The 115343-nt window shown below is 51.7% G+C and carries 110 protein-coding genes, 9 pseudogenes and 1 other annotated feature (1 of these 120 only partly in view); of the genes and pseudogenes, 71 read left to right on the plus strand and 48 right to left on the minus strand.

Going from position 1 to position 115343, the window contains the following annotated elements; genetic code table 11:
• From NSQ51_RS03620 to NSQ51_RS03630, 3 genes are all read left to right on the plus strand, one after another.
• Positions 1-613: the 3' portion of an ABC transporter permease gene (locus NSQ51_RS03620; protein ID WP_064213676.1), read on the plus strand. 191 nt of this gene lie to the left of the window's left edge; only the last 613 of its 804 coding nucleotides appear in the window; its start codon lies off the left edge, out of view; it ends in the stop codon at positions 611-613.
• On the plus strand, positions 614-1687 hold the full coding sequence (locus NSQ51_RS03625; protein ID WP_064213677.1) for an ABC transporter substrate-binding protein: 1074 nt from the start codon (positions 614-616) through the stop codon (positions 1685-1687). It begins immediately after the preceding gene.
• Positions 1688-2121: 434 nt separating this feature from the next.
• On the plus strand, positions 2122-2439 hold the full coding sequence (locus NSQ51_RS03630; protein ID WP_121650062.1) for a hypothetical protein: 318 nt from the start codon (positions 2122-2124) through the stop codon (positions 2437-2439).
• A gap of 124 nt (positions 2440-2563) precedes the next feature.
• On the opposite strand, the gene NSQ51_RS03635 is transcribed toward NSQ51_RS03630, so the two are convergent.
• The 11 genes and pseudogenes from NSQ51_RS03635 to NSQ51_RS03685 all read right to left on the minus strand — a co-directional run bounded on the left by NSQ51_RS03635 (position 2564) and on the right by NSQ51_RS03685 (position 10234).
• On the minus strand, positions 2564-2866 hold the full coding sequence (locus NSQ51_RS03635; protein WP_328092000.1) for a DUF1572 family protein: 303 nt from the start codon (positions 2864-2866) through the stop codon (positions 2564-2566).
• Positions 2785-3564 carry an ABC transporter permease gene (locus NSQ51_RS03640; RefSeq protein WP_231107675.1) on the minus strand — a complete coding sequence of 260 codons (780 nt, stop codon included), beginning with the start codon at positions 3562-3564 and terminating at the stop codon, positions 2785-2787. The genes NSQ51_RS03635 and NSQ51_RS03640 overlap by 82 nt, the downstream gene beginning before the upstream one ends.
• 4 nt (positions 3565-3568) lie before the next feature.
• Positions 3569-4294 carry an ABC transporter ATP-binding protein gene (locus tag NSQ51_RS03645; protein WP_011230240.1) on the minus strand — a complete coding sequence of 242 codons (726 nt, stop codon included), beginning with the start codon at positions 4292-4294 and terminating at the stop codon, positions 3569-3571.
• A gap of 71 nt (positions 4295-4365) precedes the next feature.
• On the minus strand, positions 4366-5133 hold the full coding sequence (locus tag NSQ51_RS03650) for a hypothetical protein (RefSeq protein ID WP_049624318.1): 768 nt from the start codon (positions 5131-5133) through the stop codon (positions 4366-4368).
• 273 nt (positions 5134-5406) lie between these two features.
• Positions 5407-5898 (minus strand): YajQ family cyclic di-GMP-binding protein, encoded by a 492-nt coding sequence (locus tag NSQ51_RS03655; protein WP_014195072.1) that lies wholly within the window; start codon positions 5896-5898, stop codon positions 5407-5409.
• Between the two features lie 200 nt (positions 5899-6098).
• Positions 6099-6230, minus strand: a complete 132-nt coding sequence (locus NSQ51_RS03660) for a DUF3941 domain-containing protein (RefSeq protein WP_008879040.1) — start codon at positions 6228-6230, stop codon at positions 6099-6101.
• A 141-nt stretch (positions 6231-6371) separates the two neighbouring features.
• Positions 6372-7547 (minus strand): annotated as a pseudogene (locus tag NSQ51_RS03665) (ISL3 family transposase).
• 269 nt (positions 7548-7816) lie between these two features.
• On the minus strand, positions 7817-8680 hold the full coding sequence (locus tag NSQ51_RS03670) for a DegV family protein (protein WP_049626640.1): 864 nt from the start codon (positions 8678-8680) through the stop codon (positions 7817-7819).
• Between the two features lie 176 nt (positions 8681-8856).
• Positions 8857-9057: a DUF3813 domain-containing protein gene (locus NSQ51_RS03675; RefSeq protein WP_015374102.1), complete on the minus strand. Its 201-nt coding sequence runs from the start codon at positions 9055-9057 to the stop codon at positions 8857-8859.
• 2 nt (positions 9058-9059) lie between these two features.
• Positions 9060-9212: a hypothetical protein gene (locus NSQ51_RS03680; protein WP_162839623.1), complete on the minus strand. Its 153-nt coding sequence runs from the start codon at positions 9210-9212 to the stop codon at positions 9060-9062.
• Positions 9213-9427: 215 nt separating this feature from the next.
• Positions 9428-10234, minus strand: a complete 807-nt coding sequence (locus NSQ51_RS03685) for a Cof-type HAD-IIB family hydrolase (RefSeq protein ID WP_049624320.1) — start codon at positions 10232-10234, stop codon at positions 9428-9430.
• 11 nt (positions 10235-10245) lie between these two features.
• On the opposite strand from NSQ51_RS03685, the pseudogene NSQ51_RS03690 reads away from it, so the two are divergent.
• The 7 genes and pseudogenes from NSQ51_RS03690 to NSQ51_RS03720 form a co-directional block, all read left to right on the plus strand.
• A pseudogene (locus NSQ51_RS03690) lies at positions 10246-10485 on the plus strand (esterase); the annotation flags it as partial.
• Positions 10486-10588: 103 nt separating this feature from the next.
• Complete coding sequence (locus NSQ51_RS03695; RefSeq protein WP_117203980.1) at positions 10589-11722, plus strand: IS4 family transposase; 1134 nt, start codon at positions 10589-10591, stop codon at positions 11720-11722.
• 12 nt (positions 11723-11734) lie between these two features.
• Positions 11735-12253, plus strand: a pseudogene (locus tag NSQ51_RS03700) (prolyl oligopeptidase family serine peptidase); the annotation flags it as partial.
• 156 nt (positions 12254-12409) lie between these two features.
• Positions 12410-12550, plus strand: a pseudogene (locus NSQ51_RS03705) (esterase); the annotation flags it as partial.
• Between the two features lie 326 nt (positions 12551-12876).
• Entirely contained in the window at positions 12877-13248 is a 372-nt protein-coding gene (locus NSQ51_RS03710; protein ID WP_033005425.1) for a metalloregulator ArsR/SmtB family transcription factor, read from the plus strand.
• Positions 13232-15364: a heavy metal translocating P-type ATPase gene (locus tag NSQ51_RS03715; protein ID WP_183085380.1), complete on the plus strand. Its 2133-nt coding sequence runs from the start codon at positions 13232-13234 to the stop codon at positions 15362-15364. Before NSQ51_RS03710 ends, NSQ51_RS03715 begins: the two co-directional genes overlap by 17 nt.
• Before the next feature lie 222 nt (positions 15365-15586).
• On the plus strand, positions 15587-15838 hold the full coding sequence (locus tag NSQ51_RS03720; protein WP_049624322.1) for a hypothetical protein: 252 nt from the start codon (positions 15587-15589) through the stop codon (positions 15836-15838).
• A 330-nt stretch (positions 15839-16168) separates the two neighbouring features.
• Here the strand turns inward: NSQ51_RS03720 and NSQ51_RS03725 are convergent, their stop codons facing one another.
• From NSQ51_RS03725 to NSQ51_RS03745, 5 genes are all read right to left on the minus strand, one after another.
• Positions 16169-16471, minus strand: coding sequence for a metal-sulfur cluster assembly factor (locus NSQ51_RS03725; protein ID WP_011230255.1), 303 nt, complete (start codon positions 16469-16471; stop codon positions 16169-16171).
• 22 nt (positions 16472-16493) lie between these two features.
• Entirely contained in the window at positions 16494-17744 is a 1251-nt protein-coding gene (locus tag NSQ51_RS03730) for a membrane protein (protein WP_049626637.1), read from the minus strand.
• Positions 17741-17950, minus strand: coding sequence for a DUF2249 domain-containing protein (locus tag NSQ51_RS03735; RefSeq protein ID WP_013146125.1), 210 nt, complete (start codon positions 17948-17950; stop codon positions 17741-17743). Before NSQ51_RS03735 ends, NSQ51_RS03730 begins: the two co-directional genes overlap by 4 nt.
• Positions 17951-17953: 3 nt before the next feature.
• Positions 17954-18187, minus strand: a complete 234-nt coding sequence (locus NSQ51_RS03740; protein ID WP_049626636.1) for a DUF2249 domain-containing protein — start codon at positions 18185-18187, stop codon at positions 17954-17956.
• Between the two features lie 236 nt (positions 18188-18423).
• Complete coding sequence (locus NSQ51_RS03745; RefSeq protein WP_011230259.1) at positions 18424-19116, minus strand: Crp/Fnr family transcriptional regulator; 693 nt, start codon at positions 19114-19116, stop codon at positions 18424-18426.
• A 232-nt stretch (positions 19117-19348) separates the two neighbouring features.
• On the opposite strand from NSQ51_RS03745, the gene NSQ51_RS03750 reads away from it, so the two are divergent.
• A complete protein-coding gene (locus NSQ51_RS03750) occupies positions 19349-21712 on the plus strand; it encodes a nitric-oxide reductase large subunit (RefSeq protein WP_121650146.1) in 2364 nt (787 codons plus the stop codon).
• 321 nt (positions 21713-22033) lie between these two features.
• Here the strand turns inward: NSQ51_RS03750 and NSQ51_RS03755 are convergent, their stop codons facing one another.
• Both NSQ51_RS03755 and NSQ51_RS03760 read right to left on the minus strand, forming a co-directional pair.
• The gene (locus NSQ51_RS03755) at positions 22034-22573 is read right to left on the minus strand and encodes a hypothetical protein (protein ID WP_049626642.1); all 540 of its coding nucleotides are present in this window, start codon (positions 22571-22573) and stop codon (positions 22034-22036) included.
• A 666-nt stretch (positions 22574-23239) separates the two neighbouring features.
• Complete coding sequence (locus NSQ51_RS03760) at positions 23240-23407, minus strand: hypothetical protein (protein ID WP_011230263.1); 168 nt, start codon at positions 23405-23407, stop codon at positions 23240-23242.
• Positions 23408-23631: 224 nt separating this feature from the next.
• Between NSQ51_RS03760 and NSQ51_RS03765 the strand changes: the two genes are divergently transcribed.
• The 7 genes and pseudogenes from NSQ51_RS03765 to NSQ51_RS03795 all read left to right on the plus strand — a co-directional run bounded on the left by NSQ51_RS03765 (position 23632) and on the right by NSQ51_RS03795 (position 30575).
• Positions 23632-24912, plus strand: a complete 1281-nt coding sequence (locus NSQ51_RS03765; protein WP_033013870.1) for an IS110 family transposase — start codon at positions 23632-23634, stop codon at positions 24910-24912.
• Between the two features lie 396 nt (positions 24913-25308).
• Positions 25309-25542: a DUF2249 domain-containing protein gene (locus NSQ51_RS03770; protein WP_033013778.1), complete on the plus strand. Its 234-nt coding sequence runs from the start codon at positions 25309-25311 to the stop codon at positions 25540-25542.
• 105 nt (positions 25543-25647) lie between these two features.
• Positions 25648-26226: a molybdenum cofactor guanylyltransferase gene (locus tag NSQ51_RS03775; RefSeq protein WP_033013777.1), complete on the plus strand. Its 579-nt coding sequence runs from the start codon at positions 25648-25650 to the stop codon at positions 26224-26226.
• A gap of 235 nt (positions 26227-26461) precedes the next feature.
• A complete protein-coding gene (locus NSQ51_RS03780; protein ID WP_033013776.1) occupies positions 26462-27580 on the plus strand; it encodes a TIGR04053 family radical SAM/SPASM domain-containing protein in 1119 nt (372 codons plus the stop codon).
• Between the two features lie 211 nt (positions 27581-27791).
• A pseudogene (locus NSQ51_RS03785) lies at positions 27792-28377 on the plus strand (ABC transporter permease subunit); the annotation flags it as partial.
• 288 nt (positions 28378-28665) lie between these two features.
• Entirely contained in the window at positions 28666-29841 is a 1176-nt protein-coding gene (locus NSQ51_RS03790; RefSeq protein WP_121650191.1) for a nitrate/nitrite transporter, read from the plus strand.
• Between the two features lie 296 nt (positions 29842-30137).
• The gene (locus NSQ51_RS03795) at positions 30138-30575 is read left to right on the plus strand and encodes a hypothetical protein (protein ID WP_049625535.1); all 438 of its coding nucleotides are present in this window, start codon (positions 30138-30140) and stop codon (positions 30573-30575) included.
• 14 nt (positions 30576-30589) lie between these two features.
• On the opposite strand, the gene NSQ51_RS03800 is transcribed toward NSQ51_RS03795, so the two are convergent.
• Positions 30590-31288 (minus strand): Crp/Fnr family transcriptional regulator, encoded by a 699-nt coding sequence (locus NSQ51_RS03800; protein WP_289493448.1) that lies wholly within the window; start codon positions 31286-31288, stop codon positions 30590-30592.
• Positions 31289-31507: 219 nt separating this feature from the next.
• Between NSQ51_RS03800 and modB (NSQ51_RS03805) the strand changes: the two genes are divergently transcribed.
• Positions 31508-32170, plus strand: coding sequence for a molybdate ABC transporter permease subunit (gene modB / locus NSQ51_RS03805; RefSeq protein ID WP_033845516.1), 663 nt, complete (start codon positions 31508-31510; stop codon positions 32168-32170).
• 54 nt (positions 32171-32224) lie between these two features.
• Positions 32225-33250, plus strand: a complete 1026-nt coding sequence (gene moaA / locus NSQ51_RS03810) for a GTP 3',8-cyclase MoaA (protein ID WP_049625254.1) — start codon at positions 32225-32227, stop codon at positions 33248-33250.
• 101 nt (positions 33251-33351) lie between these two features.
• Here moaA (NSQ51_RS03810) and ric (NSQ51_RS03815) read toward each other — a convergent pair whose 3' ends face one another.
• Positions 33352-34059, minus strand: coding sequence for an iron-sulfur cluster repair di-iron protein (gene ric, locus NSQ51_RS03815; RefSeq protein ID WP_342462732.1), 708 nt, complete (start codon positions 34057-34059; stop codon positions 33352-33354).
• A gap of 200 nt (positions 34060-34259) precedes the next feature.
• Here ric (NSQ51_RS03815) and NSQ51_RS03820 point away from each other — a divergent pair, with 200 nt between their 5' ends.
• Positions 34260-34496, plus strand: a complete 237-nt coding sequence (locus tag NSQ51_RS03820) for a hypothetical protein (protein ID WP_342462733.1) — start codon at positions 34260-34262, stop codon at positions 34494-34496.
• A gap of 242 nt (positions 34497-34738) precedes the next feature.
• Here the strand turns inward: NSQ51_RS03820 and NSQ51_RS03825 are convergent.
• The 3 genes and pseudogenes from NSQ51_RS03825 to NSQ51_RS03835 all read right to left on the minus strand — a co-directional run.
• Positions 34739-35092 (minus strand): annotated as a pseudogene (locus NSQ51_RS03825) (transposase); the annotation flags it as partial.
• Between the two features lie 620 nt (positions 35093-35712).
• Positions 35713-37149, minus strand: a complete 1437-nt coding sequence (locus NSQ51_RS03830) for a DDE-type integrase/transposase/recombinase (protein WP_047817981.1) — start codon at positions 37147-37149, stop codon at positions 35713-35715.
• A gap of 170 nt (positions 37150-37319) precedes the next feature.
• Positions 37320-37811: pseudogene (locus NSQ51_RS03835) on the minus strand (thiamine pyrophosphate-dependent enzyme); the annotation flags it as partial.
• Between the two features lie 207 nt (positions 37812-38018).
• Between NSQ51_RS03835 and NSQ51_RS03840 the strand changes: the two are divergent.
• From NSQ51_RS03840 to narI, 5 genes are read left to right on the plus strand one after another with little or no spacing between them, the layout of a single operon-like run.
• Positions 38019-38426 (plus strand): hemerythrin domain-containing protein, encoded by a 408-nt coding sequence (locus tag NSQ51_RS03840; protein WP_049625424.1) that lies wholly within the window; start codon positions 38019-38021, stop codon positions 38424-38426.
• A gap of 43 nt (positions 38427-38469) precedes the next feature.
• Entirely contained in the window at positions 38470-42153 is a 3684-nt protein-coding gene (locus NSQ51_RS03845) for a nitrate reductase subunit alpha (protein WP_049625423.1), read from the plus strand.
• Entirely contained in the window at positions 42143-43675 is a 1533-nt protein-coding gene (gene narH, locus NSQ51_RS03850) for a nitrate reductase subunit beta (RefSeq protein ID WP_080985704.1), read from the plus strand. The genes NSQ51_RS03845 and narH overlap by 11 nt, the downstream gene beginning before the upstream one ends.
• On the plus strand, positions 43650-44210 hold the full coding sequence (gene narJ, locus NSQ51_RS03855; RefSeq protein WP_033014856.1) for a nitrate reductase molybdenum cofactor assembly chaperone: 561 nt from the start codon (positions 43650-43652) through the stop codon (positions 44208-44210). The genes narH and narJ overlap by 26 nt, the downstream gene beginning before the upstream one ends.
• A complete protein-coding gene (gene narI / locus NSQ51_RS03860; protein ID WP_033014857.1) occupies positions 44207-44899 on the plus strand; it encodes a respiratory nitrate reductase subunit gamma in 693 nt (230 codons plus the stop codon). The genes narJ and narI overlap by 4 nt, the downstream gene beginning before the upstream one ends.
• Positions 44900-44970: 71 nt before the next feature.
• Here narI and NSQ51_RS03865 read toward each other — a convergent pair whose 3' ends face one another.
• Positions 44971-45669 carry a Crp/Fnr family transcriptional regulator gene (locus NSQ51_RS03865; protein WP_121650171.1) on the minus strand — a complete coding sequence of 233 codons (699 nt, stop codon included), beginning with the start codon at positions 45667-45669 and terminating at the stop codon, positions 44971-44973.
• A 219-nt stretch (positions 45670-45888) separates the two neighbouring features.
• Here NSQ51_RS03865 and modB (NSQ51_RS03870) point away from each other — a divergent pair, with 219 nt between their 5' ends.
• The gene (gene modB, locus NSQ51_RS03870; protein WP_033845516.1) at positions 45889-46551 is read left to right on the plus strand and encodes a molybdate ABC transporter permease subunit; all 663 of its coding nucleotides are present in this window, start codon (positions 45889-45891) and stop codon (positions 46549-46551) included.
• Positions 46552-46854: 303 nt separating this feature from the next.
• Here the strand turns inward: modB (NSQ51_RS03870) and NSQ51_RS03875 are convergent, their stop codons facing one another.
• A complete protein-coding gene (locus tag NSQ51_RS03875) occupies positions 46855-48291 on the minus strand; it encodes a DDE-type integrase/transposase/recombinase (protein ID WP_047817981.1) in 1437 nt (478 codons plus the stop codon).
• Between the two features lie 168 nt (positions 48292-48459).
• On the opposite strand from NSQ51_RS03875, the gene moaA (NSQ51_RS03880) reads away from it, so the two are divergent.
• A complete protein-coding gene (moaA, locus tag NSQ51_RS03880) occupies positions 48460-49485 on the plus strand; it encodes a GTP 3',8-cyclase MoaA (protein ID WP_121650188.1) in 1026 nt (341 codons plus the stop codon).
• 101 nt (positions 49486-49586) lie between these two features.
• Here the strand turns inward: moaA (NSQ51_RS03880) and ric (NSQ51_RS03885) are convergent, their stop codons facing one another.
• Complete coding sequence (gene ric / locus NSQ51_RS03885; protein ID WP_049626096.1) at positions 49587-50294, minus strand: iron-sulfur cluster repair di-iron protein; 708 nt, start codon at positions 50292-50294, stop codon at positions 49587-49589.
• A gap of 200 nt (positions 50295-50494) precedes the next feature.
• Between ric (NSQ51_RS03885) and NSQ51_RS03890 the strand changes: the two genes are divergently transcribed.
• Genes NSQ51_RS03890 through NSQ51_RS03915 form a run of 6 tightly spaced genes read left to right on the plus strand, consistent with a single transcriptional unit; the run spans position 50495 to position 53906 of the window.
• Positions 50495-50776, plus strand: a complete 282-nt coding sequence (locus tag NSQ51_RS03890) for a hypothetical protein (RefSeq protein WP_049626095.1) — start codon at positions 50495-50497, stop codon at positions 50774-50776.
• Entirely contained in the window at positions 50725-51984 is a 1260-nt protein-coding gene (gene glp, locus NSQ51_RS03895) for a gephyrin-like molybdotransferase Glp (protein ID WP_055358140.1), read from the plus strand. The genes NSQ51_RS03890 and glp overlap by 52 nt, the downstream gene beginning before the upstream one ends.
• On the plus strand, positions 51981-52481 hold the full coding sequence (mobB, locus tag NSQ51_RS03900) for a molybdopterin-guanine dinucleotide biosynthesis protein B (RefSeq protein WP_033013774.1): 501 nt from the start codon (positions 51981-51983) through the stop codon (positions 52479-52481). The genes glp and mobB overlap by 4 nt, the downstream gene beginning before the upstream one ends.
• The gene (locus tag NSQ51_RS03905) at positions 52478-52945 is read left to right on the plus strand and encodes a molybdenum cofactor biosynthesis protein MoaE (protein WP_033013773.1); all 468 of its coding nucleotides are present in this window, start codon (positions 52478-52480) and stop codon (positions 52943-52945) included. Before mobB ends, NSQ51_RS03905 begins: the two co-directional genes overlap by 4 nt.
• The gene (gene moaD, locus NSQ51_RS03910) at positions 52942-53172 is read left to right on the plus strand and encodes a molybdopterin converting factor subunit 1 (protein WP_055358139.1); all 231 of its coding nucleotides are present in this window, start codon (positions 52942-52944) and stop codon (positions 53170-53172) included. The genes NSQ51_RS03905 and moaD overlap by 4 nt, the downstream gene beginning before the upstream one ends.
• 5 nt (positions 53173-53177) lie before the next feature.
• A complete protein-coding gene (locus NSQ51_RS03915; protein WP_061580625.1) occupies positions 53178-53906 on the plus strand; it encodes a YwiC-like family protein in 729 nt (242 codons plus the stop codon).
• Between the two features lie 290 nt (positions 53907-54196).
• On the opposite strand, the gene NSQ51_RS03920 is transcribed toward NSQ51_RS03915, so the two are convergent.
• Positions 54197-54538, minus strand: a complete 342-nt coding sequence (locus tag NSQ51_RS03920; protein WP_121650187.1) for a GRAM domain-containing protein — start codon at positions 54536-54538, stop codon at positions 54197-54199.
• 155 nt (positions 54539-54693) lie between these two features.
• Between NSQ51_RS03920 and NSQ51_RS03925 the strand changes: the two genes are divergently transcribed.
• The 5 genes and pseudogenes from NSQ51_RS03925 to NSQ51_RS03945 form a co-directional block, all read left to right on the plus strand.
• Positions 54694-55239 carry a DUF6431 domain-containing protein gene (locus tag NSQ51_RS03925; protein ID WP_033011705.1) on the plus strand — a complete coding sequence of 182 codons (546 nt, stop codon included), beginning with the start codon at positions 54694-54696 and terminating at the stop codon, positions 55237-55239.
• A 152-nt stretch (positions 55240-55391) separates the two neighbouring features.
• Complete coding sequence (locus tag NSQ51_RS03930; RefSeq protein ID WP_117219280.1) at positions 55392-56645, plus strand: IS481 family transposase; 1254 nt, start codon at positions 55392-55394, stop codon at positions 56643-56645.
• Positions 56638-57438, plus strand: coding sequence for an AAA family ATPase (locus NSQ51_RS03935; RefSeq protein ID WP_064213564.1), 801 nt, complete (start codon positions 56638-56640; stop codon positions 57436-57438). Before NSQ51_RS03930 ends, NSQ51_RS03935 begins: the two co-directional genes overlap by 8 nt.
• A gap of 443 nt (positions 57439-57881) precedes the next feature.
• Positions 57882-59069 carry an IS701 family transposase gene (locus tag NSQ51_RS03940; RefSeq protein WP_342462734.1) on the plus strand — a complete coding sequence of 396 codons (1188 nt, stop codon included), beginning with the start codon at positions 57882-57884 and terminating at the stop codon, positions 59067-59069.
• Between the two features lie 241 nt (positions 59070-59310).
• A pseudogene (locus tag NSQ51_RS03945) lies at positions 59311-59814 on the plus strand (endonuclease); the annotation flags it as partial.
• Here the strand turns inward: NSQ51_RS03945 and ybaK are convergent.
• The 3 genes from ybaK to NSQ51_RS03960 all read right to left on the minus strand — a co-directional run bounded on the left by ybaK (position 59811) and on the right by NSQ51_RS03960 (position 64189).
• Entirely contained in the window at positions 59811-60311 is a 501-nt protein-coding gene (gene ybaK / locus NSQ51_RS03950) for a Cys-tRNA(Pro) deacylase (RefSeq protein WP_033017071.1), read from the minus strand. The pseudogene NSQ51_RS03945 and the gene ybaK sit on opposite strands and share 4 nt — an antisense overlap.
• Positions 60312-60452: 141 nt before the next feature.
• Positions 60453-63059, minus strand: coding sequence for a bifunctional acetaldehyde-CoA/alcohol dehydrogenase (gene adhE / locus NSQ51_RS03955; RefSeq protein WP_033017072.1), 2607 nt, complete (start codon positions 63057-63059; stop codon positions 60453-60455).
• Between the two features lie 251 nt (positions 63060-63310).
• Positions 63311-64189, minus strand: coding sequence for an IS982 family transposase (locus NSQ51_RS03960; RefSeq protein WP_342462735.1), 879 nt, complete (start codon positions 64187-64189; stop codon positions 63311-63313).
• 502 nt (positions 64190-64691) lie between these two features.
• Here NSQ51_RS03960 and adhP point away from each other — a divergent pair.
• A complete protein-coding gene (adhP, locus tag NSQ51_RS03965; protein WP_049626626.1) occupies positions 64692-65705 on the plus strand; it encodes an alcohol dehydrogenase AdhP in 1014 nt (337 codons plus the stop codon).
• A gap of 265 nt (positions 65706-65970) precedes the next feature.
• On the opposite strand, the gene NSQ51_RS03970 is transcribed toward adhP, so the two are convergent.
• The gene (locus tag NSQ51_RS03970; RefSeq protein WP_049626625.1) at positions 65971-66657 is read right to left on the minus strand and encodes a Crp/Fnr family transcriptional regulator; all 687 of its coding nucleotides are present in this window, start codon (positions 66655-66657) and stop codon (positions 65971-65973) included.
• Between the two features lie 324 nt (positions 66658-66981).
• Here NSQ51_RS03970 and argC point away from each other — a divergent pair, with 324 nt between their 5' ends.
• The 9 genes from argC (at position 66982) to clpB (ending at position 79490) form a co-directional block, all read left to right on the plus strand.
• Complete coding sequence (gene argC / locus NSQ51_RS03975; RefSeq protein ID WP_049624662.1) at positions 66982-68016, plus strand: N-acetyl-gamma-glutamyl-phosphate reductase; 1035 nt, start codon at positions 66982-66984, stop codon at positions 68014-68016.
• 17 nt (positions 68017-68033) lie between these two features.
• Positions 68034-69266 (plus strand): bifunctional ornithine acetyltransferase/N-acetylglutamate synthase, encoded by a 1233-nt coding sequence (gene argJ, locus NSQ51_RS03980; protein WP_061580713.1) that lies wholly within the window; start codon positions 68034-68036, stop codon positions 69264-69266.
• A 12-nt stretch (positions 69267-69278) separates the two neighbouring features.
• Positions 69279-70064 (plus strand): acetylglutamate kinase, encoded by a 786-nt coding sequence (gene argB / locus NSQ51_RS03985; protein WP_061580714.1) that lies wholly within the window; start codon positions 69279-69281, stop codon positions 70062-70064.
• Entirely contained in the window at positions 70061-71221 is a 1161-nt protein-coding gene (locus NSQ51_RS03990) for an acetylornithine transaminase (RefSeq protein ID WP_049624660.1), read from the plus strand. The genes argB and NSQ51_RS03990 overlap by 4 nt, the downstream gene beginning before the upstream one ends.
• Before the next feature lie 88 nt (positions 71222-71309).
• The gene (locus NSQ51_RS03995; RefSeq protein ID WP_011230295.1) at positions 71310-72374 is read left to right on the plus strand and encodes a carbamoyl phosphate synthase small subunit; all 1065 of its coding nucleotides are present in this window, start codon (positions 71310-71312) and stop codon (positions 72372-72374) included.
• Positions 72367-75495 carry a carbamoyl phosphate synthase large subunit gene (locus NSQ51_RS04000; RefSeq protein ID WP_121650092.1) on the plus strand — a complete coding sequence of 1043 codons (3129 nt, stop codon included), beginning with the start codon at positions 72367-72369 and terminating at the stop codon, positions 75493-75495. The genes NSQ51_RS03995 and NSQ51_RS04000 overlap by 8 nt, the downstream gene beginning before the upstream one ends.
• Positions 75492-76430 carry an ornithine carbamoyltransferase gene (gene argF / locus NSQ51_RS04005; RefSeq protein ID WP_049626104.1) on the plus strand — a complete coding sequence of 313 codons (939 nt, stop codon included), beginning with the start codon at positions 75492-75494 and terminating at the stop codon, positions 76428-76430. The genes NSQ51_RS04000 and argF overlap by 4 nt, the downstream gene beginning before the upstream one ends.
• A 184-nt stretch (positions 76431-76614) precedes the next feature.
• Positions 76615-76794: a YjzC family protein gene (locus tag NSQ51_RS04010; RefSeq protein ID WP_049624656.1), complete on the plus strand. Its 180-nt coding sequence runs from the start codon at positions 76615-76617 to the stop codon at positions 76792-76794.
• 107 nt (positions 76795-76901) lie between these two features.
• Positions 76902-79490 (plus strand): ATP-dependent chaperone ClpB, encoded by a 2589-nt coding sequence (gene clpB, locus NSQ51_RS04015; RefSeq protein WP_049626103.1) that lies wholly within the window; start codon positions 76902-76904, stop codon positions 79488-79490.
• Between the two features lie 262 nt (positions 79491-79752).
• On the opposite strand, the gene NSQ51_RS04020 is transcribed toward clpB, so the two are convergent.
• Positions 79753-79941 carry a YjzD family protein gene (locus NSQ51_RS04020; protein ID WP_049626102.1) on the minus strand — a complete coding sequence of 63 codons (189 nt, stop codon included), beginning with the start codon at positions 79939-79941 and terminating at the stop codon, positions 79753-79755.
• Positions 79942-80074: 133 nt separating this feature from the next.
• On the opposite strand from NSQ51_RS04020, the gene NSQ51_RS04025 reads away from it, so the two are divergent.
• Positions 80075-80815, plus strand: a complete 741-nt coding sequence (locus NSQ51_RS04025; RefSeq protein WP_049624653.1) for an alpha/beta hydrolase — start codon at positions 80075-80077, stop codon at positions 80813-80815.
• A 165-nt stretch (positions 80816-80980) separates the two neighbouring features.
• On the opposite strand, the gene NSQ51_RS04030 is transcribed toward NSQ51_RS04025, so the two are convergent.
• Positions 80981-81232: a hypothetical protein gene (locus NSQ51_RS04030; RefSeq protein ID WP_033015622.1), complete on the minus strand. Its 252-nt coding sequence runs from the start codon at positions 81230-81232 to the stop codon at positions 80981-80983.
• A gap of 258 nt (positions 81233-81490) precedes the next feature.
• Between NSQ51_RS04030 and NSQ51_RS04035 the strand changes: the two genes are divergently transcribed.
• The 5 genes from NSQ51_RS04035 to NSQ51_RS04055 all read left to right on the plus strand — a co-directional run bounded on the left by NSQ51_RS04035 (position 81491) and on the right by NSQ51_RS04055 (position 85822).
• Entirely contained in the window at positions 81491-82423 is a 933-nt protein-coding gene (locus NSQ51_RS04035; RefSeq protein WP_049624652.1) for a beta-ketoacyl-ACP synthase III, read from the plus strand.
• Between the two features lie 43 nt (positions 82424-82466).
• Complete coding sequence (gene fabF, locus NSQ51_RS04040) at positions 82467-83705, plus strand: beta-ketoacyl-ACP synthase II (RefSeq protein ID WP_049624651.1); 1239 nt, start codon at positions 82467-82469, stop codon at positions 83703-83705.
• Between the two features lie 144 nt (positions 83706-83849).
• The gene (locus NSQ51_RS04045) at positions 83850-84653 is read left to right on the plus strand and encodes a DUF2268 domain-containing protein (protein ID WP_033015627.1); all 804 of its coding nucleotides are present in this window, start codon (positions 83850-83852) and stop codon (positions 84651-84653) included.
• Between the two features lie 136 nt (positions 84654-84789).
• On the plus strand, positions 84790-84996 hold the full coding sequence (locus NSQ51_RS04050) for a hypothetical protein (RefSeq protein WP_055358037.1): 207 nt from the start codon (positions 84790-84792) through the stop codon (positions 84994-84996).
• 85 nt (positions 84997-85081) lie between these two features.
• Positions 85082-85822, plus strand: a complete 741-nt coding sequence (locus tag NSQ51_RS04055) for a YjbA family protein (RefSeq protein WP_049624649.1) — start codon at positions 85082-85084, stop codon at positions 85820-85822.
• Between the two features lie 61 nt (positions 85823-85883).
• On the opposite strand, the gene trpS is transcribed toward NSQ51_RS04055, so the two are convergent.
• The 3 genes from trpS to NSQ51_RS04070 all read right to left on the minus strand — a co-directional run bounded on the left by trpS (position 85884) and on the right by NSQ51_RS04070 (position 89297).
• On the minus strand, positions 85884-86870 hold the full coding sequence (gene trpS / locus NSQ51_RS04060; protein ID WP_055358036.1) for a tryptophan--tRNA ligase: 987 nt from the start codon (positions 86868-86870) through the stop codon (positions 85884-85886).
• 50 nt (positions 86871-86920) lie between these two features.
• Positions 86921-87154: a binding site (T-box leader), on the minus strand.
• Between the two features lie 215 nt (positions 87155-87369).
• Entirely contained in the window at positions 87370-88737 is a 1368-nt protein-coding gene (locus NSQ51_RS04065; protein WP_339238914.1) for an ISLre2 family transposase, read from the minus strand.
• Positions 88738-88889: 152 nt separating this feature from the next.
• Complete coding sequence (locus NSQ51_RS04070) at positions 88890-89297, minus strand: DUF3899 domain-containing protein (RefSeq protein ID WP_121692569.1); 408 nt, start codon at positions 89295-89297, stop codon at positions 88890-88892.
• Between the two features lie 423 nt (positions 89298-89720).
• Between NSQ51_RS04070 and NSQ51_RS04075 the strand changes: the two genes are divergently transcribed.
• The 5 genes from NSQ51_RS04075 (at position 89721) to NSQ51_RS04095 (ending at position 95456) form a co-directional block, all read left to right on the plus strand.
• Positions 89721-91373, plus strand: coding sequence for a peptide ABC transporter substrate-binding protein (locus NSQ51_RS04075; RefSeq protein ID WP_121650084.1), 1653 nt, complete (start codon positions 89721-89723; stop codon positions 91371-91373).
• A gap of 123 nt (positions 91374-91496) precedes the next feature.
• On the plus strand, positions 91497-92426 hold the full coding sequence (opp3b, locus tag NSQ51_RS04080; RefSeq protein WP_011230313.1) for an oligopeptide ABC transporter permease: 930 nt from the start codon (positions 91497-91499) through the stop codon (positions 92424-92426).
• On the plus strand, positions 92423-93445 hold the full coding sequence (opp3C, locus tag NSQ51_RS04085) for an oligopeptide ABC transporter permease (protein ID WP_044743398.1): 1023 nt from the start codon (positions 92423-92425) through the stop codon (positions 93443-93445). The genes opp3b and opp3C overlap by 4 nt, the downstream gene beginning before the upstream one ends.
• A 21-nt stretch (positions 93446-93466) precedes the next feature.
• The gene (locus NSQ51_RS04090) at positions 93467-94528 is read left to right on the plus strand and encodes an ABC transporter ATP-binding protein (RefSeq protein ID WP_060788912.1); all 1062 of its coding nucleotides are present in this window, start codon (positions 93467-93469) and stop codon (positions 94526-94528) included.
• Positions 94521-95456 (plus strand): ATP-binding cassette domain-containing protein, encoded by a 936-nt coding sequence (locus tag NSQ51_RS04095; protein WP_033015644.1) that lies wholly within the window; start codon positions 94521-94523, stop codon positions 95454-95456. Before NSQ51_RS04090 ends, NSQ51_RS04095 begins: the two co-directional genes overlap by 8 nt.
• 87 nt (positions 95457-95543) lie before the next feature.
• Here the strand turns inward: NSQ51_RS04095 and NSQ51_RS04100 are convergent, their stop codons facing one another.
• Positions 95544-95726: a hypothetical protein gene (locus NSQ51_RS04100; protein ID WP_049626044.1), complete on the minus strand. Its 183-nt coding sequence runs from the start codon at positions 95724-95726 to the stop codon at positions 95544-95546.
• Between the two features lie 302 nt (positions 95727-96028).
• Here NSQ51_RS04100 and spxA point away from each other — a divergent pair, with 302 nt between their 5' ends.
• Positions 96029-96427 carry a transcriptional regulator SpxA gene (spxA, locus tag NSQ51_RS04105; protein WP_011230318.1) on the plus strand — a complete coding sequence of 133 codons (399 nt, stop codon included), beginning with the start codon at positions 96029-96031 and terminating at the stop codon, positions 96425-96427.
• Between the two features lie 50 nt (positions 96428-96477).
• On the opposite strand, the gene NSQ51_RS04110 is transcribed toward spxA, so the two are convergent.
• Complete coding sequence (locus tag NSQ51_RS04110) at positions 96478-97140, minus strand: TerC family protein (RefSeq protein WP_121650085.1); 663 nt, start codon at positions 97138-97140, stop codon at positions 96478-96480.
• 210 nt (positions 97141-97350) lie between these two features.
• Here NSQ51_RS04110 and mecA point away from each other — a divergent pair, with 210 nt between their 5' ends.
• From mecA to pepF, 4 genes are all read left to right on the plus strand, one after another.
• Entirely contained in the window at positions 97351-98031 is a 681-nt protein-coding gene (gene mecA / locus NSQ51_RS04115; RefSeq protein WP_033015647.1) for an adaptor protein MecA, read from the plus strand.
• Positions 98032-98127: 96 nt separating this feature from the next.
• Entirely contained in the window at positions 98128-99636 is a 1509-nt protein-coding gene (gene cls / locus NSQ51_RS04120) for a cardiolipin synthase (protein ID WP_049624940.1), read from the plus strand.
• Positions 99637-99825: 189 nt separating this feature from the next.
• Positions 99826-101154, plus strand: a complete 1329-nt coding sequence (locus tag NSQ51_RS04125) for a competence protein CoiA family protein (protein WP_033015650.1) — start codon at positions 99826-99828, stop codon at positions 101152-101154.
• Positions 101154-102977: an oligoendopeptidase F gene (pepF, locus tag NSQ51_RS04130; RefSeq protein ID WP_033015653.1), complete on the plus strand. Its 1824-nt coding sequence runs from the start codon at positions 101154-101156 to the stop codon at positions 102975-102977. The genes NSQ51_RS04125 and pepF overlap by 1 nt, the downstream gene beginning before the upstream one ends.
• A gap of 13 nt (positions 102978-102990) precedes the next feature.
• Here the strand turns inward: pepF and NSQ51_RS04135 are convergent, their stop codons facing one another.
• From NSQ51_RS04135 to NSQ51_RS04155, 5 genes are all read right to left on the minus strand, one after another.
• Complete coding sequence (locus NSQ51_RS04135; RefSeq protein WP_033015654.1) at positions 102991-103188, minus strand: hypothetical protein; 198 nt, start codon at positions 103186-103188, stop codon at positions 102991-102993.
• A gap of 429 nt (positions 103189-103617) precedes the next feature.
• Positions 103618-104511, minus strand: coding sequence for a ClpXP adapter protein SpxH (gene spxH, locus NSQ51_RS04140; RefSeq protein WP_033015657.1), 894 nt, complete (start codon positions 104509-104511; stop codon positions 103618-103620).
• A complete protein-coding gene (locus NSQ51_RS04145) occupies positions 104504-104917 on the minus strand; it encodes a globin (RefSeq protein WP_033015658.1) in 414 nt (137 codons plus the stop codon). The genes spxH and NSQ51_RS04145 overlap by 8 nt, the downstream gene beginning before the upstream one ends.
• A gap of 102 nt (positions 104918-105019) precedes the next feature.
• Complete coding sequence (locus tag NSQ51_RS04150; RefSeq protein ID WP_049625211.1) at positions 105020-105643, minus strand: lytic transglycosylase domain-containing protein; 624 nt, start codon at positions 105641-105643, stop codon at positions 105020-105022.
• Positions 105640-106230: a CYTH domain-containing protein gene (locus NSQ51_RS04155; RefSeq protein ID WP_033010440.1), complete on the minus strand. Its 591-nt coding sequence runs from the start codon at positions 106228-106230 to the stop codon at positions 105640-105642. Before NSQ51_RS04155 ends, NSQ51_RS04150 begins: the two co-directional genes overlap by 4 nt.
• Positions 106231-106365: 135 nt before the next feature.
• Between NSQ51_RS04155 and NSQ51_RS04160 the strand changes: the two genes are divergently transcribed.
• The 4 genes from NSQ51_RS04160 (at position 106366) to NSQ51_RS04175 (ending at position 109409) form a co-directional block, all read left to right on the plus strand.
• Positions 106366-106743 (plus strand): hypothetical protein, encoded by a 378-nt coding sequence (locus tag NSQ51_RS04160; protein ID WP_033015661.1) that lies wholly within the window; start codon positions 106366-106368, stop codon positions 106741-106743.
• A gap of 144 nt (positions 106744-106887) precedes the next feature.
• Positions 106888-107526: a GTP pyrophosphokinase family protein gene (locus tag NSQ51_RS04165; RefSeq protein ID WP_033010443.1), complete on the plus strand. Its 639-nt coding sequence runs from the start codon at positions 106888-106890 to the stop codon at positions 107524-107526.
• Entirely contained in the window at positions 107523-108338 is an 816-nt protein-coding gene (locus NSQ51_RS04170) for an NAD kinase (RefSeq protein WP_033015662.1), read from the plus strand. Before NSQ51_RS04165 ends, NSQ51_RS04170 begins: the two co-directional genes overlap by 4 nt.
• A gap of 156 nt (positions 108339-108494) precedes the next feature.
• Positions 108495-109409 (plus strand): RluA family pseudouridine synthase, encoded by a 915-nt coding sequence (locus NSQ51_RS04175; RefSeq protein ID WP_049625210.1) that lies wholly within the window; start codon positions 108495-108497, stop codon positions 109407-109409.
• A 394-nt stretch (positions 109410-109803) separates the two neighbouring features.
• On the opposite strand, the gene prpE is transcribed toward NSQ51_RS04175, so the two are convergent.
• Positions 109804-110541, minus strand: a complete 738-nt coding sequence (gene prpE / locus NSQ51_RS04180) for a bis(5'-nucleosyl)-tetraphosphatase PrpE (RefSeq protein ID WP_049625209.1) — start codon at positions 110539-110541, stop codon at positions 109804-109806.
• Between the two features lie 207 nt (positions 110542-110748).
• Positions 110749-111924: an FtsW/RodA/SpoVE family cell cycle protein gene (locus NSQ51_RS04185; protein WP_049625208.1), complete on the minus strand. Its 1176-nt coding sequence runs from the start codon at positions 111922-111924 to the stop codon at positions 110749-110751.
• 198 nt (positions 111925-112122) lie between these two features.
• Here NSQ51_RS04185 and fabI point away from each other — a divergent pair, with 198 nt between their 5' ends.
• Positions 112123-112899, plus strand: coding sequence for an enoyl-ACP reductase FabI (gene fabI / locus NSQ51_RS04190; protein WP_033015669.1), 777 nt, complete (start codon positions 112123-112125; stop codon positions 112897-112899).
• Positions 112900-113018: 119 nt separating this feature from the next.
• Entirely contained in the window at positions 113019-113429 is a 411-nt protein-coding gene (locus tag NSQ51_RS04195; RefSeq protein ID WP_049626048.1) for a CotO family spore coat protein, read from the plus strand.
• A 124-nt stretch (positions 113430-113553) separates the two neighbouring features.
• Here the strand turns inward: NSQ51_RS04195 and NSQ51_RS04200 are convergent.
• From NSQ51_RS04200 to NSQ51_RS04210, 3 genes and pseudogenes are all read right to left on the minus strand, one after another.
• Positions 113554-114304: pseudogene (locus NSQ51_RS04200) on the minus strand (glycosyltransferase family 4 protein); the annotation flags it as partial.
• 80 nt (positions 114305-114384) lie between these two features.
• On the minus strand, positions 114385-114912 hold the full coding sequence (locus NSQ51_RS04205; protein ID WP_121650086.1) for a hypothetical protein: 528 nt from the start codon (positions 114910-114912) through the stop codon (positions 114385-114387).
• 155 nt (positions 114913-115067) lie between these two features.
• Positions 115068-115331: a hypothetical protein gene (locus NSQ51_RS04210; RefSeq protein ID WP_049625205.1), complete on the minus strand. Its 264-nt coding sequence runs from the start codon at positions 115329-115331 to the stop codon at positions 115068-115070.
• Positions 115332-115343 lie beyond the last annotated feature (12 nt).

The raw sequence follows: 115343 nt of genomic DNA on the forward strand, positions 1-115343 counted from the left end.
AATCGTCATTGCGCTGCTGTCGGCGGCGGTCGCGACCATACTCGGGGTCATCGGGGCGCTCGCCATTTACTATGTCAAGCGGCAGCGGACGAAAAACGCCCTTCTTGCTCTCAACAACGTGTTGATCGTCAGTCCGGATGTCATCATCGGCGCTTCGTTTTTGTTGCTGTTTACGGTGGCCGGCATCAAGCTTGGGTTTACATCCGTGCTGTTGTCTCACATTGCTTTTAGCGTGCCGATTGTCGTGTTGATGGTGCTGCCGAAACTCGAGGAAATGAGCCCGACGCTGATTGATGCGGCTAGAGATTTAGGAGCCAGTCATTGGCAAGTGCTGTCCGGTGTGGTGCTGCCGTTTTTGGCTCCGAGCATATGGGCGGGCTTTTTCATGGCGCTCACGTATTCGCTCGATGACTTTGCCGTGACCTTTTTTGTCACGGGAAATGGGTTCTCGACGCTGTCCGTGGAAATTTATTCGCGGGCGCGCCAAGGCATTTCCTTGTCAATCAACGCATTGTCGACGCTTCTGTTTTTATTTACCATGCTGCTCGTCATCGGCTATTACGTGCTCAGCCGAAAAGGCGGCCGCTTGTACGGGATAGGGGGGCGAAAGTAGGTGAGACGGCTTGTCCAAGGATTTGCGGCCGTGTTTATCGCCGCGTTCGTCCTGATGTTTGTCACTCATCGGCTGAACGAAGCGGAAGGGTACGGCGGAGGCAAAACGGTGACGGTCTACAACTGGGGCGATTACATTGACCCCGCGCTCATTCGCGAATTTGAAAAAGAGACAGGGTGGAAAGTGATTTACCAAACGTTTGATTCCAACGAGGCGATGATGGCGAAAATCGCCCAAGGCGGGGCAACGTTTGACGTCGCCGTTCCGTCCGATTACGCCATCAGCAAAATGATCGAGGAAAACTTGCTGTTGCCGCTCGATCACGACAAGCTGCCGAATTTACAATATATCGAACCGCGGTTCCTCAACTTGCCGTTTGATCCGCACAACCGGTATTCCGTGCCGTATTTTTGGGGGACGGTCGGCATCGTCTACAACCGCGAGATGCTTGGCGGCAAGACCATCACAAGCTGGAACGACTTATGGAACCCGGACTTGCGCAATCAAATTTTGCTTGTCGACGGAGCGCGCGAAGTGATGGGGATGGCGTTAAACAGCCTCGGCTATTCCCTCAATGACACGAACAAAGCTCACTTGCAAGAAGCAAAGTGGAAGCTCGATCGGCTCATGCCGAATGTGAAGGCGATTGTCGGCGATGAAATCAAGCTGCTGCTTGCCAATGAAGAAGCAGCCATCGGCGTCGTCTGGTCAGGCGACGCGGCCGAAATCATTGCCAAAAACGACAAGCTCGACTATGTCGTGCCGAAAGAAGGCTCCAACTTATGGTTTGACAACATGGTCATCCCGAAAACAGCGAAAAACATCGAAGGAGCGCACGCGTTCATCAACTTTATGCTCGACCCAAAACACGCGGCGCAAAACGCCGAGTACGTCGGCTACTCGACGCCGAACAAAAAGGCGCTTCGCTATTTGCCAAAAGACATCGCGGGCGATCGCCGCTTCTACCCCGATTTGGATTCAGCAGGGCATCTCGAAGTGTACGAAAACTTAGGAAAACACATGCTCGCCTACTACAACGAACTGTTTTTGCAGTTTAAGATGCAGCAAAAGTAACCATATAGATGCAACGAAATCGTTTCACATATCCTTGACGGAAAAAGTGGCTTATCCATTTTTGACTGTCGAAGGCAAGCCACAGGCTTGCCTCCGTCACGCTTTAGCGTGACGGAAGACCGAACAACGACTCGCTTCACAGACCCATTCATGGGTCTGGAAGCGGCGTTGTTCGGTCACTCGACAGTCGGATGCAATGACCGGTAAAAACGAAAAGTGTTAAAGCTTTACATTGCATCTATACAATCAGAGCAGGCGCCGCCCTCTGCAATAGGGAGATGGGCGCCTGCTTGGCGTTTGCGTAAAGGGTTGCGCCGCTTCCCTAGCGCGCGGGAACGAAGAAGCCCATGGGCGGCTTCACATACAAGAAGGGATCGGACGCAGGGAAGAAGAATAGAAAGACATGATATGATGAAAAAGAGGAGGTGGGAACGTTGCCCAATCATTTGCCTATGGAAGAAAATGTGATGGATATGCTCATCGGCGGCTTTTCGGTTGTGATGTTGATCGCGGTTGCGACAATCGTTTTTCTTTGGCGAAAGAATCGAGAGGGGCGGGCGTTTCTGTGGATATTGGCCCATTTCTTGTTGCTGTCTCTGGCTGTTTCATTTGCGCTGAAGGCGATTTCCTTTGATCTTACCCATGTGCAGGCATCTGAAGAAATCTCCCTCCTTCTTGGCAAGGCGGGGCTGGCGTGGGGAGTGGGGATGGTTTGTTTGTTGGTCGGCATTGTGAAACTTTCCAGACGATGACCACGATTTAGATCGGTATGATTGTAGAGAAACGCCAAGCTGCAAAAAAAAGCCATCCGCCTTTATCGACTGACGGTTCTGAGGGGCGGATGGCGTTTGCATGATCATTCGAATAAGAAGCTGCTTATGTTGTTTTTCGATTTCTTGGTATGGTCAGTGTTTTCCAGTTGTTTGCGTTCAGCTGTTTCGCGATATAGACGATTTGCCCGATATGATACGAATAATGGTACATTTGCCGCTCAATGGCTTCGATGACGGAATGGGGTTCGCCGCGGATCGTGACTGTCCGCAACAAATCCGTTTTCGCCGAAAGGGTGCGAAATGTGAGGGATAACGTCCGCTCTTTTATACGTAGCTTCCGATTTTTCCGTTTTTTCTCGCCCAATGCCATTGTTGCTTCAAGACTAATGAGCCCATGGCCAGCCATAATAGCGAGATGCCGAGAGCAGGAAAGAATACGGGCCATCCTTCATTCACTCCTTGCACGGCCCAAGAAAGGGGAGAAAAGTAGTTGAGAATATGAAACGCTGTCGGCAATAAATTTGAAGATAGAAAAAAACCTGAGAAGATTAATAAATAATAAAGCAGCACCTCGGTAACGGCTCCCACTTGCTTTAAGCGAAGGGACAGCCCTAAAATCAACACGCCGATTCCCGTCATCCCGATGAGGCTGACGCCGCCAAATACGACGATCTCCGTTATCATGGATCCGATTCCCGAGAGAATTTCGGAAAATCCGATCATCAAAGCCGCACAGATGAAAAAGAGCACTACCCACACGGATGATAATGCGATTTCCGCGATCACTACGCCCATTAAAACTTGCCATGGGGGAGTCTTGGTGGAAAGTACCTGCTCTGCCGTGCCGAGATATGCTTCTTCGATCACCGTGTTGCCGAGCTTCGAGATCAAATGAGCACTTAAGTACCAAAGGCTGAAACCGAATAGTTTGACCGTCGCTTCTTTTCCGGTCTGTATCGGGCTTGCGTACAGCGTACCGAGAAAAAAGACAAATTTAATGATAAGGCCAACGGTAAAATCGAACCAATACCGACGATACTCTGCTCTTTTTTTCAAAAAGGAAGCCAATACTACATTCAAGATTTGCAGGGGCAACCGACTCACCTCCTTAGACGGATAGGTTGGAACGAATAGCGGCCAAAAAATGAGTTTCAAGGTCGGCTGGAGTTGAAAAATGTTCTTTCGTGCCGCTCCAAACGATTTTTCCGCCTTGAATAAAGACAAACTTATTTCCAACGGCGTGGGCAAAAGGAATGTCGTGGGTGGTGATGAGAACGGCTTTCCACCATTGGTTTTCTTCCGTTAACATGGTTCGGATATGATGTTGCGACTCAACATCAAGGCCAAGAGTTGGCTCATCAAGGAACAAAAACGGCGCTCCTTTCATTAAGGCGATCGCAAATGCCAGTTTTTGTTTCATCCCACGTGAAAGGGTTTGGGTAAGACGCTCAGCGTATGGGGTTAGATTCAACACGGCCATCATTCGTTCGGCTCTTCGTTTTGCTTCAGCACGACTCCATTTGTTCAGCAAGCCGAAGTATAAGAGATTTTCCAAAACAGTTAAATAAGAATAGGAGTTGTCAGCTTCTTCAAATACGACCGCAATCGACTCGCGCGCTTCATCTGGATGGCGGACAACATCTACTCCATTGACATAGATGCTGCCGCTGTCTGGTGCAGTAAGCCCGATGATGCATCTTATTAAAGTAGTTTTTCCGGCTCCATTCGGCCCTAAAAGAATAAGTCGATCCCCTTCAACCAGTTCAAGGGAAACATTATGTAATACTTGGCGGTTTGGCGGATAGATTTTGTTTACGTCTTGCACGGCAATCATTTTTTTCTACCCTTTCCATTTAATAAGCTAGGGTGGTCTTGAAAAATCTTGAGGACCACCCGAAAGGATTATTACCAACTCGCTGGGACTTGAGACGGAGCATGTTTTAGTATGTCGTCACTTGTTGGAATAGGAGGGACCACAGTAAGAGAACCATGTCCTTCCAGTCGATAGAAAAGCTCTGTAGAAATACTGGTGGAAAGTTCAATAGCTATATCAATTTTGCACCACATATTAAATACTCGGAAGAAATATTGGCGTAAAGGTATTTGATTAAATTCAACACATTTAACAAAAAGTTCTGGGTCAACTTTTGCTACTTCTTTGCAAGTCTCCAAAACTTTGATAAGATCCTGTAAAGGATTTATTGTGTTTTTAAATAAATCTCTTTCCCATTCAAAATATTTCACAAGATTATCTTGTTCAATAATTCCTGAGACTAACTTCCACATTTCTTGTGACGGTGGTAAGAATAGGTTCTTTTCCAGCTTATCTTTTAGGTTCCATTTATTAATTTGTGAAGCTAATGGATTTCCCTTATATTCAAGTTCAACGCATTTTTTGAGGAGGTCATCGTAGGATTCTATAATATTATGGATATCATGAATAGCAGTTTGTAAAAACGATATGGAGTTTTCTAGGTGTGCAACTGAATCACCGGTTGGTTGTACAAAACGAGTAGCATCTGTAGCACCGGTGGCAGCAATAATAGCTTTTTCTAGTTCAGAATTCGCTTGCCACAAATGAGTAATGCCTTGCCCTATAGCCCAAGCGCACTGAGCAGATAAAGCGGTGGTAATAGCCAGTCCTTTCGTTGGTCTATGATTTTTTCCACCCATATTCTCTTTCCCCTTTCTTTTTCAAACTTAAGTGTATTATACAAAAAAAACAAAAAAATGTAAATATTTAAAATTAACGTGACATTAGAAACCGATCAAAAATACACGCCAAGACAGGGATTCCGTGAGCTTGTGTAAAAAGAGGGGCGTTTTCCGTGAAGTCGTCGTCAACACCATGCTTTTTTGAGCAGTTGGACTCCAAGCCTGTCATCAGTGTTTGGCGAGAGGCGTTTCACTAAACAAGAAAAGCGGATGGAGGTTTTCCCCATCCGCTTAGCGGTAGTTCACAAACTGCACGTCAATCGGCAAATCCGCTTCGCGAATGGCGGCGATCACCTTTTGCAAGTCGTCTTTGCTTTTGCCGCTGACGCGAATTTGGTCATCTTGCACTTGGCTTTTCACTTTCAAGCCGGTGTTCTTGATGATCGTGGTGATTTTTTTCGCGTTTTCTTTGTCGATCCCTTGGACGAGCTTGGCGCGCTGGCGCACTGTGCCGCCTGATGCCGGCTCGATTTTGCCGTATTGGATGTTTTTCGTCGCCACCCCGCGCTTAATGAGCTTGCCGATGAGCACATCTTTCAGCTGCTCAAGCTTAAACTCATCGTCGGAGATGAGAACGAGCTCGTCTTTCTCGAGCGAAATATCGCTTTTGCTTCCTTTGAAGTCGTAGCGTGTTTTGATTTCTTTCATGGCGATGTTAATCGCGTTCGCCACTTCCGACAAATCGACTTTGGATACGATATCGAACGAACTTTCTTTTGACATACGTGACCTCCCGGGCGTGTGATGTACTTTCATTATAGAAAAAGGTGGGGGGAAAGACAACAATGATCAAAGGGGCAAGAAGGTTAGTTTCGTCCTTTATCCGGAAGAGGACGGCATGTAGCACCATGCTGAAAGCGGGACTTGATGCAGGGGAACAATGTGAAAAAGGCGGTGTTTCAACCGCCTTTTTGTCATTTTGCTCACAAATGATCCGTCTTCTTCGAATATGCGAACTTCCCGGCTTCGCGGTTTTTTTCGCGCATCATGTTTTTCTCATGGCGCTTCGCTTGGTTGTCGCGCGCTTTTTTGTCATTGTCGCTCGTGTTTGGCATCGGTAGCCCTCTCTTGTTTCGATCGTCCATCATTAGTATGCGGCAAATGGAAATGAACTATATGGAAATAGGGGAAGGTAGTTTGTGGAAAGATAAATGGAGAATTTTTCGGTTCATCACCAAAAGTTGTACTTGCACCTGTCATGAAAGTATGTTAGCTGTTTCTAGCCGAACCCGCAATGCAAAACGCTGGATATTTCTGTATCCGTATCCCCGACGTTTCATCAGCTTGATCTTGTTATTTGTTCCCTCCATTTTCCCATTTGAATAAGGGGATAAAATGCACGATATGATTTCGTCTGTTCGTTTGACGAGTGATTTTGCGATGGCGCGAACAGCAGAACAAGGACAAAACAAATACCGATGAACCCAGGCGTTCAAACGACGTTTCGCTTGTCGCTCGTTTTGGCTTTTGGATACATAACGAAAATGTTGAAGGGATTGATAGACAGCCTGCAAAGAATCGCTCTCTTTCTGCCACTTTCGCACCGTTTGGCGCTCCTCCTCGGTGAGTTTCTCGGGACACTGGGTCAATCAGCGGCAAACATACCGAACATGCCCGTGTTTCTTGTTCCCTTTTCCGAAGGATTGGCGGCATCGATCCAACGCTTCCGTAAACAATTGAATCACATGAAAATAATCGACCACATGCTTCGCTTCCAGACACCCCCCTTGAATGGCTTTTTTCATCGCTGGAGCCAAATCACTCACGACATACTGAACAGAACCAGACACAGGAGCCAACACACGTCCAATGGCTTCCTCGTTCTTTCCTGCTTCAACGGCATACACTTCTCCCGTTTCGGCATCCATGACTGCCACTCCGTAATCATGTCCTTTTCGAAACGCAAACTCATCGACACAAACTGCCTTTGGTTGGATGTCATTCGATAGGAAGGAAGGGGCATGGGTATAAAACCAGCGTTCAACGGTCGTGTACGGAAGCTTGAGCATACGAGCCACCGCCTGAATGGATGTTCCGATGCAAGATTGCGCCACCCATTGCTGAAACGCATCCGTCGCTGCACTTCGAGGGGAAATTCCGGGATAAGACGTGCTGAATGTCATGCCACATGTACAACAACGTCTACGCTCCACAGGGAGTTCCACCCAAAAGATGCCGATCCGTTGAGCATACCCATGCATCCATTGCTTCTTTTTTCCTGTCATTTTGATCGTGCGTTTCAAGCAAACAGGACATAACGGGCATTGTTCAGGAAGAGAAAGTTCGAAAATCCAACGTTCTTCTTCTTTTCGCACCTTTTGAATCAAAACATCTGGTAAATCGATGAGTTCTTTGATAAACTGAGCGTACATGCGAATTTTCCTCCAATGGTTTGGTTTGGACACCTTTACCATACAGGAAAATTCGCATTTTTTGTACCCTCTATTTTCTCTATGCACACCGATCTTCAATGATCAAGTACAACTTGTGGTGAAGAGCCAATTTTTCTTAACAAATTTTCTCGGATGGCCGGATGCGGTCCAAAACGTACTACTACTACAACCTTCTTGATCAACTTCGGTAATGAGGACAGGCGCCTGTGGTTGTGCAGGCGCCTTTGTTTTGTCCGGCGGAAAAGGCGTCAGATCTCAATATATTTGTTCAGAAAAAAGAGGGCAATCGTCCCCGGTCCGGCGTGTGCGCCGATGACGCTGCCGATGTCGGAGAGGAAAAAGCGCGTGCAGCCGTGTGTTTCTTCGATCATCCGCTTCAGCTCAAGCGCCGTTTCTTCGTCATCGGCGTGGCTGATGCCAATCGTTTGCTTTTGCAGATCATCGCCGCGCTCTCCCATCAACTCGACCATGCGTTTCAACACTTTTTTCCGCCCACGCAGCTTCTCAAGTGGGACAAGCGCGCCGTCTTCGACATGGAGAAGCGGCTTGATGTTGAGCAAGCCCCCGAAGGCCGCCGCGGCTTTGCTGATGCGTCCGCCGCGCGCCAAGTAATCCAAGTTGTCAACGGTGAAAATGTGTTCCATATGGCGGCAATACGCCTCGATCGTTTCACAAAGCAAGTTGTACGGTGTGTTTTGTTTCGCCAGCTCGACTGCCTTCATGACGGCGAGCCCTTGGCCAAGAGAGGCGCATTTCGAGTCGATGATTGTCAGGCGAAATTCCGGATATTCATCAAGCAGCTCGCTGCGCACGGCCATCGCCGTTTGGTATGTACCGGATAATTTCGATGAAAAGGCGATGTAAAGGCATGGCCGGTTTTCTTTGGCGTATGGCAAAAACAGTTCCTTCATCGCCAGCGGGCTTGGCTGCGCGGTTCTCACGACATCTCCGCCGCGCATGGCGTCATATACTTGCTTCGGCTCGATCGTGATGCCGTCTTCGTAATCTTGGCCGTTCCAATGAACGACAAGCGGCAAAAAGGCGATTTGATGCTCGCGAATGTACGATTGAGGCAAATCCGCGCCGCTGTCGGTGATGATTTGAATGGACATCTTTCGTCCTCCTCTTTTCTCCTTTCGTGTTCCCCACGGCTCTATCAGATGAATGAACCGTTTCCGCAGGTGAACGGCGATTCATGTTTCTATGTTCAGTGTAGCGGTTTTCAGCTCAGAATACAACGGAAAATCGGGGACGAGAGAAAAAAACAGCTGCGGGAAGCCCGCAGCTGTTATTGAGTGAGCTCATCAAGCTCAGCTTGAAATTGACGCAACTGCGCTTTTTCTGCCGTGTTGGAATGCGCGTACGCGGATGACAAGGCGTTTTTGGCGATGGCAACAGCGCGCTCGACGCTCATGTCGATCTCGCCGCTTTTGGCTTGTTTCGCCTGTGCGACTGCTTTGCGCGCCTCTTGAAACAGACGGTTGCCCATCGTTATGCCCCTCCAAGCGACGTTTCCACCGCTTTTTCCGCTTTGCGTGCTTCCGCCTCGGCGTACGTCAGGTGATAAGGGATTCGCTTGTCATGCCGTTCAACCGCATCGACGCCTTGCTGGACGAAACGCTTCGATTTGTTTCGTTTGCCCATGACCGATTCCCCCTTTAAAAAGTTGAAGACGCGCGTTGCGTCACGTATAGTGTAACCGCCGCCAGGGAACAGTAGTAAGGAAATTCGTTACAAACCGCCGTTCGTCGCTCTGAAAGCGGAAATCTGCTTGACACGACAGGAAAAAATCAATGCAAAAGCGGAAAGAAGTGGTTGGGAGGCGCGAGAAGCCTCCCGTAGCAAGGGGGGCGGCAGGGCTACAGGCCTAGAAGATCTTGTAAATACAAGCCGATACCGTCTTCTTCGTTGCTTTTCGTCACATCGTCAGCGACCGTTTTCAATGACTCGATAGCGTTGCCCATGGCGACGCCCAGCCCGGCCCAATCGATCATTTCGAGGTCGTTGTCTTCATCGCCAAAAGCAATGACGCGCTCCCTTGGGATGCCGAAATAGTCGGCGACTTGTTTTAAGCCTGCAGCCTTATGGACGCCATGGCGGATGATTTCAATGACATGCCACGGTTCGCTCCAGCGCCGTTGGTGGATGACGTTGGCGTACACATTCGCTAAGTGTGATTGAATCCGCTCGATATGATCATCGTCCGTGTACACGAGCACGCTCGTCGGATCTTTGCCGAGCGAGCGGCGCAAATCACCGATTTCCACGGTCGGGTTGCCAAGGCGGACGATGTCAAGCAAGACGTCGTCGTGTTGATGAAAATAAACATTGTCTAACACTTCGGCCATCATATTCTTGATTCCATAGGATTCGCTGATTTCAACAATGTCTTTGACGATCGCAAGCGGCAGCGGGTAATGGTGCATGCCCCACGACGGCTGGCGCGGATGGTGGACAAACGCACCGTTGAAATTGACGATCGGCGTTGCAAGGCCAAGTTCTTCGTAGTACATGGAGCTTGCCCGGTACGGGCGGCCGGTGGCGATGACAACAAAATGGCCGACGTTGATGGCGCGGCGGATGACGTCTTTGGTAAATGGGGAAATCGTTTTATCCTCTTTGAGCAACGTTCCATCCAAATCCAACGCGATTAAATACGGCTTCATGTCCGACTCCTTTGCCCTCGTTATTCTTTACACTACATAGTGTAACTCTTTTCCAAAATCGCTGTCCATATGGTAAACTATATAGCGATGGAAAAAGAAAAGGGGTTTGTGCAACCATGGTGATCATTGAACAGGAACAGTTGGCCGGCGTGCCGGTTCTTCACGTTGTCAAGTCGGAAAAGCGGGACGAACGGCTGCCGCTGATTTTCTTTATCCACGGCTTTACGAGCGCCAAAGAACATAATTTGCATCAGGCGTGTTGATTATCCAATAAAATCCAAAGGGTATAGAAAAAAGAGCACCTTTCCTGTAGAATGTGAGTAGCGACACAAACAAACCCAGGAGGTGCTCTCTATGAACAAGCATACCACACTCCCGAATTTGATGCAAAAACTTGTTTCGGATGAAGAGATTCAACTGATTGCCGAAGCGGTTGGGTATCGTGATTCGTCTCGAACCTTTACGTTGCGCGAGTTGATTCACTTCTTCCTGCTGGCCGCCATGCATCAATGGAAAAGCTTTCGCCACGGAGCCGATGTGGGGCCTCTGTATGGATTGCCGCGATTCCATTATTCAACTGTATCCAAGAAAGCGAAAGAAGTTCCCTATGACATCATGAAACGCTTGTTGGCGTTGATCATTTCCAAGTGCAACCGCCAAACCCGCCGTTCGCTTCGGTTTCCCAAACCGCTTCGGGTGGTGGATTCGACGACCGTCACGGTCGGGAAAAACCGCCTCCCATGGGCTCCGTATCACGGCGAACGCGCCGGAGTGAAGCTGCACGTCGCGTATTCGCCGGAATCCTCGCTGCCGGCAGACGTGGTGGAAACGACCGGACTGCGTCACGATGGCCCAGTGGGAGAACAGTTGACGAACGCTCAACAAGTGCTCGTGGAAGACCGGGCGTATTTCAAAATCGAACGCCTCGATCGATTTGTGGAGCAGCATCAGCTCTTTGTCATTCGGATGAAGGACAACATCGAACTTCATCAGAAAAAAAGCTTGAACCGCCTTCCGAGCGCATCTTCATCGGTTCAAGCCGACTTCACGTGCCAGTTGGGAACGAAACAATACCGCTCCACCAAGCGTCACCGGGTGGTGATCTTTCGAGATGCGAATGGCCGCGACATTCGGGTCGTGACGAACCTCTTCCATGCGTCTGCGGAAACCATTGCCGACATGTACCAACAACGTTGGACTGTTGAGATCTTTTTCCGTTGGGTGAAGCAATATCTGAATGTCCCGACCTTGTTTGGCACGACGGAAAATGCGGTATACAACCAACTGTTTGCGGCGTTCATCGCGTATGTGTTGCTGCGATGGCTGTATGATCAAACCAAAAAACAGACGAACGTCTCTCTTTCCTTCATTTCGTTCGTTCGCCGTTTTTTCTCTGGGCAGCTTCCTCTCGATTGGAAATCCGGGATGGCCGCTGCTTTGTTTGAGTATGCCCAAATTTATGGAAGGCGTATGTCTAATTTTGGATAATCAACACTCGTGAATTTGCATTTCGGCTACTTGCTCGCCGAGGCGGGCTACCGCGCTGTGCTTCCCGACGCGCTGTTTCACGGTGAACGGGACGAAGGCTTGAGCGAACGGAAATTGCAGCTGTCGTTTTGGGACATTGTTGTGCGCACGATCACCGAAATCAAGGAGATGAAAAACGACCTTGTAAGCCGCGGATTGGCGGATCCCGAACGGATTGGGCTCGCTGGGACATCGATGGGCGGAATCGTCACGTTCGGCGCGCTCGCCGTCTATCCGTGGGTGAGGGCGGCGGTGGCGCTCATGGGCTGCCCGAACTACAGCGCCTTTTTTGATGAGATGATTGAAGAAGGAAAGCGGCGCCAAATCGACATTCCGCTGCCGCCGACGCTGCTTGCGCTCGAAAAAGAAAAGCTCGCCCGCTACGATTTATCCAAGCAGCCGGAAAAACTCGCCGGGCGGCCGCTGTTCATCTGGCACGGGAAAGCCGACCAAGTCGTCCCGTATGCTTATACATATGAGTTTTACAAGCAACCTGAATCCGTGATAAAAACGCGTTCAAACTGCTGAGAAAGCTTGATAAATCAACAAATATCACACTTTTTGCTTTTCACTCAATAAGTGAACATCCGAAACTGGGCTAAACCCTTGATATGATTACGTTTTCCGGTGCTTTTGATGAGCTGCTGTCACGGATTCAGGAAGCAAATTAAACCACTTTATGAAGGAAACGAAGACCGGCTGCAATTCATCGCCGACCCGCACGCCGGCCATAAAGTGACGCGTGAAGCGTTTTTGGAGACGGTGCGCTGGTTTCGCAAGCATGTGTAAGCAAAATCGGCAATGAGGAAACGAACATGTTTGTGGTCAGCTAAAGCGTGCTTCACAAGAGGAAGGGGCTGACCCAAAAGAGCGGTAATGCTCCTATCTGGGGCGACATAGAAAAATAGACCAACACGAAAAACCCGGTAAAACCGAGGATTTCAGAGGTGGTCTCTTTCACATACTTCGGTTACATTTCATCAAAAAGGGACTTTTGAGTCAGCTCCTTTTCGTTTGAACACATTTTTTATTCAAATGAATATTTGAATATAAGGGGGAGATATGCTATTCTATATTCAAATGAATATTTGAATATTGGCAAGGAGCGAGAAGGAATGCACCGTCATGATGTGTGCGACGTTTACTGTTATGACGACGAGAAGGTCGAGCGGGTTCAGCGGCGGCTTCGCGATGAACCAATTGCCGAGATTGTCCCTTTTTTTAAGGCGCTTGCCGATGAAAACCGGGCGAAGATCGTGTATGCGCTTTGCGGTGAAGAGGAGTTGTGCGTCTGTGACCTAGCGAACGTCATTGGTGCGACGGTGGCGACGGCATCACATCATTTGCGCATTTTGTATAAGCAAGGAATTGTGAAATATCGAAAAGAGGGGAAACTCGCCTTTTACTCGCTGGATGACGACCATATTCGCGAGCTGCTGCTTGTCGCGCTCGCCCATCGGAAAGAGGGGGATGGCCGTGGGGAATGAACAAACATTAGATCGGCTCGAGGCCAAAACATACCGCGTGCAAGGACTGACGTGCACAAACTGCGCAGCTAAGTTTGAACAAAACGTGAAATCCTTGCCCGGCGTGAAAGAGGCGAAAGTGAATTTCGGCGCCGCCAAGCTCACCGTTTGGGGCGAGGCGACGATTGATGAACTTGAGCAGGCAGGAGCGTTTGAACAGTTGACCATTCGTGAAGAACGAGAGCGCACCGTCCGGCCGGAACCGTTTTGGAGGAAGAAAGAGAACAGGAACGTCCTTGTCTCTGCTGTATTGCTTCTGATTGGCATTGCGGCCGATGCGGCGGACAAGGGGATGCTGGCGATTGCGATGTATTTGGCGGCGATCGTGATCGGAGGCTACTCCCTGTTCTGGACGGGGCTCCGGAATCTGTCCCACTGGCAGTTTGATATGAAAACATTAATGACGATCGCCATTCTCGGTGCAACGGCGATCGGGGAATGGCAGGAAGGGGCGGTTGTTGTCATTTTGTTCGCCATCAGTGAAGCGCTTGAGCGCTATTCGATGGAGAACGCGCGGCGGTCGATCGCATCATTGATGGAGATGGCACCTGCGGAGGCGACCATCCGGCGCGGCACGGAGGAAATGACCGTTCCGGTCGAAGACGTTCGCGTCGGGGATGTCATGATCGTCAAACCAGGGGGAAAAATCGCTTTGGACGGCATTGTCATAAGCGGCGCCTCCACAGTGAATGAAGCGGCGATCACCGGTGAAAGTCTGCCGGTGGAAAAAGCAGTGGGGGATGCAGTGTTTGCCGGGACGCTGAATGGAGAAGGATTCCTCGAAGTTGAAGTAACAAAGCGGGCGGATGAGACGACATTGGCGAAAATGATTGATCTTGTGGAAGAGGCGCAAGCGGAGCGGGCGCCGTCGCAAGCGTTCGTCGACCGGTTTGCTCGCTATTATACGCCGTTTATTATCGTGACCGCGCTTCTGATCGCCATCGTTCCGCCGCTCGTGATGGGCGGGGAGTGGCTTGATTGGATTTACCGCGGTCTTGCCGTTCTTGTCATCGGCTGCCCGTGCGCGCTCGTCATCTCCACCCCGGTGGCGATTGTCACCGCCATCGGAAACGCGGCTCGGCGCGGCGTGCTCATCAAAGGCGGCGTGCATCTCGAACAAATCGGCCGGCTGCGTGCCGTTGCCTTTGATAAAACCGGGACGTTGACGAAAGGGAAACCAGCCGTGACCGATGTCGTCGTGTATGAAGGAACACGTGAGCAGCTGTTGGCCATCGCCGCCGCCATCGAAAAACGGTCGCAGCACCCTTTGGCTTCTGCCATCGTCCGCAAAGCGGAAGAAGAGGGAGCACCGTTTCTTGATGTGGCCGTCGAAGAGTTTCAATCGCTCACCGGCCAAGGAGTGAAGGCGGTGATTGCGGGGAACACGTACTATATCGGCAGCCCCGCTTTGTTTACCAGTTGGATCGGGAAGTTGCCCGATGAAGCGGAAAAGCAAATCTCTGCCTTTCGGGACGAAGGAAAAACCGTGATGGCCGTCGGCACGGCCGATCGGCTGTTGGGGCTTGTCGCCGCGGCCGATCAACTGCGGCCGTCCGCCCCGGAAACGGTTGCCGCGCTGCGGCGCCTTGGGGTGGCGGAAGTGGTGATGGTGACGGGCGATCACGAGCAAACCGCACAGGCCATCGGCCGTCAAGCGGGCGTATCCGATATTCGCGCCGAGCTCCTTCCGGAACAGAAGCTGGCGGCGATCCGCGAGCTGAAAGAACGTTGCGGCATGACCGCCATGGTCGGCGACGGGGTGAATGACGCCCCTGCCTTGGCCGCGTCCGATATTGGTGTGGCGATGGGCGGGGCGGGGACGGATGCCGCCTTGGAAACAGCCGATGTTGTGCTCATGGCCGACGATTTGCGCCAGCTGCCGTACACCGTCCACCTTGGGCGCCGAACGCTTGCCGTCATCCGGCAAAACATCGCCGTCGCCTTAGGGCTTAAAGTGCTGGCACTCGTGGCCGCCGTCCCGGGCTGGCTCACCCTTTGGCTCGCGGTGTTCGCCGATATGGGCGCGACGCTGCTAGTGACACTCAACAGCATGCGCCTATTGCGGGTGAAGGAATGAGACGGGGCTGCGGGCAGCGAGATACATCGTCCAACTTAGAAGAAGTGCATTTGTCCTCTCTCATGAAATGCGTGGAAAATATGGGTGCTTTCTGACGATGAGAGACGGTATAATGAAGAGGAAAACATCACAGCTGATTAGGTTGAATGTTTGGGGATAGCGGCTGTTGGATGGAACCATCGTTTTGGTCTGTTCATGAAAATCGTGGGGAAGAGGGGCGTCATGAAGGGATCTCGAAAAGAAGAGAGGCATGAAACGCAACGGACAGAAGAGATTCAACGGATGGATGACCGGGTGTTTTCGCCGGTCGAAGAGTTGGATCGGATCGCCGCGGGAGGGGCGATGAAGCGGGAAGCCCTCGATTGGCGAGGATTTCCCCGGTGGATTCGATATGTCGGATACATCGCCTTCGCCTTTTTTGTCATCGTTCCTTTGATGGCATGGTTGTGGAACGTGTATATAGATACGAGCTGAAAATGGAAACGATCCGCCAGTTCGATTGGATGAAGAGCATATTGATTCGTTTCATACCAAGAAAACAATCGATTCATCCCTAGAGGCAAAGGGCGCAACGAATCCAACCGTTGTTTCAGCTCGTCGATTTTAGCAAACATCGCTCTCACCTCTTGGCATATGATTCGCGGCCTCGATTCGTTTTTCCTTTAAATAGCCAAGCGATGGTTCTTGTTTTTCTATATGATACAAAAATAAAGGGCGGGGAGTGTTCAGCAGTTGCAGAACAATGAAACAACCGCCCGCCCAACACGGGCGAACGGCGAAAAGGGGATGGAAAAGTGGAGTGTTTCAAGAAAAATGCCCAAGCTGCCGGAGCGCTTCTTCGCTCATTCGCTCCGGCGTCCATGGCGGGTTCCATGTCACTTGGACGCGCACGTCACGGATGCCGTCAATGTGCTCAAGCGCCCGTTTGACGCCGCCGGCGATCGAGTCGTGAAGCGGGCAGCCGGGGGTCGTGAGCGTCATCAGGACATTGATATGCCCATCTTCGATTTTTAAGTCATAAATCAACCCTAAATCGACGACGTTAATGCCGAGCTCCGGATCAAGGACCGTTTTCAGCTGTTGAATGGCAAGTTCGCGGACATCCATCGTTCTTTTCCTCCTCATTCGCTTATTTTCGGAAGACCGTTAAAATCGTTCCGGCAAAGGCAACGCTTAATCCAGCCAACAGTACTTGAGTGATGGCGAACAGCGGCACGCTCGCGACAGCAAGCGCAACGGCCGCCAGCGCGAGGGCGAAAAGCCATAGGCGGCATTGGACGGTGACGGCTCGTTCATTCATCATTTGTTTTAACGTCGGCACGTTTTGTTGGCCGACTTTTTCGCTGTAGCGATGCGTCCACCATAAAAACGGCACGATTTTGAACAAATAGCCGACGATGCTGAAGAGAATCCAGCCGACAATGAATAGATAAACAATGATGCCAAGCAGCCGTCCGCTGCCGACGACGATGGCGACAAAGGCGGCAACGTGCAGCACAAGGCCGATGACGATGGCCGAAAGCGAAAAGCGGAACGGGCGGTCAAGCGTTTTTTTCATCCGCTTTTGCAAAATGGCGCGGATATGCCAGGCGAAAACAAGGAATCCGCTCATGAGCAAGGCTGCACCGGCTATAAGCCATGCGTGGCTTCGCAAGAATAAGCTGGCGAACGCCACCGCAATCCCGCTGATGTACAGCGCATAGACGTAACGCGCCGGCCGCAGCGAAAAGCCGTGGGCGAGCGAGAACATCGGTACCATTTTGTACGAAAAGCCTATGATGAGCAGTGTGAACCAGCCGCACAGCCCGAACAGCACATGCAAGCCGAACACCGTTTCATGACTGTTGGCGCCTGTGGCGGCGAAAAAGTGAAAGGCAAGCAGCCCTCCAGCGGCGCCCGTCAGCAGCAAAAACAACAAGGAAGTCGCGACAAACAGCGTCATGATCGTTTTGTTTTTTTGTTGTTTTAATGTCATCGCCATTTGCCAGACAAACAGCACGATGCCGAACAGCAGAAGCAAGCCAGGGAGAAACGCTTGGTTTGGCGTAAACGCTAAACTGGCGGCAAAGGCGACGATGCCGAGAGCGGTGATCGCAAACTGCCAAAAACCGAGCCGCTCGCTCCAAATCGGCGTCAAAAAGGCGACCGGAACGAGCTGGTACATCGCCCCCATGGCCGTCATCAATGCAAAGCCAAGCAACGCCAAGTGGGCCGCCGCCCATACGAACGGCAGCCGGAACGCGCCGCTGCTAAGTGAGGGAATCGCTCCAAGCAACATAAGCTGCGACGCGGCGAACGCCAACACGGCGAACATGATAAACGAGAACGGAAGACGGACGTCTGTTTCCGTCCCCGTGCGAGTAGGAAACACGTTGCTCATCCTTTCGTAATGCGGATTTCAAAGCTGCCGTCTTCGCGTGCGACCGTCTCGTGCCGGTAGCCGAGCTCGTCAAGCTGTTCGTACAAAAACATCGGGCGGCGGTCGTTAATGATCGTCAGCGTCTCCCCAGGATTCAGCTTCGCGAGGGCAGCGAGCGTCCGCATCATCGGCTGCGGCGGCTCGAGTCCGCGGTTATCGAGGATCATCGGTCATCCCCCCTGCTTCACAAACGTTACTTTCCAATGTTTTTTTTCGATTTGTTCGGCCTCGTAAGTAAATCCTTTCGCTTTCATAATCGGAAACAGCGGCAGCGGCTTGAATGGAGCGTGCAAAATGAACGTATCGCCCGGCTGCAGCGGTTTGATGGCGTTCATAATTTTTTCAAACGGCTCACGTTTCTGCCGCAAATCTTCGCGCACATCGAGTTCAATCGTCACACCCATGCGCTTTCCTCCTTTTTGACTATCATGATAATTATTTTCACTGTGGAATGTTGTGATATAGCTCACATCTTTCGGCCGAAACATGACATATTCCACTTTGGAAAAAAGGTTTCGTTTTCGTTTGAAAGGGCGGAATAGCATGTTCCAGAAAGATGGGCTTGCCGAAATGTTTGAAAGGAAACCCCATCAGCTCCATTGCGCATCCCGACCGGTACCGGACGATGGGGAAAAAGGAGTTAGAAAAAGATTTCTTGTTCGAGCCCTTCGCGGTCAATCAAATAAAAGCCGTGTTCGTCGACGTCAATCAGCCCTTTCCGTTTCAGCTGGCTCAACGTCCGGCTGACCGTTTCCCGGGCGGTGCCGATCATGTTGGCCAGCTCGCGGTTCGTCACATGGGCGGTGAGACGGTGCCACTTCCCTTGTTTGACGGCGTTCGTGCGCGTCAGACGCAACAAAAGCAGCACGATTTGTTCGTACGTATTATGGAGCACTTGCGCCTCAAGCCGGTTTTGCAAGTCGACGATTTTTTCGCCCATGACGCGGAACAGTTTTATGCAAAGTTCAGGGCTCGCCATCAGCACTTGTTCGAAATCGTGGATCGGGATCGCGATCAATGTCGCTTCCTCGACCACTTCGGCGTGGGCCGGATAGGTGCCTTTTAAGAAAAAGCCGGCATGCGGAAACATTTCTCCCGTCTGCAAAATCGAAACGATTTGTTCTTTCCCGCTGAAGTCCGTTTTATAAATTTTTACCGTGCCGGAATGAATGAAATAGACACGTTCTAACGGGTCGCCTTGCATAAAGACAAACGTCCGCGGCTTGTAAACGCGCACGTGGGAAATGGCAACCAGCGAATCAAGCTCGTAATCGGACAGTTCACGAAACAACGGAACAGCTTTTAAGCGGTCTTTCATCCAATGGTTCGCCATGGCGTTCTCTCCTTTGGAAATGTGACAAAAGTGTGGCGGCTGTCAACAGAGCATCGATGCTTTTCTCTTTTTGAACATCCGCGCCGTTTGGCCTTTTTTGCCTTCATTGTATACATTCTTACGCCATAAAGCTGTGATATAAATCATAACGGACATTTGTCCCAGCTCACAAACCGGCCTCGATTCAGCACGCTACAATGGGGGCGAACAAACGAGAAGGAGGTTGTCTCATATGGAAGTTCATCGATCCGTTCGCCCCAACATGCGGCCGGGGCGGCAAACGACCAACGGTTTTCTCAAATCGATTCTCATTTTCACCATTTTAATCAGCTTCACTGTCCTGCTTGTCGGCGGATATTGGATTTTTAAAGAAATGGCGCCGAGGCCGAAGGAAGTGCGCAGTGAAGACGGCCAAGTGTTGATGACGAAAGAAACGATCATCGGCGGGCAGGCCGTCTTCCAAAAATACGGGCTGATGGATTACGGAACCGTGCTTGGGCATGGGTCGTATATGGGGCCGGACTATACGGCGGAAGCGTTGAAAATTTATACGGAAGGCATGCAAGATTACAAAGCAAAAGAGCGGTATCACAAACCGTTTGCCGATTTAACCGCCGATGAGAAAACGATCATCCGCGAACAAGTCATCAAGGAAATGCGAAAAAATCGCTACAACCCGGTTACGGATGTTCTCGTCCTGACAGATGCGCAAGTATACGGGTTGGAAAAAGTGCGCGACTATTACCGCGACGTGTTCACCAATGGCGACGGTTGGGGATTGAAAAAAGGATTGATCAAAGAAAGTGACATGCCAAAATCAAGCCGTGCTTGGGTCGCGGACGGCGACCAAATCAAGCAAATTGCCGACTTTTTCTTCTGGACCGCTTGGCTGTCAAGCACGCCAAGACTTGGCGACCACATCACCTATACGAACAACTGGCCGTACTATGAGGACGCCGGCAATACGATGTCATTTTCCGCGGTATGGTGGAGCGGCGCGAGCGTCACGATTTTGATTTTGTTCATCGGGATCATTTTGTATGTGTTCCACCGCTATCAGTTAAGCATGCAAGAAGCGTATACAGAAGGAAAGTTTCCGGTCATCGATTTGCGGCGGCAGCCGCTGACTCCGTCGCAAGTGAAAGCGGGCAAATATTTCGTTGTCGTCGCCGCGCTCTTTTTCGTGCAAGCGATGTTCGGGGCGTTGCTCGCCCACTACTATACGGAACCGGACAGCTTCTTCGGCATCAAATGGATCCATGACCTATTGCCGTTTAACATCGCCAAAGGGTATCATTTGCAGCTGGCGATTTTCTGGATTGCCACCGCTTGGCTTGGCATGGGGATTTTCATCGCGCCGCTTGTCGGTGGGCAAGAGCCGAAAAAGCAAGGGCTGCTCGTCGATCTGCTCTTCTGGGCGCTTGTCGTCCTTGTCGCCGGCAGCATGATCGGCCAATGGCTAGGCGTCAACGGCTACTTAGGGAACAGCTGGTTCTTGTTTGGCCACCAAGGTTGGGAATACATTGAGCTCGGCCGCGTTTGGCAAATCATTTTAGTCGTGGGCATGCTGCTTTGGCTGTTCATCGTCTTTCGCGGCATCAAACGAGGGCTGAAGCAAGAAAGCGACAAAGGCGGGCTCATCCACTTGCTGTTTTACTCAGCCATCGCCGTTCCGTTCTTTTACATCTTCGCGTTCTTTATCGAGCCGGATACGAACTTTACGATGGCTGACTTTTGGCGCTGGTGGATCATCCACTTATGGGTCGAAGGCATTTTCGAAGTGTTCGCCGTTGTTGTCATCGGGTTTTTGCTCGTACAAATGAGATTGGTGACGAAAAAATCGACAGTCCGGGCTCTCTATTTCCAATTTACGATTTTATTGGGCAGCGGTGTGATCGGCATCGGCCACCACTATTACTACAACGGTTCACCGGAAGTATGGATCGCTCTTGGCGCGGTGTTCTCGGCGCTCGAGGTCATTCCGCTTACGCTCCTTATTTTAGAAGCGTACGAACAATATAAAATGATGCGCGACGGCGGGGTCAACTTCCCGTATAAGGCCACATTCTGGTTTTTGATCTCCACAGCGATCTGGAACTTGGTCGGCGCCGGGGTGTTCGGCTTTCTCATCAATTTGCCGGCGGTCAGCTACTTTGAACACGGGCAATTCTTAACGCCGACCCACGGCCATGCGGCGATGATGGGCGTGTATGGCATGTTTGCGATCGCCGTGCTTCTTTACTCGCTGCGCAACATCGTCAAACCGGAAGCATGGAACGACAAATGGCTGAAATTCTCTTGCTGGATGCTGAACATCGGCCTGGCTGGCATGGTTCTCATCACGCTTCTCCCGGTTGGGGTGCTGCAAATCAAAGAAGCGTTTGAACACGGCTATTGGGCGTCCCGTTCGCCTTCGTTCTTGCAACAAGACGTCGTACAAAACTTGCTGCTTGTCCGCTTTGTTCCGGATACGATCTTTTTGATCGGCGTCGTTGCGTTGCTTGTTTTCGCCATCAAGGTGCTGTTCCATTTGCGCAAGCCAACGCACGGCGAAGGGGAAGAGCTGCCGGTGGCGAATTTGGCGGAGGAAGAATAACCAAAACGGGGCTGACCAAAAACGCGAATGCGTTTTGGAATTAGCCCCTTTTTTACACCAAAATATCGTTCGTTTTCTGGCAGAATAGAGTTACCATAACCACTATCACTGGAAAAGGAGCGATTCGTTTATGAAACATCATCATAATTTTTGAAGAGTGTACCATGAATCATCTCACGTTGCCAGGCGATATCATTCCACTGGATCATATGGCTCATGTAGTTTACGAAATGGTCGAACGCATTCCGATGGAGATGTTTCTTCCTTTACTATAAAGGCGGCCGCACCTCAGAAAGGCAAGGAGAGATGCTTCCTCCTTGCTCATGTTGTCTTTATAAGACGAATGCTGGAAATTGCCGCTTCGTGTTCAATCGAACGCCTAGAAAGAAGATCTAAAATCCGTTCGTGCTTTTCCATGTTTTGTTCTATTTTCTTAACGATTTCATTTGTTTCAAGCACTGCTTGTTGGAGGAAAACAAATTCTTGCTTTGTGACCATATTGGCTTTGACATGATCTAATTCTTTCATTAGGTTGTTCTTTACGTCCTCAAGCTCCTGCTTGGTGGCCATGTTGGTTTTAATGTCTTCAAGCTCTTGCTTGGTGGCCATGTTGGCTTTAATGTCTTCGATCTTTTTTGTGAAACTATGCTTCACTTCTTCGAGTTCTTGTTTAGTGGCCATGTTGGTTCTAATATCTTCGAACTCTTTTGTGAAACGATTCCTCACTTCTTCAAGTTCTCGTTTCGTTGCCATGTTGGCTTTAATATCCTCAAGCTCTGTTGTGAAGTTTTGCTTCACTTCTTCGAGCTCCTGTTTCGTTGCCATGTTTGTTTTGATATCGCTTACTTCATGTTCGATCATTTGGAGCTTGTCCAAAATTTGGTTCAATATCTCTTCCGAGGAAAATCCTCCCTTCTAATAAGATACCTGAATCCGTGACAGCAGCTCATCAAAAGCACCGGAAAACGTAATCATATCAAGGGTTTAGCCCAGTTTCGGATGTTCACTTATTGAGTGAAAAGCAAAAAGTGTGATATTTGTTGATTTATCAAGCTTTCTCAGCAGTTTGAACGCGTTTTTATCACGGATTCAGGAGATATATAGCAGCCCTGGAAAAGCGAGTGATGATGAATCGCTCCTTTCTTTTGAGGACTGGGGAAACGAACGTGTAGAGTAAGTAGTTGAGGAAAGGGATGGGATTGTAGCGCAGAACAAATGAGGACAATCGTTCCCCATTCATATTATAAATGATTCGTAGAAATTTGAAAATAACGTTTTGTGTCATTGTCGCTTTGTATCCGTCCAGGAAAAGGAGTGCGTTTTAGCCCGTACGGTCATGTTAATCCCGGCAGCGACATTGTTTTTAAGAAAATCGAACTTCCTTTCTTTAATAATAGGGAGAAACAAGGGATTTAATCGGAATCGTTCATGATCAATGTACGATTTAAAAAAGAAAGAGCTGGCTCCAAAAGTCCACTTGTTAGTGGATTTTTGGGTCAGCCCCCTTTCATTTGTGAACGTTTTCAATCACTTGTGGCATTTGTCCGGCGTGGTGTGTTCGGTTTCCTTTTGCTTGTCATGGCATGGAAAGCAGTACAACGTCTCTGTTTCTCGGCTGACGACGCCGTTTAAAAACCCATGCAGACAATGGATCGGCTTGCCGCATTGCGCGCAAAAGCCAACAAGCTCTTCCAACCGCCATTTCTCCTTTCATGGGGATTGAACATGTTCACCTTCGGGCTGTGACGCTCGTCACTACCCCCCCAAGGTTCAAGCGGTTATGATAAAGTATATAATTCATTATACTACAAAGGAGCATTCCCGTTAGGAGCTTTTCCGGGGACTTGATCAAAAAAAGCCCTCTTGGTATGATGCAGGGGTGTCAACCACATCACTCACCATACCAAGGAGGACTTCAGATGAATTGTACACAAAACTATAAAATTGATCAAGTTACGGAACAAACGCTTGTCGTGGGCATCGATATCGCGAAACGAACCCACTACGCCTGCTTCGTGGATGACCGGGGGCGCGTGCTTCGCAAGTCGTTCCCGATCTTCCAGTCGAAAGAGGGGTTTCAGCAGCTGTATAAAGCGATTCAGGAGGCGATGCAAGCGTTTGGGAAGTCAGAGGTGATCGTCGCGGTGGAGCCGACCGGGCACTACTGGTTGAACCTGGCCTACTTCCTCGAGGAGCACGGGATCCCGTTGGTCATGGTCAACCCGGCGCATGTGTGCCGGTCGAAAGAACTCGATGACAACCTGCCGACGAAACACGACGCCAAAGACGCCCTGGTCATTGCCAGACTGGCAAAAGACGGACGATTCCTCGTTCCCCGGCTGCTGCACGAGATCGAAGCCGATTTGCGCGTGGGAAGCACGCTCAAAGAGAAGCTCCGCAAGGAACAGACGGCGGTGAAAAACGCGATCGTCCGCTGGACGGATCGGTATTTTCCAGAGTTTTGGACCGTGTTTCGTGACTTGGGGAAAACGGCGCTTTCGGTGTTGGAGTGGACGCCGCTTCCGGCTGATATGGCCGGTCGGACCGCCGAGGAGCTCATCGAGGTGTACCGGCAAAGCAAAGGGATGAAATGCCCGCAGAAGGCCAAAATTCAGGCGTTGATCAACACCGCGAAGGACTCGATTGGGGTGACGGAAGGGACAGCGATGGCCCGGTTTGAGATCGCCGCGCTCGTCCGCCGATACCGCCAATTGGAGGCGGAGATCGCTGCACTGGACGCCGAGTTGAAGGCATTGGTTCAAACGACGATGGAGTACCAATGGTTGAAAACGGTCGACGGGTTGGGAGACGCCACGATCATCGATCTGCTGGCGGAGATCGGCAGCTTCGCCCATTATCGGGACCCGCGCCAATTGGTGAAGTTGGCGGGCCTGACGCTCAAGGAGAACTCCTCCGGCCAGCGCAAAGGGCAAAAGCACATCTCCAAACGGGGACGGAAACGGTTGCGCTCGGTGCTGTTTCGGGCGATGATTCCGCTGATTCGGCATAACGAGGCGTTTCGCGAGCTGCATGAGTATTATACGACCCGATCCGTCAATCCGCTGACCGGAAAGCAGTCCATCGTCGCCTTGTGCCGGAAGCTGTTGAATGTGCTGTTTGCGATTTGTACGAAGAAACAAGCGTTTGACGCGGAGCGAATGAAACAGGACGTCTTGTCCCAGGTGCAACGGGCGGCCTAAGGCCTCCCCCTGCGAACGGAAGAATCGTTGGACAACGAGATGACACCGGAGAAGCTGGCGTGATTTCATCCATTCGACCTTGAGTCCCTAAAGGAGCTTGGCCGGCCTCCGCCTGATGACGAGACCGAACGAGGGAATGTTGGCGCGAAGACGCCCGGAGACATGGGAGGGTTCGTCCTCATCAGCGACGCGGAGATCCAAAGGGTGCATCGAATATGCTTCCCCCCACGGCAGGAAAATATCCCCAGCCGTGGCCGCGAAGCGCACCCTAGGTCTGTAAGATATCCACAAAACTGAAAAAGGATGTAAGGGATTTTGTCGAAAAATATTTTTTGGACACCCCTGAGGGGCCGAAAAGCCTTGATACATCAACATTTCTAGAGGGAGGCCAATGTTATGAACCAATTTGCTGCCAAAATCCACGCCCCGGACTATCCGCCGCGCGATCGCCATCCGGCAATTTTTCGGCTGTTTGACAATTTGAAGCCGGGGGAAGTGATGGAGCTGACGAATGACCATGACCCGCGTCCGCTGCAATACCAATTCATGATGGAGCGTCCGGATCAGTTTACATGGGAGTACTTAGAGGAAGGGCCGGACGTATGGCGGGTGGCCATCGGCAAAAAATAAATCATCCGCTCCATAGGGATTTCCGTCGACAGGCGGAAATCTTTTTTTTTCGCCGGTTCGTATGGTACGGTAGGGACAGATGATGTTCGGAAAGAGGGGATAGAGATGAAACGAGCCATTGCCGGAGCGGTGCTCGCCGGCGGCCAGTCGCGCCGGTTCGGGCGGCCGAAGGCGTTTGCGCTGCACGAAGGCGCCCCGTTTTTCACTTGGTCGGTCGCGGCGCTCGATCCGATCGCGGATGAATTGTATATCGTCAGCCACCCGTCGCTTGTCGATGAATTCCGCCGCCAAACGGATATCCCGGTGCTGCTCGATGTCGAGCGCTGCCGCGGCTGTGGGCCGCTGGCCGGCCTTTACACCGTTATGGAACAGAGCCGAGCGGATTGGGTGTTCGTCTTGCCGTGCGACATGCCGTACATGCGGCGGGAAGTGACAGAGCGGCTTGCTTCCTATATTGATCCGATGTTTGACGCCATCGTCCCGCTCCATGGCGTCCGTCCCGAACCATTGGTCGCCTTATACCACCGACGGCTTCGCTCCGTGATCGCCGAGCTGCTTGATGCCGGCGAACGGCGGATGATCTCGCTTATTGACCGCGCCCGCGTCCGCTATGTTGACGCCCAACAGCTTGCCGCGGATGAAACCGTATGGCGCAATGTCAATACGGAGGGAGAGTACCGGTGAAGGGGGAATTGTGGCCGAAGCAGACATAGCATATACTTTTTTTCAATCAGAAGAGCCATCCTTGCTTTACTTTTTGGGCGTATGTCGGGTCAATATATTATACCGCCTGTTCAGATGGCTGTCATCTTCGCCCATGGTACGATCGCCCTCTGTTGTGGCTTTGCTGTGGATGTGATCGATATCACATAACGCGCCTGAATGTTGCGGTACAATGGAGGCCAAGGAGGGGGCCGCAATGCGCGATTTTAATGAAAATCCGTTTATTGTGATTTGGGAATTGACGAGAGCTTGTCAACTCAAGTGCCTTCATTGCCGCGCCGAAGCGCAATACCATCGCGATCCGCGCGAGTTGACGTTTGAGGAAGGGAAAAAACTGATCGATGAGATTTACGCGATGGATCAGCCGATGCTCGTCTTTACGGGCGGCGATCCGCTCATGCGTCCGGATGTGTACGATTTAGCGAAATATGCGATCGATAAAGGGCTGCGCGTGTCAATGACGCCAAGCGCGACGCCGAACGTGACGAAAGAGGCGATCCGCAAAGCAAAAGAGGTCGGCCTGTCGCGCTGGGCATTTAGCCTTGACGGGCCGAACGCCGAGATTCACGACCATTTCCGCGGCGTGAGCGGCTCGTTTGATTTGACGATCCGTGCGATTCAATACTTGCATGAGCTCGACATTCCCGTGCAAATCAACACCGTCATTTCGCGATACAACGTTCATGTGCTTGATGAAATGGCGGAATTGGTTGAGAAGATGAAATGCGTCCTTTGGAGCGTCTTTTTCCTTGTGCCGACAGGCAGGGGGAAGGAGGAGGACATGATTTCCCCCATCGAGCATGAGCGGGTGTTCCGCTGGTTGTATGAAACGAGCAAGCGCGTTCCGTTTGACATTAAAACGACAGCCGGCCAGCATTACCGCCGCGTTGTGCTGCAGGCGAAAATGCGCGAAGGAAAAGCGACAAAAGGCGGCATCCGTTACGAAGATGTGTTGAACCAAGGGTTGACCGGACAAGTCGACGGGCTCGGCCGCGCGCCGAAAGGAGTAAACGACGGCAACGGTTTCGTCTTTATTTCCCATATTGGCGACGTCTATCCGAGCGGGCTGCTGCCGGTCAAAGCCGGGAACGTCCGGGAAACGCCGCTGGCGGACATTTACCGACACTCGCCGATTTTCCAAGACTTGCGCAATCCGGACAAATATAAAGGAAAATGCGGCGTCTGCGAGTTCCGATATGTGTGCGGCGGCTCTCGTTCACGCGCTTACGCTGTAACGGGCGACTATTTGGAAAGCGAGCCGTATTGTGTTTACATTCCAAAGGCGCTGCGGACAAAAGAGCGAAGCCAACGGTAAGAAGGCGGTGAAAAACAGCCGCTTAAAATGACGGCGCTACGGCGTTCGTGAGATGGTTGCCCGGGCGCATGCGGCGGATGTTGGATGTGTGTTCAAAACATACGGGGGAGGAGCAGGCGCCCTTCCCCGTTTTTGTTGAAAGATCATTCGTGGTTCAACTCGACTATAAAGGTCTCGGGCCCGGTCGGCGCCGCGCTTCCTCCTTTTGGTGTTTGTCGCTGCGCTGTTGTTGAATGCTGTTTTGTTTCTTTCGCTCGGCCTGCTCGTGATGGCGTTGGGCATTTTGGTCTTGGTGATTCCGCCTACTTTCGAAGAGTTTGCCCGCATGGTCTGCTTTTTGTTGTTATGTCTTGTGTATATCGCCTTTTGGCTGAATCTCGGCATTTTGTTTTCCGTCGTCTTCCGCCAGGCGGCGACATCCGCGTTGTCGTCGATGGCCGTTTGGCTGTTTTTCAATCTTTTCTACTCGATGATCGTGGAAGTGTTTGCGAAATCGTTTTTGCAGTTTGATGCCATTACGTCCGTCGAGCAGGCGGTCGGCCGTCAAGAGTTGGTGCTTGGTCTCATGAGATTGTCGCCGAGCTACTTGTTCAATGAATCAACAACCGCCTTTTTCGCCGGACGTCCGAACGCTAGGGATCGTCACGGTGGAGCAAACGGCCGGCGCTGTTGAGACCCCCTTGCCATTCTCGCAAAGTTTGCTGCTCATTTGGCCGCAGGTGACCGCGCTCATTGCCGCCACTCTCATCTGCTTTGCGATCGCGTATTGGTTGTTTATGAGGCAGGAGATACGGGCGGAGTGGGTGAGAAAACAAGTTGTTTCCGTAGACGGGGCGGAAGAGATGTGTGCGCCCAACAGCGTTTCTTATCGTTCGGATGTGAAAAACGTTCTGCCAAATCGTGTCCGTTCCTTTTGGGGACGGGCTTTTTCTTTTTTTGGATGTGACAAAACCGTGACAACGCTTGTGGCAAAATGGTGACAACAGGCAAGAATGTGATAAGCCTCACAAATCTGTTTCCTTTTCCTGTGTATGATGGAAGTACAAACAGCGTCACAAATTTTGAAAGTTTGGGAGGGGCTTTTCATGAATAAACAAAAGGCGCTGCTGCCGATTACGACGTTCGCCATGTTGTTTTCATTCGCCGTGTGGGCCGTGTTTTCGCCGCTTGCGAGTACGTTTCAGCAAATGTACGGGCTGACATCGACGCAAAAAAGCATTTTGGTCGCCATTCCGGTGCTGCTTGGCTCGATCATGCGTGTGCCGCTTGGCATTTGGACGGACCGGATCGGCGGGCGCAGGCTGTTTTCGCTGCTGCTCTTGTTTCTTGTCATTCCGCTTGTTGGCGCAGGGTTTGCAGATTCGTATGCGATGCTTCTGTTTTGGGCGTTTTTCATCGGCATGGCCGGAACGTCGTTCGCCATTTCGATGACGTTCGTTTCCCGCTTGACTCCGCCGGAAAAGCAAGGGACGGCGCTTGGGATTAACTCGATAGGCAACATCGGCACGGCGGTTGCTTCGTTTTCCGTTCCATCGATTGCCGCAGCGTTTGGTGTGCCTTGGGCTTTTTGGGGGATGATCATTCCGGTTGTCGTCATGCTCGTTCTCGTTTGGTTTTTCACACCGGATATGCCGAAACCGAAACAACAAAAAACGGTGCGTGAATCGCTGTCGGTATTGAAATATAAACATACGTGGACGTTGTCGCTCTTTTACTTTGTTACGTTCGGGGCGTTTGTCGCTTTCGGCATTTACTTGCCGTCGCTGCTCGTTGACTTGTATGGGTTGACGCCAGTGGATGCTGGGATGCGCGCGGCTGGGTTTACTGTACTCGCTACGCTCGCGCGGCCAGTCGGCGGCTATCTTGGCGATAAAATCGGAGCTGAACGGGTGTTGACGTTCGTCTACGCTGGAATGACAATCGGCGCGTTGGTGATCGCGTTTGGAATGGAAAATATTTGGGTGATGACAGCGGCTTGTTTGTTTGTGGCCGTGATGTCTGGGCTGGGCAACGGTGCGGTGTTCAAACTCGTGCCGCAGCTGTTCCCAGCCGAAACGGGCGCCGTCACCGGCCTTGTCGGTGCCTGGGGCGGACTTGGCGGCTTTTTTCCGCCGATTGTCATGGGGATCCTGAAAGATGCAACAGGTTCGTACGTGCTCGGTTTTCTGCTCCTTAGCTTGTTTGCCCTTATTTGCTTCTTGCTGAACCGGCTCGTATTTGGCAAAAAAGCCGGCGAACCGACGAAGCGATACGCATCGTAAAACCCGATTCCAGATCCAAAGAGGCCAAAAGCATATGCTTTTGGCCTCTTTTTGGTTTGCGGAGGTACAAGTTCAACGAAAGGATGGAAAATGGCGATCCGCAAAGAGGAAGGTCGTTCTCCGTTAGTGAATAGGGCTACATTCGTTACGGTTGCTACATTGCGAATATTTATTGCTCATTATTTCACGAACTTTTCAAACATGGCCGCTCCTTGGTGATACAAATCACTAGGGGAAAAGGCAGAAATGGCGTACGCTGAAGGTGTAAATCAAATCAACTGAAGGGGGGGAAAACAGTGAAACGAAATGTGTCTACGTTGTTGTCAGTTGCGTTGGTTGCATCGCGTTTGGCCGCATGCAGCAACGGGGGAGGAGGAGAGGCAAAGGCGGAAAATAAAAACGGAACAGCGGCAACTACGCAACAGTCTGCTGCGAACATGTTAGCGGCGCATAAAGGATTGAACCAAGCACCGGTGCCGTTGAAAATGGAGCGGATCGGTCTGCATGACGTCCGCGTTGAAATGACGGCGCAAATCACTGACATTGAAATTGACAAAGGGAAAACGTATTATACGGCGGTGAAAAGAAAAAGAAGTGATTCGCATCACAATCGAAAAAAAGAGAGCGTCCGGCAGGCCGCGAACAACGGTCGGTCGGGCGTTCTTCTAATCAGCGCGCCAAAATGGCTTGGTCGTTGCTGTGTATCGAAGGGGAACGATCAGACAGACCCCTAACTACGGTGCACCGCTCACTCAATGCAACAAATATCCGCCGGACAGTCTTCGCATTGAATTTCCGTTTTCAAATAGTTTAAATCATGAACCGTAATTTTCCCCCGCTTCATCGAGATAATCCCTTCCTGTTTTAACGCATTGAGCATCCGGTTGACGCTTTCGCGCGTCGTGCCGCAAAAGTTGGCCAAGTCTTGGTTTTTTAACGTTACGTCAATGAAGATGCTTCCATCTTCAAGCGGGACGCCATAACTGTTGCATAAACGAATGAGTGTTGAATAGAGCGCCCCTTTTTTGCCGTGCATGATAAGATCGCGAAACTTCATCTGCGTCCGCCGGACATGCTTGCTGATCCAGCGCATATATTCAAGGGTAAGGGGCGGATTGATCAGCAGCTGCTGTTCCAGTTCCTCTTTGTTTATGACTGCCGCTTCGCCTGGCTCTATTACCTTGGCCGTCAACAAGTAGCGTGCATCGTTCGTAAACAGCGTCAGCTCGCCGACGATTTCCCCGCTTCCGCAAATGCGGAAGCACATTTCTTTTCCGTTCGGGCAAATTTTGCTCACTTGCACTTTGCCGGAAAGAATCAAGTACAGCTCATTGGCCGGCATCCCTTCTTGGAACAAAAAGGAGTGCTTGCGAAGTGGAATCACTTTTTTCGACGATTGCAACAAAGAACGTAAATGGGGAAAATATCCATTCACTGCAGCTTCCATCGATAGCCCCTCCATTCATTCAGCTATTTCTATTGTAAAAATCATCACAGCGGGAGAGAGTGAAAAAAATCACCGGTTACTGTTTTTTTGTGCGAGGCGTCACAATTTTTTTCTAAATTGGTTTTTCCTTTTTCTATGTTACAATGTGAGTAGCATCACAGCATTCTACTGTTTGTTTTCGTATGGTAAAAGGGAGACGGAACAGAGAGAGGCTCGTCGATGGAAGAGTTTTGGTCACCGGTATGGTTATCGATAAACGTATCGCTTCTTGCCGGCGTGATCGTCGCAATCCTTGGAACAGCGGCGGCGAGGTGGATGGCGCGCCGCCGGTTTCGTGGGAAGACGATCGTGGAGACGGTGTTTATGTTGCCGCTCGTGCTGCCGCCGTCGGTTGTCGGTTTTTTGCTTGTTGTGCTGTTTGGGCGGCATAGCCCGATCGGACAGTTGATGGAAACGTGGTTTCACACAACGGTGCTGTTTACACCCGGCGCGGCGGTGATGGCGGCGGTTGTTGTGTCGTTTCCGCTCATGTACCAGGCGGCCAAAGCGGGTCTGGAAGCCGTTGATCCAACCGTTGAAGGAGCGGCGCGCATCGATGGGGCGAATGAGCGCCAAGTGTTTTGGCATATTTCGCTGCCGCTGGCCAGAAACGCCTTGTTGTCCGGGGCGGTGCTGTCGTTTGCCCGCAGCCTGGGGGAGTTTGGCGCGACGCTCATGTTTGCCGGGAATATTCCGGGAAAAACGCAAACGATCCCCACCGCTGTCTATATGGCGATGGAGTCGGGGCGGATGGAGTTGGCGTGGGCATGGGTGGCGGTCACGATTGGATTGTCATTTAGTTTATTGTCCTGTGCGGCGAAACTAGGCCGTTGGCAGCGATAAGGAGCAGGCCGTTGGAACATCACGCGGCCCATGAAAGGGAAAGGAGGGAGCGACATGGAAGAGCGCGACCGGGTGAAGATCACCGACCGCCTCGCCCGCCCGCTTCGCGATTTGCGGTTGTCGGTCATCGACCAATGCAATTTTCGCTGCGTCTATTGCATGCCTGCGGAAGTGTTCGGGCCGAATTTTCGCTTTTTGGCGGAAGACCAGCTGTTAACCGTTGACGAAATGGCGCTTTTAGTGGAATGTTTTGTCGAGCTTGGCGTTGAAAAAATCCGCCTGACCGGCGGCGAGCCGTTGCTTCGGCGCGACCTCGATGCGCTCATTGAGCGGCTGTCCGCGCTCCCTGGCCTGCGCGATATTGGATTGACGACCAACGGCGTTCATTTGGTGAAATGGGCGCAGCGGTTGAAAGAAGCCGGGTTGAAGCGCGTCAACGTCAGTTTGGATGCGTTGGATGATGACATTTTCCGAAAAATGAACGGCATTGGCATCGGCTCTGCTCCGGTGTTGAAAGGCATCGAAGCCGCCCTGGCGGCGGGGCTTGGAGTAAAAGTGAACATGGTCGTCAAAAAAGGATGGAACGACTCGCAAATCGTGCCGATGGCGGCCTACTTTAAAGACTTGGGCATTCCGCTCCGCTTGATTGAATTTATGGATGTCGGCACAACGAACGGCTGGGATTATTCCCATGTCGTGACGAAAAAAGAGATGTATGAACAAATCAACGCCATGCACCCTCTTGAACCGGTTGAAAAAGCGTACTTCGGCGAAGTGGCGAGCCGCTATCGCTACGTCGGCACAGAGGTGGAAGTCGGCTTTATCGCCTCAGTGACGGAAACGTTTTGCCAAAGCTGCACGAGGGCGCGCATTTCCGCCGATGGCAAGCTGTACACGTGTTTGTTTGCTTCTGAGGGCGTGTCGTTGAAAGACAAACTGCGCGCCGGCGCGGGGAAAGAAGAGCTGAAGGCGTTGATCGCCGCCATTTGGAGCGAGCGGACAGACCGCTATTCGGAAGAACGGACGGCAGAGACGGCGAAACAGCGCCCGAAAATTGAAATGTCGTATATTGGGGGATAACAAAGAAACGGGGCTGCTCTTTTCGTCAAAGAAGCAGCCCTGCTTTTTATCGCTCGATGCGCCTGCCTTTACCTTAGAAATAGGGGAATGGATTCGTCTGCTTATGCCTTCACCGCCGCCAACACGCGCGGGAAGAGGATGTTGTTTTCCAAATGGATGTGGGTAAACAAATCGTCTTCGAGCGCCGCGAGTCGGTTGTAGACGAGCCGGTACGTGCCGCACGCGTCTTCCGGCGGGGTGAAGTCGTTGGTGATTTCACGAATTTCTTTCATCAAATCGCCGGCTGCGTCATGTTCATTGACCAGTTCGCGAATGGCCCGCTCGACCGCCTCCTGGTTTTCCGGCGACGGGTTGTCGGCAAATTGCAAAATGAGCGGGAATGCGCCCGTTTCCTCTTTAATGAGATGTTGCTCAAGCTCCGTTTTTAACTCATGAAACAATTTATGCACGCGGGACAGATGCGGATGGTGCATGCCGTGCACGCGCAATACTTTCGTGACATACGGACTGAGCTGCGGCAGTTCCTCGTTCAAATAGCGGTGGTGCGTGTTGATGATATGATCGACCAAATCGGCTAGCGGCGCTTCGCTCCAGTTTCCGGTCGGCTTGTTTTGTGCTTCAGCATAAAGGGTGTTCAGCTCGCGAAGGAGCGCTTCGCCATCAAGTCCGCGCTCTTCGATGGCTTCTTTTAACGGGCGCTGTCCGCCGCAGCAAAAATCAATGCGCCGCGCTTTAAACAAATCCGCTGCTTTCGGAAATTGAGTGACAATATCGCCGATCAACGATTGTTCGGTAAACCGCTGTTCCATTTCGGATCCCTCCATCACCAAATCGTTACAGCTTCAGCATACCTTGTTTTGGACGTCAACGTTGTGACACATCTCACACAAACGAAAAAAGTAGACAACAAGGAAATGTGATGAACATCACAACAGTGGCTCCCTTCTTTCCTGTACAATAAAAGAGACGAAATCAGCTGATCGATCGAGTCGAAAATCGGGCTCAAGACGTGCTAAACTATATTCAAGAACAATACCGCTATGCGGATGAAGTGATGCAAGAGCTCGAACAGTCCGCTGCTTTGTTTGGCGAAACGCGGGAGATGATTTTGCGGCATATTGCCGATGCGAGCGTCGTTGATGAAAAGTTGGCAGAAGGCATAAAACAGCTGCCAATGGCAACAACGTTGAAAGAACGATATGGTTGCCGCCAGCCGTATGATCGGGTAGCGTCAAAAGTTTTATGAAAACTCCACATCCGCCATCCCATGGAGCATCGTAAGGTATCCTTGGAGCCGGATTCGCCCTTGACCAACACCCGCCAAAGGTGTGAAAGGGACGTCAAGGGCGACGGGGACAAAAAAGAGGGCATAGGAAAGCCGCTCTTGCCCTTACCGAATTTTACCTTTGACGAGGTTCGGTTGGTCAAGGGTTCTCTTCGCCGAATCCGGCTGTTCTTCTGATCCATGGGCTCCGGCGGACAAAAAAGTTAGGCTGCCTCTTGTTGGAGGAAATCTTGAGCCATGGCGATCAGCTTCGTCCACCGGGCCGGCATATGGGGCAGATCGGCGAGCTCCGGGATGACGACAGGAACCCGGCCTTCGAGTGCACCGTGCGGGCGCAGGAAGTGGAAATACGCCACAAACAGCGTGACAAAGGACACCGAGCCTTCTTCCGCGCCAAATCCGTGAGTCGGCCGATAGTTTTTAAATGTCCGGTTGAATCGCTCGATGATTTGTTTGAGCGCGCGGAACTCTTCGGACACCGGATCCTCATTGGTCAGTCCGATCGCTTGGCGGACGTCAAACGGAATCCCGTGCTGGGCTTCGTAGTCGGCTAAAAGCTGCCGGTAGTCGAGTGTTTCTGGGACAACGATGATGGGAAGGTCATCGACTTGAAGTTTTCGGTACGGTTTTCGAACTGGTTCGTCCATGTCTTTGCGGCTTAAGGATTTTCCTAATAAGGCACCAATTAAATAGACAATGATTTGATGTTGGGACTTGATTATTTCGAGCAAATAGGCTAATAAATAATTGAGGTGACAAGCTTGTCACTCCTTTGTTTTGGGTGTTGGGTGTGGGGTTACCTCAATGATGGCCGAAAACAACGGGGGTGGCAAACTTTTTTTCTTCCAACGGTTGAAACTCAGGAGAAAACCGTGAGTGTGGAGGATAAACTTTTGACAATACCAAATCAACGGTAGCGTCAAAAGTTCTATGAAAACTCCACACAGATCATCCCATTGAGCATCGTGGGGCATGCGGAGGGCCGGATTCGCCCTTGACCAACACCCGCCAAAGGTGCGGAAGAGTCGTCAAGGGCGACGGGGACAAAAAAGAAGGCAATAAGAAAGCCGCCCTTGCCATGACCGAATTTTACCTTTGGCGGTGTTCGGTTGGTCAAGGGTTCGCTTCGCCGAATCCGGCAGGAGTTCTGTTCAACGGGCTCCAGAGGACAAAAAAGTCAGGCCGCCTCTTGTTGGAGAAACGCTTGTGCCATGGCGATCAGCTTCGTCCACCGGGCCGGCATATGCGGAAGATCCGCCAGTTCCGGGATGACGACCGGCACCCGGCCTTCGAGCGCGCTGTGTGGGCGCAGAAAGTTGAAATACGCCACAAACAGCGTCACAAAGGACACCGAGCCTTCTTCCGCACCAAACCCATGGGTCGGGCGGTAGTTGCCTTTAAAGGTCCGGTTGAATCGCTCGATGATCTGCTTGAGAGGGCGAAACTCTTCCGAGACCGGATCCTCATTGGTCAGCCCGATCACTTGGCGGACGTCAAATGAAATCCCGTGTTGGGCGAAGAAGTGTTGCGCCAGCAGATAAATCGGGTTGCCATCCACGACGAACGACAAGTCGTCTGGGAGGGACGCTAGCTTCCTGAGGACATCATCGATGGCCTTGATGGCCGAGAGCGTGTCCCGGTTGGGCGAGACGCGATACGACAGCACGATCTTTTTGACGGCGTCAAACATAAAGAACAGGTAATGCCAGCGCCCTTTGACGCGAATATACGTCTCGTCCCCGCAAAACGAACCGGACAGCTCATACGGGAACCGGTCGACAAAGGGCTTGATCCAAAGCGCGACGCTGTTGGCGTAGTTGAGCACCGTCTGATGGGAGATCGAGACGCCATGGATGTCCTTCATGGCGGCGGCGGTCTCCCTCGAGGACATCCCAAAGTTGACGTAGTACGTCAACACGAGCCCCAACACGTGCGGCGACGCAGCCAGCCGGGACAAATCGACCTTCGGCTTGATGAGCGACGAGGAAGCCAACGGGAGAAAGTCAAACAAGAACTCTCGAAACAAATACCGCACCTTGAAGGCTTGAGGATCCTGTTGAAACTGTTGGCGCTCCTTCTTCGTCATCCGGCGAAGGTTGGCCTGGTAAAACGGGCAAGCGTTGTTCTTGCACTTATAGATGTTGTATTCTTTGCGTTCCTTGATTTTTTCCAGCGTCTTTTTGCAGTGCGGGCAGCGAAAGACCGCTTGCTTGGTGAACCGATTTCGGTGGTTGAACCGGCACTGGCACACTTTGCATTGGTATTGCCCTTTTCCGCCGTTATTGGCGTACAGGTAAGAAGAGGGAGCCTGGCAGCGAGGGCAGGTCAACGAATCCGGAACACGGTGTTTCGCATTCGCGCGGCGCTGGATGGGCCGTAAAGGACGTCCGTGCTGGGCTTCATAGTCTGCCAACAGCTTTCGGTAATCAAGGGTTTCCGGCACATCGATGATCGGAAGGTCATCGACCTGAAGTTTCCGGTACGGCTTTTGGATGGGTTCGTCCAAGTCCTCGAGATTCAAGGATTTTCCCACGATCACACCCATCAAATACACAATGATTTGATATTGGGTCTTGATTATTTCGAGCAAATAGGCTAATAATTGAGGTAACAAAGCTTGTCACTCCTTTGTTTTGGCTGTTGGGTGTCGTTACCTCAATGATGGCCGAAAACAACGGGGGTGGCAAGCTTTTTTTCTTCCAACCGTTGAAACTCAAGGGAAAACCGTGAGTGTGGAGGATAAACTTTTGACAATACCGCTTTGCCCGGAGGGGGGGAACGATTCGGATAGACGTTTTCTTCCTCGGCAATACTGAAATCAAGCAAGACTGGCCCATCATGTTTTAACGCTTTTTTTATGATATCTTCCGCTTCCTCTTCTGAATCGATCGCATATCCTATGGCTCCGTATGCTTCGGCAAGCTTAGCAAAATGGGGGGATGTAATCTTCACTGCTGAATAACGCTTTTGGTAAAACAGTTCCTGCCATTGACGCACCATTCCTAAGTAGCCATTATTCAAAACGGCGATTTTAATTGGAAGTTTGTAGGTGACGGCGGTCATCATCTCTTGTACATTCATTTGAAAGCTGCCATCCCCGCTGATGTAAATCACCGTCTTGCCTGGCGAGGCGACAGCAGCGCCAATGGCTGCCGGAAGGCCATACCCCATCGTTCCGAGTCCGCCTGACGTTAAAAATGTGCGCAGTTTTGTGAATGTATAGTGATGGGCTGTCCATATTTGGTGTTGCCCGACATCGGTGACGACAATGGCCTCTTCTTTCGTCAAATGGGAAGATCAACCATTTTTCCACTTCTTTTTAATTTTCTTACATTTTAAACAACGGATGTGATCACTGTATGTGAATATCGTCACATTAAAGTATAAGGAACATCTTTTTCTGTTTTTGCATAATCGATTAGGTGTTTGGAAAATATAGTTTAGTGAGAGAAATCGGTGCAAATAAGGAAGTGAGATGATGAAATGAGAGGGCCGTCACTACGGAAATTGGAAGCGCACCGTTCTATTCATCATGGCGCCTTTGTCGAAGCGAAGCGCCTGACAGAGTTGTTGGAAACATTGTATGCCGATGGGCGTTGTGGGCATGCCGCTGAAGTGGCGGATGCCCTTGTCGAGCACTGGGAAACACGGATCATCGCCCATGCGGAAGCAGAAGAAGAAGGCTTTTACCGCGAGAAGGCAAAGGAGAGAGGGGAGCTGTCCGAAGTGATTGCTCAGCTCAAGCGCGACCATGACATGATGAGAACGTTGATTGCTGAAATTAGGAAGCGACTTCCAGAACAGATCGACCGCGAGGTGTTGACCCGCTTTCACACGCTGCTTCATATCAACCGCATCCATAGCACGGATGAAGAGGCGCTGCTTTTTTAGCTGCTTTTTTAATTGAAAGGAGAGAAAGGAGTGGCAAAACGGAATGAACGAAAAACCTGCTCCGCTTTTGCGCAAATTGAAATACTTTGGCCGGTCGGAAAAAATCGCTAGCCACGCCGAGTTGTCGCCATACGGACGGGACGCAGAGAAAACATACCGCCGCCGCTGGCAGCATGATAAAGTGGTTCGTACAACCCATGGAGTCAATTGCACAGGCTCGTGCAGTTGGAAAGTGCATGTGAAAGACGGCATTATTGCATGGGAAACGCAGCAAACCGACTACCCGACAACAGGCCCTGATATGCCGGAGTATGAGCCGCGCGGCTGTCCGAGGGGAGCGAGTTTTTCCTGGTATACATACAGCCCGCTTCGCGTTCGCTATCCGTATGTGCGCGGGGCGCTGTTGAGGCTTTGGAAAGAAGCGCTGCAACAAGAAGGAGACCCTGTGGCTGCGTGGAAGTCGATTGTCGAGGACCCGGAAAAAGCGAAACGGTACAAACGCGCCCGTGGAAAAGGAGGATTCGTACGGGCGAAATGGGATGACGTTTATACGATGATCGCCGCTTCCCTTATTTATACGATTCAAAAATACGGGCCGGATCGCATTTTCGGCTTCTCGCCGATTCCGGCGATGTCGATGGTCAGTTATGCGGCAGGAGCCCGTTTTTTGAATTTAATTGGCGGGGCGCTGCTCAGCTTTTATGACTGGTATGCTGATTTGCCGCCGGCTTCCCCGCAAATATGGGGGGAACAGACGGACGTCCCGGAAAGTTCAGACTGGTTTAACTCGAGCTACATGATTGTCTGGGGATCGAACTTGCCGCAAACGCGCACCCCGGATGCCCATTTTTACGTTGAGGGGCGCTACCGGGGGACAAAAGTCGTTGCTATTAGCCCTGACTATGCCGAATTTGTGAAGTTTGCCGACAACTGGCTGCCGGTGCAGCCGGGGATGGACGGAGCGCTGGCGATGGCGATGACTCATGTGATTTTGAAAGAGTTTTATGTGAATCAATCCGCTGATTATTTTACTGACTATGTCAAAAAGTACACCGATTTGCCGTTTTTAGTCATGCTGAATAAACAAGGGGATCGTTATGTAGCCGGCCGCTTTTTGCGGGCGTGCGACCTTGGCATGCCACTTCAGTATGCGGAATGGAAAACGATCGTTTGGGATGAGCAATCACAGACGTTTGCTGTTCCTAATGGGACGATTGGCCATCGTTGGGAGAACAACGGGAACTGGAATTTGCAACTAAACGATATAGACAATAAACGAATGGGAATTCAGCCGGCTTTAACGTTCCTTGGCCAGCAAGACGATACCGTCATCGTGCAGTTTCCACACTTTGAAGCAGGAAACAAAACAGTGCTCGAACGAGGGGTGCCGGTCAAAGCGATCGAGCAAAACGGAGAGACGGTGTACGTCACGACGGTATTTGACTTGTTGCTTGCCAAAATGGGTGTCAACCGCGGGCTGCCTGGTGATTATCCGTCCGACTACGATGACATGAAGCCATATACGCCGGCATGGCAGGAGGCGATCACTGGCATTGATCGAAAGACGGCGGCGCAAATTGCCCGTGAGTTTGCTCAAAACGCTCTTGATTCCAAAGGACGTTCCATGATCATCATGGGATCGGGCATTAACCATTGGTATCATTCCGATACCATCTACCGGGCAATTTTAAATCTTGTCCTGTTAACCGGATCGCAAGGAGTCAATGGGGGCGGATGGGCGCATTATGTCGGTCAAGAAAAAGTGCGCCCGCTTGAGGGCTGGCAGACGATTGCCATGGCCCGCGACTGGGGAGGGCCGCCGCGGCTGCAAAACGGGACGTCGTTTTTCTATTTTGTCACCGAACAGTGGAAATATGAAGATCAAAGCATGGATGAACACGTCTCCCCGCTCGTTGACAAGCCGCGCTACCAACATGGCGGCGATTACAATTATTTGGCCGCCCGGCTAGGCTGGCTCCCATTTTATCCGCAGTTTAACGCCAACACCATTGCGCTAGTGGAACAGGCGAACGCAAAGACGAACGAGGAAACGGTTCAGTATGTCGTTCAGCAAATCAAAAAAGGAAACATCAAATTTGCCATTGAAAACCCGTCCGATCCGATTAATTTTCCGCGCGTGATGTTTGTCTGGCGCGCAAACCTGATCGGCAGCTCAGCCAAAGGGCACGAATACTTTTTAAAACATTTGCTCGGAACCCATCATGCGAATCTCAGCGAACAAAACGATGACTTGAAAACGAGAGAGATCGTTTGGGATGAGAGCGCACCGGAAGGCAAACTAGATTTAATGGTCAATATCGATTTCCGTATGGCCGGAACCGGACTGTATTCGGACATCGTTCTTCCGGCGGCGACATGGTATGAGAAGTATGATGTCAGCAGTACGGATATGCACCCGTTTGTCCATCCGTTCAATCCCGCCATTGCCCCACCGTGGGAAGCAAAATCAGATTGGGACTTTTTTAAAGGATTAGCCAAAACATTTTCTGAGCTGGCTGCCCGCTATTTTTCCAAACCGGTGTCAGATGTTGTCGCTACCCCGCTGTTGCATGATACGCGCGATGAGATCGCGCAGCCGTTTGGCGTCGTCAACGATTGGAAGGATGGGGCGGCAGAGCCGGTTCCGGGGGTGAATTTCCCGCGCTTGCATATTGTAGAGCGGGATTATAAAGAAGTGTACAACAAGTTTGTGGCGCTTGGCCCAATCGTCTGTGAACAAATTGGAGCGAAAGGGCTCAGTTGGGACGCCAAGGAAGAATACAAATGGCTGCTTGATACGCTCGGCTCTTCGGCGTTGGAAGGTCCGTATAAAGATTGTCCGAGTTTGTTGACAGACCGGGATGCCGCAGAAGCTATTTTGGCGCTTTCAAGTACAACGAACGGTTCCTTAGCGCTCAAGGCATGGGGAGAAATGGAGAAAAAGACGATGCAGCCGTTAAAAGATTTAGTCATTGAGCGGGCTGAGGAACATATTACCTTTCAGGCGATCACTGCCCAACCGCGGCAAGTGTTGACCACTCCTGTCTTTAGCGGAAGCGAAACCGGAAACCGTCGCTACTCCCCGTTTACGACGAACGTTGAGCGGCTCATTCCATGGCGGACGTTGACCGGAAGGCAACATTTTTATTTGGATCATGAGCTCATGTTTGAGTTTGGCGAAGAGTTGCCGACGTTTAAAGCACCGCTGCAGAAGCTCGCTTTTTACGGCCATGACCGGCGCCCGAACGTAGGTGGCAAAGAACTCACTCTTCGTTATTTGACGCCACACTTTAAGTGGTCATACCACAGCACATACGGAGATACCCTGCCGATGCTGACGATGTTCCGCGGCGGTCCTCACGTATGGCTGAATAAAGATGACGCTGCTGAAGCCGGCATCGCTGACAACGACTGGATGGAAATGTATAACCGCAACGGGGTGGTCGTCGCCCGGGCGGTCGTCAGCCATCGCCTGCCGCGCGGGGTCGCGTTTATGTACCATGTGCAGGAACGCCATATTAACGTGCCCGGCTCGCCAATTAGCAAACTGCGCGGCGGCACATTTAACAGCCCGACCCGCATCCATGTCAAACCGACGCAAATGATCGGCGGTTATGCGCAATTAAGCTACGGCTTTAATTATTATGGGCCGACAGGAAACCAGCGCGATGAACAAGTCGTGATCCGTAAACTAGAAAAAGGAGAGGTGGACTGGCTTGAGAGTTAGAGCGCAGTTCGGCATGGTCATGAACTTGGATAAGTGCATTGGCTGCCATACGTGCAGTATTACATGCAACAACACATGGACGAATCGTCCCGGGGCGGAGTATATGTGGTGGAACAACGTGGAAACGAAACCGGGCATTGGCTACCCGAAAGAATGGGAAAACCAAGACTTGCACAAAGGCGGCTGGGTGCTTAAAGACGGGAAGCTTGAGCTGCGCGCCGGCGGCCGGGTGAACAAACTGTTAAACATTTTTTATAACCCCGATATGACAGTGATCGACGACTACTATGAGCCGTGGACATATGACTATGAACAGCTGATCAACCGTCCGGAAGGGGAGCATCAGCCTGTCGCCCGGCCAAAATCGCAGCTGACCGGCGAATATATGGACATTACATGGGGACCGAACTGGGAGGACGATTTGGCCGGGGTTTACGAAACAGGGACGCGCGATCCGAACATCAAAGGGATCGAAGAGAAGGTGAAATTTGAATTCGAACAAACGTTTATGATGTATTTGCCGCGCATTTGCGAGCATTGTTTAAACCCGCCTTGCGTCTCGTCCTGTCCGTCAGGGGCGATTTATAAGCGGGATGAGGACGGCATTGTGCTCGTCGACCATGACGCGTGCCGGAGCTGGCGTTTTTGCGTGACCGGCTGCCCGTATAAGAAGGTGTATTTTAACTGGAAAACGCATAAAGCGGAGAAATGCACGTTTTGTTTTCCGCGCATCGAAGCGGGGATGCCGACGGTTTGTTCAGAAACGTGCGTCGGCCGGCTGCGCTATATCGGCATTGTGTTTTACGATTTGGACCAAGTGGAGGCAGCCGCCTCGGTGCAAGATGAAAAAGAACTGTACCACGCCCATTTGCGCATCTTTTTAAATCCGTACGATCCGGAAGTCATCGAGGCGGCGCGTGCGGCCGGATATACGGACGACTGGATCGAAGCGGCGCAGCGCTCGCCTGTCTATAAACTCGCTGTTGAGCAGCAAATTGCGCTCCCACTTCACCCGGAATATCGCACGCTGCCAATGGTTTGGTACATCCCACCGTTAAGCCCGATCATGGGGGCGTTTGACGGCGGACTGGACGATATTAACCCGCATGTCGTCTTTCCGGCGATTGACCAAATGCGCATTCCGATTGAGTATTTGGCTCATTTGTTGGCCGCCGGTGACACTAATGTCATCCGCACAGTGTTGAAAAAAATGGTGGCTATGCGCAGCTACATGAGGGCGGTAAACTTAGGAAAAGAACCAGACCGGAGTATTCTCGAGAAAGTGGGAATGGATGAACATACGGTCAAGGAAATGTATAAGCTCTCGGCTGTCGCGAAATATTCCGACCGGTATGTCATTCCGTCTTCCCATCGGGAGAAGGCCGGCAATGCGTTTTACGGTCAAGGGACAGCCGGCTATGCGTTTATGGAGTCTTGTTCTGGCTGCTCTCAATATGATGCAGACAGTTTTCACCAATTTTATTGGGGGGATGAGGATGGAAGAACATCAGAAACTGTTTAAACTCGCTTCCATTTTGTTGCAGTATCCGGAACGAGAATGGCTCGAAGACGAGCAGCTGTTTTATGAAATTTCTAAGCTCGCCAGCCATGCGGTCCGCAAACGCTTTTTACAGTTTCTCGACTACGCAAAAACAAAAACGATCGACGAGCTGTGTGAGCTCTATGTGACAACCTTTGATTTGAGCGATCGAACGACGATGTATCTCACGTATTACTTGTTTGGCGACCAAAAGGAGCGCGGCCAAGCGTTGTTAAAACTAAAAGAGGCATTTCGGAGCGCTGGTTTGGAACTCGAAGGAGATGAGCTGCCAGATTACTTGCCGCTTATGCTCGAGTTTGCCGCTGTCGCTCCGGCCAACGACGCAAAAAACGTCCTTCTCGCCCACCACAAAGCCATCAAGGGGTTGGCGGACAGGCTGCAGGAGGTTAACCACCCGTATTTCTTTGTTTTGGACGGCTGTCTTGCAGGCATGGGCGCATTTCTGGAAGAAACAAATGGGGCGGATATTCCAATGAGAGCGGAGGAGGCCACATGACGTTGCTTGACCAGTTCCTTTGGGTGATCTATCCGTATATTATGTTGACATTATTTGTTGCCGGCCATATTTACCGTTACAATACTGATCAGTTTGGCTGGTCGGCGAAGTCAAGCGAGTTTCTTGAGAAACGGCGGTTGCGTTGGGGAAGCGTTCTGTTTCATTGGGGCATTCTCTTCGTGTTTCTTGGCCATGTTGCCGGCATTTTAGTTCCAAAGGCATTTTATGAATCAATCGGGATTACAGAGGAGATGTACCATTTTGGGGCGGTCTGGTTTGGCGGCGCTGCCGGGATTGCGACCGTGATCGGGGTAGTCTTGCTTTTATGGCGGCGGTTGAGCGTTCGCCGTCTTCTCCGCCATAGCAGCAAAAGCGATCTTGTTGTATTGCTGCTATTAACGATAGTCATTTTGACAGGGTTTACAAATACGGTTGGATATACAGCGACCGGTGGGACGTTTGACTATCGGGATACGATCGGCCCTTGGTTTCGCGGTATTTTAACGTTTCGGCCGCTGCCGCAGCTCGTCAGCGATGCGCCGATTGGATTTCAAATTCATATTCTCTCTGCCTTGCTGTTATTTGGCATTTGGCCGTTCACCCGTCTCGTGCATGTATGGAGCGTCCCGCTGACGTATTTAAACCGGCATTACGTCGTCTATCGCCGGATGCGGGCGAAAAAAATTTAGTGAAAGAGCGGGGCTGTCCGCAAAGGGCTAGTTGGCAACCCTTGTAGGGCAGCCCGCTAAGTTTGTCTAGTTCAATCAATGCAGCAAATATCCGCCGGACAGTCTTCGCATTGAATTTCCGTTTTCAAATAGTTTAAATCATGAACCGTAATTTTCCCCCGCTTCATCGAGATAATCCCTTCCTGTTTTAACGCATTGAGCATCCGGTTGACGCTTTCGCGCGTCGTGCCGCAAAAGTTGGCCAAGTCTTGGTTTTTTAACGTTACGTCAATGAAGATGCTTCCATCTTCAAGCGGGACGCCATAACTGTTGCATAAACGAATGAGTGTTGAATAGAGCGCCCCTTTTTTGCCGTGCATGATGAGATCGCGAAACTTCATCTGCGTCCGCCGGACATGCTTGCTGATCCAGCGCATATATTCAAGGGTAAGGGGCGGATTGATCAGCAGCTGCTGTTCCAGTTCCTCTTTGTTTATGACTGCCGCTTCGCCTGGCTCTATTACCTTGGCCGTCAACAAGTAGCGTGCATCGTTCGTAAACAGCGTCAGCTCGCCGACGATTTCCCCGCTTCCGCAAATGCGGAAGCACATTTCTTTTCCGTTCGGGCAAATTTTGCTCACTTGCACTTTGCCGGAAAGAATCAAGTACAGCTCATTGGCCGGCATCCCTTCTTGGAACAAAAAGGAGTGCTTGCGAAGTGGAATCACTTTTTTCGACGATTGCAACAAAGAACGTAAATGGGGAAAATATCCATTCACTGTAGCTTCCATCGATAGCCCCTCCATTCATTCAGCTATTTCTATTGTAAAAATCATCACAGCGGGAGAGAGTGAAAAAAATCACCGGTTACTGTTTTTTTGTGCGAGGCGTCACAATTTTTTTCTAAATTGGTTTTTCCTTTTTCTATGTTACAATGTGAGTAGCATCACAGCATTCTACTGTTTGTTTTCGTATGGTAAAAGGGAGACGGAACAGAGAGAGGCTCGTCGATGGAAGAGTTTTGGTCACCGGTATGGTTATCGATAAACGTATCGCTTCTTGCCGGCGTGATCGTCGCAATCCTTGGAACAGCGGCGGCGAGGTGGATGGCGCGCCGCCGGTTTCGTGGGAAGACGATCGTGGAGACGGTGTTTATGTTGCCGCTCGTGCTGCCGCCGTCGGTTGTCGGTTTTTTGCTTGTTGTGCTGTTTGGGCGGCATAGCCCGATCGGACAGTTGATGGAAACGTGGTTTCACACAACGGTGCTGTTTACACCCGGCGCGGCGGTGATGGCGGCGGTTGTTGTGTCGTTTCCGCTCATGTACCAGGCGGCCAAAGCGGGTCTGGAAGCCGTTGATCCAACCGTTGAAGGAGCGGCGCGCATCGATGGGGCGAATGAGCGCCAAGTGTTTTGGCATATTTCGCTGCCGCTGGCCAGAAACGCCTTGTTGTCCGGGGCGGTGCTGTCGTTTGCCCGCAGCCTGGGGGAGTTTGGCGCGACGCTCATGTTTGCCGGGAATATTCCGGGAAAAACGCAAACGATCCCCACCGCTGTCTATATGGCGATGGAGTCGGGGCGGATGGAGTTGGCGTGGGCATGGGTGGCGGTCACGATTGGATTGTCATTTAGTTTATTGTCCTGTGCGGCGAAACTAGGCCGTTGGCAGCGATAAGGAGCAGGCCGTTGGAACATCACGCGGCCCATGAAAGGGGTAGCGTCAAAAGTTCTATGAAAACTCCACACAGATCATCCCATTGAGCATCGTGGGGCATGCGGAGGGCCGGATTCGCCCTTGACCAACACCCGCCAAAGGTGCGGAAGAGTCGTCAAGGGCGACGGGGACAAAAAAGAAGGCAATAAGAAAGCCGCCCTTGCCATGACCGAATTTTACCTTTGGCGGTGTTCGGTTGGTCAAGGGTTCGCTTCGCCGAATCCGGCAGGAGTTCTGTTCAACGGGCTCCAGAGGACAAAAAAGTCAGGCCGCCTCTTGTTGGAGAAACGCTTGTGCCATGGCGATCAGCTTCGTCCACCGGGCCGGCATATGCGGAAGATCCGCCAGTTCCGGGATGACGACCGGCACCCGGCCTTCGAGCGCGCTGTGTGGGCGCAGAAAGTTGAAATACGCCACAAACAGCGTCACAAAGGACACCGAGCCTTCTTCCGCACCAAACCCATGGGTCGGGCGGTAGTTGCCTTTAAAGGTCCGGTTGAATCGCTCGATGATCTGCTTGAGAGGGCGAAACTCTTCCGAGACCGGATCCTCATTGGTCAGCCCGATCACTTGGCGGACGTCAAATGAAATCCCGTGTTGGGCGAAGAAGTGTTGCGCCAGCAGATAAATCGGGTTGCCATCCACGACGAACGACAAGTCGTCTGGGAGGGACGCTAGCTTCCTGAGGACATCATCGATGGCCTTGATGGCCGAGAGCGTGTCCCGGTTGGGCGAGACGCGATACGACAGCACGATCTTTTTGACGGCGTCAAACATAAAGAACAGGTAATGCCAGCGCCCTTTGACGCGAATATACGTCTCGTCCCCGCAAAACGAACCGGACAGCTCATACGGGAACCGGTCGACAAAGGGCTTGATCCAAAGCGCGACGCTGTTGGCGTAGTTGAGCACCGTCTGATGGGAGATCGAGACGCCATGGATGTCCTTCATGGCGGCGGCGGTCTCCCTCGAGGACATCCCAAAGTTGACGTAGTACGTCAACACGAGCCCCAACACGTGCGGCGACGCAGCCAGCCGGGACAAATCGACCTTCGGCTTGATGAGCGACGAGGAAGCCAACGGGAGAAAGTCAAACAAGAACTCTCGAAACAAATACCGCACCTTGAAGGCTTGAGGATCCTGTTGAAACTGTTGGCGCTCCTTCTTCGTCATCCGGCGAAGGTTGGCCTGGTAAAACGGGCAAGCGTTGTTCTTGCACTTATAGATGTTGTATTCTTTGCGTTCCTTGATTTTTTCCAGCGTCTTTTTGCAGTGCGGGCAGCGAAAGACCGCTTGCTTGGTGAACCGATTTCGGTGGTTGAACCGGCACTGGCACACTTTGCATTGGTATTGCCCTTTTCCGCCGTTATTGGCGTACAGGTAAGAAGAGGGAGCCTGGCAGCGAGGGCAGGTCAACGAATCCGGAACACGGTGTTTCGCATTCGCGCGGCGCTGGATGGGCCGTAAAGGACGTCCGTGCTGGGCTTCATAGTCTGCCAACAGCTTTCGGTAATCAAGGGTTTCCGGCACATCGATGATCGGAAGGTCATCGACCTGAAGTTTCCGGTACGGCTTTTGGATGGGTTCGTCCAAGTCCTCGAGATTCAAGGATTTTCCCACGATCACACCCATCAAATACACAATGATTTGATATTGGGTCTTGATTATTTCGAGCAAATAGGCTAATAATTGAGGTAACAAAGCTTGTCACTCCTTTGTTTTGGCTGTTGGGTGTCGTTACCTCAATGATGGCCGAAAACAACGGGGGTGGCAAGCTTTTTTTCTTCCAACCGTTGAAACTCAAGGGAAAACCGTGAGTGTGGAGGATAAACTTTTGACAATACCATGAAAGGGAAAGGAGGGAGCGACATGGAAGAGCGCGACCGGGTGAAGATCACCGACCGCCTCGCCCGCCCGCTTCGCGATTTGCGGTTGTCGGTCATCGACCAATGCAATTTTCGCTGCGTCTATTGCATGCCTGCGGAAGTGTTCGGGCCGAATTTTCGCTTTTTGGCGGAAGACCAGCTGTTAACCGTTGACGAAATGGCGCTTTTAGTGGAATGTTTTGTCGAGCTTGGCGTTGAAAAAATCCGCCTGACCGGCGGCGAGCCGTTGCTTCGGCGCGACCTCGATGCGCTCATTGAGCGGCTGTCCGCGCTCCCTGGCCTGCGCGATATTGGATTGACGACCAACGGCGTTCATTTGGTGAAATGGGCGCAGCGGTTGAAAGAAGCCGGGTTGAAGCGCGTCAACGTCAGTTTGGATGCGTTGGATGATGACATTTTCCGAAAAATGAACGGCATTGGCATCGGCTCTGCCCCGGTGTTGAAAGGCATCGAAGCCGCCCTGGCGGCGGGGCTTGGAGTAAAAGTGAACACGGTCGTCAAAAAAGGATGGAACGACTCGCAAATCGTGCCGATGGCGGCCTACTTTAAAGACTTGGGCATTCCGCTCCGCTTGATTGAATTTATGGATGTCGGCACAACGAACGGCTGGGATTATTCCCATGTCGTGACGAAAAAAGAGATGTATGAACAAATCAACGCCATGCACCCTCTTGAACCGGTTGAAAAAGCGTACTTCGGCGAAGTGGCGAGCCGCTACCGCTACGTCGGCACGGAGGTGGAAGTCGGCTTTATCGCCTCAGTGACGGAAACGTTTTGCCAAAGCTGCACGAGGGCGCGCATTTCCGCCGATGGCAAGCTGTACACGTGTTTGTTTGCTTCTGAGGGCGTGTCGTTGAAAGACAAACTGCGCGCCGGCGCGGGGAAAGAAGAGCTGAAGGCGCTGATCGCCGCCATTTGGAGCGAGCGGACAGACCGCTATTCGGAAGAACGGACGGCAGAGACAGCGAAACAGCGCCCGAAAATTGAAATGTCGTATATTGGGGGATAACAAAGAAACGGGGCTGCTCTTTTCGTCAAAGAAGCAGCCCTGCTTTTTATCGCTCGATGCGCCTGCCTTTACCTTAGAAATAGGGGAATGGATTCGTCTGCTTATGCCTTCACCGCCGCCAACACGCGCGGGAAGAGGATGTTGTTTTCCAAATGGATGTGGGTAAACAAATCGTCTTCAAGCGCCGCGAGTCGGTTGTAGACGAGCCGGTACGTGCCGCACGCGTCTTCCGGCGGGGTGAAGTCGTTGGTGATGTCGCGAATTTCTTTCATCAAATCGCCGGCTGCGTCATGTTCATTGACCAGTTCGCGAACGGCCCGCTCAACCGCCTCCTGGTTTTCCGGCGACGGGTTGTCGGCAAATTGCAAAATGAGCGGGAATGCGCCCGTTTCCTCTTTAATGAGATGTTGCTCAAGCTCCGTTTTTAACTCATGAAACAGTTTATGCACGTGGGACAGATGCGGATGGTCCATGCCATGCACGCGCAATACTTTCGTGACATACGGGCTGAGCTGCGGCAGTTCCTCGTTCAAATAGCGGTGGTGCGTGTTGATGATATGATCGACCAAATCGGCTAGCGGCGCTTCGCTCCAGTTTCCGGTCGGCTTGTTTTGTGCTTCAGCATAAAGGGTGTTCAGCTCGCGAAGGAGCGCTTCGCCATCAAGTCCGCGCTCTTCGATGGCTTCTTTTAACGGGCGCTGTCCGCCGCAGCAAAAATCAATGCGCCGCGCTTTAAACAAATCCGCTGCTTTCGGAAATTGAGTGACAATATCGCCGATCAACGATTGTTCGGTAAACCGCTGTTCCATTTCGGATCCCTCCATCACCAAATCGTTACAGCTTCAGCATACCTTGTTTTGGACGTCAACGTTGTGACACAGCTCACACAAACGAAAAAAGTAGACAACAAGGAAATGTGATGAACATCACAACAGTGGCTCCCTTCTTTCCTGTACAATAAAAGAGACGAAATCAGCTGATCGATCGAGTCGAAAATCGGGCTCAAGACGTGCTAAACTATATTCAAGAACAATGCCGCTATGCGGATGAAGTGATGCAAGAGCTCGAACAGTCCGCTGCTTTGTTTGGCGAAACGCGGGAGATGATTTTGCGGCATATTGCCGATGCGAGCGTCGTTGATGAAAAGTTGGCAGAAGGCATAAAACAGCTGCCAATGGCAACAACGTTGAAAGAACGATATGGTTGCCGCCAGCCGTATGATCGAAAGGAGAGGGAGAGATGGTCGAAAGACGAACCCCGATTCCTGTCGCGGAAGCCATCGCCCGGGTGATGCATTACGCCGGGAGAGGGGAAGAGGAGACGGTGCCGCTTCGCCAGTCGTACGGCCGCTATTTGGCCGAAGATTTGCGCGCCGATCATGACGTGCCGCCGTTTGACCGCTCGCCGTATGACGGATTTGCCATTCGCGCCGCCGACTCGGAAGGAGCGGGACTTGACCATCCGGTCGAGTTTGAAGTCATTGAAACGATCGGCGCCGGACAAGTGGCGAAACAGCCCGTCGGTCCGTTTCAAGCGGTGCGCTTGATGACCGGAGCGCAAATTCCGGAAGGGTGCGATGCGGTCGTCATGTTGGAGCTCGCCAAACAGTACGAGCGGGATGGAAAAACGTATATGGCCATTAAACGCCCGTTCCGCCCTGGCGACAATATTTCGTTTCAAGGGGAAGACGCGAAAAAAGGGCAGCCGCTCATCGAAAAAGGGACGCGCATCAATCCCGGGGTGGCGGCGCTCTTGGCGACGTTCGGCTATGCGGAGGTGAAAGTGGCAAAACGGCCGCGCATCGGCATTTTTGCGACCGGCAGCGAACTGCTTGACGTCTCGGAACCGCTTGTGCCGGGAAAAATTCGCAACAGCAACGCCTACATGATCGAGGCGCAGGTGTTCAAAAGCGGCGCCGAGCCGATTTATTTCGGCCAGCTCGCCGACGACCTCGATGCGTGTTTTCACGCTGTGCGCCAGGCGCTCGATCAAGTGGACATGCTCATTACGACCGGCGGCGTCTCGGTCGGGGATTTCGATTATTTGCCCGCCATTTACAAGCGGCTCGGAGCGAACGTGTTGTTTAACAAAATCGCCATGCGCCCGGGGAGCGTGACGACCGTCGCCGAGATTGATGGCAAGCTGCTGTTCGGTCTATCCGGAAACCCGTCGGCGTGCTACGTCGGGTATGAGCTGTTCGTCCGCCCGGTCGTGCGCACGCGGCTGTTTTCGGCCAAGCCGTATTTGAAAAAAGCGAAAGCCACCCTTGGCGCCGAGTTTCCAAAGCCGAACCCGTTCACCCGCTTCGTGCGCAGCCGGGTCGAGGCGGTTGACGGTCGGCTTGTCGTGAAGCCGGTCGGCATGGACAAGTCGAACATCGTCACCTCGCTTGCCTTTGCGAACGCCTTGATGGTGCTGCCGGGCGGAACGAGAGGGTTTGCGGTTGGCGATGAGGTCGACGTGTGGCTTTTGGATGACGATGAGGGGTCAAGCGAATGAACGTCTGGCAAGTCGTCGGCTATAAACATAGCGGCAAGACGACGTTGATGGAAAAATGGGTGGCGGCCGCGGTCCGGGAAGGATGGCGCGTCGGGACGGTGAAGCATCACGGCCATGGCGGCGAGCCCGCGCGGCCGGAAGGTGTCGATTCCGTCCGCCATGAGCGGGCCGGGGCGGTGGCAACGGCGGTGGAAGGGGACGGGCTGTTGCAGCTACATCTCCGCCGTCCGCTATGGCGGTTGGATGACGTGTTGGCGCTTTATGCGCCGCTTCGGCTCGATCTCGTGTTGGTTGAAGGCTACAAACAAGATCGGTATCCAAAAGTCGTGCTTGTGCGCTCCGCGAAAGATTGGGCGTCGCTCCAGCACCTCGCCGACATCCGCGCCGTCATCGCCTGGGAGCCACTCGAAGGGCCGCTAGTGCATCCGGTGTTTTCGCTGGCCGATGATGATGAATATATTCCATGGCTCATGAACGAGGTGAGAACACGAACATGACCGAACCGTTGTTTGCCATTACCGACCGGCCGATTTCGGTCGAAGATGTGATGAAAAAAGTGATGCGTCCGGAAGCGGGGGCGGTCGCTGTCTTTGCCGGCACGGTGCGCGAATGGACGAACGGCAAGCGGACGCTCTTTTTGCAATATGAGGCGTACGTGTCGATGGCGGAGAAAATGCTCGCGCAAATCGGGGCGGAAATCGCCGAAAAATGGCCGGGGGCGAAAACGGCGATCACCCACCGGATCGGGCGGCTTAAGATCGGCGACATCGCCGTCGTCATCGCCGTTTCTTCACCGCACCGCGCCGAAGCGTATGAGGCGAACCGCTACGCTATTGAGCGGATCAAACAAATCGTGCCGATTTGGAAAAAAGAGCAATGGGAGGACGGAAGCGCCTGGGTGGGCGACCAGCTTGAAACGACGGCGTATCCGTCCGGAAAGCCGGAGGTGAGTGAGGAATGATCCGCCTTTTATTTTTCGCGCATTTAGGCGAACAAATCGGCGAGCGGGAAGTGATGTGGCCGCACGTTCCGGAAACGGTGAAACAACTGAAAGACGAAGTGGAAGAGCGCTACGGCGTCTCGCTCGGGCGCGTCATGACTGCGGTCAATGAGGAGTACGCCCGCGACGAAGCGCCGCTTCACGCCGGCGACACGGTCGCCTTTATTCCACCGGTAAGCGGAGGATGAGACCAATGGCGAACAAAAGCAAATGGGTGATGCCAAAACAGCACGGCGCCTGGGCGATGCTCATCATCCCGTTTTGGCTCGGGGCGTACGCCGGTGGGCTTTCGTGGATTCACGCGCCGCTCTTTGTCGCCTGGCTTGCGCTCTATTTGGCGACGTATCCGCTCTTGATGGCGGTGAAAACGAAGCGGAACGACCCGTACGTGCCCGCCGCCGCCCGCTATGGCGCCATCGCCGCACCGGCCTTGGCCGTTTCCCTTTGGCAGCAGCCGGCGCTTTTCTACTTCGGGCTCGCCATGATGCCGTTTTTCCTAGTAAACACCTACTACAGCAAGAAAAAGAATGAGCGCGCCTTTTGGAACGACGCGGCGGCCATCGCGGCGTTTTGCATCGGCGGCCTCGCCGCCTTTTACGCCGGACGCGGGGAGTTGACGCTTGAAGCGTTTGAACTCGCCCTGTTTTCCTTCCTCTTTTTCATCGGCAGCACGTTTTACGTAAAAACGATGATTCGCGAAAAGAAAAACGAGCGGTACAAATGGCTGTCATGGGGCTACCACGCCCTGTTGATCGTCGGCCTCATCGCCATCGGCGAGCCGTTCGCCGTCTTGGCCTATGCACCGAGCGTCATCCGCGCCGTCTATTTATATGGCAAGTCGCTGCCGATCATGAAACTCGGCATGCTGGAAATCGCCAACGCGGCGTACTTTTTCATCGCGATGATCGTGCTCTACTCTTGAGCGAACCCCAAACGGGAGGCATCCATGACCGTTTGGGGTTTTTCGTTTGGTTAGGCGGGATTGCTTTTTCATTGCACAAGCATGATGTGAAATGGGCATGAATTCCTTGTAACGGTTTTGCAAAGGGTCGTTTCAAAAGCCTACCTCTTCTTCTATGCTCGTTCTCAAATAAAGAAAGAAGGGAAACCCGTGGTGCTAGTTGAGCGCTAAAGCTCAACTAGCACCACCGGTGTAGAATAGATACATACGCTTAATTGTCAAACTGTACATTTTTGTTGACAATAAACACTTCAGTTTTGCTGAGAAGCTACTTTCTTTTTGACTAATTCAAAGAAGGATTTTAGCTTAGAAAATTCGTCGGGATTTCCCTGGGTTGTAAATGTTTCTGTCTCTTTATGAGAAACAATAATTGCAGGGATAGACTTCAATAAACCATAATTCATTTTCTTTTCTTCTATACGATTGATATCTGTATATTTAATGTCAACAAAAACGGGCATAGATTTTATTACTTCTCCGTAGAATAGTAATCTCGAATTAGTCGATACAAGAATTCCTTGAACTGGAACACCATAAGTGGAACCTATACCAGCTAGACCAGCAAGACTATTCTCGTATTTATAATGCGCAATAGCTGTAAATTATCACTTTATTTCGGAACAAAAGAGACATTTTTTTGCACATTCCTTCAGAAAGCCCTCTCCCCTTTTCTGAAAGAATGTGCTAAATTTTTTGTGAATTATTTCGGAAGAGAAAATCCATCGGTTCATAGGAGGGGGAGGAGGACGTGATCCAATTTCATGACTTTGGCATTGACGTCCAAACGTATGCAGAGCGTGGAAAAGAAAACGACTTCCCTCTTCTGAAAAAGTGTCCGCATTGCCGGGCCAAGCGCCCGTTGCACCGCCACGGTTACTATGAGCGAAACGCATTGACCCCACATGGTGATTATCGCATTTGGATTGTCCGGTATCGCTGTCGGGAATGCTTGAAGACGGTGAGTGTGCTGCCTTCCTTTCTCCTCCCGTATTTTCAGTATACGTTGTCCGCCATATGGCAAGTCGTGAAAGAGCAGTTGGGATTGACCGAAAGGACGAACCAGGCTCCGTTTCTCCCGACAAAGGACGGCATCATCTTTTATGTCCGACGGTTCTACCGAAACCTATCAAGCCTTCACAGCTTTTTTGCGAGGCGGTGGAGGATCATAGGCCCTATCGTGAAAAAAGAAAAGGAACGGGCTTCTTGGTGGATCCAGACGTTAGAGGAACACGGTCTTGATTCGGCCATCAGAGAGATGTGGGAGGGCGGATTCCGACACCCTTTTGCGAATTAAATGGGATCCTGATTTTACATACATACCCTAAATTGGAAATAGTTTCGGTTCCCACAAACCTTTCCTATCGACGGAGAAAAAGCAATTCGGTACGATAAGGGCAGACGGACCGGAACGGTCCTGATTCCAAGTGAGACAAGGAGGAGATTTGAATGAATGAGTCGATGAGACACGACATTGCCCTGTTTCGGTACGGGCTAATCGCTCCGTTGGTGAATGGGCAGGTGGAACCGAAGACGTATCTGAAAGAGGTGAGCGAGCGAGTGCACCATGTTCCCCACCAGGGAGACAAACGAATCGCAGCCAAGACGATCCTCGATTGGTGCACCCGATACAAAAAAGGGGGCTTTGACGCCTTAAAGCCGAAGCGCCGTTCGGACCGCGGCCACTCAAGGCGTCTGTCGCCCGATGATGAGGATCATATTTTAGCCCTAAGAAAAGAACATCCCACCATGCCCGTGACGGTGTTCTACGAACACCTGATCGAGCAGGGGGAAATCCCAGAAAATCATACCTCTTACTTTACTATATACCGATTGTTGAAAAAACACAACCTGGTGGGAAAAGAAATCTTGCCGATGCCGGAGCGAAAGCGTTTTGCGTATGACCAGATCAATGAGCTATGGCAAGGGGACTTATCCCATGGACCCACGATTCGCGTCCATGGGAAAGCCCAGAAAACGTTTTTGATCGCGTATATCGATGACTGCTCGCGGTTAGTGCCATATGCCCAATTTTTCCCTTCGGAGAAGTTTGACGGGCTGCGGATCGTCACGAAGGAAGCGGTGCTTCGTTGCGGGAAGCCGAAACGCATTTACTCGGACAACGGGAAAATTTATCGGTCCGAGGTGCTGCAGTATGCGTGCGCCGAGATGGGAATTACGCTCATCCACACCCAGCCGTATGACCCGCAAAGCAAGGGAAAAATCGAACGGTTCTTCCGCACCGTACAGACACGGTTTTATCCACTGTTGGAGCTGAATCCGCCGAAATCGCTTGACGAGTTGAACGAGCGTTTTTGGAAGTGGCTTGAAGAGGAGTATCATCGAAAACCGCACGCCTCACTGGACGGAAAAACGCCGCATGAGGTGTTTCAATCGCAAGTGCATCTCGTGTCGTTCATCGAAGATGGCGATTGGCTGGATGCGATTTTTCTGAAACGGGAGCACCGCAAGGTGAAAGCCGATGGCACAATCACCCTGAATAAACAGCTATACGAAGTGCCGCCTCGGTTCATTGGGCAATCGATTGAGCTCCGCTATGACGAACGAGGCGTCTATGTGTACGAAGAGGGCAAACGGGTGGCGGAAGCCATTCGGGTGCGTTTGGAGGACAATGCCTATGTAAAACGCCATCGGTCCCCGTTTGCGGCGATTCCGGCGAAGGAGGGAGAACACAGTGTATAAATCGTTTTACTCCCTTTCGCGGGAGCCGTTTGCGAAAGAAACAGACCCGTCCGAGGCGTATCAAGGGGCGTCATTTCAGGAAGCGTTGCGGGCGCTGGAGTACGTGAAACGAACCCGGGGGATCGGGCTGTTGATCGGAGAGCCGGGGGCGGGCAAGACGTTCGCCCTTCGGGCGCTGAAAGAGTCATTGAATCCATCATTGTATCATGTCGTCTACTTTCCGTTATCCACCGGAGGCGTGATGGATTTTTACCGTGGACTGGCCTTGGGATTAGGAGAGGAACCGAAGTACCGCAAGGTAGACCTCTTCCGCCAAATCCAGCAGGCGATCGAGCGATTGTATCATGAACGGCGGATCACGCCGGTGTTCATTTTGGATGAGATGCATTTAGCGAAGGATGCATTTTTACAGGACATCGCGATCTTGTTCAACTTTGAGATGGATTCGACCAACCCATTTGTCTTGATTTTGGCCGGGCTGCCCCATTTACAGGGGAAGCTGCGGCTCAATCAGCACCGCCCTCTCGACCAGCGGATCATCATGCGATACCGGATGGGGCCGCTGGAGAAGGAAGAGGTGGCGGGCTACATCGAACATCGGATGAAACAGGCCGGGGCGAAGCATCCGATCTTCACCCCATCGGCGTTAGAGGCGATTGCCCTGCAGTCGCGGGGATGGCCTCGGGTGATCAACACGTTGGCCACGACGTGCCTGTTATACGGGTATCAGCTGAAAAAGGACGCCATTGACGAAGAAGTGGTGCGCATGGCCGCAGAGGAAATGGGGTATTAGCACGAAAGGGGCCGAATCGGCCTCTTTTGTGCTTTCTCTTTTCCATAGGTCCATCAGGCGCGCTGGAAATCTTCATCTGAAAGAGCGTGCAAACGTTCCGAAAGAATGTGCAAAATCCGGAACAATCCGCAAAAATTTTGCACATTATTTCCGAATCCGCCTGAAATAATTTGAAAAAGGGATTCTGAAATAATGTGCTAGTTTACAATAGCTGTGTGTTCAACTATCTCGTTTTCTGTTAGGTACTCTTGAATTGCTTGTAACCCTTGTTCTTTTGTGATCATCTTACCGATACCTCTCTCGTATTATTATTTATTCTACATAACTGTAGATGAGCAAATTCACTGACATAAATTGACAACTAAACAAAAAAGGAGACATGAACCCGATTCCTTGGTTAGAATAGATGTACCACCAACTATCCACAAGGAGGTTCATGTCTCATGAATAGATTAGCACATCACCAAGGAATCCACAAGTTTTTCTTCACGCTGGGGTTGACGCTGCAGCTTTCCAAACCGGTCATCAAGCATCTCATTCATATTGTCGATGCCTTGACCACCAAGGGATTCTCGGGAACATTGACTGATATTCATTACTGGAGCTTTCATCCGAATCATCGAACGACGCTCCGTCACTTTTTCACGAAAAGCCCTTGGAACGAGGAAAGGCTGCTTGGGAAGCTTCAAGAGTGGATCCTTTCCCAGGTCGAACGACTGGCCAAACGGAAGAATCAACCCCTTTTTGTTTCGATTGATGATACGATTTGCCAAAAAACAAAGCCTTCGTCACGGGCTGTGCACGCCATTCAAGGGTGCGACTGGCACTACTCGCATAAAGATCATCAATCGGTCTGGGGGCATTCGCTCGTTTGGCTGATGGTGCACACCTTCACGCAGGCGTTCCCATTTGCGTTCCGCCTGTATGACAAGAAAGCGGGAAAAAGCAAGATCGACCTGGCGATCGAGATGCTTTCCTCGCTCAAGGTGAAGCGGGCTCAGCCGGTGTATGTGCTCATGGATTCGTGGTATCCGTCCAAAAAGCTCATCGAAGCCTGTCTGAAACAGGGATTCCATGTCATCGCGATGCTCAAGACGAACCGGATTCTCTACCCGAAAGGCATCGCCATCCAAGCCAAGCAGTTTGCCCGCTATATCGAGTCCAAAGACACCCGCCTCGTCACGGTGGGGCAGGAGCGTTATCGCGTGTATCGCTATGAGGGGGCCATCCATGGCCTCGATGACGCGGTGGTGCTGCTGGCTTGGAAGGCGGATCAGCCGATGGCGCCGGAACATCTTCATTGCATCTTGAGCACCGACCGGGAACTCGGGGACGAAGACATCTTGCGTTACTATGCTCAGCGTTGGACGATCGAGTGCTTTTTCCGGCAGGCGAAAGATCAACTGAAGCTGGATGGATACCGCGTTCGCCACATTCGGGCGGTGAAACGGTATTGGGCGGTGGTGCTGCTCTCCTGCTTGTACAGCATCGCCGAATCCCGACAAAACCTCTCCACCGGGCTGGAGCTTCTTCGGTCGCGGAAAGACCACAGCGTCGTCGAGTTCATTTATGACGCTGCAAAGCAAGATATTCCCATTGATGTGATCAAAAAACAGCTCCGTATCGCGTAAGGGGTACCCTGTTTGTCTCTCTAACCATGGAAATTATTGTAATGAAAAATGCTCACCTGAATCCGTGACAGCAGCTCATCAAAAGCACCGGAAAACGTAATCATATCAAGGGTTTAGCCCAGTTTCGGATGTTCACTTATTGAGTGAAAAGCAAAAAGTGTGATATTTGTTGATTTATCAAGCTTTCTCAGCAGTTTGAACGCGTTTTTATCACGGATTCAGGTGCTCATCTACAGATCCTATTATAAAGAAACATTCTTTCTATGTTTCTAAAAATCAGAATCCTTTATTTTGGAAAACTCGTAAAATCGTTGGGGCAACCATTCGTTGGCATGGACGCCCTCTCTCGTTTTATTCTTGTCATCTTGGTTGGTGGCATGATGAAGAAGAACCTTTCGGCGATCAGTTTGATACACTTCTTAAAAAAATTGAATATGAAGACGCTTTCTTCCTCATGGGCGATTTTAATAACGACGCCCACATTCGTGGAGAGGGCTATGATTACATGATGAGTAGAGGGCTTTATGACACATACGTACTAGCAAAAGAGAAGGATAGCGGTACTACGGTTCAAGGGAAAATTGATGGTTGGAATGAAAACGAAAAAAACTTACGCATTGATTTGATTCTATCAAACAAGCTTTTACACGTAAAATACTCTAAAACCATTTTTAACGGCCAAAATGGCCATGTCATTTCTGACCATTTCGGAGTAGAGGTAGAAATTGAAGACGGACTCGCCTAGTTGTGTCCGTCTTTTTCTTTTTCTTTTACAAGATCGACGAGCTTTGCACCCGTCATCTTCTGCAAATCATCGACGCACAGTTCGATTTGCATGCCAATCTTTCCTGCACTGACAATGATTTTTTTAAGTTGAAGAGCCGTTTCATCAATAAACGTGGCATATTGCTTCTTCATTCCAATCGGTGAACATCCGCCGCGAACATAGCCTGTGTGCTTTTCAATCTCATGAACAGGAAGAAGCTCTACTTTTTTCTCTTGTGCCGCTTTCGCTGCTTTTTTCAAATCAAGTTCCGCCTCTACAGGAATGACAAATACGTAAATCGTTCCGCTGCTTCCTTTTGTCACTAACGTTTTATAGACGGTTTTTGGGTCTTTTCCGATTTTTTTCGCTACGGATACCCCATCGATTTTTCCATCGTTGTTTTCATATGTCCACACATCATATAAGATGCCTTCTCGGTCTAATAGACGCATCGCGTTCGTTTTTGCTTGTTTCATCTCATTTCCCCTACCTATTAAGTAGCTTCATGTTTAGTTTACCTTGAACCGCTTTTCTTAACAACTTTTACGGACCAAGGGAAGCGAAGAAGTCTTTGATCATGATAAAAAGGGACATCCCCGCGGGACATCCCTGTTTCTTCATTCAACCCCTTTATACGCTTGGCGATAAATGTCGGCAAGGTCGCTGACTAATGGTAATTTTGGGTTGGCTGTTGTACATTGATCTTCAAAAGCTAGTTCAGCAAGTTGTTCGACTTTGCTTTCAAACTCTTCTTTGCTGACGCCTGTTTCCGCGATGCTTAATGGCATTTCAAGCTCTTTTGCAAGCTTGATAATCGCTTGAATGAGGCTTTCGACTCCTTCTTCCGTTGTGCGTGCTGGCAATCCTAAAATGCGTGCGATTTCCGCATAGCGTTTATCCGCGATAAAATGTTCATATTTAGGGAACGCTACAAATTTCTTCGGTTTTGTCGCGTTATAACGAATGACGTGCGGCATTAAAATCGTGTTCGCACGTCCGTGCGGAATATGGAATTCTGCGCCAAGTTTATGCGCTAAACTATGGTTAATGCCTAAAAATGCGTTCGCGAATGCCATACCGGCAATCGTTGATGCGTTATGCATTTTTTCGCGCGCCACTTCATCGTTGCCGTTTTTGTATGCGCGTGGCAAATATTCAAAGACGAGTTGAATGGCTTTTAGTGCTAATCCGTCTGTGTAGTCGTTTGCCATGTTCGATACGTACGCTTCAATCGCATGTGTTAATACGTCCATACCTGTATCCGCTGTAATATGTTTTGGCATCGTCATGACGAATTGTGGGTCAACGATGGCGACATCTGGTGTTAACTCGTAGTCAGCAAGCGGATATTTGACGTTATTTTTCTTATCTGTAATGACCGCAAACGATGTCACTTCTGAACCTGTACCAGATGTTGTTGGAATCGCGACAAATTGCGCTTTTTGACCGAGTTTTGGATATTTAAATACGCGTTTACGAATATCTAAAAACTTTTGTTTTAAGCCATTAAAGTCGGTATTTGGATGTTCATAGAACAGCCACATCGCTTTCGCCGCGTCCATCGCCGAACCACCGCCGAGCGCGATGATGACGTCTGGCTGGAACGCATGCATCATGTCGGCACCTTTCATCACTGTTTCAATTGATGGATCTGGTTCAACTTCTGAGAAAATTTCGCAATGCACATAATCTGGACGTTTACGCAAATAGTATAACACTTTATCGACATAGCCGAGCTTCACCATACCTGGGTCTGTAACGATAAAGGCACGTGAGATGTTTGGCATTTTCGCTAAATATTGTGTCGCATGTTTTTCAAAATAAATTTTTGGTGGAACTTTAAACCATTGCATGTTTACATTCCTTCTCGCTAATTTTTTAATATTAATTAAGTGTGTCGCACCCACGTTTGTCGAAACGGAGTTGCCTCCAAACGTACCGCAACCGAGCGTCAATGACGGAATGTATGCGTTGTAAATGTCCCCGATCGCTCCTTGTGAAGATGGTGCATTAGAGATGATTCGTCCTGCTTTCATTCGCTTACCGAATTCAAGAATGACGTCTTGATTTTCCGAATGAATGACAGCGGAGTGGCCAAGTCCACCAAATTCAAGCATTTCTTCTGCTCGTTTTAACCCTTCTTCTGTGCTATTCACCTTATAGCACGCCAATACAGGACTTAATTTTTCACGAGAAAGCGGCTCTTGCGGACCGACGCTTTTTAATTCTGCGACAAGAATTTTCGTATCAACTGGAACGTCCACACCGGCCATTTTTGCAATTTCATATGCTGGTTTACCGACGATATTCGGGTTTACTGCACACGTATTTTCATTAATGACAAGCTTTTCGACTTTTTTCTTTTCTTCTTCATTTAAAAAGTAACATTTGTTTGCGATCATTTCGTTTTTCACCGCATCATATATTTCTTTATCAATAATGACCGCTTGTTCAGATGCACAAATCATTCCGTTATCAAACGTTTTTGAAAGAATAAGGTCGTTCACCGCGCGTTTAATATTTGCTGTTTTTTCAATATAACAAGGTACGTTACCAGGTCCAACCCCTAATGCTGGTTTTCCTGAGCTATATGCTGCTTTGACCATGCCTGCTCCACCTGTCGCAAGAATAAGCGAAACACCAGGGTGATGCATAAGTTGTTGCGTTGCTTCAACGGAAGGTGTTTCGATCCATTGAATACAATGTTCTGGCGCACCGGCCGCAATCGCTGCATCACGTAAAATGCGTGCCGCTTCACTGCTGCATTTTTGCGCGGACGGATGGAACGCAAAAATGATTGGATTGCGCGTCTTGATTGAAATAAGCGCTTTAAACATCGTAGTTGATGTTGGGTTTGTTACTGGTGTAACCCCAGCGATGACTCCAACAGGCTCAGCAATTTCAATAATACCTTCTTGTTCATTTTCGCGAATAACGCCGACGGTTTTATCATATTTGATGTTATGATAAATGTATTCTGTCGCAAAAATGTTTTTAATGATTTTATCTTCATACACGCCACGTTTTGTTTCTTCAATCGCTAACTTCGCTAAATACATATGTTTGTCAAGTCCAGCTAACGCCATTTGCTTGACGATATGATCAATCGCTTCTTGATCGTAATCACGAAACGCTTTTAACGCTTTTTGCGCATTCGCGACGAGCGTATCGATCATTTTTGTAACTTCTTTCTTTTGGTCTAATACTTTTTCATCAACAGCCATATAAGACCCTTCCCCTCCTGTATTGTCCTTGTGAAGTTTTTCACAAGTTAATTGAAAATAAAAATATGATTGTTTTCACATTCACATTATAACGGGGGTAAGCCTGTTTGTGTGTGTCAGCTTTGTGAAATATTGAGCAAATATGTTGTATAAGAGAACCGCTTCTTATAAAGAAGGCGGTTACTCACACACTGGATTGCGTGGAATCTTTTCAAACGAAATATCGTTGTACCCGTGGTGCTAGTTGAGCTTTAGCGCTCAACTAGCCCAAGTGTAACCAGGGAATAAGCTAACAATATACCGTCTAGTGCCACTTCAAATCCGATAATCGAATTGGCTCGGATCCCCGTGATGCGATAGTGGTCAACCAGAACCGAGAACACCGTCTCGATCACTTTGCGTTTTTGTTGGATCCACTGCTCCCATGTCTCAGACGCACGATGTTTCTGGTTTTTTCGAGACGGAGTCCAAAGCGCCATTTGGTATTCTTCGTACAGCCTTTTTTGCAAGTCACGGCTAATGAATCCTTTGTCCCCAAAGTTATACGGGTGGGGAATTTGGGTCATCACGCTTTCGGCTGCGATTCGATCGTGGCAAGATGCTTCCGTCACCACATATCCCATTGGCAGCCTTTGATCGGTCACTTGAAGGTGCAGCTTCAACCCGTAGTACCATTGCTTTTTGGAAGCGCAATACCCGATGTCGGCGATCTCTTGAAACCGTTTAACGCGATGCATTCTTGCCGTATGGCACAACGGGAGCGGCAAGCTGTCAACGACGGCATAGGCATGATGTTGACCGCGTTTTGCCAGCTCATGCCGGATCCATTTGATGGCGAAACCAAGCGCCCGGCAACGGCGGTTGTATCGGGAGCGTTCAAGAAACGAGCCGTTTGTGAACAAATTTCCCGTGACAAAACGATGCCATGCCCGTTCGGATGTAAAACCGAGCAGCTTTCCTAAAAGATGAATGGCGATGATGACAGCGTCCTCTTGCTTGACCAAATGGCGATTTCGACGATGAAGATGCACCTGAATGCATGAAAGTTGAGCAGAAACAAAAACGAAAATGGCGGCATATTGCTTTTGAATCTTGGCTCGATCTGTAGTAAAATGAAAGTGCTCTTGCATGGGGATTCTCCTTTCGAATGGCAGGTCGCACTTTCATTCTACAGGAGATCCGCCAGCAAGGGCTATTTTTATGCTTGCTCAAGTTTATCTAGCACCACGGGTTGTATTAAGATTGTGCACCCGCTTTACATGGAGTGGCGGGCATGATAGCCTTGTTTGGCGATGCTGATGTTGTAACATCTGGCTTCTCGGCAGTAGAATCATGCCCGCAGAGGCTCCATGTCAAGCGTCATCGCTCCCCACTCTTAAAGGGGCAGGAACTTAGTAAAAAATTAACTTTTTTGTGTCCAAAAATTTGACGTAAATCCATTTACACTATATGACTAGAACAGAAACTTTATATGATGTCAACTCCCGAACCAAATTTTTAACTTTTTATCCAAAAATATTTTTCATTTTTGTGAATATTTTATTTGCGATATTTTTCACAAGTTAAATGTATGCTACACTACATATGTACAGATCAAAAAGTCCCTTTTTGCCTAGAAGGAGGATTATAATCATGAAAGCTGCAGTTGTGGAACAATTTAAAAAGCCGTTACAAGTGAAAGAAGTGGAAAAACCTAAGATCTCATACGGGGAAGTATTAGTGCGCATCAAAGCGTGTGGGGTATGCCATACAGACTTGCATGCCGCACATGGCGACTGGCCTGTAAAGCCTAAACTGCCTCTCATTCCTGGCCATGAAGGCGTCGGTGTAATTGAAGAAGTAGGTCCTGGGGTAACACATTTAAAAGTTGGAGATCGCGTAGGTATCCCTTGGCTTTATTCGGCGTGCGGTCATTGTGACTATTGCTTAAGCGGACAAGAAACATTATGCGAACATCAACAAAACGCTGGCTATTCCGTCGATGGTGGTTATGCTGAATATTGCCGTGCTGCAGCCGATTATGTCGTAAAAATTCCTGATAACTTATCGTTTGAAGAAGCCGCTCCAATCTTTTGCGCTGGTGTAACAACATATAAAGCGCTCAAAGTAACAGGCGCAAAACCAGGTGAATGGGTAGCCATTTACGGTATCGGCGGACTTGGACATGTCGCAGTCCAATACGCAAAGGCGATGGGGTTAAACGTCGTTGCTGTCGATTTAGGTGATGAAAAACTTGAGCTTGCTAAACAACTTGGTGCAGATCTTGTCGTCAATCCGAAACATGATGATGCAGCACAATGGATAAAAGAAAAAGTGGGCGGTGTGCATGCGACTGTCGTCACAGCTGTTTCAAAAGCCGCGTTCGAATCAGCCTACAAATCCATTCGTCGCGGTGGTGCTTGCGTACTCGTCGGATTACCGCCGGAAGAAATACCTATTCCAATTTTCGATACAGTATTAAATGGAGTAAAAATTATTGGTTCTATCGTTGGTACGCGCAAAGACTTACAAGAGGCACTTCAGTTTGCAGCAGAAGGAAAAGTAAAAACAATTGTCGAAGTGCAACCGCTTGAAAACATTAACGACGTATTCGATCGTATGTTAAAAGGGCAAATTAACGGCCGCGTCGTGTTAAAAGTAGATTAAAAAGTAGATTAAAAAGAAGGCGTCTGAGGGCGCCTTCTTATTTTACTTCAACGGAAAATACTTGATGATCATGAAGCTCTTCCTTATTTACGTCCCACAAAACGTCCGATACGGTCGATCAGACGGCTCAGGAGGTATAGCATATTACCCGTGGTGCTAGATAAACTCAAACAAGCATAAAAATAGCCCTTGCATGAGGATCCCCTTAAAATGAAAGTGCAACCAACCATTAAAAAGGAGCTCCTTTTTTTTCCGCACCCGCCCGTCAGTCGATGCTGCACAGCTCGGGCGGGCAGCCTTCGCAGGCGATTTGGTCGCGCAAGTATTGCAGGTCGTGGACGCGGATTTTGCCTTTTTGCACGGAGATGACGCCTTTTTTCCGCAAATCGCCGAGCATGCGGTTGACGACTTCACGGGAGGTGCCGCAAAAGTTGGCGAGCTCTTGGTTCGTCAGCGGCACGTCGATCAAAATGCCGTCTTCTTTCATGACGCCGTAGCTGTTGCACAAACGGATGAGCGTTGAATAGAGCGCTCCTTTTTTGCCGTGTAAAATCAAGTCGCGGAATTTCGTCTGCGTTTTGCGGAAATGGAGGCTCATCCATTTCATCAACTCGATCGCCAGCGTCGGATTGTTGGCAAGTTCTTGTTCGAGCGTCTCGCGCTTAATGGCGGAAACGACGCCGTCTTCCAGCACTTTCGCCGTCAGCATGTAGCGGGCGCCAGGGCAAAACAGTGTCAGCTCGCCGATCAAATCGCCCTCGCTGCAAATGCGCAGCGCGAGCTCCTGTCCGTCCATGTCCATTTTGCTGATTTGGATTTTCCCCGATTGGATATAGTAAATATCGTCTGCTTTTTCCCCTTCTTGAAACAAGTACGTTCCCTTCTCAAGGCGAAGATCGCGCCCAAGCGGTGTAAGCCACTTCTGCCATTCACGAGATTCCATCTCGTTCATCCGATCACAACCTTACGTAAAATGTATCGCTATATAAAAGTTTACAGGAAAAAAGAGGGAAGTCAATATAAGGATAGTGGAAAGATTAAAAAACTTGTTGAACATCGGTGGAATCGTTTGTGAAAGTCTTTGCATCCCAAGAACATGAGGGCGATGGAGTCAAGGATGCACCTTGGCTGCCGGGACAAATCGGTATTCGTTTCCCATAGACGGAGGGAGGGGCAAGAAAAAAATCCTTGAAAATTATTAAATATACATTTGATTTTATTTTTATACAGTATTATAATGAGAACTACATGAGGCATACGGGTGAGGGGGAACATGATGAACGTAGCCATTATCGGGGCGACGGGGTACAGCGGCGCGGAGTTGTTCCGCTTGCTATACGGGCATCCGCATGTGAGCCGTTGCGACGTGTTCTCGTCGTCGCAGGACGGGGTTCATGTATCGGAAAGTTTCCCGCACGTCGGTTCGGTCGATGGTGCGGTGTTGCATAAACTTGAAATCGAGGCGCTTTCCCGTTACGATGCGGTCTTTTTCGCCACGCCGCCCGGGGTGTCCGGGGAGTGGGCGCCGGCGCTCGTGGATCGGGGAGTGAAAGTGATCGATTTATCGGGCGATTTCCGTTTGAAAGACGGAGCGGTGTACGAACAATGGTACGGGCGGCAGACGGCGCCGGCGGAATATTTGCAAAAGGCGGTGTACGGGCTGACCGAGTGGAATCGGGAGGCGGTGCGCGAGGCCGTGCTCCTATCCAACCCGGGCTGTTATCCGACGGCGACGCTGCTTGGCCTGGCGCCGCTTGTCAAAGAAGGATTGATTCAGGAAGATTCGATCATCGTTGACGCCAAGTCCGGCGTATCGGGCGCGGGGCGGAAAGCAGGGCTTGGGACGCATTTTTCCGAAGTGAACGAAAACGTGAAAATTTATAAAGTGAACGTCCATCAGCACATTCCGGAAATTGAGCAAACGCTGCAAACGTGGAATGAAGCGATGGAGCCAATTACGTTCAGCACCCATTTGATTCCGATGACACGGGGCATTATGGCGACGATCTATGCGAAGGCGAAACAATCGATTTCGCCAAACGATTTGGTAGATTTATATAAAACAAGTTATGAAGGTTCGTCGTTTGTCCGTGTTCGCAAGGTCGGGCAATTTCCAGCGACGAAAGAAGTGTACGGATCAAATTATTGCGACATCGGCCTCGCCTACGATGAGCGGACGGGACGGGTGACGGTCGTGTCGGTGATCGACAACTTGATGAAAGGCGCTGCCGGGCAGGCGGTGCAAAACTTCAACTTGATGATGGGGTGGGATGAGGCGGAGGGCCTCCGATCCTTGCCGATCTATCCGTGAGGGAAGGGGAACGAACAATGACAGCAACGAAACAAACGGCGCAAGTAACGGCGGTCGTCGATGGAACAGTGGTTACGCCGAAAGGATTTCAAGCGGCCGGGGTGAATGCCGGGCTGCGCTATTCGAAAAACGATTTAGGGGTTATTCTATGCGACGTGCCCGCTTCGGCGGCGGCGGTGTATACGCAAAGCCATTTTCAGGCGGCGCCGCTCAAAGTGACGCAGGCGAGCCTCGCTGTAGAACAAAAATTGCAGGCGGTCATCGTCAACAGTGCATGCGCGAACGCCTGCACTGGTGCGCAAGGGCTCAAGGACGCCTATGAAATGCGCGAGTTGTGCGCGAAACAGTTTGGCCTGGCGCTGCACCATGTGGCCGTCGCTTCAACGGGCGTGATCGGGGAATATTTGCCGATGGAAAAAATTCGCGCCGGCATCAAACAGCTTGTTCCAGGGGTGACGATGGCGGATGCGGAGGCGTTTCAAACGGCGATTTTAACGACTGATACGGTGATGAAGCGCGCTTGTTACCAAACAACGATCGACGGGAAAACGGTCACCGTCGGCGGAGCGGCGAAAGGATCGGGGATGATCCATCCGAACATGGCGACGATGCTCGCATTCATCACGACGGATGCCAATGTTTCGTCGCCGGTGCTGCACGCGGCGCTGCGGTCGATTACGGACGTTTCGTTTAACCAAATTACGGTCGACGGCGATACGTCGACAAATGATATGGTCGTCGTGATGGCAAGCGGTCTTGCTGGAAATGATGAGTTGACGCCGGATCATCCGGACTGGGAACACTTTTACGAGGCGCTGCGGAAAACGTGCGAAGATTTGGCGAAGCAAATCGCCAAAGACGGCGAGGGGGCGACGAAGCTCATTGAAGTGCGCGTGCGCGGCGCGAAAACGGATGAGGAAGCGAAAAAAATCGCCAAGCAAATCGTTGGCTCCAACTTAGTGAAAACGGCCGTTTACGGCGCGGACGCCAACTGGGGGCGGATCATCGGCGCGATCGGCTATTCGGATGCCGAAGTGAACCCGGACAACGTCGATGTCGCCATCGGGACGATGGTGATGCTGAAAGGAAGCGAGCCGCAGCCGTTCTCGGAAGAAGAAGCGGCGGCGTATTTGCAACAAGAGACGGTCGTCATTGAGGTCGATTTGCATATAGGCGATGGTGTCGGCGTTGCGTGGGGCTGCGATTTGACATACGATTATGTGAAAATTAACGCCAGCTATCGGACGTAAGGAGAGAAAACGATGGGGAAAACGGTCGTCATCAAATGCGGCGGCAGCGTGCTTGATGAGCTGTCTCCCGCCTTTTTTGCCAGCGTGAACGCAATGCGAAAACAAGGGATGGAGGTCGTCATCGTCCACGGCGGCGGGCCGGAAATCGGACACATGTTAAAAAAATTGTCCGTGCCGAGCGAGTTTGTCAACGGCTTGCGGAAGACGACGAAAGACGTGCTCGCGGTTGTGGAAATGGTGCTCTCCGGCAAAGTGAACAAACAGCTTGTCGCGATGCTCAGGCAGCACGGTTTGCCCGCGGTCGGTGTTTCCGGCGTGGACGGGGGGCTGCTTGAAGCAGAACCGATCGACTTGGCCAAACTCGGCTATGTCGGCCGTGTGAAAACCGTTCGTTCCCAGCTGTTGCGCACGCTGCTTGCGGCGGGCTACATCCCGGTCATTTCCCCGCTTGGCATCGACCAAAACGGGCAAACGTACAACATTAACGCCGACACGGCCGCCGGGGCGGTCGCAGCGGCCATCGGCGCCAGCCAGCTCGCGTTTGTGACGAACGTGCCCGGCATTTTGCGAGACGGTGCGCTCGTGGCTGAGGCGACGGTGGAAATGATTGAACGACTGATCGAAGACGGCGTCATCACGGGCGGGATGATCCCGAAAGTGCAAGCGGCGCTCTCCGCCCTGTCCGATGCGTTGCCGGAAGTGATGATCGTCAGTGGCAAAACAACGTTTTATCAGAACGGAACATGGTATGGGACAACAATTCGAAAAGAAAACGAAGTGGGGGTCTACTCATCATGAGCGCGCTCTTTCCAACTTACAACCGTTGGAATATCGCCGTCCAGTCGGCCGAAGGGACGGTGGTGACCGATGTGAACGGAAAACAATATCTCGACTTTGTTTCCGGCATTGCCGTCTGCAATCTCGGCCATCGCCATCCGCATGTCCAAACGGGCATTGAACAACAGCTGAATCAATATTGGCACGTCTCGAACTTGTTTACGATCCCGATTCAAGAAGAGGTCGCCTCCTTGCTTGTCGCCCACAGCGCCGGCGATTATGTTTTTTTCTGCAACAGCGGGGCGGAAGCAAACGAGGCGGCGCTGAAGCTGGCGCGCAAACATACCGGGAGACACAAAGTCATTACGTTCCGCCAGTCGTTTCACGGCCGCACGTTCGCGACGATGACGGCGACCGGGCAGGAGAAAGTGTATAGCGGTTTTGGTCCGCTGCTTCCGGAATTCATTCACTTGCCGTTGAATGATGTCGACGCGCTCAAGCAGGCGATGAGCGAAGAAGTGGCGGCAGTCATGCTTGAAGTCGTCCAAGGGGAAGGCGGCGTCCGCCCGGTTGACCCGGCGTTTTTGCAGACAGCGTCGGAGCTGTGTCAACAGCACGGGGCGCTTTTGATCATCGATGAGGTGCAAACTGGCATCGGCCGGACTGGGAAGCCGTTTGCGTACCAGCACTTTGATGTGGAGCCGGACATCATCACCGCAGCGAAAGGGCTTGGCAGCGGCATTCCGGTTGGGGCGATGATCGGCAAAGCGTTTTTGAAAGAATCGTTTGGACCTGGGGTGCACGGGTCGACGTTTGGCGGCAACCCGATCGCGATGGCCGCCGCCAAGGCGACGTTAGAAGTGGTGTTTGATCCGGCGTTTTTGCAAGATGTGCAGGAGAAAGGCCGCTATTTGCTTGCACGCCTCCATGACGCGCTCGCTTCGCTTGACATCGTCAAGGACGTGCGCGGGCTCGGGTTGCTGGTCGGAATCGAGTGCCAAACGGACGTCGCACCGCTGTTGCCATTGATTCACGAAAACGGCTTGCTCGTCCTTTCGGCGGGGCCGAACGTGATCCGCCTGTTGCCGCCGCTTGTCGTGACGAAAGCGGAAATCGATGAAGCGGTGGACATTTTGACAAACGTGTTGAACAACGCCAACGCCTCAGCTGTCTTGTAAACGGACGGCCGACGGCTTAATTTTTATTCTTGTTTATGCATAAAAATTCCCGAACGGTTATAAAAACTCAAACGATGAGGTGGCGCCAATGAAAGCGTATTTGCATGTGGCGAGCGGAAAAACGTTCAGCGGGGAGCTCGCCGCTCCGCTTGAAGAAAAGGTGAGCGGGGAGATCGTTTTTTTCACCGGCATGACCGGGTATCAAGAAGTGTTGACCGACCCGTCGTATAAAAACCAAATCATCGTTTTTACGTACCCGCTCATCGGCAATTACGGCATCAACGAAAACGATTTTGAAAGCAAGCGGCCGCACGTCGAAGCGGTCGTCGTCTACGAAGCGAGCCGAGAAGGGTTTCATTACGGGGCGAAATACAGTCTGGCGGAATACTTGCAGCATTGGAACATTCCGCTTCTCACGCATGTGGACACGCGCGCCCTTGTGAAAGAAATCCGCACCGCTGGAACGATGATGGCGGAATTAAGTTTGTCGCCGATTTCAGCCGTTGGAGGCGAGGAAGCAGTATTTCCCGTGCGCGCGGTGTCAACGAAAACGATCGAAACATACGGCGAAGGCGGCCCGCATTTGGTGCTCGTCGATTTCGGCTATAAAAAATCGATTTTGCAGTCGCTTCTTGCACGCGGCTGCCGGGTGACGGTTGTGCCGCATGATACGACGCCGGAAGCGATTGATGCGCTGAAACCGGACGGGCTTGTCCTCTCGAACGGCCCAGGCGATCCGAAACAGTTACGCCATCAGCTTCCCGCTATCCGTCAGCTGATCGACCGGTATCCGACGCTTGCGATTTGCCTTGGCCATCAGCTCGTTGCCTTGGCGTACGGGGCGGATACGGAAAAACTCCGCTTCGGGCATCGCGGCGCCAATCAACCGGTGTGGGACGCGGTGAAGCAAAACGTGATGATGACATCACAAAACCATAGTTATGTCGTCAAAGAAGGCAGTTTGGTGGGCAAACCGTTTGACATTCGTTTCATCAACGTCAACGACGGTTCGGTCGAGGGCATCGTCCATCGCCATAAACCGATTTTGTCCGTGCAATACCATCCGGAGGCGCATCCGGGGCCGCACGATACCGGCTATATTTTCGACGAATTTTTGCAAACCGTGTTCAAGGGAGAGAACGTCTATGCCTAAAGATTCTTCGCTCCAATCGATTCTCCTGATCGGGTCGGGGCCGATCGTCATCGGCCAGGCTGCTGAGTTTGATTATTCCGGCACACAGGCGTGCATCGCCTTAAAGGAAGAAGGATACCGCGTTATTTTAGTGAACAACAATCCGGCGACGATCATGACCGATGATGTCCATGCCGATGCCGTGTATTTTGAACCGCTCACCGTTGAGGCGGTCGAAGCGATTATTGCCAAAGAACGCCCGGACGGGCTACTCGCCACATTCGGGGGCCAGACAGGGCTCAACTTGGCGTTTCAGCTGCATGAAGCCGGCGTGCTTGAAAAGTATGGGGTGAGACTGCTCGGAACACCGATTGAAGCGATTAAGCGCGGGGAGGACCGCGAAGCGTTCCGCGCGTTGATGCACGAGCTTGGCGAACCGGTGCCGGAAAGCGAAATTGTTACAAGCGTCGAGGAAGCGGTCGCGTTCGCCGAACAAATCGGTTTTCCGATCATTATTCGTCCTGCGTATACGCTCGGCGGGACGGGCGGCGGCATTGCCGAAAACATGGAGCAGTTTCTCGCGCTCGTGGAAAAAGGATTGAACGAAAGCCCGATTCATCAATGTTTGATCGAACGGAGCGTCGCCGGATTTAAGGAAATTGAATATGAAGTGATGCGCGACCAATCGAATACGTGCATTACCGTTTGCAATATGGAAAACGTCGATCCAGTCGGCATCCACACGGGCGATTCGATCGTCGTCGCACCGTCGCAGACGTTGACCGATGAGGAGTACCAAATGCTCCGTTCGTCGGCGGTGAAGATCATTTCCGCATTAGGGATCATCGGCGGCTGCAACATTCAGTTCGCCCTTGACCCGAACAGCAAACAATATTACTTAATCGAAGTCAACCCGCGCGTCAGCCGCTCGTCAGCGCTCGCCTCGAAAGCGACCGGCTACCCAATCGCCCGCATTGCGGCGAAGCTGGCGGTCGGCTATACGCTCGCGGAACTCGTCAATCCGGTGACGAAAACGACGTACGCCAGCTTTGAACCGGCCTTGGATTATGTCGTCGTCAAGTTTCCGCGCTTGCCGTTTGACAAGTTTCCGCACGCGGATCGGAAGCTCGGCACGCAAATGAAGGCGACCGGGGAAGTGATGGCGATCGACCGTAACATGGAGCGGGCGTTTCAAAAAGCGGTGCAGTCGCTCGAAGGCAAAAACAACGGACTGTTGTTGCCGGAGCTTTCGGTGAAAACGAATGATGAGCTGAAACAGCTGCTTGTCGACAAAGACGACCGCCGCTTTTTCGCGATTTTGGAACTGCTCCGCCGCGGGGTGGCGGTTGAAGCCATTCACAAATGGACGAAAATCGACCACTTTTTCCTTTGCTCGTTCGAGCGGCTTGTCGCCCTTGAAAAACAGGCAGCGGCTGCAACGTTGGATACGATTGAGGAGCAAACGTTCCGTTTCTTGAAAGAAAAAGGATGTAGCGACGCCTTTTTAGCTGAAACGTGGGGCGTGACGGAGCTTGACGTGCGCAACAAGCGGAAGGAACTTGGCATCGTGCCGTCATACAAAATGGTCGACACGTGCGCGGCCGAATTTCATTCAGAAACGGATTATTACTACTCGACTTATTTCGGCGAAGACGAGCGAAAACAACCGAGCGGCAAAGAGAAAGTGCTGATCATTGGAGCCGGACCGATCCGCATCGGCCAAGGCATTGAGTTTGACTACAGCTCCGTTCATAGCGTGTTCGCCTTGCAAAAAGAGGGCTATGAAACGGTGATGATCAACAACAATCCGGAAACGGTGAGCACCGACTTTGCCGTCGCCGACCGTCTGTACTTTGAACCGCTGACGCTTGAGAGCGTCCTCGATGTTATCGAAGCGGAACAAATCAAGCATGTCATCGTTCAATTTGGCGGTCAGACGGCGATCAATTTGGTCAAAGGACTCGAAGAAGCAGGTGTGCCGCTGCTTGGCGTCACGTACGATATGATTGACCAGCTCGAGGACCGCGATCGTTTTTACCAGTTGCTTGAGGAACTTGACATCCCGCACGTACCGGGCTTGGTGGCGAACAATGCCGAGGAGCTCGCCGCCAAAGCGGCTGAGATCGGCTACCCGGTGCTGCTTCGTCCGTCGTATGTCATCGGAGGCTGCGGCATGTTTATCGTCCATAGCGAGGCGCAGCTCGCTGCTTTGATCGAGCAAGGCGAGTTGACCTATCCGATTTTGATTGATGCGTATTTGGACGGGAAAGAGGCAGAAGCGGACATCGTGACGGATGGAACAGACATCGTGCTGCCGGTCATCATTGAACACGTCGAAAAAGCCGGCGTCCACTCCGGTGACAGCTATGCTTGGCTGCCGGCGCAGACGCTCACAGGTGAAGAAAAAGCGAAAATCATCGACTATGCGGGCCGGATTGCGAAAAAACTCGGCTTTAAAGGAATTATGAACATTCAATATGTCATTGCGGACGGCAATGTATATGTTCTGGAAGTGAACCCGCGCGCGAGCCGGACGGTGCCGATCGTCAGCAAAACGACCGGCGTGCCATTGGCGCAAATTGCGACAAAGTTATTGCTTGGGAAATCACTTGTCGACATCGTTGACGAAAAAGCTCGCGCATTGGCGGTCATGCCGTACGCCGTGTTAAAGTATCCGGTCTTTTCGACCCATAAGCTGCCGGGGGTTGACCCGGTGGTTGGGCCAGAGATGAAATCGACCGGCGAAGGCATCAGCATCGCCGCAACGAAGGAGGAAGCGGCGTATAAAGCGTTTTATCCGTATTTGCAAAAGAAAGCGAACGCGAACGAGGTCTATGTCATTGGCAACATCGATGCCGAGCTGGAGGCGGAGATGACGGCAAAACAGCTGACCATCGTCGCTGATGTCCCGTTTGCCGATTGGGTGAAGCGCGACACGGCGCTCGCGGTGATCGACTTGGGCAAAGAGGAAGGCGAAGCGAACAAACGAATGACTGCGTTGTCCCGACAATTGCTCGTCTTCACGGAACGTGAGACATTGAAGCTCTTCTTGCAGGCGCTCGATGTCGATCATCTTGACGTGCAGCCGATCCATGGCTGGTTGGAAAAGAAAAAACAGGCAGAACAGGCGGTGATCGCATGAATGCAGTGATGTCATTAAAAGGGAGAGATTTTTTAACGCTTCTTGATTTCACGACAGAAGAAATTTTGGACTTGCTGGCGTTAGCAGCTGATTTAAAAGCGAAACAAAAAGCCGGTGTATCGTATACGCCGCTTTCCGGGAAAACAATGGCGATGATTTTTGAAAAGCCGTCAACGCGCACGCGCGTGTCGTTTGAAGTCGGCATGATTCAGCTTGGCGGCCAGGCGATGTATTTAAACGGAAACCATTTGCAGCTTGGCCGCGGCGAAACGATCGCCGATACGGCCCGCGTCTTGTCGCAATACGTCGATGTCATTATGATTCGCACATTTGCCCATCAAAAAGTCGAGGAGTTGGCCGAATATGCGTCCGTTCCGGTCATCAACGGCCTGACGGACGACGATCATCCGTGCCAGGCGTTGGCGGATTTGCTGACGATTTATGAAGTGAAGAAAACGTTCCAAGGCGTCAAGCTCGCCTATGTCGGCGACGGGAACAACGTCGCCAACGCCTTGCTTGTGGCCGCGGCGAAAGTCGGCATGGATGTCGCCATCGCCTGTCCACCGGGCTATGAGCCAAAGAAAGAATATGTCGAGGCGGCGTGCCGGATCGGTGAACAGACAGGCGCCGCCGTCACGGTGACGCACGACCCGCTTGTGGCGGTGGCGGGGGCGGATGCGATTTATACGGATGTCTGGACGAGCATGGGCCAAGAAAGCGAAAGTGCTGAGCGGCTGCAAGTGTTTCAGCCGTATCAAGTCAACGAAGAGCTCGTCAAAGCGGCAAAACCGGATTATCTCTTTTTGCATTGTCTGCCGGCCCACCGCGGCGAAGAAGTGACGGCCGGCGTCATGGACGGTCCGAACTCGGTCGTCTTTGAGCAGGCCGGCAACCGGCTTCATGCGCAAAAAGCGATTTTGTTGTCCGTTTTATAGCAAAGGGGGAATTCCCGTTTCGGGAGTTCCTTTTTCACTTTGAAAAGGATTTCGAGGGGAGAGCTCCTTTTCGTTGTGAACAGCTTGGCGTTCCGTTTGCGATCCTCCATCATTTTCCTTCTTATGAACAGCGATGAAACCGGGCATGATAACAAATGCAATCGAAGCAAGGGGGATGAAACAAATGGGCCAACCGCGCCATTTCAAACCAGGCGATAAAGCGCCGAACAACGGCGTGTATATTGAAATCAGCGAAACGGGAGACAATGTAAAGCACCCGAAAAAGCTGAAACTGAAAGCCGGCGATACGTTTCCAGAAACGTCGAACCATAACCGGCATTGGACGTATTTGCGCAAACCGTGAAGCAGAACAAAAGCCATTCCAAGCATGGAGTGGCTTTTCATTTGCCGTGCGCTTTGCGATCCGCTATAATGATTTATAGTCAAAGAAGGTCAAATGGAGGGGACGGCATGGACGTAAGCCGTTTGACAGAAAAACTGCAAGAGGCGCTCATGGCGGCGCAGTCGCTCGCCAAAGAGCGGCATCATCAACAGCTTGATGTTGAACATCTTCTGCTGGCGCTCCTCGAGCAAGAAGATGGCTTGGCGCCGCGGCTGTTTGCCCTTTGCGGCGCCGACCGCGCTCAGGCGATCCGCTGGCTGCAAGACCGGATTCGCCAAAAGCCGGAAGTGCACGGAGCGGGAGAGGGACAGATGTACGTTGCGCCTGCCTTGGCGCGGCTGCTTGAGGGGGCGGAAAACGAAGCGAAACGAATGCAAGATGAGTACATATCGGTCGAACATGTGCTGCTCGCGCTGTCTCATGGCGCCGAGCCGGTTGCCCAGCAACTGGCATCGTTTGGCTTGACAGAGCAAGCACTGGTAGAAGCCGTGAGAAAGGTAAGGGGGAATCAACGCGTGACGAGTCCACATCCGGAAGCAACCTATGAAGCGTTGACCAAATACGGGCGCGATCTTGTCGCCGAAGCGAAGGCGGGAAAAATCGACCCGGTCATCGGCCGCGACAGCGAAATTCGCCGCGTCATCCGCATTTTGTCGCGGAAGACGAAAAACAATCCGGTGCTGATCGGTGAGCCGGGCGTTGGGAAGACCGCTATTGTCGAGGGGCTCGCCCAGCGCATCGTGCGCAAAGACGTCCCGGACGGGTTGAAAGACAAAACGATTTTCGCTCTTGACATGAGCGCGCTCGTCGCCGGAGCGAAGTTTCGCGGTGAGTTTGAAGAGCGGCTGAGGGCTGTATTGAACGAAATTAAAAAAAGCGAGGGCCGCATCATCTTGTTTATCGACGAGCTGCACACGATCGTCGGCGCCGGCCGGGCCGAAGGGGCGATCGACGCCGGCAATATGTTAAAGCCAATGCTTGCCCGCGGCGAGTTGCGCTGCATCGGGGCGACGACGCTTGATGAGTACCGGCAATACATCGAAAAAGACCCGGCGCTCGAGCGCCGCTTCCAACAAGTGCTTGTCCAAGAGCCGAGTGTCGAGGACACGATTTCGATTTTGCGCGGATTGAAAGAACGGTATGAAGTGCACCATGGAGTGAAAATTCACGACCGGGCGCTCGTCGCGGCCGCCGTTTTGTCCGACCGTTACATCTCTGACCGCTTTTTGCCTGACAAAGCGATCGATTTGGTCGATGAAGCGTGCGCGACGATCCGGACGGAAATGGAATCGATGCCGTCGGAGTTGGACGAAGTGATGCGCCGCGTCATGCAGCTGGAAATTGAAGAGGCGGCCTTAAGCAAAGAAACGGATGAAGCGAGCCGCGATCGGCTGGCGGCATTGCAAAAAGAACTTGCCGATTTGCGTGAAAAGGCGAACGCCATGAAAGCGCAATGGCAAAAAGAAAAAGAGGCGCTTGACCGCGTCCGCCGTTTGCGCGAGGCGCTCGAGCGGGCAAAACGCGAACTGGAAGAGGCGGAAAACGAGTATGATTTAAACAAGGCGGCGGAGCTTCGCCATGGCCGCATTCCGCAGTTGGAAAAGCAACTCAAACAGCTCGAGCAAGAAATCAGTGAGCAAAGTGAAGGGAAATTGCTGCGCGAGGAAGTGACGGAAGAAGAGATTGCCGAAATCGTGTCACGCTGGACTGGCATTCCGCTCACCCGCCTCGTCGAGGGAGAGAGGGAAAAGCTGCTTCGCCTTCATGAATTGCTGCATAGACGGGTCATCGGTCAAGACGAAGCGGTCGAGCTTGTCGCCGACGCCATCTTGCGGGCGCGGGCCGGCATGAAAGACCCGAACCGCCCGATCGGATCGTTTTTGTTCCTTGGACCGACCGGCGTCGGCAAAACGGAACTGGCCAAAGCGCTCGCCGAGGCGCTGTTTGACAGTGAGGAGCAGCTCATCCGTCTTGACATGTCCGAGTATATGGAAAAACACGCCGTCTCCCGCTTGATCGGAGCGCCGCCCGGCTATGTCGGCTATGAGGAAGGCGGCCAGCTGACCGAGGCGGTGCGGCGCAAGCCGTATTCCGTTTTGTTGTTCGATGAAATCGAAAAAGCTCATCCGGACGTGTTCAACATCCTGTTGCAGCTGCTCGATGACGGACGGCTCACCGATTCGCAAGGGCGGACGGTCGACTTTAAAAACACGGTCGTCATTATGACATCGAACATCGGATCGCCGCTGTTGTTGGAAAACAAACAGGGCGACATCGATGAAGAAACGCGCAAACAAGTGTTTGACCAACTGCGCGCCCATTTCCGCCCAGAATTTTTAAACCGGATCGACGATATCGTCTTGTTTAAGCCATTGTCGATGAATGAAGTGAAAGGCATCGTCGAAAAGTTCGCCCGCGAGCTGTCGGCCCGTTTGGCCGATCGGCATATCGAACTCGTGCTGACCGAAGCGGCGAAGCAATACATCGCCGAAGCGGGCTTCGACCCAGTATACGGCGCCCGCCCGCTCAAACGGTTTATGCAAAAGCAAATCGAAACGCCGCTTGCGAAAGAGCTGATCGCTGGGCGGGTGAAAGATTACAGCACCGTCACGGTCGATGCCGAAAACGGCCGGCTTGTCATTCGCCCGTCAGCGTGAAACGAGTCGAAGAGGCGGGGGATAGCCGGGGGAAGAGACGCGCTTCTTGCTGGCAGCGTCAAACGTTTTTATGCCCCCATAAAGCCCATCTCATTGAGCATTGTGGGGCACGTGGCCGGCTGCAGAAAACACCAACCTACACCCATCAAGATGGAATCCCTCCTCGACTTACGCCTATATACGTGTTGGAATGGGGCTTCTCGATGACAAAAACAACGCCTTGGGACTTTCAACCCAAGGCGTTGTCTTATGAGGAGAATGATCAATGGCGATGATCCCCAGCCGGCTCGTCCGGAATCAAAGCGGCGACGACAAGGACTAAAACGGTCACGATCACGCCGAGCAAGGCGCCGGTTGCGAAATCATAGCCGGTCCCTTGCATCGAGCCCATGACGTACGTCGCCATTTGCACGAGCAAAAACGTCCAAAAAAACGTCCAAAACAAGCGCATCTTTGTTCCTCCCGTCTTCTCGTCATTCCTTTTCTTATCTTATCACAATTTGTCGCGTAGGCATATACCCGGACGTTTTTTTTGGCCGCGCATATCGTATACTGTACCATTATGCATTGCCAAACAAGGGTGAATGGAAACGATGGCAGGACAACGGCGGTTTTTTCAACTCGATGAGCAAGGGTGCATCGTTCACGTGCCGGAGCGCCCAAATGGGTTTGCCCTTTTTTTAATAGGCGACGGCGACCATTTTGTGAACGAACAGACGAGTTTTTGGCTCGAGCATCCGGGGCGGCGCCAATGGCTGGAAGATTGGTTGGAACGTGGGTATACGGTCTTTTCGTCCCATTTGTACGGCTGGCATTGGGGGAGTCCGAAAGCGGTCCGGCTGGCGCGCCAGCTCATTTACTCGGTGTTGAAAAGCGAAATTGTGAACCAGCGCATCTATATCGTTGCCGAAGGAATGGGCGCGCTCGTTGCTTTGCAACTGCTTGGCGCCATGCCAAGTCAAATCCGCGCCGTCGCCATGATCAACCCTTGCCTTGACGTACGCGCCCAGCTTGACTATGAACAGGAACATCCATTCGTGTACCGGCGGATGGTGAGGGAAATCGCGACTGCCTATGGCTTGAAAGAAGAGGAGGTGCCCGAGGCTGTTCCGTCCCTCTTTCTCAGTCCTCATGACGTTCCGGTGACGATTTGGCAGCTGGCCGGAGTGAGCCCGTATCCATCCGCCTTGCATAGCCGTAAATATGAACAATGGATGAAAACGACAAACAACCGGGTGCGCGTCGTTTACGAGCTGCCGGAGAAACGGCGCCAACTGGCTCGGCAAATCGGGCAATTTTTCTGCCAATACAATGAACTCCCGTAAACGACAAGGGCAGGAGCTGACTCAAAAGCTCCTTTTTGATGAAATTTCACCCAAGTATTGAAAAGACCACCTCTGACCCCCGTGGTTGTACCGGGTTTTCAAGGTGGTCTATTTTTCCATGTTGCCTCAGATAGGGGTATTACCGCTTTTTTGGATCAGCCTCTGCTATTTTTTCAATAAGTCGACGAGCGAGGTGATCTTTTTCACGAGCGGTTTTAATTGTTGCAATGAGTCGGCTAGCGTATTGACGTTTTCAAACAGCTTCATGAAATCGATGTTCGGCAGTAAAGGCGGTTCTGCCTCGCTCCCTTGATCTTCGCGCTCGCCGGTTGTGCGAGAAGGAAAAGATCCGAACATTAGGCGGGAAAAATGGTCTTGCCGTTCGCGATGTTGTTCTTGTGCTTCGCCGTTGGCCATGGGCGATCCTCCCTTTCATGCGATGGTCGCTCGTATTTGTATTGTATGGCAGAAAGGAAAAAGCGGTTTGGACAAATGCCTTAGGGGAACGGAAAACGCTGGTTCAACTTTCGTTTTTTATTGCGCATCCACGCTCTTTCGGCTAAAATTAGTACCAAGTAATAATAATTGGTAATGTAGACTGATTGTACATTCAAGTTTGGTTGTCAGCGTGAGCGTTTTTTTGCCATTTTGGGAAAGAAAAAGGAGATGAATGATATGGGAGCAGGAATTATCGGGGTCGGCCGCTATGTGCCGGAAAAAGTGTTGACCAACTTTGATTTGGAAAAAATGATGGATACATCGGATGAATGGATCCGGACGCGCACCGGGATCGAGGAGCGCCGCATCGCTCCGGATGACATCGATACGTCCCATATGGCGTATTTTGCCGCAGAAAGGGCGCTTCAAGACGCTGGCATTGAGGCGAAGGATATTGATCTCATTTTAGTTGCCACCGTCACCCCGGACCGTCCGTTTCCGTCGGTCGCTTGCATGCTGCAAGAGCGGCTTGGCGCCGTCAACGCCGCTGCGCTTGATATTAGCGCTGCCTGCGCGGGGGTTATGTACGGGATGGTCACGGCCGCCCAATTTATTGACACAGGCACCTACAAGTATATATTAGTAGTGGGGGCAGACAAACTATCGAAAATCACCGATTGGACCGACCGCAACACGGCGGTGCTGTTCGGCGATGGCGCCGGAGCGGTCGTCATGGGTCCGGTGTCGCCCGGGCGCGGGATTTTATCTTTTGAGTTGGGAGCTGACGGAACAGGAGGAAAACATTTATACAAAGACGAATATATCGTCATGAACGGCCGTGAAGTATTCAAGTTCGCCGTCCGGCAAATGGGAGAATCAAGCGTGCGTGTGCTTGAAAAAGCCGGGCTCACGAAAGACGATGTCGACTTTCTCATTCCTCATCAAGCGAACATTCGCATCGTCGAAGCGGCCAGACAGCGGCTCGAGCTGCCGGAAGAGAAAATATCGACGACGATCCGCCGATATGGCAACACGTCGGCCGCATCTATTCCGATTTCGCTTGTAGAAGAGCTGGAAGCGGGTAAAATCAGTGACGATGATCTCATCATTATGGTCGGATTCGGCGGCGGGCTGACGTGGGGCGCGATCGCCTTGCGCTGGGGCCGTTAACGGCACGGATATTATCGAAATAAAAAAAGGAGAGACGGAAACGATGGAAAAAAGACGAGTCGTCGTGACAGGCATAGGCGCCGTCACCCCGCTTGGGAATGACGCAGAAACGACGTGGAAAAACATCATCGCCGGCCAGTCCGGCATCGACATTGTCACCCGCGTCAATCCGGACGACTTTCCGGCAAAAGTGGCGGCGGAAGTGAAAGACTTCGATCCGTCGCTGTTTATCGACCGCCGCGAGGCGCGGAAGATGGACCGATTTACCCAATTCGCCGTCGCTGCGGCGCTTATGGCGGTCAAAGATGCCAATCTCAACATTCATGAAAGCAACGCTGAACGGGTCGGTGTTTGGATTGGTTCTGGCATCGGCGGTATGGAGACGTTTGAACAGCAGTTTGAAATTTTCCAGCAGCGCGGTTATCGCCGAGTGAGCCCGTTTTTCGTGCCAATGATGATCCCGGATATGGCCGCTGGGCAAGTATCGATCATCCTTGGAGCGAAAGGGATCAATTCGTGCACGGTCACCGCTTGCGCGACCGGGGCGAACTCGATCGGTGATGCGTTTCGGGTCATTCAGCGCGGCGATGCGGATGTGATGATCGCGGGGGGAACGGAAGCGCCGATTACGAAAATGTCGTTCGCCGGTTTTTGCGCCAATACGGCTCTCTCAACCAATCCAGATCCAAAAACGGCGAGCCGCCCATTTGACAAAAACCGCGACGGTTTCGTCATGGGTGAGGGAGCAGGAATCGTTGTTTTGGAGGAATTGGAGCACGCGCTGCGCCGCGGCGCGAAGATTTACGCCGAAATTGTCGGTTACGGCGCGACCGCCGATGCGTACCATATCACCGCGCCGGCGCCGGGCGGCGAAGGCGGCGTGCGGGCGATGCGCCAGGCGCTTCAAGACGCCGGCTTGAAGCCGGAGGACATTGATTACATCAACGCCCACGGCACGAGCACCGAGTACAATGATAAGTATGAGACGGAGGCGATCAAAGAAGTATTCGGCGATCATGCCTATAAGCTCGCCGTCAGCTCGACGAAGTCGATGACTGGGCATTTGCTCGGGGCGACCGGCGCGGTGGAAGCGATTTTCTCCGTGCTGGCGATCCGCGACGGCATCATTCCGCCGACGATCAACTACGAAACACCGGATCCGGAATGCGACCTCGACTATGTGCCGAATGAAGCGCGCAAGCAAGACGTGCGTGTGGTCTTAAGCAACTCATTTGGATTTGGCGGCCATAATGCGACATTGATTTTTAAAAAATATGTGTAATGGATGAAAAGGAGAGCCTTGGTTGAGCAGAGCTGAAAACGCGTGACTAACGGCGGGTTCGGTTCAGCGTCAGGCTCTCTTTTTTGTTTTGTTTCACCGTCTTTTCCCTGCCGACATAACGTAAGAGAAAAGGAGGGAAAAGCGATGGGATTGCTTCCAACCGATCGATGGCTGGAAGAGGATGAGGGGGACCCGCTCCTGTTGTGCGGGAGGTTGAGTTCGTTTTTTAAAGGAGCGTCGGCGCGTGAGATTTACAGCTATTTACGGCTGTATGGCATGTACCGAAGCACTCGACAGGCCGAGCGGCTTTTGCCGGAGATGAAAGAGCGCCGTCTTTGGGAACGTCTTGGCCGTTTGTATGAACGGCAACGGGGGATATGGAAGGGGCCAGACGTTCCGGTATGTTTGCTGCCGGCCGATGACGAAAACTGGAAGCTTGTGCGCGAATTCCAAGGAAAAGGCGGGGTGGCGTTTGCTGATAAATTGTTTTTCTTCTTGCTGCCGGATCATGGCGACGAGGAGATCGCCGCGTTGGTGGCGCATGAATACAACCATGTATGCCGTCTCAAGCAGTTGCCGAACGAAGGCGAAGATGCGACGTTGCTGGATGCCGTCGTGATGGAAGGATTGGCGGAGCATGCCGTCGCCGAGACAGTCGGCGTCAAGCAGTGTGCGGGATGGACGAAGTATTACACCGATCGGGAGATGGAACGGTTTTGGCGGCGTTATATTGTCCCGAACCAACATTTGCCCGTTTCGCATCCGCATACTTCCCGCATTTTGTACGGGCTTGGATGGCATCCGAAAATGGGGGGCTATGCCGTTGGGTATGCCATCATCCGTCGTTGCCTAGAAAGAGGCTATTCGCTCGCCCAATTGATGAAGATGGAAGCGAAAGACATCGCGGAGTTGGCGGGCTTTTCAGGCAAACAGCAAGGAGCGTCTTAGCTCGAAACCGCATGGCGGACGCCGCTGTCCGGTTATCACAAGAATCTTAGGGGCATCGGGCGCAAACAGGCATGTTGTCCATGGCGCCGACATATATGTAGAACAAGGATGTGGACAAGAAGGAAGGGAAAGCCCGGTGGTCCGCCTGTTTTTTTATTTGGTCGGTTTCGGTTTTTCAGTCGTCGGCGGCATGATGGTGATCGCCTATTTGAACATCATCACTCCAGAGCGTGGTTTTCACGAATACTTATCTTATATTTCGACAAGGGTGGAATGTTATTTATTCCCTATTGGCCTTCTTTTGATGTGGGGGAGCTTGACGTTTCCAAGCCGCAGCCCCTAGAGGGGAAAAGAGGATGAAATGGAATAAAATTCCCCACCTCTGCCTATACTGATGGACAAACACGTCTGGAAGTGAGGGGTCTCGCATGCTTTATCTGCACGACATTTGGGTCAACTGGTTTGAAGGAGAAGAGAACGGATACAACGTCTGTCATTTCCATGAATGGCGCAAGGACGATCAAATCGAGCTGCTCGACCAAGTGCCGCTGTTAAAAGTATCCCCGGCCCTGTTTCATTACATTGAAAACAGCTTGTCCGATCTTCCAAAACCGCTGCTAGACGATGTACATCAGAAGGCGTATGTCCGCAAAAACCATGAACGCATTCAGCTGGACTATTGTTTCGTTGTCACGGACGGCGCCGGCGTTTTGGCTGTCGATACAATCGGTTATCAAATCCCGATTCGCAAAAGCCGTCTCATTCCGCGTCAGGAACAACTCGTCTACGAAGTGGCGGCCGAAGCGGAGGAACGGGACTATCCGCTGCCGAGGTATGAAAAAGAATACCACATTTTATCGCCGGCTCCGGAACTGATGTGCGGACTCACGCGCAAAGAGCGGCAGTTGAAACAGCTGTTGTTTATGGCGCTTGACCAGCTTTATTCGACAAAAAATACTGCCCAGATGCGCTATTGGTATACGGAATGGGCGCCGGAAAAATACGCCGCTATTCAAAAAATGTCTTTTGATGAAGCGTGGGAACAATTGTATAACGAGACGAAATACGGGTGGTCCGAACGGCATGAGCAGCTGTGCGAAAACTTGATCAAAGGGCAGCCATTTTTCGAAAAACTGTGGGAAATGGAGCAAGAACCAAAAGTCAATTAAAAAACGGGCCAAGGCGATAGGCGCCTGCCCGTTTTTGTATGGCTTCGCTGGATGCGGCTATTTACCGCCGCCGCCCGAGCCCCATGGCTTGCTCCATTTTGCGCACCATTTCCGATGCAACCCGATTTGCTTTTTCCGCCCCTTCATCCAACACGCGGTCAAGCTCCTCGCTTTCCGTCCAATGGTGATACCGCTCTTGAATCGGTCGAAGCGTTTCGATGACGACTTGAGCGAGGTCTGCTTTGAAGACGCCGTATCCTTTTCCTTCGTATTGCCGCTCCAACTCCTCGATCGATTGACCGGATAGCGTCGAATAAATATTGAGCAAGTTCGAAATGCCTGGCTTCGCTTCTTTGTCGTAGCGAATCGTTCCTTCCGAGTCGGTGACCGCGCTTTTGATCTTCTTCTCGATCGTTTTCGCATCGTCAAGCAGTGTGATGTACGCTTTCGGGTTGGGGTCGGATTTGCTCATTTTTTTCGTCGGGTCGACAAGCGACATGATGCGGGCGCCGACTTTCGGAATGCGCGCCTCAGGGATCGTGAACAGCTCGCCATACCGTTTGTTGAAGCGCTCGGCCAGATCCCGCGTCAATTCGATATGCTGCTTTTGGTCTTCGCCGACCGGGACGATGTCGGTGTTATAAAGCAAAATGTCAGCGGCCATCAGCGGCGGGTACGTGAGCAGCCCGGCGCTGACCGCCTCTTTGCCGGCCGATTTTTCTTTAAATTGCGTCATCCGCTCAAGTTCGCCGATATAAACGATGCACTGCAGCATCCAAGCGGCTTGAGCGTGCGCCGGCACTTCTGACTGGATGAACAACGTCGCTTGCGTCGGGTCGATGCCGACGGCCAAATACAAAGCGGCGAGGCGGCGGATGTTTTGCCGCAGTTCGTGTGGGTCTTGCCAAACGGTAATGGCGTGTTGGTCAACGATGCAAAAATAGCAGTTGTATTCATGCTGCAGCTCGACAAACTGCCGCAGCGCCCCAATATAGTTGCCAATGGTGATGACGCCGCTTGGCTGAATGCCGGAAAAAATGGTTTTCATCGATCTTCACTCCCTCAAGCCAAAAATAAAAAAGGCCCTGCCAGCCCTCTGATAGGGACGGTAGGACCGCGGTGCCACCCTATTTATTGCGTCAAGAAGCGCAATCGCTCAGCCCATGCTTTGCGCATGGCCCCCTGTAACGCGGGGAACGTCCTCGCCTACTGCGTCGCCGGTTCGGCGGGAAGCTCGAAAGCCCATTCCATATGGCTAGCCGCTTGTTCGCACCTTCCACAAGCTCTCTGAAGGCATCGCCAATATGTACTCTTCTTTCTCATCGCTCGGTTGATCCTAGATTTGCCTTATATTATACGGAAAACATTCAGCTGTTGCAACCTTATTGCACGGCATGAGTCAGTCAAGACTTTGTGGAGAACATTTTTTCGGTTCACTACGGGCGTTGTCAATCACTAGTTAGCGAACCATTTTAAGGAATTCATATCGTAAGCGCTTTCGGACTCTCATCCCTCATCTTGAAGTGATGATATTGTATTCCATTTTTTTACACCCAACCACCATCCCGGAGCGCCGACAACGCTTGATGGATCGGCGTCCCGGATGACCGCTGCAGACACGGTAGATTCTGACGCACCACATCTGCCCATAACCGTCCGGCCTTCCGTTTGGCCTGTTCAACCCGCTTGGACTTTGTTGAGGCCGAGGCCGCCGTTCGGGTCTCTTCTTCCTCCACCAACTGCCCATTTCTCCGCCAAATCCCGTCGATTCGGGCCGCCATCGCCCTCAGAAACGCCCGAAGCCCTTGGTCTTTCCAGCTGCGGCGGGATTTCACCCGATGCGCAAACCGGCTCATCACGCTCTCGGCGTGGCCCATCGGACGCATGCCGGTCGTCTCCACCCCTTGCTCCGACAGCCACTCCCGATAGTCCCGGATGCATCCCGGCATCGACTCGATCCGGCGAATCAAGGCGGCCAGCTGTTGTTCTTTGCCTTCGTCCCCCAACGTGCCGACCGCGCTGTTCAGCTCGACCAAAAGTCCTTCTTCGTCTTGTTTCGCCAGCTTCCTCCGCACCTCCCGCCAACGCGGATGGCCGGACAGACACTGACGCAGCTCCCGCGCCACATGAAATCGATCCAGCTGAAAGCACGCCCGCTTCCCAAAATACTCCCGGCAGGCCGTGATCCACGACGCCGCGTCGCCGTTGATGATCAAAAGGTCCCGGCACGGATCATAGGCATATTCGTTCATCAGCCACTCTTCAAACCGTTCCCACACGTCTCCCGCCCCTTCATGGAGGTAGTGGCGCCGGTTCACGAGCTCGAGCTGCGAACCGTTTCGTTTCCATCCCTCGTGAACCGCCAGGATTTTCTCTTCTTTCGCCCGTTTCCCTTTCCCCTGGCGGGAAATGAACAGCCCATCCGCCTCCACAAATAGCACTCGGCCGTGCCGTTGGGAAACAGGGCGGTGCAGCGAGACAGGGGCCTCCAGCACCAGTTGGCGAATCGCCTCGTGGCTTAGGACCGCATACCCCACGATCGACTCCAACGTACGGGCCGCTTTGCGGTAGGAAGAGCACTCTACGGCCAACTCGACCGCCGTTTCCTCGAGGCAAGGGCTGATCGACTGCGCTCCATCAAAGCCCAGTTCGGCATCCAGCAAGAAGGTATAGTTCCCCGTTTGCCGGTCATAGTAGTAGTTCCGTCGAAACGTCACTTCTCCAAACAGCGTTTGGATCGTAGTCGGCCGTTTGTCTTTCAGCTGATACCGGCGCTTGTCCCGCGCTTCCGCCAGTTGTTGATCAATCTCCTCCAAAAGGGCCGCCAACAAGACAGCGAACACCTTTTGAAGAGTTCTGACTAATTGTTCCTCCAGCTCTTTTAATAAAGGCCATTCTGTGGTAAGATGTTTCATGGACTCTCTCCCTCCTGTTTTATGGATGTTGGTCATCACCATCATAGCAGGGAGAGAGTCCTTTTTGCATGACATTTGCTTTTTTCTACCGCGCTTCGCTTGGTGGCCCCGACGAGCGTCGCGAACAAAAGTTCGCAACCCTCGTCGGGGAATCATTCCGGAATGTCACCCACAAATATTTTACTCACACGCACGGCATATCCGGCGGCAATCATCGCCAAAAACAGAAGCAGACCAGAAAAGAGAAGCGGATACGTGATGGCGAAACGCCGCGGACCGAGCAGCTCATCCGATTCATGTTCTGCTGCCGCTTCCTCAAGATACCGCTCCACCTTCGTTCGATTCCTGCGCAATCGGCGAAACCCGTATGCGAATCCGTTGAAAAACCCGCGTTCATAAACAAACAAAAGCCCGCCAAGCGACAGAGGCAAAAGGGAGAGCAAAAACGAAACGTTAATAAAGGCCACCGTACTCCATGCTCCTTGCCCTATTACGATGAGTGCGCTTGCCGCCAGCATCGCAACGACGAGCCATCCAGTCCGCACAGCCGTTTGTTTCATATCGTCTGTTCCCGCCTTTCCCTTCTCACTGCTTATTTTATCATAAATCATGTGGGCGGGAAGATTGTCAAAATTATTAACAAAATTATATTGAAAAATTATAGAATAACCTGGAAGTTCAGGAGAGATTTGCTTCGAAGCTGAAAGGAAGGGCAAAAAAAATCATATTGTAAGCGTTTTCTTTTTTCTGTAGGCAGAAATTTTTTGTTTACAATGGTGGCAAAAGTCGTTACAATGCAGGTGTAAATGCAATCCGATCCTCTCCCGTTTGTAAGTAGTTTGAATTTTTTTATTTTAAGGAAATAAAAAATCCTTTTCAAATATACTATCACAGGATATAATAAGCGATGTAAGTACAATCTTCTGAAATCAAACGGTTCAGAAGATTTGTAATACACTACATAAACCTAAGGGGGGTTTTTAGTGAAGAAGCGATTTTCTTTCTTCCTCGTCCTGCTTCTCGCGCTGTCAACGTTCCTCGCGGCTTGCGGCGGGGGCAAGGACAACAACAACGCTCAAGGCGGCCAGGGCGGCGAAAAGCCGGCGGAGAAGAAGGAGCAGGTGCTGAACTTGCTTGAAAGCCAAGAGATCCCGTCGCTTGATTCGGCGCTCGCCACTGATGCGGTGTCGTTCATTGTTTTGAACAACGTCATGGAAGGTCTGTACCGTTTAGGCAAAGACAACAAGCCGGTGCCAGGGATCGCGGAAAGCTATGAAGTGAGCCAAGACGGCAAAACGTATACATTCAAGCTTCGCAAAGATGCGAAATGGTCGAACGGCGATCCGGTGACGGCGCACGATTTCGAATTCGCTTGGAAACGCGTGCTCGATCCGAAAACGAAATCGGAATATGCGTACATCATGTACGACATTAAAAACGCGGAAGAAGCCAACACAGGCAAGGTGCCGCTTGACCAAGTCGGCGTCAAAGCCCTTGATGACTACACCTTGAAAGTCGAGCTGAAAAACCCGGTTCCGTATTTCGTCGGCTTGACAGCGTTTGGCACGTTCATGCCGCAAAACGAAAAATTTGTGAAAGCGCAAGGCGACAAATACGGTCTCGAAGCTAATACGACGCTTTACAATGGCCCGTTCGTGTTGAGCGAGTGGAAGCACGAACAAGGCTGGACGTACACGAAAAACCCGAATTATTGGGACAAAGATGCTGTAAAGCTTGAAAAAGTCAATGTGAAAATCGTCAAAGATACGGCAACAGCCGTCAACTTGTATGAAACAAAACAAGCGGACCGCGTCGGCTTGACGGCGGAGTTCGTGGATAAGTACAAAAACGACAAAAACTTCCATACGAAATTGGATCCGAGGCTCTATTGGCTGCGCATGAACACGAAAAAAGAACTGTTGAACAACGTCAACGCCCGCAAAGCGATTGCGATGGCCATCGACACGCAAGCGATGGTCGATACGCTCTTGAACAACGGTTCGATTCCGGCGAAGTTCACCGTTCCGAAAGACTTCGTCACCGGTCCGGATGGCAAAGACTTCCGCGATGTGAATGGCGATTTGGTCAATTACAATCCGGATGAAGCGAAAAAACTGTGGGAGCAAGCGAAAAAAGAGCTGGGCAAAGACAAATTTACGCTTGAATTGCTGAACTATGACACCGACAACGCGAAGAAAATCGGCGAGTATGTGAAAGCGCAGCTTGAACAAAACTTGCCGGGCTTGACGGTCAACATTAAGCAACAACCGTTTGCACAAAAACTGAAGCTCGAAAGCAACATGCAATATGATTTGTCGTTCTCCGGCTGGGGGGCGGACTATCAAGACCCAATGACGTTCCTGCAGCTTTGGACGTCGACAAGCCCGCACAACCAAACGGGTTGGTCGAACGCTGAATACGACAAGCTGATCAAAGACGCGCAAACGACGCTTGCCAACGATCAGCAAGCTCGTTGGGATGCGATGCTGAAAGCAGAAAAGATCGTCTTTGAAGAAATGCCGATTGCCCCGCTCTATCAGAACGGTGTCGCCTACTTGCAACGCGAGTATGTCAAAGACTTCGTCACGCATACATTCGGCGCCGACTACAGCTTGAAATGGGCGTATGTCGAGTAATCCGTTGTTCTCTTGAAAATGCGGAGGAGAGTATATGCCTAGGCATATACTCTCCTTTTGCCTGCCAAGGCGAAAAATGTCGAAAAACAACAAAGATTATAGAAAAGCAGAGGAGGTGCGGTCATGGCGCGGTATACGCTTCAGCGGTTCGTTTATATGATTATCACGTTGTTTATCATTGCGACGTTGACGTTCTTTTTAATGAAGCTGTTGCCTGGTTCGCCGCTTCAGAACCAAGAGAAATTAACGCCGGAACAGAAGGCGCTTATTTTAAAAGAGTACGGATTGGATAAGCCCGTGCCGGTTCAATACATTCAATATTTAGGGAATTTGCTGAAAGGAGACTTGGGGGTATCGTTCCAATATGACAACCGCCCCGTGACAGAGCTCATCAGCGATCGAATCGGCCCGTCGGCCCAGCTCGGGTTTCAGGCGATTGTGTTTGGGACGATCGTCGGGTTGATTCTCGGAATTGTCGCGGCGATTCGACATAATCATTGGGAAGATTACACTGCTACGGTCATTGCGGTGTTGGGCGCCTCGATTCCGTCGTTTGTGTTAGGGGGGTTTTTGCAATATTTTATCGCTGTGAAACTGCAATGGCTTCCGGTCGCTTTTTGGGAAGGCTTCAAATATACGATTCTCCCGACATTGGCGCTGTCTGTCGGGGTCATCGCTAGCATCGCCCGTTTTATGCGCACAGAAATGCTGGAAGTGTTAAGCTCTGACTACATTTTGACGGCTCGGGCGAAAGGGATCAGCCAGGCGGGGGTTATCATCAAGCACGCCATCCGCAACTCGCTTATCCCCGTCATTACCATTTTAGGACCGATGACCGTCAATTTAATGACGGGAACGCTTGTCATTGAGAAACTGTTTGCTGTCCCTGGTCTTGGGGAACAGTTTGTCCGTTCGATTGAACTGAACGATTACCCGGTTATTATGGGAACGACGTTGTTTTATTCCGCCTTGTTGATTTTGGCAGTATTCATCGTTGATGTGTTGTACGGGGTTGTCGACCCACGCATCCGGTTAGCGGGAGGGAAAAAATGATGGCGAAACAACAATACGAACAACTGTCACCGGAATGGTTTCAGCCCGCCCCGCCGAACGTTGGTGAGCAGGAAAAAATCAATCGTCCAAGCTTGACGTTTTGGCAGGATGCTTGGCTTCGCCTTCGGGAAAACAAGGCAGCGATCGTCGGGCTCGTGATGATTATCATCTTGGCGCTCATGGCGATCATCGCCCCGATGGCGAGCGACCGGACGTATAAAGATCAAAACTTGCGGCATGCGAAACTTCCGCCGAAAATCCCGGTGCTTGAACATATTCATTGGCTTCCGTTTGACGGCCGGGATGCGAACGGCGTTGATGTGTATAAACAGCGCGGCGTGAAAGAGTACTATTGGTTTGGCACGGATGACTTAGGACGCGACTTGTGGGTGAGGACGTGGTATGGCACGCGTATCTCCCTTTATATTGGTTTGCTGGCGGCGTTGATCGACTTATTGATCGGGATTGCGTACGGCGGCATTTCCGGCTACTATGGCGGCCGCGTCGACAATGTGATGCAGCGGATCATCGAAATTTTAAACGGCATCCCGTATTTAATTATGGTCATTTTGTTCATTTTGATTTTTGAGCCTGGAATCATTTCCATCACGCTGGCGATGGTCATTACCGGTTGGACGACGATGGCGCGGATCGTGCGCGGACAAGTGTTGAAATTAAAGAACATGGAATACGTGCTGGCGGCAAGGACGCTCGGAGCGCCGACATCACGGCTTATTTTCAAACATTTGATCCCGAACGTCATCGGCCCGATCATTATTACGACGATGTTCACGATTCCATCGGCCATCTTCACTGAGGCGTTTTTGAGCTTTATCGGCCTTGGCATCCGTCCGCCGGAAGCGTCGCTTGGCTCGCTTGTCAATGACGGATACAAATCGATCCAAACATATCCGCATTTAATGATTATTCCGGCCGTTGTCATCAGCTTGCTCATTTTAAGCTTCAACTTGGTGGCAGACGGAATTCGCGATGCGCTCGACCCGAAAATGCGCAAATAACCGACGGAAGGGGTGAAACCGATGGAGAAAATTTTGCAGGTGAACGATTTGCATATTTCCTTTGACATCCACGCCGGTGAAGTGCAGGCGGTTCGCGGCGTCACGTTCGACTTGTATAAGGGAGAAACGCTGGCGATCGTCGGCGAGTCAGGGTCTGGGAAATCAGTGACTTCAAAAGCGTTGATGCGCCTGTTGCCGACGCCGCCGAGCCGAATCAAGCAAGGGGAAATTTTATTTGAAGGAAAAGACTTGACCAAGCTGTCGGAGAAAGACATGCAATCGATCCGCGGGGCGAAAATTTCAATGATTTTCCAAGATCCGATGACGTCGCTCAACCCGACGATGACGATCGGAAAGCAAATTATGGAAGCAATTTTAAAACATCAAAAGCTGTCGAAAGAGGAAGCGCGCAAACGGGCGATTGAACTATTGCAGCTGGTCGGCATTAAAAACGCCGAGCTGCGCATGAAGCAATACCCGCACCAATTTTCCGGCGGAATGCGCCAGCGTGTTGTCATCGCCATCGCCTTGGCGTGCAATCCGAAAATTTTGATCGCTGATGAACCGACGACCGCGCTGGATGTGACGATTCAGGCGCAAATTTTGGAGTTGATGAAAGACATTCAGAAAAAGCTCGGCATGTCGATTATTTTCATCACCCATGATTTAGGGGTTGTCGCCAACATGGCCGACCGAGTGGCGGTGATGTATGCCGGGAAAATCGTGGAGATCGGCACGGTGGATGAAATTTTTTACAATCCGAAACATCCGTACACCTGGGGATTGCTCGCCTCGATGCCGAGCCTTGATCATAAAGATACGGAGCTGTATTCGATCCCGGGCTCGCCGCCGGATTTGTTAAATCCGCCAAAAGGCGATGCGTTTGCGCCGCGCAATCCGTATGCGCTCAAAATCGACTATGAGCTCGAGCCGCCGATGTTCCAAGTGTCTGATACGCACTATGCGGCGACATGGCTGTTGCATGAAATGGCGCCGAAAGTGGAACCGCCGGCGATCGTGCGCGAACGGATGAAACGGTTTGCTGACATCGTCGCCCGGAAAGGAGGGAAGCCGCGTGGCTAAGCAAAAGCTGCTTGAAGTGAAAAACTTAAAACAATACTTCCCGGCCGGCCGCGGCGAGGTCGTCAAAGCGGTCGACGGCGTCACGTTTGACATTTATAAAGGGGAAACGTTCGGCCTTGTCGGCGAGTCGGGCTGCGGCAAGTCGACAACGGGGCGGACGATCATTCGGCTGTATGAGGCGACAGACGGAGAAGTACTGTTTAACGGCGTTAACGTACACGGCAAAAAATCAAAAAAAGAGCTGAAAGAGTTAAACCGAAAAATGCAAATGATTTTCCAAGATCCGTATGCGTCGCTCAATCCGCGGATGACGGTCGCCGACATTATCGCTGAGGGCATTGACATCCACGGATTGGCGAAAACGAAAGAGGAGCGGATGCAGCGCGTCTATGAGCTGCTTGAGACGGTCGGGTTGAACCGCGAGCATGCGAGCCGCTATCCGCATGAGTTTTCCGGCGGGCAACGCCAGCGGATCGGCATCGCCCGGGCGCTCGCCGTCGAGCCGGAATTCATCATCGCCGATGAGCCGATCTCGGCGCTGGACGTTTCCATTCAGGCGCAAGTCGTCAACTTGCTGAAGCGCCTGCAGCGTGAAAAAGGGTTGACGTACTTGTTTATTGCCCATGACTTGTCGATGGTCAAATACATCAGCGACCGGATCGGCGTGATGTATTTCGGGAAAATGGTCGAGCTCGCTGAATCGGAAGAGCTGTACCGCAATCCGATCCACCCATACACGAAGGCGCTCTTGTCGGCCATTCCGCTTCCTGATCCGGAAACGGAGCGGACGCGCAAGCGGATCGTTTACGATCCGGCGCAACATGGCTACAAAGATGGAGAGGAACTTGAATTCCGCGAAATTACGCCTGGCCATTTTGTGCTTTGTTCGGAGGAAGAGTATAAGCGGTATCGGGCGATGTATGCCTAGCCGAATCGAAAAAAGCGCCGCTCTTTCACCGCTGCATGATGCGAACGGTGAAAGAGCGGCGCCCACCTATGCGCCTGTTTTGGTGCGTTATTTTTTTCCCCCGACGACTTTCCATCCTTGTTGGATGCGGCGGGAGGCCTCGACATGCTTTCCACTTTTGTTTCGGCCGAACAACCGCTCTCCGATCGTGTTGCTGATATTCCCCATCAATGCGGTGAGGACGACGATCAATGCCGAAGCAATGGCAAAGTCGATGAAATAGCCGGCCATCGGTTCTTCCTCCCTTTTCCTTTTCTACTTTGATTGTAGAGGATTTGCCTTCACTTTGGAAGAGGAAAGAAAGAAAATTGCATTTATCATCGAAAAACTATATCTTTCTTGGCCGATGTATTGTATAATATATTATGTTAAAGTCATTTCAATTTGTAAACGATTGGCAAAGCGGCTGATCGCCAGACTGGCGTCCAGGCCGTGTCGCTATGCTGTCAGACGTCAAACCGGCATAGCGGTGCACGTCTGTCGTCTGACGGACGAGGGAAGCAAGGGATTCCTTGTCAAAAGGAGTGATCGAAGTGGTCAAGCTATACACATCACCGAGCTGCACGTCATGCCGGAAGGCGAAGGCGTGGCTCGAGAAGCACAATATTCCTTATGTAGAACGCAATATTTTCTCTGAACCGCTCACGGTTGAAGAGATTAAAGAAATTTTGCGGATGACGGAAACGGGAACGGACGAAATCATTTCGACCCGTTCGAAAGTGTTCCAAAAGTTGAACATTAACTTGGAAGCTTTGCCGCTGCAAGATTTGTACGAGCTGATTCAGAAAAACCCAGGAATTTTGCGCCGGCCGATCATCATTGATGAAAAGCGGCTGCAAGTCGGTTATAACGAAGATGAAATCCGCCGTTTTTTGCCGCGCAAAGTGCGGGCCTACCAACTCCGCGAAGCGCAGCGGCTGGTAAACGGGTAAGAAAAACTTCTACATGGCTTGCCATGTAGAAGTTTTTTCACACTTGCCGGTCAGCGCACGGCGCGCGTCCGCCGGTTGGCCGCCAAGCCGAGCAAAACGGCAAGAATGGCCGTTAAGACCGGAAACAACGCCTCCCAGCGCGGGTCGTAAAACGGACGCAGCCGCTCTTCGGCAGTGATCATGTTTCCGGCTGTGTATGCCAAAAGGGCGCCGCCGGCATAAATCAGAAACGAAAACCGTTCCATGGCATAAAGGATGATTTTGCTGCCTAAAATGATGATAGGAACAGAAAAAAGAAAGCCAAAGATGACAAGCCCCATATGGCCTTGGGATGCTCCGGCGATGGCGATGACGTTGTCCATGCCCATAACGACATCGGCGGCGACGATCGTCTGGACGGCTTTCCAAAGCGACGGTTCGGCTTTAATGGCGGCATGTTTTTCGTCTTTTTTCCCCATGAGCTTCAAGGCGATCCAAAACAGGAGGAGGCCGCCAGCTAGCTGCAGAAACGGGATGGTCAACAGCCATACGACCGCTGCGGTCAGCAAAATGCGGACGGCGATCGCCAGCGCCGTGCCGAGGACAATGGCGATGTTCCGCTTTTGTTCCGGCAAGTTGCGGCTCGCTAACGCAATGACAACCGCATTGTCCCCGCCAAGAATGACATCAATGCCGATAATCAGCAAGATAGAAACGATGTATTCATCCACCATAGGCGTCCCTCATTCCGTTCGTGTTCATCATCATTATAGTAGGGCATGGCCGGTTTCATAACCAATTTTTTAAAATGCGTTTTTTTATTTTCCTTCTTTCGCTTTTTATCATAAAATAAAAGTACAAGATCATAAGTTTTGATTTAAATAGTTTCAGGGGCACAATCCCTTCCTTTTTTACTTCTCTGTTTTAGAAGGGAGAGTTGAGAAATGGAAATCGAACGCATCAATGAACATACGGTGAAGTTCTACATTTCCTATGTTGATATAGAGGAGCGCGGCTTTGACCGCGAGGAAATTTGGTACAATCGGGAACGAAGCGAAGAATTATTTTGGGAAATGATGGATGAAGTTCATGGGGAAAGCGATTTTTCGCTCGATGGCCCGCTTTGGATCCAAGTGCAGGCGCTCGAAAAAGGTCTTGAAGTCGTCGTGACGAAAGCGCAGTTGTCCAAAGACGGAAGCAAGCTCGAGCTGCCGCTTCCAGAAGAGAAATGGCGCGAGTTTTCGTTGTCAGCTGGTGAAAAGGTGGAATCGCTGTTCGGCCACCATTTCCACTTTGGTCAAAACGGGGACGCCGAGGAGAGAGAAGAGCAAGATGTCCTTCAATTCATCCTTTCGTTCAAGGATATCGAGGATGTCATTTCCTTGGCCCATCGCGCTGACTTCTCTCGGTTGTCGAATCGCCTGTTCCAATTTGAAGGCCGCTATTACTTGTTCGTGGAGTTTGACGAGCGCTACACCGAGCAGGAAGTGGACAATATGCTCAGCCTTCTGTTGGAATACGGAAGAGATTCCCAGCTGACGATTTATCGACTTGAAGAATACGGGACTGAAATTATGGGCGACAATGCACTTGAAACGATCAAAACGTATTTTCCAGCCTTATAATGTTTCCATTCCGCCGATTTCGCCGCCAGAAATCGGCGTTTTCTACGTTAGCGGAAGAAAAACGGCCATCATGAAGAGCCGGGTGGAGGGGTTTTGTTGCGAAACACATCGAGAGTGGCGATTCTCGTCGTCATTGTCGGCGCGTTGCTGGCATTGACGAACGGGTTTTGGGAAGGGAAGCTGCTTGGTCTTTTCAGCGTATTGATGTCTTGTTCCGTCATCTTTATTGCGCTGGTCATTTCTCTTGAGAATCGAAAGCCGGCGCACACGATCGCTTGGCTGGCGGTGCTGGGGAGCTTTCCGATTGTCGGCTTTTTGTTTTATTTATTGTTCGGACGCAACTATTGGCAACAACGGCGCTATAAAAAGAAAGCCGATTTTGATGAGGCGGTGCTGCTCAAGTTTCAAGAGCCGTCGCCGATTGCCGTCGAACGGCTGCCGATGGCGCCCCATCAGCGTCCGCTTTTGCGCCTTGCTTATCGCATCGGCCAGCATCCGGTTTCACTTGCTTCGCAGACGGCGGTGTTGACGAACGGAGAGGAGACATTTTCTTCTATTTTTGCTGAACTGGAAAAAGCGGAACACCATATTCATTTAGAATATTATATTGTCCGTCATGATGAAATCGGCCAACAGTTGAAGCGCGTCTTGATGGAAAAAGCGCGTCAAGGTGTGCGCGTCCGTTTTTTGTATGATGCTGTCGGCAGCTGGAAGCTGTCGAACGATTATATCGAAGAGCTGCGTGCTGCCGGGGTTGAGATGATCCCGTTTTCGCCGGTGCGCCTGCCGTTTTTAAGCAACCAAATCAACTTCCGCAACCACCGGAAAATCATCGTCATTGACGGGAGTGTTGGCTTTGTCGGCGGGCTGAATATTGGCGACGAGTATTTAGGAAAAAACGAGTATTTCGGATTTTGGCGCGACACGCATTTGTTGATCCGGGGCGAAGCAGTCCGGACGTTGCAGCTTATTTTTTTGCAAGATTGGTATTATATGACGGGAGAGCGGCTGCTGACGCCGGACTACTTGTCGCCGCCTCGCATTGTAGAAGAAGGGCAAGGCGGCGTCCAGCTCATCGCCGGCGGTCCGGATCAAAAGTGGGAGGTCATTAAGCAGCTGTATTTTGCTATGATCACAGCAGCAAAACGGTCGATTTGGGTGGCTTCGCCGTATTTTGTGCCGGATGAAGACATTTTGACGGCGCTGAAAGTGGCAGCGCTAAGCGGCATTGATGTGCGGTTGCTTGCGCCGAAGCGGCCGGACAAAAAAATCGTTTTTTACGCTTCGCGCTCGTATTTTCCCGAGCTGCTCGAGGCAGGGGTAAAAATTTATGAGTATGAACGCGGGTTTTTGCACAGCAAAGTCATCGTCGTCGATGGCGAGCTCGCCTCGATCGGCACGGCGAACATGGATATGCGCAGTTTCCATTTAAACTTTGAAGTGAACGCCTTTTTGTATTATACCGACAGCATTCATAAACTCGTCCGCAACTTTTTGGAAGATTTTCGCCACGCTTCCATGATCGACTACGAACAGTTTCAACAGCGCCCGTTCCGGGTGCGTATCGCTGAATCGGTCTCCCGGCTGTTGTCGCCTCTGTTGTAACCAACCGCTTGTAAACGCCAGTCCGCCGAATCGGCGGACTTTTTTCGACGCAGTTTGGCTTTGGGCAGGAAAACCGGCGATGGTCAACGAATAAAAGGGAAGAACCGAACGGTGAAGGGGGGGCAGCAGAGAACAATTCCAGCTGTTCCCGCTCACGGACAACTATTTTTTACTGGAAAGGAAGTGATCATGTTGTTTGTCGCTCTCGCCGCTGATGGTAGGACGGTTTCGCTTGCCGGGGCGGAAAGATGGGAACGAGAGGGGCTGATGCGCCTGAAACGACAGGAACCGTTTTTTTGTCCCGCGTGCCGTCAAGAAGTGGTGCTCCGGTCGGGCCGCTACCGTTTGCCGCATTTCGCCCATCGAAAAGGGGCGGCCTGCCCGGTCGAGCACGAACCGGAGTCGGAGCGTCACTTAACTGGGAAGCGAGACTTATTCGCGTGGCTCATTCGCCAAGGCATGGAGGCGAAGCTCGAGCCGTATTTGCCCGCCATCAAGCAGCGTCCTGACGTATTGTTCCGCCATGGCCCACACCTTTATGCCCTCGAATACCAATGTTCCACGATCGATGAATCGCTGTTTCGCGAACGCAATGACGGCTACCGTCTCCTTGGCATCCGCCCGTTGTGGGTGTTAGGAGCCCATCATTTGCGGCGTTCGCCAAAATATTCGGGGGAAGTGCAACTCTCCCGGTTTCAATGGTTGTTTGCCCATCGCGCTCCACATTCAGTCGTTCCACATATATGGTACTACAGTCCAGAGACGAAACGCTTCATCCGTCTTTTTCGCCCGTTGCCGCTATCGGTGCAGCGAACATTGGCCGTGGTCGATTCAATTCCGCTTTCGTCGTTTTCGTTCCCCGATTGGATGGCCCCCTGCCCGCTGCCGCTTCCATCCGAGTTTTGGGAGCGATGGCTCGAACGAAAAAAACAATGGCGGCGGACGTTTCCGCTTTATCCGAACCAAACCGTGCGCCGCATTTGTGCTGATTTTTACCAGGCGGGCATCGTTCCGTCACTGTTTCCGACCGAAGCAGGCTGGCCAGTGCCGCGGGGGTATTTATGGGAGACGGCGCCGTTCATTTGGCAAACGTATGTCCTTTTGTTTCTTCTTGGAAAGACCGGACGGCCGGCAACGGCAGTATCTTTATTTCAGTGGCTCGATGACAAAATCCGCACCGGCCGCCTTGTTCCGCGCCGGCTGCCGCTTGTCGGCCGGGATACGTATCGTGAGGCCGTCGGCGAGTATTTGCATTGGTTGAGCCTGCTCGGCTATCTCCGCCGCGAAGAGGGCGACCAGCTTCATTTGGTGAAGCCGCTGTCGTTTCCGTCGACCGTCGATCAGATGATTCATCAAGATGCTGCGCTTCTTGAGCAAATTCACCAAACGTCGGCGCTTAGCTGCTATTGGTCAACACTTGAGTTCGGGAGAGTGGAAAAAATGAGCAGAAAACAGGAAAAGATGAACGGAATGGTGAATAATAATTCGTGTATCGATTATTTGGATAAGGAGGAATGATGACGGTGGAGGAAAAGAAAGCGAAAAAGTCGCTGCCGCTGCGAAGCGAGATTCCCGTGGAAGAAACGTGGCGGCTTGAGGACATTTTTCCTACCGATGACGCCTGGGAAGAAGAATTCAAACAAGTGAAGGCACTGATTCCAAAGCTTGGCGAATACAAAGGGCGGCTTGGCGAATCGCCGGAAGTGCTGTATGAAGCATTGCAATACCAAGATGACGTATCGATGCGCCTCGGCAAGCTGTATACATACGCCCATATGCGCTATGATCAAGATACGACTAACTCGTTTTACCAAGGGCTCGACGCCCGGGCGAAAAGCTTGTACAGCGAAGCATCGAGCGCGATGGCGTTTATCGTGCCGGAAATTTTGGCGATCGATGAAGCGGTGCTGCGCTCGTTTTTGGAACAATACGAGCCGCTTCGCTTGTATGCGCACGCGTTAGACGAAATTACGCGCCAGCGCCCGCACGTGCTGTCGGCGGAAGAGGAGGCGATCTTGGCGCAGGCGGCCGAGGTGATGCAGGCGACATCCGACACGTTCAGCGCGTTGAACAACGCTGATTTGACGTTTCCGACGATCATCGATGAAAACGGTGAGGAAGTCGAAGTCACGCACGGCCGGTTCATTCGCTTTTTAGAAAGCACGGACCGCCGTGTCCGCCGCGATGCGTTCCATGCGGTGTACCATACGTACGAAAAGTTTCAAAACACGTTTGCCAGCACGCTTGCCGGAACGGTGAAAAAACATAACTTTTTTGCCCGCGTCCGCCGTTATGAATCGGCGCGCCAAGCGGCGCTCGATGCCAACAACATCCCGGAGAGCGTGTACGACAACTTGATTGCCACGGTTCATGAACATTTGCCGCTTTTGCATCGCTATGTGCGGCTGCGCAAACAAGTGTTGGGGCTTGACGAGCTCCATATGTATGACTTGTACACGCCGCTTGTGCAAGATGTGAAAATGGACGTGACGTACGAGGAAGCGAAGCAATATATGCTTGACGGGCTGGCGCCGCTCGGCGAGGAGTATGTAGCGATCGTCAAAGAAGGGCTTGACAACCGTTGGGTCGATGTGCGCGAGAACAAAGGGAAGCGGAGCGGTGCGTATTCGTCGGGAGCGTATGGCACCCATCCGTACATTTTGCTCAATTGGCAGGACAACGTTCACAACTTGTTTACGCTCGTCCATGAGTTTGGCCACTCGGTCCATAGCTACTATACGCGCAAAACGCAGCCGTATCCGTACGCCCATTATTCGATTTTCGTCGCTGAAGTGGCGTCAACGTGCAATGAAGCGCTCTTGAACGATCACTTGCTGAAAACGATTGATGATGAGAAGAAACGGTTGTACTTGTTGAACCATTATCTTGAGGGATTCCGCGGCACTGTCTTTCGGCAGACGATGTTTGCGGAATTCGAGCATCTGATCCACCTGAAGGCGCAACAGGGCGAAGCGTTAACGGCTGAGACGCTCACCTCGCTTTATTATGATTTAAACAAAAAGTATTTTGGCGATGAGATTGTGGTCGACCAAGAAATCGGCTTGGAATGGTCGCGCATTCCGCATTTTTATTACAACTATTATGTGTACCAATATGCGACCGGCTTCAGCGCGGCAACAGCGCTCAGCAAACAAATCTTAGAGGAAGGCGAACCGGCGGTGAAACGGTACATTGACTTTTTAAAAGCCGGCAGCTCGGACTACCCAATCGAAGTGCTGAAAAAAGCCGGCGTTGATATGACGAGCGCCGAGCCGATCCGCCAAGCGTGCCAAGTGTTTGCGGAGAAGCTTGATGAGATGGAGCAGCTGCTTGAGAAATGAAACGAATGCGGCGCTACAGCCGCATTCGTTTGGATGGAAATCCACGAAACTGATGGCGGCGGTTCCATGTTGTCGCCAATCCAAGCAAGGAGAGAAACAAAAGCGGCATGGTCGCCCAAAGCGGAAGGAGCTGCATGAGGCCCAACAAGTTCAGAATAAAGGCGGCAGTGGATGCCGCCGCCCAAAGGGATAAGACGATGCGCTGCTTCATGGCGATGGCCCCCCCTCTTCCCATTTGCTTTAGTTGATGGCTCTTCACCACAACATGTACTTGACAAGCAATACGGTTTCCTGCACAAAGATGTGCAAAAATCACTGATTTGTTGATTTTCCCTCACAAGCGTAAATAGGGTATGTTCAGAAAAAAAACAAGTACAACTTTTGGGGAAGAGCCTAGTTGATTATATGCTGTTTGTCTGCCTGATCATGACGTAGGAGAATTATGACAATAATGTGAACAAACGAGCAAATGGGTTGACAATTTGATCGGCCGTTTGTTAAGATATAGATATGAACGGAAGACAAAACCTAAACCTGATACCCCTTTGTTTGACCGTGAACAATTTCTCCCATCCCCTTTGTTGTCTTGGCAACAAGAAAAAGCCCGGCTTCGGCCGGGCCTTTTCTTGTCGGTCGCACGCTACAGGCGGGCTTTTTCGATATAGCGCCAAAACGTTCCATGCTTGACAGGCACCCGCTCGACCTTTTGTTTCAGCTGCAGCTTTTTCATTTCCGTTTCCGCTTCTTGGATGGTCCAATTGTACACAACGGCAACTTCTTTCGTGGCGACGGACTTAAAATGGCTTAAAAATGATTCCAGTGGAGGGGGAGGAGACGGCTTGGGATGGAAGCCAAGCATTTCGGCGATCAGTTCGACGTAAATGTCATACGGATAGCATCCGGAAATTTTAATGCCTTCATCTTCAATGTTTTCATTAAATAAGACAAGCGTCGGTATTTCGTCGACATCCATTTCCGACGTGATTTTCAAATCACATTGGAACGCTTTTACCGCTCCCGGAGAGTGCATGTCGCGCAGAAATTCATCGACGTCAAGACCAGCTTCGGCGGCGCATTCGGCGAGCACCGACAAATCAGAGACATTTTGTTTTTCGAGAAAGAGCTGTTCTTGCAGCTTGCGTAAAAAGCGGAGGCCGGCCCGCTTTCCTTGCATTTCCGCCGCTTTAATGGCGAGTGATGGGGCGAACGGGCTTGAAATCCGATTTTCGAGCCAAACGCTGCCGTCGCATGACATGCCGGTGCGGCAAGCCGCCCATTCCCATGCTTTGGCCATTGCCTCCGGCTTTGTTCCTTTGTGCGCGCCCCATGTCGCCCATGTTCCGCTCAATATGTGCCTTAAGGTAAAAAAACGGCCGTATTCGATCGTCAGTTTTTTGATGACTGGTTCAAGCCCCCAGCATTCCGGGCATAAAGGATCGATAAACAAATACAGCTCGAGCGGTTTGTTCGTGTTGCCTAGCGGCTGGGAAGGGTAGCAAGTTGATGTCGTCTTCCCAGCAAACTTCTCACTCAAGGGTATGCTCCTTTCTGTCCAGATGATCTGGGGTATTGACCATATGATGGGCGGTGAGTACGAGCCGGTGATAAAACTGTTCGCGCGCCGGCCCGGACAAGCCGATTTCGTCCATGGCTGCCCGCATGCAGGCAAGCCATGCTTCCGCCCGCTTCGGCGTGATTTCAAAGCGGAGATGGCGCGCCCTCATCATGGGGTGTCCATGCTCTGCCGTGTAAAGAGGGGGGCCGCCTAAATATTGTGTTAAAAACTGTTTTTGCTTGCGGGCGGTTTCCGTCAAATCGTCAGGGAAAATGGGCCGCAAGTCCGGATGCGCGGCCACGCGACGGTAAAATGCTTCGACAAGTTTCGCAACCTTCTCCTCTCCGCCGATCGCCTCATAAAGAGTTTGCCATTGTTCACCCATCGCGGATGCTCCTTTTGTTTGAAAATCATTCGTTGTCGTTTGATTGCTATTTTATCAACAGCACGCATGGATCTCAAACAAAGTGACTCGAGCGCCGCTCGTTTATGTGCGGTAGCTTTTTAACACGCGTTCGACATACGCCCGCGTTTCGGCAAATGGCGGCACTCCCCCATGGCGATCGACGTGCCCGGGCCCGGCGTTGTAGGCGGCTAAGGCGAGAGTGATATTCCCGTTGTACCGGTCAAGGAGCTGGCGCAAATATTTTACGCCGCCGTCGATGTTTTGCGCCGGATCAAGCGGGTTGTGGACGCCGAGCATTTTTGCCGTGCTTGGCATGAGCTGCATGAGTCCAAACGCTCCAGCCGGACTTTTCGCATCGGGACGGAAATTTGACTCATGGCGAATGACGGCGCGGATGAGCTGCGGGTCAACGTCGTATTTTTCCGCTGCCGCCGCGATGAAAGCATCGATAGAAGAAGATGAGTTGGTTGCAGCACCCGCTTCATGTTCGAGCGGGGCGCTGCGATGGCCGGCGGGCGCCGGGGGCTGACCGCTTAGGGCAGCTTGAGGCGCCTCGGCAGAAGATTCCTCACCGCGGCTGAGAGATTCGGCAAGCAAGCTTGAAAACAAGGATGGCACCGGCGATGGCAACAGGCTGGAGCGTCCGGGTGAGAACGCATTGAGTGCCTGCCATTCGATGAGCAGCTTTAATGGCGAAACGGTCATCGTCTTTCCTCCATTTCTTTCATGCGGGCGTAAAAGCGGGCGATTTTGTTTGGCGCCGGGCGGCGCGGGATGCCGAGCGCCTCAAGCAGGCGCAAAAACCGCTTTTCACCCGCTTCCACGTGATCCACTTCATACTCAAGTTCGTAATCTTCGCTTTGCAAGTAGAAGTTGCGGTCAAGGAAAAGCGTACCGCCTTCGTACGGCCATTGGGCGCGTTCGGTGACAAGAGAGCCGAAATGGCGCACGTTGGATGGATCAATGCCCAGTTCCGCAAGCAAGGCCGCGATCGTTCCGTGCAGCGGCACGCCCGTGAGCAGCGCCTCCGCTTCGGAAGGGGTGAGCGGCACGTGCGTCTCGAGAAGCGCCCCATCCGCCCGCGTTTGTTTCAGCGTCAGCGTAAACCGCCCTTCTTTCGCCCGGATGCGCAGCGCTGCCGCCCGTTCTTTTAAGGCGAATGACGGAGTGTCAAAGTAATGGTTTTCCTGGCGGAAGAAAGCGCCATCATCCAACCGGAAGGCGGCGCGGACGGCCGCAAATTCCGCTGCCGTTAACAAGTTTTTTAATTCGATTTCGACCTCTTGATGCATCGTAAATCTCCCTCGGGAAAGATCATCGTCTCCCTCTATTATCAGCTGTTTTTCGGCGAATATCAATTATTTCGCCCGCATAGGCTGAATATGGTAAAATAAAGGGCGGATGGTTGGTGTGGAAGGAGAGAAAGCATGAACGAAAAATGGATCGTCGAGCGGGCGGAGCGGGAAGGCGGCCGGCTTTGGCTGTATGTCAATGATGCTTCGGTTCCGCTTGCCCGCGTAACGCCGAAACGCCATATGCTTGTCGATTCGGATGCGTTGGCGTTTGCGTACATTTTGGAAACCGATGATCGCTTTCTATATGTCATGATTCCGAAGCCGTGGTGGCCTGAGCTAAAGGCGGCGCTTGACGCCAAGGAGCCGGTCTGGCTTCGATGTGGAGAGAGGACGCTTGAGCTTGAACAGTTTCACGATGAACTGTCTTATTTGCTTGAAAATATTCGCGGCAACGCCAACTATGGCGAGGCGCTTGAACGAGCAGTACAAGAGATGTTTTTTACCGGATGAGCCGTCCGGTTGCCTGCCTTTGGGCGTGAGGGGAGGCGGAGCGCGCCAAAGGCCGCTTACCGTCAAAGCGGCGCTGGGAAGGTGCGGATGCTTTCTCTTGGCCCAGGCTGTCAGGAAATTGAAAATAGATAGGCAGGTGGTACGATGGTAAACCATTGGGATTTGTTTTTAGCCCCGTATAAGCAGGCAGTCGAAGAGCTGAAAGTAAAGTTGCGAGGCATTCGCGCCCAGTTTGAGATGATTGAAGCGCACTCGCCGATTGAGTTTGTCACCGGACGCGTGAAGCCGGTTGCCAGCATTTTAGACAAGGCGCAAAAGAAAAACATCCCGCTCGACCGCCTCGAGGAAGAGATGCAAGATATTGCAGGACTGCGCATCATGTGCCAGTTTGTCGACGATATTAAAACGGTCGTCGAGCTGCTGCGCCAGCGCAACGATTTTACAATCGTCGAGGAGCGCGACTATGTCACGCAAAAGAAAGAAAGCGGCTATCGTTCATACCACCTCGTCATTCGGTATCCGGTGCAGACGATCCGCGGCGAGAAAAATATTTTGGCGGAAATTCAAATCCGCACGCTGGCGATGAACTTTTGGGCGACGATCGAACACTCTCTGAACTACAAATACAGCGGCCGCTTTCCGGAAGATATTAAAGCCCGGCTGCAGCGCGCGGCGGAGGCTGCCTACCGCCTCGATGAGGAAATGTCGAAAATCCGCGTTGAAATTCAAGAAGCGCAGGCCGCCTTTTCACGAAAACAAGAAGCAAAAGGGGAAGGACAATGAAACGAACTGATGCGCCGCTGGCCTTCGCCATTACGTCAAAAGGGGATGATGTGTCGAACGCCCTCGCGCAGAAGATGAAGACGTATTTGCTTGATTTTGATTTGCGCTATGATGAGGAAGCGCCGGATTTGGTCATTTCCGTCGGCGGGGATGGAACGCTGTTGTACGCGTTCCATCGCTATTGCCATCGGTTGGACAAGACGGCGTTTGTCGGCGTCCATACCGGCCATCTCGGCTTTTATGCCGATTGGGTGCCGGAAGAAATCGAAAAGCTCGTGATTGCCATCGCCAAAACACCGTATCAAGTGGTGGAGTACCCGCTGCTTGAGGTGACGATTCGTTACATTAACGGTGGGCGCGAGGCGAAGTATTTAGCGCTCAACGAATGCACGGTGAAATGTGTGAGTGGGACGCTCGTCATGGATGTTGAAATTCGCGGTGATTTGTTTGAGCGGTTCCGCGGCGACGGGTTGTGCATTTCGACGCCGACCGGCAGCACGGCTTACAATAAAGCGCTCGGCGGCGCGATTTTGCATCCTTCGCTTGAGGCGATTCAAGTGACCGAGATGGCGTCGATCAACAACCGTGTGTTTCGGACAATCGGTTCGCCGCTCGTGCTGCCGGCGCACCATACGTGTTTACTCAAGCCGGTCAACCACGTCGATTTTCAAATTACGATCGACCATTTGTCACTGTTGCATAAAGAAGTGAAGTCGATTCAATGCCGGGTGGCCGATGAAAAGGTGCGTTTCGCCCGCTTTCGGCCGTTTCCGTTTTGGCGGCGGGTGCGCGACTCGTTTATCGCCGACTGAGGGAAAACCCGCCTCCTTGGTTAGGCAACGCTTCCCGTTTGCGGCGAGGTGATGGTCTTTTGGCGCGGATGCCGATTCCGTTTTAGCGGCGCCAAAGGAAAGTGGATGGAACACGATGAGCAAGACGGAGATTTTTGATCAGAAAGGTGACGAACATTGCCGCCGTTTACCATGACCTTTTCCATCGATGAACAGCACGACGGAAAGCTGCTGCGCCAGTTTTTGCAAGAGAACGGCATTTCGCGGACGGCGCTTACCGATATTAAATTCCATGGCGGGGCGCTGTTGATTGACGGTCGGCCCGTCACCGTCCGCCATGTGCTGCGCGCCGGTGAGACGCTGTCGGTTGTGTTTCCGCCGGAGCGGACGAGCGATTGGATGGATCCGGAAGAGATGCCGCTTCATATCGTGTACGAAGATGATTACATCCTTGTCGTTGACAAACCGGCCGGGTTGGCCACGATCCCGTCGCGCCATCATCCGGGCGGAACGCTTGCCAACGGCCTGCTGCACCATTACCGAAGGCAGCGGCTCGATTCAACCGTCCATATTGTGACAAGATTGGACCGCGACACGTCCGGGCTTGTGCTCGTTGCCAAGCACCGCCACGTTCACCATTTGTTGTCCACGCTCCAGCAAAAAGGGAAGGTGGCGCGCACATATGAGGCCATTTGCCACGGTGTCATGGTTGATGACGAAGGGACGATTGATGCGCCGATCGGCCGCCGGGGAGACAGCATCATCGCCCGCGAAGTGCGGGAGGACGGCAAGCCGGCGGTCACTCATTTCCGGGTGCTCGAGCGGCTTCGCGGCTATACGCACGTGTCGCTGCAGCTTGAAACCGGACGTACGCACCAAATCCGCGTCCATTTGGCTTATGTTGGCCATCCGCTCGCTGGGGATGACCTCTATGGCGGGAGTCGGGAGATGATCGACCGCCAGGCGCTCCATAGCCGTCAGCTCTCGTTTTTCCATCCGTTTGCGCGCCGCTGGTTGACATTTGCCGCTCCGCTTCCCGGGGACATGGCGCATCTCATTGAAACGGTGCGCTCGTCAACTACCCCCACTTAGCTAACGCTTGAAGTGGGGGCTTGCAACTCCCCAGAAGTACAAGCGGACTTCGTCCTCCTTCCTTGACTTGGGGTTGCATCTGGGCAGGTTGACAACTACCCAACGACGCAGGTCATGCCTGCATCGTTACCGATTCTCTCGGTGTGTCTGTTGGCAGTACTTGGCTTCCACACACAACAGACGGATCTACGCTCGATGTTTTACGGTTACAACGTTTCCTGTAACCAACTCCATACATCGAGTAGCCGTTATTGGAGTGCCTTTATTAAACGGTTTTCTCCACGCCTTTATTCTATCATACACAAAAGAAAAGGGGAACGCGCATTCCTCTCCCACTTACTCCCTTTGGTCGTTGAAGTGGGAGTCTCCTGCGCGAAATAGGATGAAGCGCCGGTTACGGGAACGAACGGAATTTTTCCGGAACGTATGGCATCGATGACGGAACCGAGACGGTCTCCATTTCCGGGTAGCGCAATGCAGTGAGCGCACCGCCGAACACACAGCCGGTGTCAATGTTGACGGTTCGTCCGACAAACCGCGGAGTTTTGACAGGCGTATGGCCATACACAACCCATGCGCTGCCGTGATACCGTTTCGCCCAGTCGCGGCGCACCGGCGTCCCGTCCGGGTTCGTTTCGCCGGTGATGTCTCCGTATAGGACGAACGTCTTGACTTTTTGATCCGTCCGCCCGATATAATCATGGCGAATGCCGGCGTGGGCGATGACAAGGCGCCCCTCATCCAAAACGGCGTACAGGGGCGCCTGCTCATACAGGCGGATAAATTTGCGGCGGATCATCTCCTGTTCGCTTGGAGGCAAGGTGCGGTACTCGGAGACGGTCGTCTCAAGACCATGGGCGATTTGCACGTTGCGCCCTAAAAAGAAGCGGTACAGCTTATTGCAATGGTTGCCCGGCACGTAGTAAGCCAGCTTTCGCTCGACAAGGGCGGAGACGATCTCGATCATGTTCAGCGATTCAGGACCGCGGTCGGTCAAATCGCCGACGAAGCCGAGCTTTCGTCCGTCGGGATGAATCGGCACCCCTTCGTCCCAATGGTAGCCGAGTGTTTCCGTCAATGCGGCGAATTCACGGAAGCAGCCATGAATGTCGCCGATGATGTCCACTTGCATCGAATGTGCTCCTTTCTCGCTATAATGGTTGTACTACCAGTATGTCCGTTCAGTCAGGAAAAGAAAAGATGAGGCGGTTTTGCCCGCCTCATCGCGGCTTTTGCGGAGGCAACGCCCAAACGGCGGAGCCCGCGGCCAGGAAACAAAGAAGTGGAGTTGAGCTTGATGGCGACAAAAAAACGCCGCCTGCGGACACAGCAAGCGGCTTTATTCATCGCTCGCGAACATAAATTTCCGCGTTCGCGAATGAACGTTTAAGACGAGGCCGATCGCCAGCATATAAGTCGCCAGCGAGCTTCCTCCATAGCTGATGAACGGAAGCGGCAACCCCGTGATCGGCAAAAGTCCAATCGTCATGCCAATGTTTTGGAACACTTGGAACGTAATCATGCCCGCGACGCCGGCACATAAATAGCTGCCGTATAAATCGTTGCTCTCCAAGGCAATATGGATCATGCGATAAATGAGCAGGAAAAAGAGAGACACGACGATGCTTGAGCCGACAAATCCGAACTGTTCGGCAATAACCCCGAAAATAAAGTCGGTATGCGCTTCAGGCAAGTACACTTGTAAATTGCCGAGCCCCTTCCCGTACAGCTCCCCCGAGCCGATGGCCATCAACGAACGGATGAGCTGAAACCCTTGGTCGGTCGAATATTCATACGGTGCGAGCCATCCGTAAAACCGGTTTAATTGGTAATCTTCTTCAATGATATATTTATGAAAAAAGTCCGGAAAATAAAAGTATATGAATACAATGGATGCCACGGCCGCCACTCCGGAAAAGACGATGCCGAAAATGATGCGCCAGCGGATGCCGGAAACGAGCACCAAGGTGGCGGTGATGGCCATAAACACCATCGACATGCCCATGTCCGGCTGCTTGGCCAACAAGATGAGCGGCGGCAACACGGTGAGGGCGATTTTGCCGAGCAGCTTGAAATCATCGCGGATCATGGGTTCAGGGTATTTTTCCCGATGGTTGACGATGATGCGACTTAGGACGATGATCATAAAAATTTTCATCAGCTCGGATGGCTGAAAGTTGCCTCCAGGTAGATGATACCAACTCGTCGCCCCCTTAATGGTTACTGATCCTGGGACGTTCAATTCCAGCCCAAGCAACAGCAACATCCCGAATCCATACAAATACCAAGCGATTTGAAACAGCCGATCATAGTCAATGATCATCGTCAAGGCGATCACGACAGCGCCGATGGCGTACCATTGCAGCTGCTTGGAAGCGAAGTTGACGTTCTGCAGCTTCTCGGGAAGCATCGGCTCCGCGCTGTGAATGGCGATGGCGCTCACCACGGCCATTAAGAATAAAAGAAATAATAAGTGATAATCAAGCTTCGATTGGGAAAAACGGTCATGATCCATGGAACGATCCTCTCCATTCAAATGTACCATATACCATATTAGCGAATTGAGTCGGTTTTGCAAAGTGGGAAAAACCGCCGGCAGCATGAAGGAGTCAAAAGGCAAAAAGAAAGCGCTCATTTACATTGTTTGCCGCATCGCCTATAATAGAATTAACACCTGGTGCTAAGAATAAATGATAATTGGGAGGATGAATGAATGGTCTTATCATTGGAAGGACGTACATATGTCGTGATGGGGGTGGCGAACAAACGAAGCATCGCCTGGGGCATTGCTCGTTCGCTTCATGCTGCCGGCGCTCGGTTGGTGTTTACGTATGCCGGCGAGCGGTTTGAAAAAGAGGTGCGGGCGCTGGTCGATACGCTTGGGGATGAACGCTCCCTTCTGCTGCCGTGCGATGTGGCAAAAGACGAAGACATTGTTCAATGTTTCGCGCAAATCAAAGAACAAGTCGGCGTCATCCACGGCGTCGCTCATTGCATCGCCTATGCCAATAAAGAAGACTTGAGCGGTGAGTATATGAATGTCAGCCGCGAAGGCTTTTTGCTCGCCCATAACATCAGTGCGTATTCGCTCACCGCGGTGGCTCGTGAAGCGAAAGAGCTGATGACGGAAGGTGGCAGCATCGTCACCCTTACGTACTTAGGCGGCGAGCGCGTCGTGCAAAACTACAACATTATGGGTGTGGCGAAAGCGTCGCTTGATGCGAGCGTGAAATATTTGGCGAACGATTTGGGCAAATACGGCATCCGCGTCAATGCCATTTCCGCTGGACCGATTCGCACACTGTCGGCCAAAGGGGTGAGCGATTTCAACTCGATTTTAAAGCAAATCGAAGAACGCGCTCCGCTCCGCCGGACGACGACGCAGGAAGAAGTCGGCGATGTGGCGCTGTTTTTGTTCAGCGACTTGTCGCGCGGCATCACCGGGGAAATTATTCACGTCGACTCGGGATACCACATTTTAGGATATTAAAAACGTGCGAGCAGCCGTTCCTGTTGATGGAGCGGCTGTTTTTTGCTTGACTTGGGCAATTATTGAGATCATGGGCATACATATATAAGGTAAGGCAAGCATGGAAAAGGGGGATCGACGTGCGGAAACAAAACGTTGTGGAGACGGAGCCATTGCTTTACATTGTGCAGCCAAAAGCGATGCGGGCGGCGGCGCATATGCAAGAAACGTTTATGTGGACTAGCCGAACGCAACAGGAAGAGGAAGGAAATTCCAACGATGAACGAGGCGGCGAGGAGGAACCGACTGAATTTTTTGCCAAAAAAGAATTCCAAGCGATGGCGCTCGACGAACGGCTGGCCTTTTTGGCGGAGCTGCCCGGCCATTTGCCGCCGCTTAAATGTCAGTTTGTCACGCAGGAGCAAAGCTATGAAGGTGTGCTGAAGCAATGCACAGCGGATGAATTGGTGATCGCCGACGAGCGAGGGAACGAAACCGTTATCGGCCGCGCCGCACTTGTTTCCGTAACGATGATCGGATTTGTGCCATAACGGTTTCCCTTTCCCGCGTCGAAGCACAGCGTTGCCCGGATGCGGTGCATCGTCGGGAAAGGGATGGCCATAGTTCATGCCGCCCCCTCACTGTTGCAGGAGACATTCCCGTTTGGCTTGCGGTTTATTTTTTGAGGCTTGCCGCTTTTCTTGCTGACGATGGTCCATTTGCGCCCGGAAGGCTTGCAATTACAAAAGGCTTGTCATCATGTTTTGCTTGAGCCCGTTTGCGGTTCAAATGCGTTTTTGTCGCCGAGCCTGGCATCTGTCAGTTGCCGCTTGCAATAGTAAAAGGTTTCGAATGGCGGCCGGTTTGCACGTTCTGGGGGGGCAGGAGCGCCTTTTGCGCTTTCGGTTTGTGACGCCATCGCCTCTTTTTGTTTGGCGCTCTGTTGATCGTCTGCCAGTGAGGCGGCACGTTTTTTCTTCCGTTTTTCGTTTTTCACATTCGCTTTTTCTGTTTTGGGAGGCATTGTCCGCGCCGCTGTATTCTTTTTCGACCGTTCCGTTTCTTTTGGGTCCGTTTGAGGCGACACCGGTTGTCCGAATGCCTCTTCTGTTTGCAGTTCTGTTGTGAGAGCAGCTGTTGATTCGAATTCTTTGGCTTGCTCCCACACTTCCAATAACTCCGAAGCGACCCGCTCCCAATGATACAGCGAAACAGCCAGCTCGCGTCCTTTTTCGCCCATTCTTTTCATCAAAGATGTATTGGATAATATTTGGGCGATCTTGTCGGCGAAATCGCTTGGGTTCTCTGGGTTTTCCACGATCAGGCCATTTTCATTCGCCAAAATGACTTCTGGATTGCCGCCTCTGGCTGTCGTGACGATCGGAAGGCCTGCCGCCATGGCTTCGTAATGGACGCGCGCCAATGGCGGTTGGCTGCCTGTCGCCTGCTTTCGCGTCCCTTGGCCGATGATTTCGCTGTAAAACATATGCGGAAACATAGCATCGGCTAAGTAGACGCTTTGATACGAAGCATAGAGCGGACAAATGGAGAAATAGATTTCAAATAATGACCGAATTCTTTTGGACACGTTGTTTCCCGGTGTGCATCCAGTATGTCGGTCGGTTCGGGGAAGGACGGCGAATGGGGAGGGATCCAATCGTCGAATAGGCTGTGTTTGTGAAAACGGGCCAACCATTCAATCCGTTGCTGGAATGAGGGCTTGCTTCCGCTTGAGGAAACGTACTCCATCAAGTAGTAATAGTGGTTTTTTCGTTGAACGTAAGGTTGCTTTGTTTTTGTCCGGATCATTTTTGGGATGTGAAATCCAGTTTCATATAGTTTGGAATGAAGCAAAATCGGGAAAGGTGTTTTATCCTCATTCAGCCGTTTTAGTACGCACCTCTCACCCGTTTTTTTGTTTTGCAGAAGCCATACTTTTTCCTTTTTTAGCTCGCCGGCGATATCCACCTCGGTTTCCGACAGGCCGTAGCTGTGCAACACTTCAAACAACAGGCGGGATCGTTTTGAGGCCACGATCAGTTCCTCCTAGCGCCAATGGTCGGTTAATAAGAGTGTATGTAAAGGGAAACGAGTTGGTATAGACAGGTGCACTAGGCCATGGCGAAAAGGGGCGGCAAAAAATAAGGCCGACCGCGCTCTTTGGCGCTGGCCGGCAAGGCTTTTCTTGATTATTCTTCCTCGTCCTCGAGCTGTTTTTGTGAATCGGAACGCATGGAAGCGGGGAGATCGATCGAGGCGATGGCGGCCGCATTGATGGCCAGTGTGCGCCCTCCCTCTTCATAAAAGCGGTCAACAAGCAACGAAACAGTGTTGGTTCGCGGTTTAACATAAATCAGCCAGAAGTCCCCCCCTCTACAGGTGGGGGATGAATGGCGTTCGGTTTTTCTGTTTTTTTCTTTCTTCTTTGGATGGCAATAGAATACAATAAACATAGGAGGTGAAAC

It is taken from the genome of Geobacillus sp. FSL K6-0789 (genome assembly GCF_038593135.1).
GTDB classification, from domain to species: domain Bacteria; phylum Bacillota; class Bacilli; order Bacillales; family Anoxybacillaceae; genus Geobacillus; species Geobacillus stearothermophilus.

Bases quoted from the DNA above. Each gene is read 5' to 3' on its own strand.
- NSQ51_RS03635 (WP_328092000.1), bottom strand. From the start codon at position 2,866: ATGGCTGGCCATGGGCTCATTAGTCTTGAAGCAACAATGGCATTGGGC.
- NSQ51_RS03645 (WP_011230240.1), bottom strand. From the start codon at position 4,294: ATGATTGCCGTGCAAGACGTAAACAAAATCTATCCGCCAAACCGCCAA.
- NSQ51_RS03650 (WP_049624318.1), bottom strand. From the start codon at position 5,133: ATGGGTGGAAAAAATCATAGACCAACGAAAGGACTGGCTATTACCACC.
- NSQ51_RS03655 (WP_014195072.1), bottom strand. From the start codon at position 5,898: ATGTCAAAAGAAAGTTCGTTCGATATCGTATCCAAAGTCGATTTGTCG.
- NSQ51_RS03660 (WP_008879040.1), bottom strand. From the start codon at position 6,230: ATGCCAAACACGAGCGACAATGACAAAAAAGCGCGCGACAACCAAGCG.
- NSQ51_RS03670 (WP_049626640.1), bottom strand. From the start codon at position 8,680: ATGTCCATTCAAATCATCACCGACAGCGGCGCGGATTTGCCTCAATCG.
- NSQ51_RS03675 (WP_015374102.1), bottom strand. From the start codon at position 9,057: ATGGGCAACCGTCTGTTTCAAGAGGCGCGCAAAGCAGTCGCACAGGCG.
- NSQ51_RS03680 (WP_162839623.1), bottom strand. From the start codon at position 9,212: ATGGGCAAACGAAACAAATCGAAGCGTTTCGTCCAGCAAGGCGTCGAT.
- NSQ51_RS03685 (WP_049624320.1), bottom strand. From the start codon at position 10,234: ATGAAGCCGTATTTAATCGCGTTGGATTTGGATGGAACGTTGCTCAAA.
- NSQ51_RS03695 (WP_117203980.1), top strand. From the start codon at position 10,589: ATGAACAAGCATACCACACTCCCGAATTTGATGCAAAAACTTGTTTCG.
- NSQ51_RS03710 (WP_033005425.1), top strand. From the start codon at position 12,877: ATGCACCGTCATGATGTGTGCGACGTTTACTGTTATGACGACGAGAAG.
- NSQ51_RS03715 (WP_183085380.1), top strand. From the start codon at position 13,232: ATGGCCGTGGGGAATGAACAAACATTAGATCGGCTCGAGGCCAAAACA.
- NSQ51_RS03720 (WP_049624322.1), top strand. From the start codon at position 15,587: ATGAAGGGATCTCGAAAAGAAGAGAGGCATGAAACGCAACGGACAGAA.
- NSQ51_RS03725 (WP_011230255.1), bottom strand. From the start codon at position 16,471: ATGGATGTCCGCGAACTTGCCATTCAACAGCTGAAAACGGTCCTTGAT.
- NSQ51_RS03730 (WP_049626637.1), bottom strand. From the start codon at position 17,744: ATGAGCAACGTGTTTCCTACTCGCACGGGGACGGAAACAGACGTCCGT.
- NSQ51_RS03735 (WP_013146125.1), bottom strand. From the start codon at position 17,950: ATGATCCTCGATAACCGCGGACTCGAGCCGCCGCAGCCGATGATGCGG.
- NSQ51_RS03740 (WP_049626636.1), bottom strand. From the start codon at position 18,187: ATGGGTGTGACGATTGAACTCGATGTGCGCGAAGATTTGCGGCAGAAA.
- NSQ51_RS03745 (WP_011230259.1), bottom strand. From the start codon at position 19,116: ATGGCGAACCATTGGATGAAAGACCGCTTAAAAGCTGTTCCGTTGTTT.
- NSQ51_RS03750 (WP_121650146.1), top strand. From the start codon at position 19,349: ATGGAAGTTCATCGATCCGTTCGCCCCAACATGCGGCCGGGGCGGCAA.
- NSQ51_RS03755 (WP_049626642.1), bottom strand. From the start codon at position 22,573: ATGATCGAACATGAAGTAAGCGATATCAAAACAAACATGGCAACGAAA.
- NSQ51_RS03765 (WP_033013870.1), top strand. From the start codon at position 23,632: ATGAATTGTACACAAAACTATAAAATTGATCAAGTTACGGAACAAACG.
- NSQ51_RS03770 (WP_033013778.1), top strand. From the start codon at position 25,309: ATGAACCAATTTGCTGCCAAAATCCACGCCCCGGACTATCCGCCGCGC.
- NSQ51_RS03775 (WP_033013777.1), top strand. From the start codon at position 25,648: ATGAAACGAGCCATTGCCGGAGCGGTGCTCGCCGGCGGCCAGTCGCGC.
- NSQ51_RS03780 (WP_033013776.1), top strand. From the start codon at position 26,462: ATGCGCGATTTTAATGAAAATCCGTTTATTGTGATTTGGGAATTGACG.
- NSQ51_RS03790 (WP_121650191.1), top strand. From the start codon at position 28,666: ATGAATAAACAAAAGGCGCTGCTGCCGATTACGACGTTCGCCATGTTG.
- NSQ51_RS03800 (WP_289493448.1), bottom strand. From the start codon at position 31,288: ATGGAAGCTGCAGTGAATGGATATTTTCCCCATTTACGTTCTTTGTTG.
- modB (WP_033845516.1), top strand. From the start codon at position 31,508: ATGGAAGAGTTTTGGTCACCGGTATGGTTATCGATAAACGTATCGCTT.
- moaA (WP_049625254.1), top strand. From the start codon at position 32,225: ATGGAAGAGCGCGACCGGGTGAAGATCACCGACCGCCTCGCCCGCCCG.
- ric (WP_342462732.1), bottom strand. From the start codon at position 34,059: ATGGAACAGCGGTTTACCGAACAATCGTTGATCGGCGATATTGTCACT.
- NSQ51_RS03840 (WP_049625424.1), top strand. From the start codon at position 38,019: ATGAGAGGGCCGTCACTACGGAAATTGGAAGCGCACCGTTCTATTCAT.
- NSQ51_RS03845 (WP_049625423.1), top strand. From the start codon at position 38,470: ATGAACGAAAAACCTGCTCCGCTTTTGCGCAAATTGAAATACTTTGGC.
- narJ (WP_033014856.1), top strand. From the start codon at position 43,650: ATGGAAGAACATCAGAAACTGTTTAAACTCGCTTCCATTTTGTTGCAG.
- narI (WP_033014857.1), top strand. From the start codon at position 44,207: ATGACGTTGCTTGACCAGTTCCTTTGGGTGATCTATCCGTATATTATG.
- NSQ51_RS03865 (WP_121650171.1), bottom strand. From the start codon at position 45,669: ATGGAAGCTACAGTGAATGGATATTTTCCCCATTTACGTTCTTTGTTG.
- modB (WP_033845516.1), top strand. From the start codon at position 45,889: ATGGAAGAGTTTTGGTCACCGGTATGGTTATCGATAAACGTATCGCTT.
- moaA (WP_121650188.1), top strand. From the start codon at position 48,460: ATGGAAGAGCGCGACCGGGTGAAGATCACCGACCGCCTCGCCCGCCCG.
- ric (WP_049626096.1), bottom strand. From the start codon at position 50,294: ATGGAACAGCGGTTTACCGAACAATCGTTGATCGGCGATATTGTCACT.
- glp (WP_055358140.1), top strand. From the start codon at position 50,725: ATGGTCGAAAGACGAACCCCGATTCCTGTCGCGGAAGCCATCGCCCGG.
- mobB (WP_033013774.1), top strand. From the start codon at position 51,981: ATGAACGTCTGGCAAGTCGTCGGCTATAAACATAGCGGCAAGACGACG.
- NSQ51_RS03905 (WP_033013773.1), top strand. From the start codon at position 52,478: ATGACCGAACCGTTGTTTGCCATTACCGACCGGCCGATTTCGGTCGAA.
- moaD (WP_055358139.1), top strand. From the start codon at position 52,942: ATGATCCGCCTTTTATTTTTCGCGCATTTAGGCGAACAAATCGGCGAG.
- NSQ51_RS03915 (WP_061580625.1), top strand. From the start codon at position 53,178: ATGGCGAACAAAAGCAAATGGGTGATGCCAAAACAGCACGGCGCCTGG.
- NSQ51_RS03930 (WP_117219280.1), top strand. From the start codon at position 55,392: ATGAATGAGTCGATGAGACACGACATTGCCCTGTTTCGGTACGGGCTA.
- NSQ51_RS03940 (WP_342462734.1), top strand. From the start codon at position 57,882: ATGAATAGATTAGCACATCACCAAGGAATCCACAAGTTTTTCTTCACG.
- ybaK (WP_033017071.1), bottom strand. From the start codon at position 60,311: ATGAAACAAGCAAAAACGAACGCGATGCGTCTATTAGACCGAGAAGGC.
- adhE (WP_033017072.1), bottom strand. From the start codon at position 63,059: ATGGCTGTTGATGAAAAAGTATTAGACCAAAAGAAAGAAGTTACAAAA.
- NSQ51_RS03960 (WP_342462735.1), bottom strand. From the start codon at position 64,189: ATGCAAGAGCACTTTCATTTTACTACAGATCGAGCCAAGATTCAAAAG.
- adhP (WP_049626626.1), top strand. From the start codon at position 64,692: ATGAAAGCTGCAGTTGTGGAACAATTTAAAAAGCCGTTACAAGTGAAA.
- NSQ51_RS03970 (WP_049626625.1), bottom strand. From the start codon at position 66,657: ATGAACGAGATGGAATCTCGTGAATGGCAGAAGTGGCTTACACCGCTT.
- argC (WP_049624662.1), top strand. From the start codon at position 66,982: ATGAACGTAGCCATTATCGGGGCGACGGGGTACAGCGGCGCGGAGTTG.
- argJ (WP_061580713.1), top strand. From the start codon at position 68,034: ATGACAGCAACGAAACAAACGGCGCAAGTAACGGCGGTCGTCGATGGA.
- argB (WP_061580714.1), top strand. From the start codon at position 69,279: ATGGGGAAAACGGTCGTCATCAAATGCGGCGGCAGCGTGCTTGATGAG.
- NSQ51_RS03990 (WP_049624660.1), top strand. From the start codon at position 70,061: ATGAGCGCGCTCTTTCCAACTTACAACCGTTGGAATATCGCCGTCCAG.
- NSQ51_RS03995 (WP_011230295.1), top strand. From the start codon at position 71,310: ATGAAAGCGTATTTGCATGTGGCGAGCGGAAAAACGTTCAGCGGGGAG.
- NSQ51_RS04000 (WP_121650092.1), top strand. From the start codon at position 72,367: ATGCCTAAAGATTCTTCGCTCCAATCGATTCTCCTGATCGGGTCGGGG.
- argF (WP_049626104.1), top strand. From the start codon at position 75,492: ATGAATGCAGTGATGTCATTAAAAGGGAGAGATTTTTTAACGCTTCTT.
- NSQ51_RS04010 (WP_049624656.1), top strand. From the start codon at position 76,615: ATGGGCCAACCGCGCCATTTCAAACCAGGCGATAAAGCGCCGAACAAC.
- clpB (WP_049626103.1), top strand. From the start codon at position 76,902: ATGGACGTAAGCCGTTTGACAGAAAAACTGCAAGAGGCGCTCATGGCG.
- NSQ51_RS04020 (WP_049626102.1), bottom strand. From the start codon at position 79,941: ATGCGCTTGTTTTGGACGTTTTTTTGGACGTTTTTGCTCGTGCAAATG.
- NSQ51_RS04025 (WP_049624653.1), top strand. From the start codon at position 80,075: ATGGAAACGATGGCAGGACAACGGCGGTTTTTTCAACTCGATGAGCAA.
- NSQ51_RS04030 (WP_033015622.1), bottom strand. From the start codon at position 81,232: ATGGCCAACGGCGAAGCACAAGAACAACATCGCGAACGGCAAGACCAT.
- NSQ51_RS04035 (WP_049624652.1), top strand. From the start codon at position 81,491: ATGGGAGCAGGAATTATCGGGGTCGGCCGCTATGTGCCGGAAAAAGTG.
- fabF (WP_049624651.1), top strand. From the start codon at position 82,467: ATGGAAAAAAGACGAGTCGTCGTGACAGGCATAGGCGCCGTCACCCCG.
- NSQ51_RS04045 (WP_033015627.1), top strand. From the start codon at position 83,850: ATGGGATTGCTTCCAACCGATCGATGGCTGGAAGAGGATGAGGGGGAC.
- NSQ51_RS04055 (WP_049624649.1), top strand. From the start codon at position 85,082: ATGCTTTATCTGCACGACATTTGGGTCAACTGGTTTGAAGGAGAAGAG.
- trpS (WP_055358036.1), bottom strand. From the start codon at position 86,870: ATGAAAACCATTTTTTCCGGCATTCAGCCAAGCGGCGTCATCACCATT.
- NSQ51_RS04065 (WP_339238914.1), bottom strand. From the start codon at position 88,737: ATGAAACATCTTACCACAGAATGGCCTTTATTAAAAGAGCTGGAGGAA.
- NSQ51_RS04070 (WP_121692569.1), bottom strand. From the start codon at position 89,297: ATGAAACAAACGGCTGTGCGGACTGGATGGCTCGTCGTTGCGATGCTG.
- opp3b (WP_011230313.1), top strand. From the start codon at position 91,497: ATGGCGCGGTATACGCTTCAGCGGTTCGTTTATATGATTATCACGTTG.
- opp3C (WP_044743398.1), top strand. From the start codon at position 92,423: ATGATGGCGAAACAACAATACGAACAACTGTCACCGGAATGGTTTCAG.
- NSQ51_RS04090 (WP_060788912.1), top strand. From the start codon at position 93,467: ATGGAGAAAATTTTGCAGGTGAACGATTTGCATATTTCCTTTGACATC.
- NSQ51_RS04100 (WP_049626044.1), bottom strand. From the start codon at position 95,726: ATGGCCGGCTATTTCATCGACTTTGCCATTGCTTCGGCATTGATCGTC.
- NSQ51_RS04110 (WP_121650085.1), bottom strand. From the start codon at position 97,140: ATGGTGGATGAATACATCGTTTCTATCTTGCTGATTATCGGCATTGAT.
- mecA (WP_033015647.1), top strand. From the start codon at position 97,351: ATGGAAATCGAACGCATCAATGAACATACGGTGAAGTTCTACATTTCC.
- NSQ51_RS04125 (WP_033015650.1), top strand. From the start codon at position 99,826: ATGTTGTTTGTCGCTCTCGCCGCTGATGGTAGGACGGTTTCGCTTGCC.
- pepF (WP_033015653.1), top strand. From the start codon at position 101,154: ATGACGGTGGAGGAAAAGAAAGCGAAAAAGTCGCTGCCGCTGCGAAGC.
- NSQ51_RS04135 (WP_033015654.1), bottom strand. From the start codon at position 103,188: ATGAAGCAGCGCATCGTCTTATCCCTTTGGGCGGCGGCATCCACTGCC.
- NSQ51_RS04145 (WP_033015658.1), bottom strand. From the start codon at position 104,917: ATGGGTGAACAATGGCAAACTCTTTATGAGGCGATCGGCGGAGAGGAG.
- NSQ51_RS04150 (WP_049625211.1), bottom strand. From the start codon at position 105,643: ATGACCGTTTCGCCATTAAAGCTGCTCATCGAATGGCAGGCACTCAAT.
- NSQ51_RS04155 (WP_033010440.1), bottom strand. From the start codon at position 106,230: ATGCATCAAGAGGTCGAAATCGAATTAAAAAACTTGTTAACGGCAGCG.
- NSQ51_RS04160 (WP_033015661.1), top strand. From the start codon at position 106,366: ATGAACGAAAAATGGATCGTCGAGCGGGCGGAGCGGGAAGGCGGCCGG.
- NSQ51_RS04165 (WP_033010443.1), top strand. From the start codon at position 106,888: ATGGTAAACCATTGGGATTTGTTTTTAGCCCCGTATAAGCAGGCAGTC.
- NSQ51_RS04170 (WP_033015662.1), top strand. From the start codon at position 107,523: ATGAAACGAACTGATGCGCCGCTGGCCTTCGCCATTACGTCAAAAGGG.
- prpE (WP_049625209.1), bottom strand. From the start codon at position 110,541: ATGCAAGTGGACATCATCGGCGACATTCATGGCTGCTTCCGTGAATTC.
- NSQ51_RS04185 (WP_049625208.1), bottom strand. From the start codon at position 111,924: ATGGATCATGACCGTTTTTCCCAATCGAAGCTTGATTATCACTTATTA.
- fabI (WP_033015669.1), top strand. From the start codon at position 112,123: ATGGTCTTATCATTGGAAGGACGTACATATGTCGTGATGGGGGTGGCG.
- NSQ51_RS04210 (WP_049625205.1), bottom strand. From the start codon at position 115,331: ATGTTTATTGTATTCTATTGCCATCCAAAGAAGAAAGAAAAAAACAGA.